The sequence below is a fragment of the Paenibacillus sp. HWE-109 genome, from assembly GCF_022163125.1.
Taxonomy (GTDB): domain Bacteria; phylum Bacillota; class Bacilli; order Paenibacillales; family NBRC-103111; genus Paenibacillus_E.
In genome coordinates this window covers 7,238,700-7,354,042 of sequence record NZ_CP091881.1, presented here as the reverse complement: position 1 = coordinate 7,354,042, position 115,343 = coordinate 7,238,700, and the positions used below count along the sequence as shown (strand labels likewise).

The 115,343-nt window shown below is 45.3% G+C and carries 95 protein-coding genes, 1 tRNA gene and 3 rRNA genes (2 of these 99 cut by a window edge); 65 read left to right on the top strand and 34 right to left on the bottom strand.

Features of this window, described 5'->3' with window-relative positions; translation table 11 throughout:
• From LOZ80_RS31520 to dnaA, 14 genes are all read right to left on the bottom strand, one after another.
• Positions 1-1,177, bottom strand: partial view of a D-alanyl-D-alanine carboxypeptidase family protein gene (locus LOZ80_RS31520; protein ID WP_238168288.1) — the 5' portion only. 170 nt of this gene lie to the left of the window's left edge; the window shows 1,177 of its 1,347 coding nt (coding positions 1-1,177); the start codon lies at positions 1,175-1,177; its stop codon lies off the left edge, out of view.
• Between the two features lie 117 nt (positions 1,178-1,294).
• Complete coding sequence (guaB, locus tag LOZ80_RS31515) at positions 1,295-2,752, bottom strand: IMP dehydrogenase (RefSeq protein WP_238168287.1); 1,458 nt, start codon at positions 2,750-2,752, stop codon at positions 1,295-1,297.
• Positions 2,753-2,914: 162 nt separating this feature from the next.
• The gene (locus tag LOZ80_RS31510) at positions 2,915-4,114 is read right to left on the bottom strand and encodes a putative glycoside hydrolase (RefSeq protein ID WP_238168286.1); all 1,200 of its coding nucleotides are present in this window, start codon (positions 4,112-4,114) and stop codon (positions 2,915-2,917) included.
• Positions 4,115-4,217: 103 nt separating this feature from the next.
• Positions 4,218-4,334 (bottom strand): 5S ribosomal RNA (gene rrf, locus LOZ80_RS31505).
• A gap of 67 nt (positions 4,335-4,401) precedes the next feature.
• A 23S ribosomal RNA gene (locus LOZ80_RS31500) occupies positions 4,402-7,316 on the bottom strand.
• A 197-nt stretch (positions 7,317-7,513) separates the two neighbouring features.
• Positions 7,514-9,057: ribosomal RNA gene (locus tag LOZ80_RS31495) — 16S ribosomal RNA — on the bottom strand.
• Together the 16S, 23S and 5S rRNA genes form the textbook arrangement of a ribosomal RNA operon.
• Positions 9,058-9,486: 429 nt before the next feature.
• Positions 9,487-10,554 carry an HD-GYP domain-containing protein gene (locus LOZ80_RS31490; RefSeq protein WP_238168285.1) on the bottom strand — a complete coding sequence of 356 codons (1,068 nt, stop codon included), beginning with the start codon at positions 10,552-10,554 and terminating at the stop codon, positions 9,487-9,489.
• A gap of 82 nt (positions 10,555-10,636) precedes the next feature.
• Complete coding sequence (gene gyrA / locus LOZ80_RS31485; protein ID WP_238168284.1) at positions 10,637-13,126, bottom strand: DNA gyrase subunit A; 2,490 nt, start codon at positions 13,124-13,126, stop codon at positions 10,637-10,639.
• A 46-nt stretch (positions 13,127-13,172) separates the two neighbouring features.
• A complete protein-coding gene (gene gyrB / locus LOZ80_RS31480; protein WP_238168283.1) occupies positions 13,173-15,089 on the bottom strand; it encodes a DNA topoisomerase (ATP-hydrolyzing) subunit B in 1,917 nt (638 codons plus the stop codon).
• A 125-nt stretch (positions 15,090-15,214) separates the two neighbouring features.
• A complete protein-coding gene (gene remB, locus LOZ80_RS31475; protein WP_189019002.1) occupies positions 15,215-15,463 on the bottom strand; it encodes an extracellular matrix regulator RemB in 249 nt (82 codons plus the stop codon).
• A 5-nt stretch (positions 15,464-15,468) separates the two neighbouring features.
• Complete coding sequence (recF, locus tag LOZ80_RS31470) at positions 15,469-16,587, bottom strand: DNA replication/repair protein RecF (RefSeq protein WP_189019001.1); 1,119 nt, start codon at positions 16,585-16,587, stop codon at positions 15,469-15,471.
• Positions 16,588-16,615: 28 nt separating this feature from the next.
• Positions 16,616-16,831 carry a S4 domain-containing protein YaaA gene (yaaA, locus tag LOZ80_RS31465; protein WP_189018999.1) on the bottom strand — a complete coding sequence of 72 codons (216 nt, stop codon included), beginning with the start codon at positions 16,829-16,831 and terminating at the stop codon, positions 16,616-16,618.
• Positions 16,832-16,842: 11 nt separating this feature from the next.
• Positions 16,843-17,985, bottom strand: coding sequence for a DNA polymerase III subunit beta (gene dnaN / locus LOZ80_RS31460; protein WP_189018997.1), 1,143 nt, complete (start codon positions 17,983-17,985; stop codon positions 16,843-16,845).
• A gap of 179 nt (positions 17,986-18,164) precedes the next feature.
• The gene (dnaA, locus tag LOZ80_RS31455; RefSeq protein ID WP_283214715.1) at positions 18,165-19,529 is read right to left on the bottom strand and encodes a chromosomal replication initiator protein DnaA; all 1,365 of its coding nucleotides are present in this window, start codon (positions 19,527-19,529) and stop codon (positions 18,165-18,167) included.
• A gap of 627 nt (positions 19,530-20,156) precedes the next feature.
• Here dnaA and rpmH point away from each other — a divergent pair.
• From rpmH to LOZ80_RS31395, 12 genes are all read left to right on the top strand, one after another.
• Entirely contained in the window at positions 20,157-20,291 is a 135-nt protein-coding gene (rpmH, locus tag LOZ80_RS31450) for a 50S ribosomal protein L34 (RefSeq protein ID WP_029196162.1), read from the top strand.
• A 136-nt stretch (positions 20,292-20,427) separates the two neighbouring features.
• Complete coding sequence (gene rnpA, locus LOZ80_RS31445) at positions 20,428-20,787, top strand: ribonuclease P protein component (RefSeq protein WP_238168282.1); 360 nt, start codon at positions 20,428-20,430, stop codon at positions 20,785-20,787.
• A 71-nt stretch (positions 20,788-20,858) separates the two neighbouring features.
• Positions 20,859-21,629, top strand: a complete 771-nt coding sequence (gene yidC / locus LOZ80_RS31440; RefSeq protein ID WP_229757909.1) for a membrane protein insertase YidC — start codon at positions 20,859-20,861, stop codon at positions 21,627-21,629.
• Entirely contained in the window at positions 21,626-22,243 is a 618-nt protein-coding gene (gene jag / locus LOZ80_RS31435; protein WP_238168281.1) for an RNA-binding cell elongation regulator Jag/EloR, read from the top strand. Before yidC ends, jag begins: the two co-directional genes overlap by 4 nt.
• A 71-nt stretch (positions 22,244-22,314) precedes the next feature.
• On the top strand, positions 22,315-23,691 hold the full coding sequence (gene mnmE, locus LOZ80_RS31430) for a tRNA uridine-5-carboxymethylaminomethyl(34) synthesis GTPase MnmE (RefSeq protein ID WP_238168280.1): 1,377 nt from the start codon (positions 22,315-22,317) through the stop codon (positions 23,689-23,691).
• Between the two features lie 46 nt (positions 23,692-23,737).
• Entirely contained in the window at positions 23,738-25,636 is a 1,899-nt protein-coding gene (gene mnmG / locus LOZ80_RS31425) for a tRNA uridine-5-carboxymethylaminomethyl(34) synthesis enzyme MnmG (RefSeq protein WP_238168279.1), read from the top strand.
• Entirely contained in the window at positions 25,636-26,364 is a 729-nt protein-coding gene (gene rsmG / locus LOZ80_RS31420; protein ID WP_238168278.1) for a 16S rRNA (guanine(527)-N(7))-methyltransferase RsmG, read from the top strand. Before mnmG ends, rsmG begins: the two co-directional genes overlap by 1 nt.
• 244 nt (positions 26,365-26,608) lie before the next feature.
• Entirely contained in the window at positions 26,609-27,424 is an 816-nt protein-coding gene (gene noc / locus LOZ80_RS31415; RefSeq protein WP_238168277.1) for a nucleoid occlusion protein, read from the top strand.
• Between the two features lie 160 nt (positions 27,425-27,584).
• Positions 27,585-28,343 (top strand): ParA family protein, encoded by a 759-nt coding sequence (locus LOZ80_RS31410; protein ID WP_079415849.1) that lies wholly within the window; start codon positions 27,585-27,587, stop codon positions 28,341-28,343.
• On the top strand, positions 28,340-29,212 hold the full coding sequence (locus LOZ80_RS31405) for a ParB/RepB/Spo0J family partition protein (RefSeq protein WP_238168276.1): 873 nt from the start codon (positions 28,340-28,342) through the stop codon (positions 29,210-29,212). Before LOZ80_RS31410 ends, LOZ80_RS31405 begins: the two co-directional genes overlap by 4 nt.
• 115 nt (positions 29,213-29,327) lie before the next feature.
• On the top strand, positions 29,328-30,488 hold the full coding sequence (locus LOZ80_RS31400; RefSeq protein WP_238168275.1) for an aminotransferase class V-fold PLP-dependent enzyme: 1,161 nt from the start codon (positions 29,328-29,330) through the stop codon (positions 30,486-30,488).
• A 15-nt stretch (positions 30,489-30,503) separates the two neighbouring features.
• The gene (locus LOZ80_RS31395; protein ID WP_238168274.1) at positions 30,504-30,995 is read left to right on the top strand and encodes a DUF4446 family protein; all 492 of its coding nucleotides are present in this window, start codon (positions 30,504-30,506) and stop codon (positions 30,993-30,995) included.
• On the opposite strand, the gene yyaC is transcribed toward LOZ80_RS31395, so the two are convergent.
• Positions 30,970-31,593, bottom strand: coding sequence for a spore protease YyaC (gene yyaC, locus LOZ80_RS31390; RefSeq protein WP_238168273.1), 624 nt, complete (start codon positions 31,591-31,593; stop codon positions 30,970-30,972). The genes LOZ80_RS31395 and yyaC overlap by 26 nt on opposite strands.
• Before the next feature lie 99 nt (positions 31,594-31,692).
• On the opposite strand from yyaC, the gene LOZ80_RS31385 reads away from it, so the two are divergent.
• From LOZ80_RS31385 to LOZ80_RS31365, 5 genes are all read left to right on the top strand, one after another.
• Positions 31,693-31,929: a putative Se/S carrier protein gene (locus LOZ80_RS31385; RefSeq protein WP_189018974.1), complete on the top strand. Its 237-nt coding sequence runs from the start codon at positions 31,693-31,695 to the stop codon at positions 31,927-31,929.
• An 18-nt stretch (positions 31,930-31,947) separates the two neighbouring features.
• Positions 31,948-32,802: a mechanosensitive ion channel family protein gene (locus LOZ80_RS31380; RefSeq protein ID WP_238168272.1), complete on the top strand. Its 855-nt coding sequence runs from the start codon at positions 31,948-31,950 to the stop codon at positions 32,800-32,802.
• A 31-nt stretch (positions 32,803-32,833) separates the two neighbouring features.
• Positions 32,834-33,049 carry a DUF951 domain-containing protein gene (locus LOZ80_RS31375; protein WP_238168271.1) on the top strand — a complete coding sequence of 72 codons (216 nt, stop codon included), beginning with the start codon at positions 32,834-32,836 and terminating at the stop codon, positions 33,047-33,049.
• A 68-nt stretch (positions 33,050-33,117) separates the two neighbouring features.
• Positions 33,118-33,205 (top strand) — tRNA-Ser (locus LOZ80_RS31370).
• Positions 33,206-33,403: 198 nt separating this feature from the next.
• Positions 33,404-33,838, top strand: coding sequence for a hypothetical protein (locus LOZ80_RS31365; protein WP_238168270.1), 435 nt, complete (start codon positions 33,404-33,406; stop codon positions 33,836-33,838).
• 126 nt (positions 33,839-33,964) lie between these two features.
• Here the strand turns inward: LOZ80_RS31365 and LOZ80_RS31360 are convergent, their stop codons facing one another.
• The 3 genes from LOZ80_RS31360 to LOZ80_RS31350 all read right to left on the bottom strand — a co-directional run bounded on the left by LOZ80_RS31360 (position 33,965) and on the right by LOZ80_RS31350 (position 36,296).
• On the bottom strand, positions 33,965-35,317 hold the full coding sequence (locus tag LOZ80_RS31360) for a right-handed parallel beta-helix repeat-containing protein (RefSeq protein ID WP_238168269.1): 1,353 nt from the start codon (positions 35,315-35,317) through the stop codon (positions 33,965-33,967).
• Between the two features lie 493 nt (positions 35,318-35,810).
• Positions 35,811-36,080: a hypothetical protein gene (locus LOZ80_RS31355; protein WP_238168268.1), complete on the bottom strand. Its 270-nt coding sequence runs from the start codon at positions 36,078-36,080 to the stop codon at positions 35,811-35,813.
• Between the two features lie 27 nt (positions 36,081-36,107).
• Positions 36,108-36,296, bottom strand: a complete 189-nt coding sequence (locus LOZ80_RS31350) for a YjzC family protein (protein ID WP_079415831.1) — start codon at positions 36,294-36,296, stop codon at positions 36,108-36,110.
• 241 nt (positions 36,297-36,537) lie between these two features.
• Here LOZ80_RS31350 and rpsF point away from each other — a divergent pair, with 241 nt between their 5' ends.
• The 6 genes from rpsF (at position 36,538) to LOZ80_RS31320 (ending at position 48,036) form a co-directional block, all read left to right on the top strand.
• On the top strand, positions 36,538-36,825 hold the full coding sequence (rpsF, locus tag LOZ80_RS31345; RefSeq protein WP_173221841.1) for a 30S ribosomal protein S6: 288 nt from the start codon (positions 36,538-36,540) through the stop codon (positions 36,823-36,825).
• A 35-nt stretch (positions 36,826-36,860) separates the two neighbouring features.
• Positions 36,861-37,346: a single-stranded DNA-binding protein gene (gene ssb, locus LOZ80_RS31340; RefSeq protein WP_079415827.1), complete on the top strand. Its 486-nt coding sequence runs from the start codon at positions 36,861-36,863 to the stop codon at positions 37,344-37,346.
• 24 nt (positions 37,347-37,370) lie between these two features.
• Positions 37,371-37,658 (top strand): 30S ribosomal protein S18, encoded by a 288-nt coding sequence (rpsR, locus tag LOZ80_RS31335; protein ID WP_029196139.1) that lies wholly within the window; start codon positions 37,371-37,373, stop codon positions 37,656-37,658.
• A gap of 749 nt (positions 37,659-38,407) precedes the next feature.
• Entirely contained in the window at positions 38,408-41,503 is a 3,096-nt protein-coding gene (locus LOZ80_RS31330) for a hybrid sensor histidine kinase/response regulator (RefSeq protein WP_238168267.1), read from the top strand.
• Complete coding sequence (locus LOZ80_RS31325; protein ID WP_238168266.1) at positions 41,500-42,627, top strand: response regulator; 1,128 nt, start codon at positions 41,500-41,502, stop codon at positions 42,625-42,627. Before LOZ80_RS31330 ends, LOZ80_RS31325 begins: the two co-directional genes overlap by 4 nt.
• Positions 42,628-42,777: 150 nt before the next feature.
• Positions 42,778-48,036: an NHL domain-containing protein gene (locus LOZ80_RS31320; RefSeq protein WP_238168265.1), complete on the top strand. Its 5,259-nt coding sequence runs from the start codon at positions 42,778-42,780 to the stop codon at positions 48,034-48,036.
• A gap of 347 nt (positions 48,037-48,383) precedes the next feature.
• On the opposite strand, the gene LOZ80_RS31315 is transcribed toward LOZ80_RS31320, so the two are convergent.
• The 4 genes from LOZ80_RS31315 to LOZ80_RS31300 form a co-directional block, all read right to left on the bottom strand.
• Positions 48,384-51,140, bottom strand: a complete 2,757-nt coding sequence (locus tag LOZ80_RS31315; protein WP_238168264.1) for an S-layer homology domain-containing protein — start codon at positions 51,138-51,140, stop codon at positions 48,384-48,386.
• Between the two features lie 104 nt (positions 51,141-51,244).
• Positions 51,245-52,279, bottom strand: coding sequence for an ABC transporter ATP-binding protein (locus LOZ80_RS31310; RefSeq protein WP_238168263.1), 1,035 nt, complete (start codon positions 52,277-52,279; stop codon positions 51,245-51,247).
• Complete coding sequence (locus LOZ80_RS31305; RefSeq protein WP_238168262.1) at positions 52,276-54,018, bottom strand: ABC transporter permease; 1,743 nt, start codon at positions 54,016-54,018, stop codon at positions 52,276-52,278. The genes LOZ80_RS31310 and LOZ80_RS31305 overlap by 4 nt, the downstream gene beginning before the upstream one ends.
• Positions 54,019-54,037: 19 nt before the next feature.
• Complete coding sequence (locus tag LOZ80_RS31300; RefSeq protein WP_238168261.1) at positions 54,038-55,087, bottom strand: ABC transporter substrate-binding protein; 1,050 nt, start codon at positions 55,085-55,087, stop codon at positions 54,038-54,040.
• 203 nt (positions 55,088-55,290) lie between these two features.
• On the opposite strand from LOZ80_RS31300, the gene LOZ80_RS31295 reads away from it, so the two are divergent.
• From LOZ80_RS31295 to LOZ80_RS31265, 7 genes are all read left to right on the top strand, one after another.
• Positions 55,291-55,602 carry a MazG-like family protein gene (locus LOZ80_RS31295; RefSeq protein WP_238168260.1) on the top strand — a complete coding sequence of 104 codons (312 nt, stop codon included), beginning with the start codon at positions 55,291-55,293 and terminating at the stop codon, positions 55,600-55,602.
• Between the two features lie 6 nt (positions 55,603-55,608).
• Entirely contained in the window at positions 55,609-56,523 is a 915-nt protein-coding gene (locus LOZ80_RS31290) for a DUF2232 domain-containing protein (RefSeq protein WP_238168259.1), read from the top strand.
• 19 nt (positions 56,524-56,542) lie between these two features.
• The gene (locus tag LOZ80_RS31285; RefSeq protein WP_238168258.1) at positions 56,543-58,504 is read left to right on the top strand and encodes a DHH family phosphoesterase; all 1,962 of its coding nucleotides are present in this window, start codon (positions 56,543-56,545) and stop codon (positions 58,502-58,504) included.
• Positions 58,501-58,950, top strand: coding sequence for a 50S ribosomal protein L9 (gene rplI, locus LOZ80_RS31280; protein ID WP_238168257.1), 450 nt, complete (start codon positions 58,501-58,503; stop codon positions 58,948-58,950). Before LOZ80_RS31285 ends, rplI begins: the two co-directional genes overlap by 4 nt.
• A 126-nt stretch (positions 58,951-59,076) precedes the next feature.
• Positions 59,077-60,441: a replicative DNA helicase gene (dnaB, locus tag LOZ80_RS31275; RefSeq protein ID WP_238168256.1), complete on the top strand. Its 1,365-nt coding sequence runs from the start codon at positions 59,077-59,079 to the stop codon at positions 60,439-60,441.
• Between the two features lie 443 nt (positions 60,442-60,884).
• Positions 60,885-62,171, top strand: coding sequence for an adenylosuccinate synthase (locus LOZ80_RS31270; RefSeq protein ID WP_238168255.1), 1,287 nt, complete (start codon positions 60,885-60,887; stop codon positions 62,169-62,171).
• A gap of 160 nt (positions 62,172-62,331) precedes the next feature.
• Positions 62,332-62,970, top strand: coding sequence for a hypothetical protein (locus tag LOZ80_RS31265; RefSeq protein WP_238168254.1), 639 nt, complete (start codon positions 62,332-62,334; stop codon positions 62,968-62,970).
• 7 nt (positions 62,971-62,977) lie between these two features.
• On the opposite strand, the gene LOZ80_RS31260 is transcribed toward LOZ80_RS31265, so the two are convergent.
• Entirely contained in the window at positions 62,978-63,226 is a 249-nt protein-coding gene (locus LOZ80_RS31260; RefSeq protein WP_238168253.1) for a hypothetical protein, read from the bottom strand.
• A 273-nt stretch (positions 63,227-63,499) separates the two neighbouring features.
• Here LOZ80_RS31260 and LOZ80_RS31255 point away from each other — a divergent pair, with 273 nt between their 5' ends.
• From LOZ80_RS31255 to LOZ80_RS31230, 6 genes are all read left to right on the top strand, one after another.
• Positions 63,500-65,047 carry a M23 family metallopeptidase gene (locus tag LOZ80_RS31255; RefSeq protein WP_238168252.1) on the top strand — a complete coding sequence of 516 codons (1,548 nt, stop codon included), beginning with the start codon at positions 63,500-63,502 and terminating at the stop codon, positions 65,045-65,047.
• A 145-nt stretch (positions 65,048-65,192) separates the two neighbouring features.
• The gene (gene yycF / locus LOZ80_RS31250; RefSeq protein ID WP_029196128.1) at positions 65,193-65,912 is read left to right on the top strand and encodes a response regulator YycF; all 720 of its coding nucleotides are present in this window, start codon (positions 65,193-65,195) and stop codon (positions 65,910-65,912) included.
• A 2-nt stretch (positions 65,913-65,914) separates the two neighbouring features.
• Positions 65,915-67,747, top strand: coding sequence for a cell wall metabolism sensor histidine kinase WalK (gene walK, locus LOZ80_RS31245; protein WP_238168251.1), 1,833 nt, complete (start codon positions 65,915-65,917; stop codon positions 67,745-67,747).
• The gene (locus LOZ80_RS31240; RefSeq protein ID WP_238168250.1) at positions 67,744-69,033 is read left to right on the top strand and encodes a YycH family regulatory protein; all 1,290 of its coding nucleotides are present in this window, start codon (positions 67,744-67,746) and stop codon (positions 69,031-69,033) included. Before walK ends, LOZ80_RS31240 begins: the two co-directional genes overlap by 4 nt.
• 30 nt (positions 69,034-69,063) lie before the next feature.
• The gene (gene yycI, locus LOZ80_RS31235) at positions 69,064-69,903 is read left to right on the top strand and encodes a two-component system regulatory protein YycI (RefSeq protein ID WP_238168249.1); all 840 of its coding nucleotides are present in this window, start codon (positions 69,064-69,066) and stop codon (positions 69,901-69,903) included.
• A 60-nt stretch (positions 69,904-69,963) separates the two neighbouring features.
• The gene (locus LOZ80_RS31230; RefSeq protein ID WP_189013697.1) at positions 69,964-70,764 is read left to right on the top strand and encodes an MBL fold metallo-hydrolase; all 801 of its coding nucleotides are present in this window, start codon (positions 69,964-69,966) and stop codon (positions 70,762-70,764) included.
• Here the strand turns inward: LOZ80_RS31230 and LOZ80_RS31225 are convergent.
• The gene (locus tag LOZ80_RS31225; protein WP_189013695.1) at positions 70,733-70,942 is read right to left on the bottom strand and encodes a hypothetical protein; all 210 of its coding nucleotides are present in this window, start codon (positions 70,940-70,942) and stop codon (positions 70,733-70,735) included. The two genes, LOZ80_RS31230 and LOZ80_RS31225, sit on opposite strands and share 32 nt — an antisense overlap.
• 202 nt (positions 70,943-71,144) lie before the next feature.
• On the opposite strand from LOZ80_RS31225, the gene LOZ80_RS31220 reads away from it, so the two are divergent.
• From LOZ80_RS31220 to LOZ80_RS31180, 9 genes are all read left to right on the top strand, one after another.
• The gene (locus tag LOZ80_RS31220) at positions 71,145-72,362 is read left to right on the top strand and encodes a S1C family serine protease (RefSeq protein WP_238168248.1); all 1,218 of its coding nucleotides are present in this window, start codon (positions 71,145-71,147) and stop codon (positions 72,360-72,362) included.
• 47 nt (positions 72,363-72,409) lie between these two features.
• Complete coding sequence (locus tag LOZ80_RS31215) at positions 72,410-72,577, top strand: CxxH/CxxC protein (protein ID WP_189013691.1); 168 nt, start codon at positions 72,410-72,412, stop codon at positions 72,575-72,577.
• Between the two features lie 159 nt (positions 72,578-72,736).
• Complete coding sequence (gene rlmH / locus LOZ80_RS31210) at positions 72,737-73,216, top strand: 23S rRNA (pseudouridine(1915)-N(3))-methyltransferase RlmH (protein WP_189013761.1); 480 nt, start codon at positions 72,737-72,739, stop codon at positions 73,214-73,216.
• A gap of 76 nt (positions 73,217-73,292) precedes the next feature.
• Complete coding sequence (locus LOZ80_RS31205) at positions 73,293-73,574, top strand: imm68 putative immunity domain-containing protein (protein WP_238168247.1); 282 nt, start codon at positions 73,293-73,295, stop codon at positions 73,572-73,574.
• Between the two features lie 347 nt (positions 73,575-73,921).
• On the top strand, positions 73,922-74,116 hold the full coding sequence (locus LOZ80_RS31200; RefSeq protein ID WP_238168246.1) for a hypothetical protein: 195 nt from the start codon (positions 73,922-73,924) through the stop codon (positions 74,114-74,116).
• A 263-nt stretch (positions 74,117-74,379) separates the two neighbouring features.
• Positions 74,380-74,919, top strand: a complete 540-nt coding sequence (gene pseH / locus LOZ80_RS31195) for a UDP-4-amino-4,6-dideoxy-N-acetyl-beta-L-altrosamine N-acetyltransferase (protein WP_238168245.1) — start codon at positions 74,380-74,382, stop codon at positions 74,917-74,919.
• 17 nt (positions 74,920-74,936) lie between these two features.
• The gene (locus tag LOZ80_RS31190) at positions 74,937-75,161 is read left to right on the top strand and encodes an acyl carrier protein (RefSeq protein WP_238168244.1); all 225 of its coding nucleotides are present in this window, start codon (positions 74,937-74,939) and stop codon (positions 75,159-75,161) included.
• Between the two features lies 1 nt (position 75,162).
• Entirely contained in the window at positions 75,163-76,410 is a 1,248-nt protein-coding gene (locus tag LOZ80_RS31185) for an AMP-binding protein (protein WP_238168243.1), read from the top strand.
• Complete coding sequence (locus tag LOZ80_RS31180) at positions 76,407-77,132, top strand: SDR family NAD(P)-dependent oxidoreductase (RefSeq protein ID WP_238168242.1); 726 nt, start codon at positions 76,407-76,409, stop codon at positions 77,130-77,132. Before LOZ80_RS31185 ends, LOZ80_RS31180 begins: the two co-directional genes overlap by 4 nt.
• Positions 77,133-77,291: 159 nt before the next feature.
• On the opposite strand, the gene LOZ80_RS31175 is transcribed toward LOZ80_RS31180, so the two are convergent.
• The gene (locus tag LOZ80_RS31175; RefSeq protein WP_238168241.1) at positions 77,292-78,182 is read right to left on the bottom strand and encodes a hypothetical protein; all 891 of its coding nucleotides are present in this window, start codon (positions 78,180-78,182) and stop codon (positions 77,292-77,294) included.
• A 630-nt stretch (positions 78,183-78,812) separates the two neighbouring features.
• On the opposite strand from LOZ80_RS31175, the gene LOZ80_RS31170 reads away from it, so the two are divergent.
• Positions 78,813-80,552 carry an ABC-F family ATP-binding cassette domain-containing protein gene (locus LOZ80_RS31170; RefSeq protein WP_238168240.1) on the top strand — a complete coding sequence of 580 codons (1,740 nt, stop codon included), beginning with the start codon at positions 78,813-78,815 and terminating at the stop codon, positions 80,550-80,552.
• A gap of 131 nt (positions 80,553-80,683) precedes the next feature.
• On the opposite strand, the gene LOZ80_RS31165 is transcribed toward LOZ80_RS31170, so the two are convergent.
• Positions 80,684-81,661 (bottom strand): helix-turn-helix transcriptional regulator, encoded by a 978-nt coding sequence (locus LOZ80_RS31165; RefSeq protein WP_238168239.1) that lies wholly within the window; start codon positions 81,659-81,661, stop codon positions 80,684-80,686.
• Between the two features lie 292 nt (positions 81,662-81,953).
• Here LOZ80_RS31165 and LOZ80_RS31160 point away from each other — a divergent pair, with 292 nt between their 5' ends.
• Positions 81,954-82,433 carry a GyrI-like domain-containing protein gene (locus LOZ80_RS31160; RefSeq protein WP_238168238.1) on the top strand — a complete coding sequence of 160 codons (480 nt, stop codon included), beginning with the start codon at positions 81,954-81,956 and terminating at the stop codon, positions 82,431-82,433.
• A 23-nt stretch (positions 82,434-82,456) separates the two neighbouring features.
• Entirely contained in the window at positions 82,457-82,930 is a 474-nt protein-coding gene (locus LOZ80_RS31155; protein ID WP_238168237.1) for a DUF8821 family protein, read from the top strand.
• Between the two features lie 188 nt (positions 82,931-83,118).
• Here the strand turns inward: LOZ80_RS31155 and LOZ80_RS31150 are convergent, their stop codons facing one another.
• Positions 83,119-83,595: an SRPBCC family protein gene (locus tag LOZ80_RS31150; RefSeq protein ID WP_238168236.1), complete on the bottom strand. Its 477-nt coding sequence runs from the start codon at positions 83,593-83,595 to the stop codon at positions 83,119-83,121.
• A 49-nt stretch (positions 83,596-83,644) separates the two neighbouring features.
• Here LOZ80_RS31150 and LOZ80_RS31145 point away from each other — a divergent pair, with 49 nt between their 5' ends.
• Together LOZ80_RS31145 and LOZ80_RS31140 are read left to right on the top strand one after the other, a co-directional pair.
• Positions 83,645-84,121 (top strand): winged helix-turn-helix transcriptional regulator, encoded by a 477-nt coding sequence (locus tag LOZ80_RS31145; protein ID WP_238168235.1) that lies wholly within the window; start codon positions 83,645-83,647, stop codon positions 84,119-84,121.
• Positions 84,122-84,844: 723 nt separating this feature from the next.
• Positions 84,845-89,923, top strand: a complete 5,079-nt coding sequence (locus LOZ80_RS31140) for an S-layer homology domain-containing protein (RefSeq protein ID WP_238173170.1) — start codon at positions 84,845-84,847, stop codon at positions 89,921-89,923.
• Between the two features lie 147 nt (positions 89,924-90,070).
• On the opposite strand, the gene LOZ80_RS31135 is transcribed toward LOZ80_RS31140, so the two are convergent.
• Positions 90,071-90,403 carry a DUF1904 family protein gene (locus LOZ80_RS31135; protein ID WP_238168234.1) on the bottom strand — a complete coding sequence of 111 codons (333 nt, stop codon included), beginning with the start codon at positions 90,401-90,403 and terminating at the stop codon, positions 90,071-90,073.
• A gap of 542 nt (positions 90,404-90,945) precedes the next feature.
• Here LOZ80_RS31135 and LOZ80_RS31130 point away from each other — a divergent pair.
• Complete coding sequence (locus LOZ80_RS31130; protein WP_238168233.1) at positions 90,946-91,575, top strand: S-layer homology domain-containing protein; 630 nt, start codon at positions 90,946-90,948, stop codon at positions 91,573-91,575.
• A gap of 88 nt (positions 91,576-91,663) precedes the next feature.
• Here the strand turns inward: LOZ80_RS31130 and LOZ80_RS31125 are convergent, their stop codons facing one another.
• Entirely contained in the window at positions 91,664-93,424 is a 1,761-nt protein-coding gene (locus tag LOZ80_RS31125; protein ID WP_238168232.1) for a sigma-54-dependent Fis family transcriptional regulator, read from the bottom strand.
• A gap of 227 nt (positions 93,425-93,651) precedes the next feature.
• Here LOZ80_RS31125 and adh point away from each other — a divergent pair, with 227 nt between their 5' ends.
• From adh to rpoN, 3 genes are all read left to right on the top strand, one after another.
• Complete coding sequence (gene adh, locus LOZ80_RS31120; RefSeq protein ID WP_238168231.1) at positions 93,652-95,172, top strand: aldehyde dehydrogenase; 1,521 nt, start codon at positions 93,652-93,654, stop codon at positions 95,170-95,172.
• A gap of 15 nt (positions 95,173-95,187) precedes the next feature.
• Entirely contained in the window at positions 95,188-95,553 is a 366-nt protein-coding gene (locus LOZ80_RS31115) for a DUF779 domain-containing protein (RefSeq protein WP_079415717.1), read from the top strand.
• Between the two features lie 141 nt (positions 95,554-95,694).
• Positions 95,695-96,999, top strand: a complete 1,305-nt coding sequence (rpoN, locus tag LOZ80_RS31110) for an RNA polymerase factor sigma-54 (protein WP_238168230.1) — start codon at positions 95,695-95,697, stop codon at positions 96,997-96,999.
• A 201-nt stretch (positions 97,000-97,200) separates the two neighbouring features.
• Here rpoN and LOZ80_RS31105 read toward each other — a convergent pair whose 3' ends face one another.
• The 4 genes from LOZ80_RS31105 to LOZ80_RS31090 form a co-directional block, all read right to left on the bottom strand.
• Positions 97,201-97,971 carry an ANT(4')-I family aminoglycoside nucleotidyltransferase gene (locus tag LOZ80_RS31105; protein WP_238168229.1) on the bottom strand — a complete coding sequence of 257 codons (771 nt, stop codon included), beginning with the start codon at positions 97,969-97,971 and terminating at the stop codon, positions 97,201-97,203.
• A 170-nt stretch (positions 97,972-98,141) separates the two neighbouring features.
• Positions 98,142-99,377, bottom strand: coding sequence for a CynX/NimT family MFS transporter (locus LOZ80_RS31100; protein WP_238168228.1), 1,236 nt, complete (start codon positions 99,375-99,377; stop codon positions 98,142-98,144).
• Positions 99,378-99,591: 214 nt separating this feature from the next.
• Positions 99,592-100,158 (bottom strand): helix-turn-helix domain-containing protein, encoded by a 567-nt coding sequence (locus tag LOZ80_RS31095; RefSeq protein ID WP_238168227.1) that lies wholly within the window; start codon positions 100,156-100,158, stop codon positions 99,592-99,594.
• 124 nt (positions 100,159-100,282) lie between these two features.
• Positions 100,283-100,726, bottom strand: coding sequence for a MarR family winged helix-turn-helix transcriptional regulator (locus LOZ80_RS31090; RefSeq protein WP_238168226.1), 444 nt, complete (start codon positions 100,724-100,726; stop codon positions 100,283-100,285).
• Positions 100,727-100,892: 166 nt separating this feature from the next.
• On the opposite strand from LOZ80_RS31090, the gene LOZ80_RS31085 reads away from it, so the two are divergent.
• The 5 genes from LOZ80_RS31085 to LOZ80_RS31065 all read left to right on the top strand — a co-directional run bounded on the left by LOZ80_RS31085 (position 100,893) and on the right by LOZ80_RS31065 (position 108,356).
• Positions 100,893-101,864, top strand: a complete 972-nt coding sequence (locus LOZ80_RS31085) for an aldo/keto reductase (protein WP_238168225.1) — start codon at positions 100,893-100,895, stop codon at positions 101,862-101,864.
• Between the two features lie 108 nt (positions 101,865-101,972).
• Complete coding sequence (locus LOZ80_RS31080) at positions 101,973-102,434, top strand: DUF8821 family protein (RefSeq protein ID WP_238168224.1); 462 nt, start codon at positions 101,973-101,975, stop codon at positions 102,432-102,434.
• A gap of 791 nt (positions 102,435-103,225) precedes the next feature.
• Entirely contained in the window at positions 103,226-104,173 is a 948-nt protein-coding gene (locus LOZ80_RS31075) for a response regulator (RefSeq protein WP_238168223.1), read from the top strand.
• Positions 104,174-104,188: 15 nt separating this feature from the next.
• A complete protein-coding gene (locus LOZ80_RS31070) occupies positions 104,189-107,200 on the top strand; it encodes an ATP-binding protein (RefSeq protein WP_238168222.1) in 3,012 nt (1,003 codons plus the stop codon).
• Positions 107,201-107,414: 214 nt separating this feature from the next.
• Positions 107,415-108,356 carry a LysR family transcriptional regulator gene (locus LOZ80_RS31065; RefSeq protein WP_189013603.1) on the top strand — a complete coding sequence of 314 codons (942 nt, stop codon included), beginning with the start codon at positions 107,415-107,417 and terminating at the stop codon, positions 108,354-108,356.
• Between the two features lie 23 nt (positions 108,357-108,379).
• Here LOZ80_RS31065 and metE read toward each other — a convergent pair whose 3' ends face one another.
• On the bottom strand, positions 108,380-110,650 hold the full coding sequence (gene metE / locus LOZ80_RS31060; RefSeq protein ID WP_238168221.1) for a 5-methyltetrahydropteroyltriglutamate--homocysteine S-methyltransferase: 2,271 nt from the start codon (positions 110,648-110,650) through the stop codon (positions 108,380-108,382).
• 475 nt (positions 110,651-111,125) lie between these two features.
• On the opposite strand from metE, the gene LOZ80_RS31055 reads away from it, so the two are divergent.
• From LOZ80_RS31055 to LOZ80_RS31030, 6 genes are all read left to right on the top strand, one after another.
• On the top strand, positions 111,126-111,860 hold the full coding sequence (locus LOZ80_RS31055; protein ID WP_238168220.1) for an SDR family NAD(P)-dependent oxidoreductase: 735 nt from the start codon (positions 111,126-111,128) through the stop codon (positions 111,858-111,860).
• Between the two features lie 68 nt (positions 111,861-111,928).
• Positions 111,929-112,348: a MarR family winged helix-turn-helix transcriptional regulator gene (locus LOZ80_RS31050; RefSeq protein ID WP_238168219.1), complete on the top strand. Its 420-nt coding sequence runs from the start codon at positions 111,929-111,931 to the stop codon at positions 112,346-112,348.
• 172 nt (positions 112,349-112,520) lie between these two features.
• On the top strand, positions 112,521-113,672 hold the full coding sequence (locus tag LOZ80_RS31045) for an SPFH domain-containing protein (protein ID WP_238168218.1): 1,152 nt from the start codon (positions 112,521-112,523) through the stop codon (positions 113,670-113,672).
• Between the two features lie 13 nt (positions 113,673-113,685).
• The gene (locus LOZ80_RS31040; protein ID WP_238168217.1) at positions 113,686-114,498 is read left to right on the top strand and encodes a hypothetical protein; all 813 of its coding nucleotides are present in this window, start codon (positions 113,686-113,688) and stop codon (positions 114,496-114,498) included.
• Positions 114,499-114,508: 10 nt separating this feature from the next.
• Positions 114,509-115,135, top strand: coding sequence for a hypothetical protein (locus LOZ80_RS31035; RefSeq protein WP_238168216.1), 627 nt, complete (start codon positions 114,509-114,511; stop codon positions 115,133-115,135).
• 15 nt (positions 115,136-115,150) lie between these two features.
• Positions 115,151-115,343, top strand: partial view of a magnesium transporter gene (locus LOZ80_RS31030; RefSeq protein ID WP_238168215.1) — the 5' end (the start) only. 959 nt of this gene lie beyond the right edge of the window; only the first 193 of its 1,152 coding nucleotides appear in the window; the start codon lies at positions 115,151-115,153; its stop codon lies off the right edge, out of view.

Below are 115,343 nucleotides of genomic sequence, written 5' to 3'. Positions count from 1 at the left end.
TAATCGGAGCCACCAACTTGCTTTCTTCAACCGGTTCCGCTGTTATTGTGAAATCAGTATCTTTCGCGCCTTTTCTGGCGATGAACGTCAGACCTGTTTTGGTCACAAGAGGGACTTGAGTTTGAACGCCTTTCTTAATGTTTACGATTTTCAAAGAATCTATTTGCTGCTTCGCATTAAGGAACGGTTTAATTTCAAAATTATTAAAACCATAGTCGAGCAGCTTCCTTGTTTCGTTAAAACGCTCCGGCTCTGTTTTGGTCCCCATCACAACCGTGATAATACGCATGCCATTCTTTTCGGCAGTTCCTGTGAAGCAGTAACCGGCATCATCGGTTGAACCTGTTTTCAACCCATCCAGCCCTGCATACGCATATTTTTTCAAATTAGTGTTCGTCAGATTGCCTTCCAGCATCCAGTTCCAATTGATCATTGGCGTCTTATCTGTAGGTCTTAGTTTCAAAGATGGGATTTTCGTGAATTCAAGAATTTCCTTATGATCTTTGAGGATATTATAAGCAAGAATAGCCGCATCGCGCGCCGTCATTTTGGTCTCACCCTCAATAGATGCGGGAGGATTTTTGAGATCTGCACGGGAAAGTCCTGTGGCACTAATGAAATGAGCTTTGTCCGACATCCCAAGTTGCTTGGCTTTCTCATTCATCATTTTAGCAAAATTCTCTTCCGTCCCTCCCAGCAATTCAGCAAAAGCCACGGAAGCATCGTTCGCAGAATAGATGGACATCGCATTAAACATATCTTTGAACGTCAGTGTTTCATTTTCAGCAATAAGCTGTCCGGAACCAATAACGTCTGCGGCATTTTTAGTTGCTGTTACAGGGGAATCCCATTTGAACTTGCCTTCTTTAATGCTTTCCATCGCCAAGTACTCTGTCATCATCTTCGCCATACTTGCCGGCGGGAAAGCTTCATCCGCATTCATCTCATAGAGAACTGTGCCTGTGCTTGCTTCCATGACGATTCCAGACTTAGCAGCAATTTTGGGCTCATTGGACGCAGTTGCCGGCGTAGTTGCAGCCGCTGGAGCCGTCGTTGCTGCCGGTGTTTTGGTATCTGCGGCATACGTTGGCTGTATATGTAAAAGTAAGGATTGAGCAATTATACTAACACCTAACACCAAAGCAACCTTTTTCTTTGTAAAACGTAAAAATCTCACAATTTCACTCTCCCTAGCGATATAATGACCGTTTATATTGTAACACACCCCATTAGACAAAAAAAAGAAGACGCAGGTTCAATTCCCACGCCTTTAAATTTTAGCGAATTATGAAACTTACATGGAGTAGTTTGGAGCCTCTTTTGTAATTTGAATATCATGCGGATGGCTCTCTTTCAGACCTGCCCCCGTAATTCGAATAAATTGCGTATCGTGAATCAACTCAGGAATGTTTCTCGCTCCACAATACCCCATACCAGAACGAAGTCCGCCTACCAGTTGATATACAGTATCGGCCATAGGACCTTTGTAAGCTACGCGCCCTTCAATACCTTCGGGAACAAGCTTGCTCTCATTCTCTTGGAAATAGCGGTCTTTACTGCCTTCTTTCATGGCTCCCAAGGAACCCATACCGCGATACACTTTGTATTTACGGCCTTGGAAAATCTCCGATTCTCCCGGGCTCTCATCCGTTCCCGCAAAAAGACTACCAATCATAACGGCGCTAGCTCCAGCCGCGATCGCCTTCACCACATCTCCAGAATACTTGATCCCGCCATCTGCAATGATGGGAACGCCGAATTCTGCCGCAGCTTGCGCGCAATCATAGATTGCCGTAATTTGAGGAACGCCAATCCCCGCGATAACGCGTGTTGTACAGATGGAACCAGGCCCGATGCCTACCTTCACCATCGATGCTCCCGCTTGAATGAGATCGCGAGTACCGTCACCCGTGGCTACATTACCTGCGATAATAGGAAGCTCCGGATATTGGCTTCTTAGCTTTTTAACCGTCTCAGCAATATTAATATGATGGCCGTGCGCGGAATCTACCACGATAACATCAATACCAGCTTTCACAAGCGCAGCAGCGCGTTCAAGGACATCTTTGGAGACACCTACAGCTGCGCCTACCAATAAGCGGCCCTGAGCGTCTTTTGCCGAGTTAGGGAACTGAATAGCCTTCTCAATATCTTTAATCGTAATTAATCCCTTAAGCTCAAAATTATCATCAACCAGCGGCAATTTCTCAATTTTGTGCTTTTGAAGAATACCTTCTGCCTGCTGAAGTGTCGTTCCTACCGGAGCCGTGACCAGATCTTCCTGCGTCATTACTTCCTTGATCTTGATTGAATAATCATGCACAAAACGCAAGTCGCGATTCGTCAGAATCCCTACCAGCTTATTGGCATCATTCACAATCGGCACACCTGAAATCCGATATTTCGCCATTAATTCTTCTGCATCATAGACATGGTGCTCAGGCGTTAGGGAGAAAGGATTCGTAATAACCCCACTCTCCGAACGCTTCACGCGGTCCACATGCTCAGCTTGCAGGTCAATCGTCATATTCTTATGGATGATCCCGATACCCCCCTCACGAGCCATAGCAATAGCAAGCGACGATTCCGTCACTGTATCCATAGCCGAGCTAATAAATGGAATGTTTAATTTCACATGAGGCGCCAGAACTGTTGAAACGTCGATCTCCTTACCGAACACTTCAGATTTTCTCGGCACCAACAACACATCATCAAATGTTAAGCCTTCCTTACCGAACTTGTCTTCCCTCACAACACATATTCCTCCTTAGAACTTTCGATTGGCATCGCTTTTGCCGTAAGCTGCTGCTCATTCATTTTGGTATATGATTGCAATCTTAACAAAAGCCTATTTTTCGTGTCAAGGAAAAGGACCTCTCAGAAGAAACTCATCCCCCTGAATAAGACGATTCCGTTAACGATAGGAGTATATACTGTTGGAGTTCCACAATAAAAATTGTTCTACGCCATGTTCCTTAGCTGCTTTTATTTGCTCTCTCACATCTGCCGCGCCGTAGGTTTTATGAGGCTTTACCCAAGTAGCCGTAAAATCCTGATACCAGGGTCTAATTTCGGCCACCTGGCTAGCCGCTTGCGCTAATTGTTGATTCTTTCCCTTCGCGTCGCTAATCGCTCTGCTAATGATCGCATACGGCTGCAAATCAGGACTCTTGACTCCATAGATGCCGCTAGTATAGTGAGAGGGATAGAGCATTGGCGAAATATAGTTGACCTGCTTGCTGATTTTGGCCCAATCTTGCCCGATTCCCATATCATTGTCTGATGATGTCGTTAAACCGAATACATCGGCTGACAAATACGCCCTTTGTCCAATCTTTTCCTTGGCTCTTTGCAAAAATGATTCGATCACTTGCGCCTTCGTCAACTTATTCGGGTTATCGAATTGAACTTCACTGTCAACTTTCTTCCCATTCTCGGGGAATCTCACGTAGTCGAACTGAATCTCGTCAAAACCCAGCGCAGCTGCTTCCTCCGCTAACTGAATATTATAATCCCACACTTCTTCTTTATAAGGATCTACCCAGGCAATCCCCTTATTATCCTTCCACACACTGCCGGAGTGACTTTTCATCGCTAATTCACTTTTTTTCTTCCCCAAATAGGGATCTTTAAAAACGACAATTCGAGCAATCGAATAAATGTTCTTATCCTTCAGCCTTTGCAGCTTCGCTTTCAAATCATGAATAATGACATGGCTATTCGCTCCAATTTCATTAACTACGGGGATCGTGGAGGGATATGTAACTTGCCCTGAATCATTTTTCACATCAATGACCATCGCATTCAAATCGGTTTGTTCCACCAGCGTTAGGAGCTGCTCGAACTTATTGCCTACAGCTGACCAGGCTGACACGTAAATTCCTTTTACAACCTGCTTCGCTGGTAGCTGCGGCTGTACAGGAGCATCAACAGTCGGTGCTTTCGCAACCGGTAAAGGTGCAGGCAGGGTGTTTCCAAGTTCATTGAGACCTCTCAACGGGTTGGGATCATCTTTGACAGCGTCTATCTTCGCCGAACAACCGCTAATCCCTTGCATCACCAAAAACAACAAAAGAAATGTACCTATCCCTTTCTTGGGTGCTGAACTTTCCATACCAATCCCTCCTCATAGGGCTAGTATGGTTTATTCCACGCTATTGTACTGATGTAAAAAAAAGAGCCTTCTTGGAATTTCTTCCAAAAAGACTCTTATCGTTGCTTGGCAACGTTCTACTCTCCCAGAACCCTGCGGTTCAAGTACCATCGACGCTGGAGGGCTTAACGGTCGTGTTCGAGATGGGAACGCGTGGGTCCCCTCCGCCATCATCACCAAACAGTCAAAGCGTGATTTGCGCCTTGAAAACTAGATACGAAACGTGCGTAAAGTAACATTTAGGTTTATTGGTTAAGCCCTCGACCGATTAGTATTCGTCAGCTGCATACGTTGCCGCACTTCCACCTCGAACCTATCAACCTCGTCGTCTACAAGGGGTCTTACATACTGGGAAATCTCATCTTGAGGGGGGCTTCGCGCTTAGATGCTTTCAGCGCTTATCCCCTCCGTACATAGCTACCCAGCTATGCCTCTGGCGAGACAACTGGTACACCAGCGGTACGTCCATCCCGGTCCTCTCGTACTAAGGACAGCTCCTCTCAAATTTCCTACGCCCGCGACAGATAGGGACCGAACTGTCTCACGACGTTCTGAACCCAGCTCGCGTACCGCTTTAATGGGCGAACAGCCCAACCCTTGGGACCTACTTCAGCCCCAGGATGCGATGAGCCGACATCGAGGTGCCAAACCTCCCCGTCGATGTGGACTCTTGGGGGAGATAAGCCTGTTATCCCCAGGGTAGCTTTTATCCGTTGAGCGATGGCCCTTCCATTCGGTACCACCGGATCACTAAGTCCGACTTTCGTCCCTGCTCGACTTGTAGGTCTCGCAGTCAAGCTCCCTTATGCCTTTGCACTCTGCGAATGATTTCCAACCATTCTGAGGGAACCTTTAAACGCCTCCGTTACATTTTAGGAGGCGACCGCCCCAGTCAAACTGCCCACCTGACACTGTCCCCATACCGGATCACGGTACCAGGTTAGAACTCCGATACGATCAGGGTGGTATCCCAACGGCGCCTCCACCCAAGCTGGCGCTCAGGCTTCAAAGGCTCCCACCTATCCTGTACAGATCGTACCAAAGTCCAATATCAAGCTGCAGTAAAGCTCCATGGGGTCTTTCCGTCTTGTCGCGGGTAACCTGCATCTTCACAGGTATTAAAATTTCACCGGATCTCTCGTTGAGACAGCGCCCAAGTCGTTACGCCATTCGTGCGGGTCAGAATTTACCTGACAAGGAATTTCGCTACCTTAGGACCGTTATAGTTACGGCCGCCGTTTACTGGGGCTTCAATTCATAGCTTCGGGTTGCCCCTAACCACTCCTCTTAACCTTCCAGCACCGGGCAGGCGTCAGCCCGTATACTTCGCCTTGCGGCTTCGCACAGACCTGTGTTTTTGCTAAACAGTCGCTTGGGCCTTTTCACTGCGGCCCCCTCGGGCTATTCACCCTACCGAGGCACCCCTTCTCCCGAAGTTACGGGGTCATTTTGCCGAGTTCCTTAACGAGAGTTCTTCCGCGCGCCTTAGAATTCTCTTCTCACCCACCTGTGTCGGTTTGCGGTACGGGCACCTTCGCCTGGCTAGAAGCTTTTCTTGGCAGTGTGAAATCATGACCTACGGTACTTAAAGTTTCCCTCCCCATCACAGCCCAGCCTTACGATGTGCGGATTTGCCTACACATCAGCCTCACTGCTTGGACAGACATCCATCAGTCTGCGTCACTATCCTTCTGCGTCACTCCATTGCTCATAACGGCTACGGTGGTACAGGAATTTCCACCTGTTGTCCATCGACTACGCCTTTCGGCCTCGCCTTAGGTCCCGACTTACCCTGAGCGGACGAGCCTTCCTCAGGAACCCTTAGGTTTTCGGCGGATCAGATTCTCACTGATCTTTTCGTTACTTATACCGGCATTCTCACTTGTATGCGCTCCACCTGTCCTTACGGTCAGAATTCAACGTACATACAACGCTCCCCTACCCATGCACAAAGTGCAAGCCATAGCTTCGGTGGCGTGTTTAGCCCCGTTACATTTTCGGCGCAGAGTCACTCGACCAGTGAGCTATTACGCACTCTTTCAATGGTGGCTGCTTCTAAGCCAACATCCTGGTTGTCTGTGCAACTCCACATCCTTTCCCACTTAACACACACTTGGGGACCTTAGCTGATGGTCTGGGCTGTTTCCCTTTTGACAATGGATCTTAGCACTCACTGTCTGACTCCCGGAATAAAGTTTGTGGCATTCAGAGTTTGACTGGACTTGGTAACCCTTGGCGGGCCCCGCACCCAATCAGTGCTTTACCTCCACAACTCATCTTCCGAGGCTAGCCCTAAAGCTATTTCGGGGAGAACCAGCTATCTCCGAGTTCGATTGGAATTTCTCCGCTACCCCCACCTCATCCCCGCATTTTTCAACATGCGTGGGTTCGGGCCTCCAGTGAGTGTTACCTCACCTTCACCCTGGACAGGGGTAGATCACACGGTTTCGGGTCTACGTCCACGTACTAAAGCGCCCTATTCAGACTCGCTTTCGCTGCGGCTCCGTCTCTTCGACTTAACCTCGCACGGGAACGTAACTCGCCGGTTCATTCTACAAAAGGCACGCCATCACCCATAAAGAGGGCTCTGACTTTTTGTAAGCACACGGTTTCAGGTTCTTTTTCACTCCGCTTCCGCGGTGCTTTTCACCTTTCCCTCACGGTACTGCTTCACTATCGGTCACTAGGGAGTATTTAGCCTTGGCAGATGGTCCTGCCGGATTCCGACGGGGTTTCACGTGACCCGCCGTACTCAGGATACCTCTAGGGATTTCGTTCGATTTGGGCTACAGGGCTTTTACCTTCTATGCCGGACCTTTCCAGATCACTTCGCCTATCGAACTAACCCCATGTCGAGGTCCTACAACCCCAAGGAGCAAGCTCCTTGGTTTGGGCTATTCCGCTTTCGCTCGCCGCTACTGACGGAATCACTTTTGTTTTCTTTTCCTCCAGGTACTTAGATGTTTCAGTTCCCTGGGTATGCCTCCAACGTAGCTATGTATTCACTACGTGGTAACTGCGCATTACCACAGCTGGGTTCCCCCATTCGGACATCCCCGGATCAAAGCCTGCTTACGGCTCCCCGAGGCATTTCGTCGTTCGCCACGTCCTTCTTCGGCTCCTAGTGCCTAGGCATCCTCCGTGTGCTCTTTCTAGCTTAACCTAGAAAAAACTTTAAAGATTTTTGTGCAACCCGAAGGTTAACACAACCTAAGTTCTTACTTTACGTTTCATTTCGTTATCTAGTTTTCAAGGAACAATGTTGAAGGTAAATTCATCCTTCAAAACTGAACACGAGTGAGTAAGCGATTGTGTATCCGAAGATACTTGACTGGATCTATCAGATCCGAGTCTCCATAGAAAGGAGGTGATCCAGCCGCACCTTCCGATACGGCTACCTTGTTACGACTTCACCCCAATCATCTACCCCACCTTCGGCGGCTGGCTCCCTTGCGGGTTACCCCACCGACTTCGGGTGTTGTAAACTCTCGTGGTGTGACGGGCGGTGTGTACAAGACCCGGGAACGTATTCACCGCGGCATGCTGATCCGCGATTACTAGCAATTCCGACTTCATGCAGGCGAGTTGCAGCCTGCAATCCGAACTGAGATCGGCTTATAAGGATTCGCTCCGCCTCGCGGCTTCGCTTCCCGTTGTACCGACCATTGTAGTACGTGTGTAGCCCAGGTCATAAGGGGCATGATGATTTGACGTCATCCCCACCTTCCTCCGGTTTGTCACCGGCAGTCATCTTAGAGTGCCCACCCGAAGTGCTGGCAACTAAGATCAAGGGTTGCGCTCGTTGCGGGACTTAACCCAACATCTCACGACACGAGCTGACGACAACCATGCACCACCTGTCTTGGGTGCTCCGAAGAGGGGCACTATCTCTAGTGCTTACACCCAGATGTCAAGACCTGGTAAGGTTCTTCGCGTTGCTTCGAATTAAACCACATACTCCACTGCTTGTGCGGGTCCCCGTCAATTCCTTTGAGTTTCACTCTTGCGAGCGTACTCCCCAGGCGGCATACTTACTGTGTTAACTTCGGCACCGAGAAATCGAATCCCCGACACCTAGTATGCATCGTTTACGGCGTGGACTACCAGGGTATCTAATCCTGTTTGCTCCCCACGCTTTCGCGCCTCAGCGTCAGTTATAGGCCAGAAAGTCGCCTTCGCCACTGGTGTTCCTCCACATCTCTACGCATTTCACCGCTACACGTGGAATTCCACTTTCCTCTCCTACACTCAAGTTCACCAGTTTTGGATGCGAACCGGGGTTGAGCCCCGGGCTTAAACACCCAACTTAATGAACCGCCTGCGCGCGCTTTACGCCCAATAATTCCGGACAACGCTTGCCCCCTACGTATTACCGCGGCTGCTGGCACGTAGTTAGCCGGGGCTTTCTTCTCCTATACCGTCACACACAAGGCAGTTACTCCTCATGCTGTTCGTCTAGGGCAACAGAGCTTTACGATCCGAAAACCTTCATCACTCACGCGGCGTTGCTCCGTCAGACTTGCGTCCATTGCGGAAGATTCCCTACTGCTGCCTCCCGTAGGAGTCTGGGCCGTGTCTCAGTCCCAGTGTGGCCGTTCACCCTCTCAGGTCGGCTACGCATCGTCGCCTTGGTGAGCCGTTACCTCACCAACTAGCTAATGCGCCGCAGGCCCATCTACCAGCCACAGATTGCTCCGTGTTTCATAATTCTCTCATGCGAGAAAACCAGTTATCCGGTCTTAGCTATCGTTTCCGATAGTTATCCCGATCTGATAGGCAGGTTACCTACGTGTTACTCACCCGTCCGCCGCTAACTTGTCCCCGAAGGAACAAATCCGCTCGACTTGCATGTATTAGGCACGCCGCCAGCGTTCGTCCTGAGCCAGGATCAAACTCTCCATAGTAGTGGATGATTACTCATCCATATATCTGAAAGCTGAAATGCTCATTGACTTGCTAGCGAGATTTTGCAATCTCTTTTTGAACGATTTCTCGTTCGTGCTTACTCACTCGTTGTTCAGTTTTCAAAGATCAATGTCTTCCATATTCATCCTTCGCCCCTCAAAGGCGACTTGATCAATATACCACATCAGCCTATTCGATTGCAAGAACTTTTTTTAATTTCTTTCGTTCTTTTCGTTCGACCGCCGAAGCGACAAGGAGTAATATAACAAATCCTACTAAGGAATGCAAGCTTTTCTTTGTTATTTTTTAATAATCGGAATAACCTGACCTGCAATAGGTTCTACAACACTTTCAAGCAACTCCAACATTAATTCCTTATATAAAAAAATCCCCCTACAGAAAGGGGGACGAGATCAAGCATTTATCCATTAAATATGTCCGATGACGTCCTGGATGAACAGATTTCTTTCTAGCGTCAAGTTGACTATCGTTCCGTTCACATTAACCCAAGGCCGCGTAGGATAAGCTCGATCTGAGAAAATAATCTCCCCTATACGATTATCGCTCAACTTAACCAAGGTACCATTACTGATCTGAGTAGATTTGTTTATAAATACTTGGACTAGTGTTGGGTCCACTTTGCCGAATGAATCCGTGAAGAGCTGCTCAAGAACAATATAGGGCGACAAGGCCGTCTTGTGGAAACGTTCATTCGTCATAGCGTTATAGATGTCAGCAATAGCAACAATTTTGGCGTACATATGAATCTTGTCGCCTTTAATTCCTAAAGGATAACCGGAGCCATCCTCACGCTCGTGATGCTGTACGGCCGTTAGTTTCACACCTTCATTGATGCCGGAGATGTTTTTAAGAATCTGATAGCCAATAAGTGTGTGCTGCTTAATTTCATCCATCTCAACATCTGTTAGACGGCCCTTCTTCTCCAGAATAGCGGGATCAACCCTGGACGTGCCTATGTCATGCAGCAGGCCGGCTAACCCAATTTGCACCAAATCCTTCTGTGGGAGCCCGTGCCATCGTGCTAGTGAGTAGGAAGTTAAACTGACCATAATGCTTTTATGAAAAATATAGTCCTGCAGATTACGGTTCTTTGGCGCAAACGTAAGTACCTTATAAGCATCAATGTGCTGGATGAGTGCTTCGAGTGCATTGCGAATATCTAGAATAGGGATGGGTTGTCCGCCATTGGCAAGAAGGAACACGCTTCTAAGCAACTTCAACATATTCTGATATTCAATTTGAAAGGGAGAGGTAGTCGTAGTTTCCTTCAATTTCGTTTCTTCTACCGTGTCTTCGGTTTCATTGCCATTTTTAGATTCAATAAAGACAGACGAAATCAGAAATGCTTTGAGAATTTCAATATCTCGATCATTTATCAGTTTCCCTTTATTAAAAAGGACATTCCCTAATTTCGTTATTACGTTATCGCCTAATTTTTCACCATATTTTAATTGCGAAACGGCTACCGTCGGCACGATTACTCACTCACCTTAACTTGTCGTATTACTACTCATTGTAAAGTAAAAGGGATGGGTTTGTAAGCCCCATCCCCACATTTTATTCTTCTGAATCTGCTGCTTCTGATTCTTCCCAATCGCCGTCTTCTTCGTTCTCGTTCTGCTCTTCATTCTTCTGCACACGAGCCAAAGTTCCGACTTCATCGTCTTCACGGATATTGATTAGGCGCACACCTTGTGTATTACGACCCATGACAGAAATACCGTCCATACTTGTTCGAATGACAGTACCTAATGCAGTGATAATCATTAGATCTTCATCTTCTTGTACGACTTTAAGTCCGACAACAGCACCGTTTTTATCTGTAACGTTCAGCGTTTTGATCCCTTTACCGCCACGGGACTGGATGCGATATTCAGAAACAGGTGTTCGTTTACCGAAACCTTTTGCCGTCACAATGAGTACACTGTTGTCTTCATGGACAACATCCATATCAATTACGGCATCCTCATCATCCAGTTGTATCCCTTTGACCCCTGTAGCAGATCTGCCCATGGAACGCACGTCTTGCTCTGGGAAGTGGATAGACATACCTAGCTTGGTCCCCATGATAATACCCTGGTTGCCGTCGGTTAGCTTAACTCCAATGAGATCATCATCTTCACGCAAGTTGATAGCAATTAAGCCACCCTTACGAATATTTGAGTAATCGTCGATCGGCGTTTTCTTCACAACACCTTGCTTCGTTGCAAAGAATAGGTACTGCTCCGTTTCGAAGCTTTCGACCGGAATGACCGCATTCACCGTCTCGCCTTGCTCAATCTGGATTAAGTTAATAATTGGTGTTCCCCGAGCTGTCCGACTCAAATCCGGAATCTCGTAAGCTTTCAGACGGTACACTTTCCCCTTGTTCGTAAAGAACAACAGATAGTGATGCGTATTGGTTACGAACAAGTGTTCCACGAAGTCATTGTCTTTGGTATCCATACCCACAATGCCTCGTCCGCCACGCTTCTGATTCCGATACGTCGTAACCGGTAGACGCTTAATATAGCCCGTATGTGTGATCGTGATAACGACATCTTCACGCGGAATAAGGTCTTCATCTTCGATGCTTTCCTCGCCAACCGTGATTTCGGAACGTCGCTCGTCACCGAATTTCTCTTTGATTTCATTCAATTCTTCGCTAATGATGGCCAAGATCAGCTGCTCATCAGCAAGAATCGCTTTAAGCTCAGCGATTTTCTTCATAAGTTCCGCGTACTCAGCTTCGATCTTCTCACGCTCTAAACCAGTTAAGCGCTGTAGGCGCATATCCAGAATAGCTTGAGCTTGATCCAGGCTCAGATGGAACGTAGACATGAGTCCTTCTCTAGCTTCATCCGTTGTTCTGGAAGCACGAATCAATGCAATCACTTGATCCAAGTGGTCAAGAGCAATGCGCAGACCTTCTAGGATATGCGCGCGTGCTTCCGCTTTGCGCAAATCATATTCCGTTCTGCGACGGATAACTTCTTGTTGATGCTTGAGGTAATAGTGCAGCATCTCGCGAAGATTCAGTACTCTTGGCTCGCCATTAACTAGCGCTAGCATAATAATACCGAAGTTCGACTGCATCGCTGTTTGTTTGAACAAGTTGTTCAGAACAACATTCGGATTGACGTCGCGACGAAGCTCAATAACAACCCGCATCCCGTTGCGATCGGACTCATCTCTAAGATCCGTGATACCGTCAATTTTCTTCTCACGAACAAGCTCCGCAATTTTTTCAACGAGTCTGGCTTTATTTACTTGATATGGCAGCTCATTCACGATGATTCTAGCTTTGTTATTATTTTCCTCGATAACAGTTCTAGCACGCATCGTAACGGAACCTCTGCCTGTTTGATAGGCTTGTCTGATTCCTTCACGGCCCAAAATAAAGCCAGCCGTTGGGAAATCCGGTCCTTTAATAACTTGCATCAGCTCAAGGGGCGTAATCTCTGGATTCTGAATCATCAACTGGATGCCTTCAATGACCTCACGCAGGTTATGCGGCGGGATGTTCGTTGCCATCCCAACCGCAATCCCTGAACTCCCGTTCACCAATAAGTTTGGAAAACGGGAAGGAAGAACGACCGGCTCATTTTCTTCGCCGTCATAGTTAGGCTTGTAGTCGATAGTTTCTCTGTTAATATCCCGAAGGAGCTCCATAGCAATCTTCGACAGACGAGCCTCCGTATAACGCATAGCTGCTGCCATATCACCATCGATCGATCCAAAGTTACCATGGCCATCAACAAGCATATAACGAAGTGAGAAGTCTTGCGCCATCCGAACCATCGTTTCATACACAGCCGTATCGCCATGCGGATGGTACTTACCGATAACTTCGCCAACGATTCTCGCTGATTTCTTATGTGGTTTATCTGGAGACATCCCCAGCTCAGACATCGCAAACAAGATACGACGATGAACCGGCTTCAGGCCGTCTCTTACATCTGGCAGTGCACGACTGACAATGATACTCATCGCATAGTCTAAGAAGGATGTACGCATTTCGGTCGAAATGTCAATTTCTTTGACTTGCGAATGTAATTCTTCGCTCATGAATGTTCCTCCTGAAAGCTTACATCGTTAGCAACGTCTGGGACGTTTAGATATCTAGATTTTTCACATACTTAGCGTGTTCCTCAATGAAATCTCTTCGAGGCTCTACATTGTCGCCCATCAAAGAATCAAAAAGTGTATCTGCTTCGATCGCGTCTTCGATCGTTACTTGCAAGAATGTACGGCTTTCCGGATCCATTGTCGTTTCCCATAACTGCTCCGGATTCATTTCACCCAGTCCTTTATAACGCTGTACATTGACTTTGGCGCCTTCACCAAATTCTTGCATAATGGTTTCTCTTTGCTTCTCGTTATAAGCATATCGAACCGTTTTGTTGCGCTCCAATTTGAAAAGAGGGGGCTGCGCAATATACACATAACCGGTTTCGATTAACTTTTTCATGTACCGGTAGAAGAAAGTGAGCAGCAGTGTACGAATATGCGCTCCATCGACGTCGGCATCGGTCATAATAATAATTTTGTGATAACGCGCTTTGGCAATATCGAAATCATCACTGATCCCTGTACCGAAAGCTGTAATCATTGCGCGAATCTCGGTATTGGACAAAATACGATCCAATCGCGCTTTCTCTACGTTCAAGATTTTTCCGCGAAGCGGCAGAATGGCTTGGAAGTGACGATCACGTCCTTGCTTAGCTGAACCACCTGCGGAGTCACCTTCTACGATATAAATTTCACTTATCGAAGCATCTTTGGAGGAGCAATCTGCTAGTTTACCTGGCAGGGCGCTGACTTCTAATGCACTTTTGCGACGTGTAAGCTCTCTCGCTTTGCGAGCTGCTTCTCTGGCTCTTGCGGCCTGAATACCTTTTTCAAGGATCTTCTTCGCTGTTGCCGGATTTTCTTCCATGAATTCTTGCAATTTCTCTGCAAATAGAGACTCTACGATACCACGAACTTCACTATTTCCTAGTTTGGTCTTCGTTTGACCCTCGAATTGAGGCTCCGGAATTTTCACAGAAATAATAGCGGCAAGGCCTTCACGCACATCATCTCCGGAAAGGTTCGAATCACTTTCTTTCAAGGAATTGCTCTTGCGGGCATAATCGTTCAAAATCCGCGTTAATGCGCTTTTGAAACCAGATTCGTGCGTACCGCCCTCATGGGTATTGATATTATTGGCGAAAGAGTAAATATTCTCCGTATAGCTGTCGTTGTACTGAAGTGCGATCTCAATGGAGATATTATCCTTGGATCCCTCCACATAGATCGGCGTTTCATTAACGACTTCCCGGTTACGGTTTAAATGCTGAACGAAGGAAACAATTCCGCCCTCATACATGTGTGTATTTGAAGTATCCGTACGTTCATCAATTAGATTAATTTCAATGCCTTTGTTCAAGAAGGCCAGCTCGCGAATCCTGGATTGCAGAATATCGTAATCATACTCAACGGTTTCTTTGAAAATCTCCGGATCTGGCTGGAACGTCACTTGTGTACCGGTTTCTTCTGTTTCACCAATGACTTTCACGTCATATTGCGGCGCACCGCGGCGATACTCTTGTTCATGAATTTTGCCCTCACGCTTAACTTGAACCGTCAGCAGCTCAGACAAGGCATTAACAACAGAGATACCTACACCATGGAGACCCCCCGATACTTTATAGCCGGAATCATCCCCACCAAATTTACCGCCTGCATGAAGAACCGTTAGAACAACTTCCAAAGTCGGACGTTTCAACTTCGCATTCTCACCAACCGGAATACCACGACCATTATCAATAACGGTGACACTATTATTCTTGTGTACTATGACATCAATCTTCGTACAGAAGCCGGCTAATGCCTCATCGATACTATTGTCGACGACTTCCCAGACGAGATGATGAAGTCCACGTGCACTGGTCGAACCTATGTACATCCCCGGCCGTTTACGAACCGCCTCTAAACCTTCCAGTACCTGAATCTGACTGTCATCGTATGCATTTTGATTCACAGACATGTTAATCTCCACCTGCTTTTTTATAGTGAGATAACCCTCTAGCGATGCAATTGATGCTTATCACTGCGCGTAGAGGAAGTTTTGTTTCGCCAATGAACACAATTCCGCTTTCATTGGCTCCAACCTTAGTTCGTTAATAACTGGTGTGCTCGTTTCTTGAGCGTAGTTGAGGAAATGGGGGAATAATACACTTTCCCTTTGGTAACAACGAGGGATTTACATTCCTCTTCCCCGATTTTCTCGGTTTTTTTATCCTTTACAGCTTGCTGAATGAATTGTTTCGATATTTTGGACGACTTCTCGATCGAGATATCGAAAATAGCAATCAGTTCGGAAGCTCTAATAATTTTCTCGCCACCCAAATGAATAAACATGCTTCTCAGCTCCTGCCACTTACATTTCCTTTCAACACATGAAACACAGAAGCATGATCCAGTTGGTCCAAATGAACGCTTTCCAGACCTGTTGTGGTAATAAACGTTTGGACTTTCTGCTGAAACGTACGGATCAATTGTGTCTGTCTATATTCGTCAAGCTCTGAAAGCACATCATCAAGTAATAAAAGGGGATATTCGCCGACTTCCTCATGAATCAGCTCAATCTCCGCAAGTTTAAGGGATAATGCGGTTGTTCGCTGCTGTCCTTGAGAACCGTACGTTTGGACTTCTTTATCGTTGATGTAAAAAAGAAGATCATCGCGATGAGGGCCCACTAACGTAACGCCTCTTCGAAATTCCTGATCTCTGACCAATGATAACTTTATCATAAATTGGTTTAATAAAACAGATTCATCTTCAAACGGCTCAATGTCAAAAGAAGGGGCATAGCGAATAAGAAGGTCTTCGCTGTCATTTGTAATCCCTCGATGGATGGTCTCTGCCCATTGTTGCAGCTTCTTAATAAAGCTTTGACGCTTTTTCATGATTTTAACACCATACTGTGCTAATTGTTCGTTCCAGATGTCCAACATGGCGTCCGGCGTGCTTTTTCCGGGATACGATTGTTTTAAATAATTGTTCCGCTGGAGCAGAATTTTCTGATATTGCGACAGATCATACAGATAGGAGGGCTGTACCTGGCCAATCTCCATGTCTAAAAAGCGCCGCCTTACACCTGGCGTTCCTTTGACAATTTCCAAATCCTCCGGAGCAAACATCACCACGTTGAGAGCTCCAATGAAATTGCTCAATTTTTTTTGCTCGAGTCCATTGATCTTGGCTTTCTTACCTTTGTTCGAAATTGCTAGATCCAGTTTGCAGCTGCCGTATCGCTTCTGAATTTCTGCATGCAGCTGTGTCTGTTCTCCGTTCCAGCCAATTAATTCTTTATCCTGGTGGGTCCGGTGTGATTTCGTCATCGCTAAGACATAGATGGATTCCAACAGATTCGTCTTCCCTTGCGCGTTGGGTCCAACGAAAATATTCACGTTGTTTTCAGTCGTTATTTCAATTTCGTCATAATTGCGATAATGACGGAGTGCAAGTCTATTTAAGAACATGAGTGGTCATCCTCCTGGGTTAATCCGATCAGGAGCTAACGACTTCGAATTGTCCGAAACCCTCCACTGTCACCACATCTTGCGGAACGAGTTTCCGTCCTCTGCGATTTTCTGCCTGCCCGTTTACTTCAATTTTGGTATCCACAACGAAAAATTTAGCTTGTCCACCTGTGGATATACAGTCCGATAATTTTAGAAATTGTCCTAGCGTAATGTAATCCGTCTTAATTCCGATCTGTTTCATATGGATTCTCCTTAATTCGTCGTCCGGTACGGCAAGATGAGCTGCAGAATGTTTGTTGAATCTTGTGGTTTCATGATTATTGGCTGCATAGCCCCAGTAAATCCAATATGAATGAACTCAGAATCAAGTACTTTTAGCGCATCAAGCATATATTTGGAGTTAAACGAAATTTTGAGCAACTCCCCGACGATATGCTGAAGGTTGATTTGCTCGGTTACTTTTCCAAGCTCGGATGAGGTAGAGGAGATCTCGATCGTTTGATCTTCCAGCATCATCATTTTAACGATATTGGTTTTATCTTCTCTGGACAATAAGTAGGCACGGTCGATAGCCTCAGCCAATTCTTTGGTCGGTACGACCATTTCGGTTTGGAAAGATTGCGGAATCAGCTTAGACGTATCCGGGTATGTCCCATCTAGAATACGGGAATAAAATAAAATCGAATGAATTTTGAATAAAACTTGATTGTCTGCAATAACGATATCTATAAGGGAATTTTGATCAGGTAAAATTTTGCTTAATTCGTTTAATGTTCGACCTGAGATGACAATGTTAGGCAGATTCTGTGCATTATCGTTATCCACAGTTACTTCCCGGCTAGCGAGACGGTGCCGGTCACAAGCAATAAATTTCAATTTATCTCCGGTTATATTCCAAAGAACACCTGTAAGAATTGGCGTAGATTCATTGGTGGATACTGCATAAGACGTTTGTTTGATCATCGTTTTCAGCAAATCACTGGGAAGACGCAGCATTTTGCTTTCTTCAATCTCTGGCAGCAGCGGATATTCGTCTGGATCAAGTCCCATAATTTGAATTTCTGAAGAACCTGAACGAATAATCGTTTGAAAGTTAGCTTTTACTTCAATTTCAATGAGTTGAGCTGGAAGCTTTCGAATGATCTCAATGAAAAATTTAGCTGGAAGAACAACGCTCCCCGCTTGAAATAATTGGATTATTTTAATGGTTTCATTTTCGCTTGGGGTAAAGCTTTGAATGGAGATATCGGTATCACTCGCTGTAAGGGTTACACCGCTTAAGGTTGCATCTATTTTGATCCCTGTAAGGATAGGGATGGTTGTACGAGATGATATTGCTTTGGAAACGTGACCAATGGATTCGATTAAATGGTCTTTAAGGATCGTTAATTTCATGATTTCACTCCTGTGGTTCTTTTTTAATTTGCGTCAGCATATTCTTTATATAATAACATTCTTTATTAGTAATAGCAGTAGGGGCTCTGGATATGTGGATATGTGGATGAATCTTATATAAATCAAGCCTATCCACATGTGAATAGATTGTGCATAGGCTTATCTGAATTTAGAAGTTATTAAGAGGGGTTTTTGATTCGTTCCGTTAGGTTGTGAACGATCTTATATAAATCCTGATCTACTTTCAGCTGCTCTGTTATTTTATCATGGGCATGAATGACGGTCGTATGGTCCCGACCACCAAAATTATCGCCGATTTTCGGTAAAGAGAAGTCTGTCAGCTCCCTCGCCAGGTACATCGCAACCTGCCTTGGGAAGGCTACGGCTTTTGTTCGCTTGCGCGCTTTGAAATCCTCAAGCTTCAGTCCATAGAATTCTCCAACTCGCTGCTGAATATCCTGTATCGTGATTACTCTTGGGCGATTGGATGGGATAATATCCTTCAATGCCTCGGCCGTTAAATGAACGCTAATATCTTGATTGATCAGGGATGAGTAGGCGACTACACGGATAAGCGCACCCTCAAGTTCCCGGATATTCGTATCGATCTGATTCGCGATATAGATCATCGCTTCATTCGGGATTTCTAAATTCTCTGCCTTGGCTTTCTTGCGTAAAATCGCAATACGTGTCTCTAAATCGGGCGGTTGAATGTCCGTAATCAAGCCCCATTCAAACCTTGAGCGCAAGCGATCTTCTAACGTCGGGATTTCTTTGGGTGGGCGATCACTGGATATAATAATTTGCTTTCCTTCCTCATGAAGAGCGTTGAATGTATGGAAAAACTCCTCCTGTGTACCTTCTTTACCGGCGAGGAATTGAATATCATCGATCAGTAGAACGTCGATTGTCCTGTATTTATTACGAAATCCTTCACCGCGGTTGTCACGAACCGCATTAATAAACTCATTCGTGAATTTCTCGGATGAAATATATAACACACGCGAGCCTGGATTATGCTCAAGGACATAATGACCGATGGCATGCATCAAGTGGGTCTTGCCTAACCCAACGCCACCATATAGAAAAAGCGGATTATACGCTTTGGCTGGTGCTTCGGCTACGGCTAGGGATGCTGCATGAGCAAATCGATTGCCGGATCCGATAACGAAGGTATCGAATGTATACCTGGCATTCATCATATTGGTGAAATTCTCTTCACCTGCAACAATGGCTGGTCCCTTGGGGGGGATAACGGTTGGTAATGTCGCGGAAGCCTGGGATTTCTGCTCCTCGGTTTCAATAATGAACTTCACGGACACATGTTTGCCTGTGAAATCGTAAATGGTTCCCTCAATTAGCTTGGTATAGCGGCTTTCGAGCCATTCCTGCGCAAAATTGTTGGGCGCACAAATAACGACAGTAGAGTCATTAAAAACTGTCGCTTTCGTTGATTTGAGCCAGGTATCAAAGCTTGGTTTACTGAGTTTGGTCTGAATGATTGTCAAAATCTGTTGCCATAAGTCGGTAGAATGGCCTTCCACAGTATTCACTCCTTTGAAATTAACATGTGGCATAAGGCCAGTTAAGTAGATAATCATTGAAAATAGGATATGAAAGCAATTCAACATCTATGTGATCGTCATGATAAGAGAATTAATCAGCACGTTTATATAGTTTGCTCGTTTCACGGCGAAATGAACCTTGCTGTCTGCTAAGGTCAGAAAAGAACGGACTTTGTCGTTTTATCCACATTATTAAGGATCGGTCGAAATGACTTATTCTTGTAGAGGGAAAATTGTTCACAATGTTGTCCACAGGTTGTTGATAAGTCGGAGAGTTTGTGGTGTATATCCACAACAGAAACATTATCATCTTAACAAAAGACAGCCCGTTAATCAACGGATTGTTTGTTTTTATCCACAATCTCAACAACTTGTGCATAGATTTTGTTCACAACACAAGATATTGTTGATATTCTGTTAATTTTCGACAAGGTTCTCTTTTAGCGGAGAAAACTTTATGCACAGGTTGTTCTTTTGCAAATCTGGTGAACAAAATGTCATAACTCTCTGTACACTCGGGTAGGTTGACTTTACTAAGGGAAATATGATTTAATGAGTAGTAGAAATTTTGTAGGATGGATATCCTCAGGTAGGGAGGTGCTATAGATGGGTCCGACGTTTAACCCTAATACGAGAAAGCGTAAGAAGAATCATGGTTTCCGTAAAAGAATGAGCACGAAGAATGGACGTAAAGTTCTGCAAGCTCGTCGTCTTAAAGGAAGAAAAATTCTTAGCGCGTAAAAAGAGGCTCCGGAAGGGGCTTTTTTTTTTGCTTTTTGTCGAATCAGTTTACTGATGGGGAATTTGGTTAAAACTAGATAAGGTCTGTCATGTTCATTACCTATATAGATGCTATCTGTCTGGAGCGTACAAACACGTGGAAAAAGAATATAGATTAGCTAAAAGAGAAGATTTCAATAAAATCTATCGGTACGGCAAATCGATGGCCAATCATCAATTTGTTCTGTATTATTTGCCGCAGCCAAAGCTAGACCAATTCCGATTGGGTGTTTCTGTGAGCAAAAAAGTAGGCAATGCGGTTGTGCGCAACCGGCTTCGACGAATGATGAAGGAAATTATTCGCTTGAAAAAGGATCAGATGACACCTCATTATGACTACATCTTATTAGCGCGAAAACCAGTGGTTGAAATGGAATATGCGGAGATGGAAAAAAGCATTTGGCATGTCATCCGCAAAGCTTCTTTATTAAAAAGAAATGACACAATAAAAAAGTGACGCAATATTTCCTTGCGGGCTGAAGATGTGTTATAGTTTATGATGGAAAAGATATTTAGGAGGATCTCATTTTGACTCGTCGAATCTATTTGCTTGCATCGCTTTCTGCGTTGATCTTATTGCTGTCAGGATGTAGTCCATCAAGCGCAGCAATGGCTCCAATCGATCCTAATACCGCAGGTTTTTTCGTCAAATATTTCGTGTACCCGCTTTCTCAAACGCTTGACTGGTTCGCTGATCATTTATGGGGTCAATACGGGCTATCTATCTTAGTTGTTACCTTGATTATTCGTTTGATTATTTTGCCGCTTACTTTAAAGCAGTACAAAAGTTCCAAACGGATGCAAGATTTGCAGCCTGAGATGAAGAAGCTCAAAGAAAAGTATAAAGATGATGCAAAGAAACAGCAGGAAGAAACGATGAAGCTTTTTCAGCAAAATGGTGTGAATCCTTTAGCTGGATGTTTTCCAATCATTGTTCAAATGCCAATTCTGATCGCTCTCTATCAAGCGATTATGCGGAACGATCACATTCGTGAGCATACCTTCTTATGGATGAATCTTGGTCAACCGGATCATTACTATATTCTTCCGATTATTGCCGCGGCAACAACGTTCGTTCAACAAATGTTTATGTCTTCCCAAATGAATCAACAAATGAAAAGCTTGCTATATATTTTCCCAGTCATGATTTTCGTGATGTCCATGAATTTCGCGGCGGCACTTCCACTTTACTGGATCTACGGTAATATATTTACGATCGTTCAGTCTTACTTTATTTATGGTTCTCCTGGATCACAAAAGTCCGGATCGCAAAAAAATAAGGGTGGCCTGTCCAAATGAAAAAAATTGTGGTGACTGGAAAGACTATTGAGCTAGCGGTTAAATCCGGTTTATCTCAATGGCAAGTTTCCGAGGATCGTGTTAACATTCATATTTTGGAGCAGCCCTCTAGAGGGTTGTTCGGATTTATTGGTTCCAAAGAAGCTAAAGTCGAGCTTGAATTGATACCGGATCCACTTGAGGAAGCGATTGCTTTCTTACAAGATATGTTCGCAGCGATGCAGATTTCCATCACCATAGATACGCGCAAGGATCGTGAAGGCTATATCTTGAACATGAGTGGTTCGGAATTAGGGATTTTAATCGGTAAAAGAGGACAAACACTGGATGCTCTGCAGTATCTAGTGAATATCGTTGCAAACCGGTATGCGAATTCTCACTTTCGTATTATCTTAGATGCGGAGAATTTCAGGGACAGACGGAAGAAGACGTTGGAAGAGCTTGCAGTTAGGCTTGCCAATCGTGTGATTAAGTCCAAAAAAGAAGTCATACTTGAACCCATGAATTCGCAGGAACGCAAGATTATTCATGCTGAATTACAGGGACATGCCGTCGTAAAAACTTACAGTAAAGGCGAGGAACCGAACCGTCGGGTGGTTATCGCTGTCAAATAAATCTGCCGCAATGACTTTGATCATGTCATTGCTTTTTCTTTAAGATGAGGTAAATTCGAGGTGCAAATACTATGTTAAATGATACGATTGCTGCTATTTCTACGCCGCTTGGAGAGGGTGGGATAGCGGTTATTCGTGTGAGCGGAGAGGAAGCCGTCCCATTCGTGGAACGGATTTTCCGCTCAAAAACGAAATTATCTGTTGCGCAGACGCATACGGTACATTATGGATTCATTGTAGAACCTGTTTCTGCCGAAAAGGTAGAGGAGGTTCTCGTTACGTTAATGAAAGCTCCGCGTTCGTTCACGATGGAAGATGTGGTCGAAGTCAGCTGTCACGGGGGCATTGTCTCTGTCAAAAAGGTGCTCGATTTGCTATTGCAGCAAGGAGTTAGGTTGGCTGAACCAGGTGAGTTTACGAAGCGTGCCTTCTTGAATGGAAGGATTGATTTGACGCAAGCCGAGGCTGTTATCGATTTGATTAGAGCCAAATCAGATCGTGCATTCAAGGTGGCTTTGAAGCAAGTTGAAGGAAACTTATCGAAGCAAATTAAGCATTTACGTCATGTTTTGGTAGAGTTAATGGCTCATGTGGAAGTGAATATTGATTATCCTGAGCATGATGTAGAAGAGATGACCAATTCTTTTATAAAGAACAAATGTGATACGGTTATGTTTGAAATAGACCGTCTTTTGGTGACCGCTGAGCAAGGCAAGATTCTTCGCGAGGGTATCGAGACGGCCATTGTAGGCAAACCGAATGTGGGTAAGTCATCCCTATTGAACGAGTTGGCCCAGGAGAATCGGGCTATTGTAACGGATATACCGGGGACTACCAGGGATGTTATTGAGGAGTTCGTTAATATTGGCGGCATTCCTTTGAAACTGTTGGATACGGCAGGGATTCGCGAGACGACTGATCTAGTTGAACAAATAGGTGTTGAACGCTCGAGAACCGCGCTAGCTGAAGCTGATTTAATCTTATTAGTTTTAAATAGCAATGAAGAGCTCCAATTTGATGAGATTGCTTTGATGAAACAGCTCGCGGATAAACAAACGATTGTCATTTTAAATAAAATTGATTTGACTAGAAAACTGAATGTTGAACAAGTGCTGAGTTATTTTCCACAGGAACGTATTGTTGAGTTGTCTCTGATCGAGAATAAAGGTATTGAGGATCTTGAGAAGGCGATTGCGGCTATATTCTTCGAAGGTAAGTTAGAATCTAGCGATTTAACTTACGTGAGCAACGTTCGACATATTTCTCTACTGAAGCAAGCCAAACGATCTTTGCACGATGCTTTGGAAGCGAATGAACAATATGTACCTATTGATATGATTCAGATTGATATAAGAGCAGCCTGGGAGCAGCTCGGTGAGATTATTGGTGATTCCGTTGGTGAGTCTTTGATTGATCAGATCTTTACACAATTCTGTTTAGGAAAATGAAAACGACAGCATTTGCGTTTTCATAAAAGAGGGAGGGACGTTTATAATGGGATATCATGCTGGTGATTATGATGTAATTGTAATCGGGGCTGGTCATGCAGGATGTGAATCTGCATTGGCATCTGCACGGATGGGATGTAATACACTGCTATTGACGATAAATCTAGATATGGTTGCTTTCATGCCTTGCAATCCATCAATTGGTGGTCCTGCGAAGGGCCACGTTGTTAGGGAAATTGACGCACTTGGCGGTGAAATGGGCCGCAACATTGATAAAACATATATTCAATTGCGGATGTTGAATACGGGCAAGGGTCCTGCTGTTCACGCACTTCGTGCTCAAGCAGATAAGTTCTCTTATCAACACAAAATGAAAGAAACAATTGAAGCTACGCAGAACCTGACATTACGTCAAGGCATGGCGGAAGAGCTTATTGTTGAAGATGGTATCTGTAAAGGTGTTATTACGAAAACTGGCGCTGAATACTACGCCAAATGTATTGTTCTCACAACAGGCACTTATTTAAGAGGGAAAGTCATTATGGGTGAGCTCATGTACGAGAGCGGCCCTAACAATCAACAACCTTCGGTTAAGTTGTCCGAATCATTGCGTAAGCTTGGCTTTGATCTTGTTCGCTTCAAAACAGGCACGCCACCGCGTGTTCATAAAGATACAATTGATTTCAGCAAGACGGAAATTCAGCCTGGGGATGATGTTCCTAAGTTCTTTTCTTTCGAAACAAAGGGTGAACCGACCAACAATGAACAGCTTCCTTGCTGGTTGACTTATACGTCTGAACAGACGCACGACATCATTAATTCTAACTTGCATCGTGCTCCTATGTTTTCGGGGGCTATTGAAGGGACCGGTCCAAGATACTGCCCATCTATTGAAGATAAAATTGTTCGTTTCGCTGATAAACCTAAACATCAGATCTTCTTGGAGCCAGAAGGCCGCAATACATCCGAATATTATGTTCAAGGATTATCCACGAGCATGCCTGAGGACGTACAGTTGGGTATTTTACGGTCTATTCCTGGTTTGGAGAAAGTAGAAATGATGCGTACCGGATATGCCATTGAATACGACGCCGTTGTCCCTACACAGTTGAAGCCTTCGCTTGAAACTAAATTGGTGAGTGGACTGTTTACAGCTGGACAAATTAATGGAACTTCCGGATATGAAGAAGCTGCCGGCCAAGGTGTTATGGCGGGTATTAATGCAGCTCGCAAAGCTTTGGGTAAAGAAGCAGTTGTTTTGGATCGTTCAGAAGGTTATATCGGTGTTCTTATTGATGACCTTGTTACGAAAGGTACAAATGAACCTTATCGTCTCTTAACTTCACGCGCGGAATATCGTCTGCTGCTTCGTCATGATAATGCAGATCTTCGCTTGACACCCATTGGCTACGAAATCGGTTTGATTTCTGAAGAGCGCTATGCAGCGTTTCTTAACAAGAGGTCATTGGTTGATCAAGAAATTGAACGCCTTGCTGTTGATAAAATTAAACCTGAACCACATGTTCAACAATTGTTGGAAAGCTTAGAGAGCGTTCAACTTAATAACTCTGTTCCGGCTATATCTTTACTTCGTCGTCCTGAGATTAGTTACAGTGCTATTGAGCAAATGTGCCCATCTCCGCTTCCATTAGATGATGAGATGAAAGAACAAGTGGAGATTCAAGTGAAATATGCAGGGTATATCGAAAAACAAAGCAATCAAGTTGAACGTTTACGCAAAATGGAGAAAAAGAAAATTCCGGATGACATTGAGTATAGTGAAATTCACGGAATAGCAACGGAAGCTAAGCAAAAGCTTGCTAAGATTCGTCCAATCTCGATCGGGCAAGCATCACGTATTGGCGGAGTTACACCTTCGGATATTTCTATCTTACTTGTTTATTTGGAACATTATAATCGTGTCACCGCGGCAAGAGGTAACTAATGGACGCAATTCAGCAGCAGTTTACTCAATTATTAGAGAAAGAACATATTTTTCTTTCCGCGCACCAGCTAGATCAATTCGAACAGTATTATAAGACTCTGGTTGCGTGGAATGAAAAAATGAATTTGACAGGCATTACAGAGAGGGATCAAGTTTATTTGAAACATTTCTATGATTCTCTCTCTATTTCTTTCAACTTTTCTATGGATTCTGTTATGACGCTAGCGGATATAGGCTCAGGGGCAGGTTTTCCAAGTATTCCTTTGAAAATTGCATTTCCGTATCTTAAAGTGACTATTGTCGATTCTTTGAATAAGAGAATTCTTTTTTTGAAAGAAATCGTCAATTTACTTGGTTTGACTGATATGGACTGCGTGCATGGCAGGGCGGAGGATGTTGCTAGACTTCCTAAGTACCGAGATCACTTCGATCTAGTAACGGCCAGAGCAGTAGCGAGACTTCAAGTTTTGAATGAGTTCTGCCTTCCTTTTGTAAAAAAGGATGGGACTTTCCTCGCGATGAAGGGTTCTGAAATTGAAGAGGAACTTGCGAGTGCCAGTTATAGCTTGTCTGAATTAAAAGGCAAAGTTATAAAGGTAAACCGTATGGTGCTGCCGATTGAGGAATCGGTTCGACACTTTGTTGAAATTCAAAAGCTGTCTGCAACGCCAAGCAAGTATCCAAGAAAAGCAGGCATTCCTTTGAAAGAACCATTGTCCAAAATGTGAAATTGTTCCACGTGAAACATTTAAACATTATGTAGATCGTGTAGTTCAAGCAGGATTTTGGCTTTTCATGGAGAATTATATCTAAGTAGAATATATATGATAAAGTTAGTATGTTTATGTGAGCACTTGTCATACTTCGCCGTAATCTTGACAAGCGTTTTCGTTCTGTAGGACGAAGAGGGCGTCTATCTTTGGATCGTATTGGTCGCTTAAACTACGGGAAGAGTTGGTGGTTGGTTTTCCTATGAAAGAACAAATATCAAAGTTATTTGGGCTTACAGATCGTTCAAACACGGATGAGGTCAAAAACATACCCGTTAATAACATTATTCCAAGTCCCTATCAGCCTAGGACTTTGTTTGATGATGATCGACTTGAAGAACTATGCCAAACGATCCGTACTCATGGCATTATTCAGCCGATTGTTGTCAGAGTTAAAAATAATACGTTTGAACTAATTGCTGGTGAAAGACGTCTTAGAGCTGTTAAGAAGCTAGGACTGGATACGATTCCAGCAATTGTACGAGATTTCAATGATTCACAAGCTGCATCCATTGCTCTGATTGAGAATCTTCAACGAGAAGGTCTTACGGCGATAGAAGAGGCTGCTGCGTATCAGCAACTGATCGAAATGCATGATCTAACGCAGGAAAGCTTAGCTCAGCGATTAGGAAAGAGCCAATCTACGATTGCCAATAAAATTAGGCTCTTGCATCTAAGTGAGCCTGTGAAGATGGCTTTAATGGAGCGGAAGATTACAGAGCGTCATGCTAGGGCTTTGCTGGCACTGGATCAAGAAGAGCTTCAAGTAAAAGTACTTGAAGAGATTATTGTTAAAGAGTGGAATGTGAAGCAAACTGAGATTAAAATTAATTTCCTAAAAGAAGCGGCGAAGATTAAGAAGTCTAAGCGTGTTTCTTTTACGAAGGATGTAAGACTAGCTTTAAATACAATTCGCCAGTCTGTTGAAATGGTGACGAGCTCCGGGCTAAACATTAACACTTCTGAGAAGGATCATGAGGATCATTACGAAATTATTATTAAAATTCCTAAACGTTAATATGGGCATTTATTGCTACCTTAAACGGCGCAAGCCGTTTTTTTGCATCTTATGAGATATAACTATCAAATAGTGAGGTAACTAGATGATAGATGTGTTAAGATAGGGATACTGCTTTTGATTGGCATTTGGAACATAAGTTGATTGAGGTGAAATGGTTTTGTCTAAAATAATAGCAATAACGAATCAGAAGGGTGGCGTCGGCAAGACGACAACTTCTGTTAATTTGGGAGCTTCCTTAGCTTCTCTTGGGAAGAGAGTGCTTCTTGTTGATATTGATCCGCAAGGGAATACGACAAGTGGTATAGGCGTTAATAAAGCAGACGTAGTGAATTGTATTTATGACGTACTGATTAATGACGTTCATCCCAAAGATGCAATTGTTGATACAAATGTTCCAAATCTTAAAATCTTGCCAGCGACGATTCAGCTTGCTGGAGCCGAGATCGAATTAGTACCTACGATTTCAAGAGAAGTTCGTTTGAAGAAATCGCTTCAGTTAGTTAAACATTTATTCGACTATATCCTTATAGATTGTCCCCCGTCTCTTGGTCTTCTTACGATTAACTCATTGACTGCTGCTGACTCTGTCATTATCCCAATTCAATGTGAATATTATGCGCTTGAAGGACTAAGCCAACTGCTTAATACAGTTCGACTGGTCCAAAAGCATCTTAATACAGGGCTTCAAATTGAAGGTGTTTTGTTAACGATGTTTGATGCAAGAACGAACTTAGGTATTCAGGTCATTGAAGAAGTGAAGAAGTATTTCCAAACAAAAGTATATCAAACGATTATTCCAAGAAACGTTCGCTTGAGCGAAGCGCCCAGCCATGGACAGTCTATCGTTACATATGACCCTAGATCAAAAGGCGCGGAAGTGTATTTAGAGCTTGCGAAGGAAGTGATCTCTGTATGACCAAAGGTCTATCCAAAGGTTTAGGTAAGGGGTTAGATGCTTTAATCACTTCGTTACATATTGATGAAAGTGATAAAGTTATTCAGATTCCTTTATCCCAGTTGAGAGCTAATCCGTATCAACCGAGGAAGCACTTTAACGAAGATAGCATTAAAGAACTTGCTGATTCGATTAAAGAGCATGGTGTTATCCAACCTATTATTGTTCGTAAAGTTCTTAAAGGGTTCGAAATTATTGCAGGTGAACGCAGGTTCCGTGCTTCGCAAGTTGCGGGCGCAGCGACGATCCCAGCTGTTGAAAGAAGTTTTTCAGATCAACAGGTGATGGAAATTGCATTGATTGAGAATGTCCAACGGGAAGATCTGAATGCGATGGAGATTGCTTTTGCCTATCAAGGAATCATTGATCAGTTTTCTTTAACCCAAGAAGAGCTTTCCGCTAAAGTAGGGAAGAGCCGCTCACACATAGCGAACTTCCTAAGATTGCTTCAACTACCGGAATCCATTAAGCAATATGTTTCACGTGGAACATTATCGATGGGTCATGCAAGAGCCATTGTCGGTGTGAAGGATGATAAAGTGAAGAAAGAGCTTGCTGAAACGACCATAAGTAAACAATGGAGTGTCCGCGAACTTGAAGAAGCTGTGAAGATGTTGGAAGAGGCACCAGCTCAAGAAAAAGAAAAGAAGGTTCAAAAAGAAAAGAATAGAGACCCTTACATTAATCAAGCTGAGGACCAACTAAGAGATATTTACCGCACAACGGTGAAAATCAAAGCGCAGCAAGACAAAGGTAAGATTGAACTTCTTTACTATTCAAAGGATGATTTGAATCGGTTACTTGAACTCCTTCAAGGCAAAATCTCTTAAAATTAGATAGCATACCTATGGTTTTCTTTCGAAATGAAAGATCAAACTAAGGTATGCTATATTTATGAGTAGACACCAGAAAAGCAATCCATCATGTATAGGAGAGGGTGAAAAGATGAAGGGTGTAATGTATTTCGATCAGGCGGCATCTTCGTGGCCAAAGCCACCTGCCGTTATGACGGCGATGATGAATTGTATGGAGGAGTTTGCTGCCAACCCAGGCAGAGGCAGTCACCAAATGGCTGTAAAGGCTAGCCGGGTGTTATTTGAAACGCGGAAACATACAGCTAAACTATTCGGTGTGAAAAATCCTAATGACATTTCATTTGCTTTGAATACAACGCATGCGCTTAACCAAGCAATCAAAGGTTTTGTTAAACCTGGGGATCATGTCATCTGTACGAATATTGAACATAACTCGGTCAGAAGGCCGCTTGAATATTTGAAAGCAACAGCCGACGTGGAGCTAACCTATATTCAGAACGATCAACAAGGATATATACATTTGGAAGAGTTAAGGAAGGCATTTAAACCGAATACTACTTTAGTTGTGGTCAGCCATAGTTCTAATTTATTAGGAACAATTATGCCTGTAGGTGAAATTGGAGAGCTATGCCGTTCACATGGGGCTAGGCTGCTTATAGACGCTGCTCAGAGCGCCGGTATACTGCCTATTGATGTTCAGAGTATGAATATCGATATGTTGGCTTTCCCGGGCCACAAGGGGCTTCTAGGGCCTCAGGGAACGGGTGGTTTGTACATAAATCCAAACCTCGATTTGGATCCTCTCCTGCATGGAGGTACGGGTAGTCAATCTGAAGCGATTCAACAGCCTACGGTGAGACCTGACCGATATGAAGCTGGAACACAAAACACAGTTGGTATTGCAGGATTGAATGAAGGCGTAAAATTTGTTCTTGCAGAAACGGTTGAGAAGATCCATGAGAAGGAATGGCGTCAAACTCAGATGCTCATGGAGGGCTTACTGGGAATTGGAGGAGTCACGATTCTTGGTCCGTCACTTGGGCAAAATAAGACAGGAATTGTTTCATTTAATATCCAAGATGCGGATTCTTCAGAGGTTGCTTTTATATTGGATCAATCGTTTCAAATAGCTGTTCGTTCAGGTTACCATTGCACACCGCTTGCCCATGAGGCAGCAGGTACTTTAGCCAAAGGAGCGGTTCGAGCGAGTATCGGTTATTTTACAACGGATGAGGAAGTTAATGCTTTGATACAGGCGGTAAAGGAGATCCATTCGCAATACGCTAAATAGAAAGAGGGATAAACCATGGGGGAACTGTTTGGCATAGATGGCGGGTTCATTGTACTAGGTTGCTTTGCGCTCATTCTTGTTTTGTTTATTTTCATTATTGTGCTTTTTGTCAAACTATCGTCCTTGCGTAAACAATACACGCAGATGATGAATGGGTCCAAAGCAGAAAATATGGAGCAGCTCCTTATTGATATGCAGCATGGCTTAAACGAGCAAAAGGCCGAATCGCAAGCGACTGCAGCCAAGGTTGGAACGATTCAGAATGCGATGATGAAAATGAAATCCAAGGTAGCTATTCATCGCTACAATGCTTTTAATGAAGGCGGGAGCGATCTTAGCTTCACAATTGCGATCCTGGATGAGTATCAAGATGGTGTCATTCTAACGGGAATACATAGTCGAGAACAAATGTATTTGTATGCGAAGCCAATTCAAAAAGCACAATCCACATATACGCTTAGCCCGGAAGAAAAAGAGGCTATTAATCAAACTTTAAAGCAGCCGTAGCATTCGGTGTGTAGGCTTGGGTACGACGCAAAGCAGCGTGCAGGGCATCACCAATGATATGAGCCATATTCATAACTAAGCTAAGACGAGTATTTTGAAGGACGAAATATTCCATGAAGCCGCCAACGTTAACAATTCCGGTTACATGGATGTTGCCGACCGGAGGTAAGTCCTTATTCACGCCGGCACCGGGTTTCAAAGGTCCATCAGCGACTTGAATGCATCCGACACTGGACACCTGCCCCAAACAGGCATCAACGGCAACAATAAAAGGATTTTGAAATTGTTGTTGGATTTTTGCCACGGTCTCGGATAAATTCATAGCATGAACAGGCTCATCCAAAGTGCCAAAAAGGTGGAGATTACGAAGCGAAGGAATTCGGTTCAAATGAGTGCCAACTAGTGGTCCAAGGGAATCGCCGGTTGAGCGATCTGTTCCTACACAAATAACAACGATAGGTTGATAGGTTGGAAGTTTGCTGAAGATCGATTGTAAATGTTTAGAGAGAAGAAACGGGGTATCGGCATCGGTGTGCTGGATTTTCAGTGGGGCTAAATCCGTGTTCGTAACGCCGTCCAAACCAAATTGAAATTTCATATTATCCCTCCAAATGCTATTTCATTTTTTTACTAGTATATGGATAGATAGGGACATTTATACGTAGGGTGAGGAGGATTTCCCCTGAAATATTCAGAGATGTTATTAGCATTCGATTCTACGCAGCAAGCACTGAGAGCCGAGATGCTGCTAGAGTACGCAGATATTGAAATTGACATCAGACCTACGCCTAAGGAAGTCACTGCTGGCTGTGCGCTTTCTATTGAATTTCCAGGAGAGAATCTATCACAAGTGAAAGAGATTATTGCTTCTGAGCATGTCGAAATTAGAGGCATTTATTTCAAAAAAGAAGATAAATATGTTACCATGGAATGAAGATAAGGAGGTCTGGCTATGGCCTTTATCACGAATTATTTTACAAGCTTGACGCAGTGGATATCGGAACATGTGACCAAACCGGAAATGCTAGCTTCGATATTTTGGATTATCGTAAGAATTATATTAATCTATGTAGCCGCTAAAGTTTGCATTCAAATTGCGAACAAAACGATTTCTCATATGATGATAGCGAGAGATAAGTCACCGTTAAAATTTGATAGAAGAAGATCGAATACGATCGGAAGTCTGTTACATAATTTAATTACGTATACGATTAATTTCATTTGTATTATGCTCATTCTTAGTCAAGTTGGCCTTAATCTAGGGCCGCTGCTTGCGGGTGCTGGTGTTCTTGGTTTGGCCATTGGTTTTGGGGCGCAAAGTTTGGTCAAAGATGTAATAACGGGATTCTTTATTATTTTCGAAGATCAATTCGGTGTGGGGGATGTTATTCAGATTGATCAATTCAAAGGAACGGTTGAAGAGATCGGAATTCGTGTAACGAGAATCAAAAGTTGGACCGGTGAAGTCCACATCATTCCGAATGGGAACATTAAACAAGTCACCAACTTCTCTACCTACAATTCTTTGGCTGTTGTTGATGTGACGGTGCCGAATCATCTTGATATTGATCAAGCAACACAAATTCTCAAAGATACGGTCAAGCATGTACAGACGCTTACAGACAATATTGTTAAGGAACCTGAAGTGCTGGGTGTGCAGGTTGTCGGATCGGCGGATTTGAAAATTCGGGTTATCGCAGAGTGCAAGCCAACAACACAGTTCAATGTTACCAGACTTCTGAATGTTGAAATCAAAAAACAACTAGATATGAGTCAAATAGAAGTGATAAATCTAGGAGGCTCCTAACGAATTTGACTTGAAAAGGGGTGACAGGCGAATGGAGAAGAAGCAGTATCAGCTAGGCGATATTGTGCAGATGAAAAAGCCCCATCCGTGTGGCACTAATGAAATGGAAATCATTCGCATGGGCATGGATATTCGAATCAAATGTGTAGGCTGCAAACATAGTGTTCTCGTGCCTAGAACGAAGTTCGAAAGCAAGCTGAAAAAGGTGCTCAGATCGAATGCGCAGGCGGAAGAAGAGACTTCCTGAATGATTGAGGAAAAACACTTGCGAGAGACAGACTTTTTTGATACAATAAGTCCTGTTCTCGTTTTCTTGGAAAGGTACCCAAGTGGTCCAAGGGGGCTGACTCGAAATCAGTTAGGCGTCGCGAGGCGTGCGTGGGTTCGACTCCCACTCTTTCCGTATCGATAACAAACATGCTAAAGCCTTCTGCGTTGATATCAACGTGGGGGGCTTTTTCTCTTTTTGAAACCATTTCTATGGTTATTACGTCTAGAATGATGAATAGAGCTTATTTGCTCTATGCGGGGATAAAAGGAAAGTAAAGTTAGCAGAATAAGTCCAAGTCTGGATTTAGGCGCTAAGAAGGAGGTAATTGGTATGAAAAATTGGTTGATGATCATGGTGGTACTGGCGGTAGTCGTTACAGGGTGTTCTAAGAAGGATACAGGGACAAGTACATCAAGTCCTAGTCCAACAACAGGGGCAACCGTACAGCCCTCAGCAGGGGCTTCTGCGACGCCTAGTGGGACAAGCGGTGGTACAACAGCAACAGCTACTCCACAAGCTGGCAGCAAGGACGCAGTGAAGGATGAGCCACTTCCGAAAATTACGAAGGAACAAGCCGATAAGATAAACATGACGGGAACCTATGACGATCTGGTTAAACAAACAGGCGCTAAAGGCAAGTTAGTTAAAGATGAGAATGGCAAGAAGACCTATGATTTCGAAATATCGAATCAGCCGGGTTATTATTTGGAAGTTGTGTTTTTCGATGACGGCAAGATTTCGGAGAAAAGAGTATTCCAAAAATAAGCAGAAGGCCGCGCAACTGGAATCCGTTGCGCGGCCTTTTTGTGTGTCATCTGACGAGTTTGGAAATGCCTATCGGGCAAAGCTATGAAGCAGGGCGGAATAAGCATAATCAGTTAGTCAGATTGCCTAAAGGGCTGAAGTTACTGTGTCCTTGCCCTTATCGGTTATCTTCTCGCCATTGCCTGTGCCAAGGTTTCCGAATAACACTGTTTCCTGGCAGTTCCCATCTGTAATGCGAATTGGTGCTTTGGTGCAGCGGTTTAGACTGTTGCTGGTGACTTGGTTTCTATCGCAGAAAGATCCGGTACCTTTGCCCTCCGAGGCGAGGAGAATCCCATCACCCTTACAGCCTTGAACCGTGTTATGCCAAACTTGATTGTCATAGGCATTGATGAGATGAAGAGCTGCGAAGCCGATAGTTTGCAGCTGGTTATCTGAGATTTGATTATAATGAGGCCGTTCCTTCTGGCGATCAGCCGCTCCCAACAATTGAATGCCGCTATCATCTATGTCACTTAACACATTGGAAGAAATGATGTTGGATATACAATTGCCCTTGAGGCGGATGCCGACCGTATAGCCGGTTTTGCCGCTGGAGTTCGTGAAGTTCTCTATCGTGTTGCCAGAGATCGTATTGAGCTTGCACGGTTCCTCTTTGGGGGCGGATACGAGATCGATGCCGGATGTGTAGCATTTTTGCATGTGATTGCGAGTGATGACGGAGTTACGGCTGCCATTGCTCATGGAGATGCAGGTTTGGAACAGCATGTTGAAATAATTTTGGGCCAGGTAATGATCGGCTGCATTACTGCACCAGATACCGAAGCCTTGCGAATCGTAATCTAAGGTCCCTATGATTGTATCGAAGGTGCAGCCTTCTACAACGACACGGGAGGAATCTACGGATTTCACACCATTATCAATGGAGGAAAATAAGCAATCGGTGATGCGGATATCGCTCGCTTGATTGAGTGAAACTCCGCTTTCTAGCAGCGGAACGGACGTCATGCCAAAGGTGCCGACACCTTGGAAGGCCAAGCGATGAATATGTATGTGATGAGCGGCGGATATATTCAGGATTCCGAACTTATTCATGGAAGAGCGAAGAATGCTGTTATTGCCAGTTCCCATCAAAGTAACATTAGAGCTGAGCCGCAAAGGCATTTTGACAAAATAGACGCCTGCTGGAACGAAAACGATCCCCCCAGTGATTGCTGCGGCGTCCAGAGCACTTTGAATATAAGGAGCGTCATCCTCATCAAAGCGGAAATTACCCCGAGCTCCGTAGTCCTTGATGTTGTAGATCACAGAGGAAGGGGATGCAGCTTGTGCGGTTGCAGCGTTAAGAAAAACGTCTCCCGTGGCCAAAGCTAGTCCTGCAGCACCTAAGGTAGACAAGAGCTTCCTACGGCTAATCGAGCTGGAAGGGGCGGGTTGCAGGGATGGATCAGTCGGATGTTTATGATTATTCGTGTCCAAAAGGTCACCTCATAGATAGATTGGTAGATATAGTAAATTATAAGGCATAGCCTTCCGTACGGGAAGAGTGGAATATGAAAAAGAGGCTGTCCCATAATAACGATAATAGTAGGGGATAGTTCTAGCGCGGCTTGGTGAATGGGGTGCAAGGATTAAAAAAGAGAGGCTGTCCTCAAAGTCATTTTGTATGACTTTGAGGACAGCCTCGGCGTCCGAGCCCTGTTCCCAATCCCCCATATAATCCATCGTTATTCTAATGAACTGTACGATGCTTATAGATGAGAAATTGGCTTGTTTGATGATCTAGTGAACTGAATTGGCTCTATTGAGTCGCTTATAGGCGAAATGGTGATCTTTTTCTTGGGATAACGCTCTGGGAATTCGTTAGATTTTCTTAAATGGCCTTTTTGATCAAATAAAGGTTGCTGAATTCGTAAGAGAGGGCTTGGCTCAAGGTTCACTAATTTTTGGGACAATCCCTCTTCAAAGACAACTAGTCTGCTCGATTATTCCTGTAGCTGACAGAGTAGCGGTCGATGACATAGCCGACTAGTGACCAGGAAGCAATAGTCAATGCGTAGATGATAAGCATCCTAAACATGGAGATTTCATAGATGTCAGTAAATGTGGACGCGAACCATGCTGGCACACTGAGAGCGTAGAAGATCATATAGAAGGCATCGTGATCATGAAATAAATAATGCATCAAGCATAGGGCTGCGCCGATAAAAGTGAACAGCCACGTAAATGTTGTTGTTTTCATGGAGTCATTCTCCTTGTCATGATCGAACTACTGCCTTAACCCCTTGCGGTGCCATTTGCGATTATGGTTGCTAGTTGCCGGAAAAGTGTCGCCTTTTTTCAAGGTGACGGTTTTGGGATTATTAATGCCCATGTGAAAGGCATTCTCGCCAATTTCCATATACTCACCATCATTAGGAACATGATCGCCTTCGTTAAAATGTGTCCATTCACCCATAATGATCACCTCTTCATAAGAATTATAATCGTAGTTAGATTACCCCAAGAAGAGGGAAGCATGTATGTTGAACATTGCCATGTTCATCCTTTGCACTTTATGAGAGAAAAACTTGTAATCTGTCGCTCGATTTGCTATAGTATTCAGGTGCGAGTTTTGAATAAGAATCCTCGCTCCTTGCTCCTTCGCTTGTCTAACAAGTTTGAATAGGAGCCGCTTAGTCCAAAAGGAGGTGAAATACATGCGCAAATATGAAATGATGTACATCATTCGTACTGACATTGAGCAAGAAGTTGTTCAATCTACAGTAGAAAAGTTCCAAGGCATCATCACGAACGGTGGAGGCGAAGTCTCCAAACATGACCTGATGGGCAAACGCCGTCTTGCGTATGAGATCAATAAGTTCCGTGACGGGCACTATGTGCTGGTACACTTCAACGCAGAACCTGCTGTTGTAACAGAACTTGATCGCGTACTTAAGATTTCGGATGAAGTTATCCGTCACTTAATCACAAACGACGTAGCTTAAATGCATGCCAGTATTTTCGTCAGGGGGAATGTCCGATGTTGAACCGTGTTATTCTTATCGGTAGATTGACCAAAGATCCAGAGCTTCGCTATACGCCAGCCGGTGTAGCTGTTACGCAGTTTACTCTTGCAGTAGACCGCCCTTTCACAAGTGGAGGTTCGAAAGAACGGGAAGCGGACTTTATCAATATCGTCACGTGGAGGCAGCTTGCCGAAACATGCGCGAACTATTTGCGTAAAGGTCGTTTGACTGCTGTGGAAGGAAGAATTCAAGTACGTAATTATGATAATAACGAGGGTAAACGTGTTTACGTAACCGAAGTTATTGCCGATAATGTACGTTTCCTTGAGTCCAATAATAGTGCCGGAAGTCGAGAAGAAGGCGGATCATCTAACTCTAACGCTAGCTACGGCGGCGGAAGCGGTAGTGGCAATCGTGGCGGTGGATCGCGCGAGCAGCAGGATCCTTTCATTGATGACGGAAAACCGATCGATATTTCCGATGATGACTTGCCATTCTAAATGTAGAAAGGACTGAACAAACACATGGCTTTCCAAAAAAGAGATAACAATAGTGAAGATCGCGGCGATCGCAAATTTGCTCCTCGTGGCAAAGGCGGTAAAGGCAAACGTCGTAAAGTTTGTTACTTCACAGTTAACAAAATTAAGCACATTGACTATAAAGATATCGAGACTCTTAAGAAGTTCATCAGCGAGCGCGGGAAGATTCTTCCTAGACGTGTAACTGGTACTTCCGCTAAGTACCAACGTGCTTTGACGATTGCGATCAAACGCTCCCGTACAATCGCGTTGTTGCCTTACACAACGGAATAGGAACTAAACAAAGAACAGTCGGGAAACCGGCTGTTCTTTGTTTAGTTTAAAAAATAAGAAGCAAGAGCTGAAGTAAATGTCCGTTGACAAGTAGTGGTAAAGCAGAGAATTGAAGTGGTAGTAGAACGTAATTCCATAGAACAAAGTCTTTCTCTTACAACTAACGATAAGATAACTAATTGAAATGATGAGAAGCCTCTATTAAGGGGCTTTTTTACGTTAAGCAGTCATATCCTATCATTCAGAAAAGAGTTTTGATAATATCCTTAATTTGCAAAAGTTGAGAGGTTAAACCCATTTATGAATGGAATGATCTTAGTCTATATTTATAAGGCTGTTTTACATAAGTAGGAGTTGCCTACTAGCCTTAACCCTTATGAGTTGCAAATTCCGCCTCTAGTAATTAACCTTCAAGGTTGGTATAAAGGTTTCTATGAAACGATTGGAAATATTGGCGTTAGCGAAGAAGATAACGAGGTAGACTTTGGATTCTGGAACTCAACATCTAAGAAGTTTTATAATATACTAGGTGAGAGACTAGAGATTGAACCAAAGAATTGGGCAAGTGATGGATTGGTTAGTTACGGAGGTATAGGGCGAGAAGTTCACCGATTGTTGAATGGACAACCTCATATGCTGTAATAAAACATGGATTTTATATAGGTATAGATCAACTACTTTATTCGACAAGAACAGTGCTTTCGAGAACGTATTCACACAAACCGTTACTGAGTATGAGGGGAAGGCAGATGCGTAAAAAAGCAATAGCCGCATTCATAATTATTTGTGCGGCAATCACTCTTATGATGACGTACTTCATCTTGGCAAGCCGGCCTGCTGCAGGAAGCCGGCCTGAAGCGGTAAACGGGACAATGGATTTAACCGGCTGGAGCTTTGCCGATAACGGCAGCGTCCGTCTGGATGGAGAATGGGAATTTTACCCATATGTACTCCTGACTCCCGACGATTTTCTCCCGGAAACCAAGAACGGCAAGCTGCCTGAGATGAATGGTTATGTCCACGTGCCGAACAGATGGGAGCATTATACGGTCAAGGACTGGAAGAAGTCGCCTTACGGGTATGCCACCTTCCGGCTGCATGTTGAACTGCCGGATGGGGCTGGCCAAAGCTACGGGATCAGGCAGACGAATATCAAAACGGCCCATACTCTGTTCGTAAACGGCAAGAAGCTCGGCGGCCGGGGCACCCCGGGGATGGACAAGCAGGGAACGGTTTCTGTGAACTCGCCGTACGTCCGTTTTTTTTCGGCGGACGGCAACAGTCTTGATATCGTCGTGCAGGTTGCGAACTACCGGTATTCCCAGGGGGGCATTACCCAATCCATTGTATTGGGCTTTCAGGAGGACATTCAGTCCGCCCGGGAGTCGGCGATTGCCAAAGATTTGTTGGCCGCATCAACCTTTCTGTTAATCGGAGCCTTTTTCATTCTGCTTTTTTGGTGGGTGCAGGGGCGGGAGCGTTCGTGGCTCTATTTCGGGTTGAGCTGTGTAACAACGGCCTTGTATTCGATGACGCACAGCGAAAAAATCGCGATGCTGCCCCTAGCGGCATTTCCATACGAGCTGTTTACCAAAATCCAGGATTTTTCCGGGGTGTCGATAGAATTATTTTTGTTGCTGTATGCCAAACACTCCTATCCCAAGCTGTTTAATAGACATATGATGAAGCTGTTCGTAGCGGCAATCGCGGCGCGGATGCTGCTCATCGCGGCAACCCCGGCATCGGTATTTACTTATGCAAGTATTGTTAGCTTTGCTCTTACCTTTCTGGCTGTTCTCTATGTCATCTACGTGATGTCAGCTGGAGTTGTCCGCAGAATGGATGGCTCGGTTTATCTGCTTGTCGGCACATTGCCGTTATTGGTCATGGTTGTCCTGTCCTCCATGGATTACCTTGGTATTCCGGTCAACTTCCCCCTTCAGCTGTCCGCATGGATGGGCTTCTTCTTGGCGCATGGGCTGCTGCTGTCCAAACGGTTTGTCAATGAATTCGCTGCTGTTCGGATACTATCGGAGCGGCTGGAGTATATGGATCATTTGAAGGATGAATTTCTGGCCAATATATCCCATGAGCTGAAAACGCCGCTGCATGGAATTATCAACATATCCCAATCGCTGCTTGAGGAGGCGGCAGGTCCAATGACTCCACAGCAAGAGGAGAATGTAGCGATGATCGCGGGTGTTGGCAAGAGAATGGCTCATCTGGTGGGCGACCTGCTTGACTTTTCCAGATTGAAGAATGGAGAGCTGGCCCTGAATCAGCAGGCCATCGCTTTGCGTCCGGTTGTGCGCATTATATTCGAGATGTTCCGCCATTTGGCAGGCGATAAACCGGTGCGCTTTATTGACTTCCTGAGTGAGCGGCATATTGTTTATGCCGACGAGGACAGGCTGACGCAAATTTTGAACAATCTGGTCGGCAATGCGCTTAAATTTACTGCAGCAGGGGAAATTACCGTTTCGGCGCGGGAGGAGAACGGTTGGCTGGCGATTTCCGTTGCGGATACCGGGATCGGGATTCCATCTGATAAGCTGGAAGCGATCTTCGAAGCGTTCGAGCAAGCCGGGGACACGATTGCCAAGGATTACGGCGGAACCGGACTTGGGCTGAGCATTGCCAAACGGCTTGTGGAGTTGCATGGCGGAACGATTCGGGCGGAGTCGGAGCAGGGACAAGGCGCGGTATTTACGTTTACAGTGCCGCTCGCAAACGAAGCGGGCGAGCAACCGGTCGGTATGCGGGAGGAAAGAGTGAACACGCTGCTGGAGGCGGCTGCTTTGAAAGCCTTCCCGAAGGATACCATCCTCCTGGAAGGCGGCGGAGACTTTACCATCCTCGTTGTGGATGACGATGCCGCTAACCGTCAAGTACTGCTCAATCTGTTGTCCGTTGAAAAATATACGGTTATCGCCGTATCCAGCGGGAGTGAGGCGATCCGTCAATTGGAATTGAACCGGCGCATCGACCTGGCGGTTGTGGATCTGTTGATGCCCGGAATGTCCGGTTACGAGGTATGCCGGACCATTCGCAAGCGCTATTCCCTGTCAGACCTTCCGGTGCTGCTGCTTACAGCAAGAACCCGGCCGGAGGAAATGCTGGCCGCCTTCGATGAGGGCGTGAATGATTTTCTCGGCAAGCCGGTTGACGCCAGCGAATTGAAGGCGCGCATCCGGACGCTGCTGAAGATGAAAACATCCGTAAGCGAATCGGCAAGCAACGAGATGGCTTTCCTGCAGGCGCAGATCAAGCCTCACTTTCTGTACAATGCGCTGAATACAATCTCGGCCTTCTCGTTGGATGATCCGCAGGCTGCGCGGGACTTGCTTGCCAAACTCAGCCAGTATTTGCGGGGCAGCTTCGATTTTGGGAATCTGGACAGACTCATACCCTTGAGCAAGGAACTGGAGCTTGTTGAAGCCTACCTCTCGATTGAAAAAGCCCGCTTCGGGGGGCGGCTCCGCATCGTGTATGATATTGACGGTCAGGTCCATTGCCTGCTGCCGCCGATCGTTATTCAGCCATTGGTGGAAAATGCGGTGCAGCACGGCTTGGCTGATCGGAAACAGGGTGTTACGGTTGCGATCCTGGTTCGGGCAGCGGAAGACCATGTTGTCATTACTGTGGAGGATGACGGCGTAGGGTTTGAGCAGTCCTTGCAGGATAAATTATTCAGGGACAATGACGCGGAAAGCAGTGGTGTGGCTCTGGAAAACATTCAGCGCCGACTTGTTCGGGTGTACGGCCACGGCTTGGACATCAAAAGCAAGGCCACAGGTGGGACAACGGTAACGATCCGTATCCCAAAAGGAGGGCAATGGGTGTGATTAAGGTGATGGCGGTTGACGACGAGCTGCCTGCTTTAAAAATGGCGGAGAGCGTGCTCCGGACTTTTGACGATGTGGATATCTGCGGACTTTTTCAAGATCCGGAGGAACTGCTGGAGCGGGTGCCCGCGGCGGAACCGGACCTGGTGCTCGTCGATATGAAGATGCCCGGCATGAACGGCCTGGAACTGGCCGGCCGTATTCAAGAGTGCAACGCCGGGGTTTCGATTGCTTTTGTTACGGCCTATGATCATTACGCGGTAGCTGCCTTTCAGGCGGAAGCGCTTGATTATGTGCTAAAGCCGGTAACGGCGGAGCGGCTGCGCCAGACATTGGACCGGATCGCCAGGAGGCGAAGGGTAGAACCTCTAGGCTTGGACTTGAAGCAGAAGATGTCCGTCCGCAGCTTTATACGATTTTCAGTGGAAGCCCCTGACGGGAAGGAGCTGAAATTTCGCAGGGCCAAGACGGAGGAGCTGCTTGCCTTCCTGCTTCATCATGGGAATCAGCCGGTTGCCAAAGAGAAGATTATGGATGCGTTATGGGGAGACCGTGACGCAGACCGGGCGCGGGGGATGCTGTATACGACGATGTATCAGCTGCGCAAGGAGCTGGAGGAGTTCGGCCTGTTCGAGGCTATCGAGCAGAGCCGCGCCGCAGGAGGACGCTGCCGCTTGGTACGGGTTCCGGATTTATGGGATTGCAGCGAATTTGAAAAAAGGTGCCGGCGTTTTAAGGAAGACCATCATATAGAAGATGCGCATCGGGCAGTGGAGTTGTACAAGGGCGGCTATTTAGTGGAGAACGGATATGAATGGGCGGCGGAAAAAAGAGAAGAGCTTGAGCTGGCGTACGTCGAGCTGCTCAACCATATTACCAATGATGCGGTGGGTCAGCACCGCTTTGATGCAGCCCTGCGGCATTTGGAAAGGTGGGCCCAGCTGCACCCTTTGACGGAACGCATTCATGTCAAAATCATTGCGCTGCATCTTTTGATGAATAACAAGGATGCGGCTGTAGCGCATGAAAGATGGCTCAGGAACTTATTCGCCCGTGAGCTGGGCGTTTCTCATGGCATCGACATGAGGACCTTGGCGTTGAATCCTTTAGCGGTATTCTCATAATGGAATGGGGTGCGGCCCTCTCGTCTGTCAGGACGGCGAGGGCCGTTTTGCTGTGTTCAAATTCGGTTCAAAATGAATTTGTATAATTATAGCGAAAAATGTCGTTTATTCATTTTATTTGGTATGCATCATGATGGAGGAGGGAAAGGAATGGGTAAAAAAGGAAAGCAGCTTGTGGCCTGTATGTTGACCGTTCTGCTGATGATAGGACTGTTGGTTGACGGGTCTGGGGGAAAAGCTTATGCCGCTGGCGGCTACACCATTACCTCAATAGCTGGTACGGGGGAGGTCGGCTTTACGGGCGACGGGGGGTTGGCGACGTCGGCTCAATTGGGCGGCCTGCCGGCGATTATGCTTCCGGGCCAGGACGTCGATGTAAGTGGAGGCATGGTGACGGATAGCAAGGGAAATCTGTATATAGCGGACACCAATAACCACCGGGTCCGCAAGATCGGAGCGGATGGCAAGATTAGCACGGTGGCGGGTACGGGTAAGGCCGGGTCCTCGGGGGACGGAGGCTTGGCTACGTCAGCCGAATTGAATAGACCAAGAGGTCTGGCGGTAGACAGCGGCGACAATCTGTATATCGCGGATGCCGGCAACAGTCGGATCCTGAAGGTACTTACAAACGGCAGGATTTCCACGGTGCCTGGCGGATTTAGCGAACCGCGAGGATTGGCTGTGGACAGCAAAGGAAATCTGTACATCGCCGAGTATGGCAACAACCTGATCCGGAAAGTGGATACGAACGGCAATAAAAGTACGGTAGCTGGCACCTACCAGAAGGGCTTTGGAGGGGACAGCCTGCCGGCGACGAAGGCTCTGTTGAACCATCCGAGCGGAGTAGGATTTGACAGCACGGGAATGATGTATATCTTTGACGAAGGCAACCGCCGCATTCGCAGAGTCGATCTTAACGGATTGATCTGGACCGAGGCCGGCGGCGGCCCTGGGTTTGGCAGCAAGCTCGAGGGAGAAAGTGCGACTGATGTTGCCCTGCAGGCTCCCAGAGCAATGGCGGTAGGCGCTGATGGCACGTTGTATATAGCGGATTATTTTAATCACCGGATTCTGAAGATTGATAATATCTTCCGGAAGATCAGCATTATCGCGGGCACTGGAATTCGCGGCTATTCTGGCGATGGCGGGGAGGCGAAGACGGCTCAATTAGAGAACCCCAATGCATTGGCCCTGGATAATAGTGGGAATTTGTATGTGGAGGATGCCCAAGGCACCCGGATCCGGAAGCTGACCCCACCAGCGGATAACTCCGAACCGGGAGGCAACGGGGGAGAGACGCCTGCTTGCAGCTACTGTCTCCAAGCCGTTGCCGGTGTAGGTGTTAACGGCTATTCGGGAGACGGGAATCTGGCCACCTTGGCCAGATTGAATAAGCCTTATGACGTGGCAACGAACAGCAAAGGAGATGTGTACATTGCGGATACATGGAACAATGCAATCAGAAAAGTAGACAAGGAGAGCAAGAAAATCAGCACGGTGACAGCCGACAAATTAATAGTAAGCTTTCCGACTGGAGTGACGTTTGATCAATCCGACAACCTGTATATCGCCAATAATAACCTTGGTACGGTTGTAAAGCTGGCTTCGGATGGCACCGTCAGCACGGTGGCGGGTACGATGGGTAAGGGGGGGTTCGGGAATTATGATGATCGTAAGCGGGGGGATGAAGGACCGGCGACTTCGGCCCAATTAAATAGCCCCAGTAAAGTGGCCATCGATAACAGCGGAAATCTATATATCATGGATGGCGAAGCTTATCGGGTTCGCAGGGTAGACAAGAATACCGGGATAATCAGTACAGTAGCCGGTACAGGAGTTAAAGGCTATTCGGGAGACGGAGGACCGGCAACCTCGGCACAAATAGGCTATGGTACGGGAATTGCCGTGGACAAGAGCGGAAACCTGTATATATCAGATCGGGATAAGAAAGCGATCCGCAAAATAGCGGCAGACGGAACGATCAGCGCGCTAATCTCCGACATCTATGCGGGAGGACTCGCCTTCGACAGCGACGGAAGTCTGTATATATCGGCAGGGTATGTCGTTAAAATGGATATCACCGGAGCAGTAAATAGCGATAGCGTAGCAACCGGGGCAAATGGCCTCACGGTAGACAAGGATGGCGTTCTGTATACCGCGGATCTTTACAGCAGCCAGGTTCGAAAGATAGGCCCGCCAAAGCCCGCATATACGCTCGGCGTGACTCCGCCTGCAGGGAGCAGCCATCTCGTCGGGGAGGATCAGGCGTTTAAGCTGAATGTATTGGACGAGGCGCAGAGCAAGGATCTGAAATTTAAGGACGGCACTTACGATGTGACCGTATCCGGCTATAGGGCAGCACCTAACGGCACCTATGGCAGCATCAACGGGAAAACCTTGACTGCAGGAACCACGACGGTGAGCGGCGTCCAGGTTGTGAAAGGAGAAGCCACGGTAAACCTGAGGCTGAACAAGGCGAGGGGGGCTTCCCTCGTCTTCAGTATGACGGGGGTCGCCACACCGTCGAAACAGGTGGATTACAATCTGGACACGGGCAGCCCGGCTACACTGGCGCTGACCACTGACCTGGCTGCGCCGGAGCAGGCCGGAGGCGTGTTTGCGCAGCAACCGGTCATAGCGGTTAACGATGCTTACGGCAACTGGGTATCGAAGGATAACAGCACCGTGGCGACTGTATCCAAGAAGGACACCGGAGCGTGGACATTGACGGGAACAACGGAGCAAAAAGCGAAATCGGGCCTAATCACCTATACCGACCTGGGCGCAGTGAACGAGGATGAGGTGGCAGGCGCTCAACTCGTGTTCAACGCAACGGGTTGGCCGCAGTTGACAAGCGCGTCCGTCACGCTGCCGGTGCCGGCGCCAAAGTATACGGTCAGCGCAGCCGCAGCTGCAGCCGCTCCTGTAGCGGGCGTGGACAATCTGGTCACACTGACCGTGAGGAACTCGCTGGGTGATACGGATACAACCTTCAACGGCGCTCATGAGGTTGCCATATCCGGCTACATCGCAGCGCCTGACGGCTCCTATGGCAGCCTTGGCGGGAATGCCTTAACCGTAACATCAAGCACGTACAGCGCCATGTTTGCCGACGGCATAGCCACGGTTCAGCTGCAGCTGAACCAAGCGGCGAAGCAATCTATCAGCTTGAGTGTAGCGGGTGTAGTAACACCGGCGGCGAATGTGCTGAGCATAACGCCGCAAGCGGGCAGCCCGGCTTCCCTGGCGCTGACCAAAGACCTGACGGCGCCAACCAGAAACGGCGGCCTGTTCGCACAGCAGCCGGTGGTGACGCTTCGGGATGCGTTCGGCAATACGAGTGTGGGCGACAGCAGCACCGTTGTGACCGTCTCGAAGAAGGATGCGGGCGATTGGACGTTAACGGGAGCAACGACCGCCACGGCAAGCTCCGGCATCGTCGCCTTCACGGGTCTGGGCGCAGCGAATGACGATGAGGTGACAGGAGCCCAGCTCGCCTTCGACGCGGCAGGCCTGCCGGGGGTTTCCAGTGCAGCCGTTACGCTTCCGGAGCCAGGGGCTGCCTTCGTTAACTTGAAGGTGGCTGCAAGCGGAGATAGCCATGTTCTTCTGGCATGGGAGGAAGTCTACGGAACTGTAAGCTACGCCGTATACCAGAGAACGGCTTCGGGCACGTATGGAGCACCAGCGGCTACGGTAAGCGGTTCTGTCTACGGCTACGATGCCAGCGAATTGACGAATGGCACAGCCTATTCCTTTATCGTCAAAGCCACCAACCGCAAGGGAGCTATCGTTACCTCCAATGAGGTAAGCGCAACACCTGGGGCGATACCGGCGGTACCTTCAGCGCCAACAGCTGTAACTGCAACAGCAGGGAATGGTCAGGCTATAGTCAGCTTCGCCATCCCAGCAGTCAACGGAGGAAGCGCAATAACAGTGTACGAGGTCACGGCCTTACCGGGGAATATAACGGCAACAGGTCCAGCAAGTCCGATCACAGTAACCGGTCTATCCAACGGAACAACCTATACGTTTACGGTAAGAGCTGTTAATCTTACAGGCAGCAGCGCCGCCTCCGACGTCTCCAATGCAGTGACGCCAACAGCGCCAGCCAGCAGTGGCGGCAGCCCGACAGAGCCCGAAACATCAAATTCGTCTGCCGGAGTTGAATTCCTGGTCAATGGCAAGGTTGAGAAAATAGGGACGGCAACGACAGCCAAGGTGAAGGATCAGACGGTCACTACGGTTGTGGTTGATCCGAAGGTGCTGGAGCGCAAGCTTGCGACAGAGGAACAGCATGCAGTGATTACGATTTCGGTGAATACAAAATCCGATGTGGTGATTGGAGAACTAAGCGGGCAAATCGTAAAAAACATGGAGCAAAAGGCTGCGGTCATTGTAGTCAAAACGGAGAACGCGACCTATACCTTGCCCGCAGAACAGATCAACATCAGTGGGCTTTCCGAGCAGCTTGGCAAAAATGTGCAGCTTCAGGATATTAAGATAACTGTTGAAATTTCCAAGCCGGCAGAGAGCACGGTGAAGCTGCTGGAGGAGGCGGCAGCAAAAGGAAGGTTTACGCCTGTCGCTCCGGCGCTCAACTTTACGGTAAGAGGCGCTTACGGAGATTCAACGGTTGAGGTGTCGAAATTCAACGCATACGTGGATAGAACAATCGTGATTCCGGAGGCTGTAAATTCAAGGGAAATCGTAACTGGGGTTGTCGTTGAACCGGACGGAGCCATTCGCCCTGTACCGACCCAATTGATTACAGTAGACGGCAAGTTTGTGGCTAAAGTGAGCAGCTTGACCAATAGCACGTATTCAATCGTAAGGCATAAAGAAGAGTACCAGGATATGGGGCAGCATTGGGCCAGGAATGCGGTGAACGAAATGGGCTTGCGGATGGTCGTTAACGGCACTGACAATCACCTGTTCCAACCCGATCAAGCGATTACACGGGCGGAGCTTGCTGCGATCCTGGTTCGGGGCTTGGGGTTGAAGATGGAGAGCGGATCAACGGCATTCACGGACGTGAAGCCTACGGATTGGTACAGCAGCCTAATTCAAACGGCCTATGCCTACAAGCTGATTAGCGGGTACGAAGACGGTTCCTTCCGTCCGAATGATATCGTTACCCGGGAACAAGCCATGGTCATGATCGCCAAAGCGATGACGATCACCAACCTGAAGGCCAAGCTGCCTGTCCAGTCAACTGATGCCACATTGCGGCCGTACACAGATACAGCAGCTGCATCCAGTTGGGCGCTAAGCAGTATAGCGGATAGTATTCAAGCAGAAGTTATTTCTGGAAGAGAAAGCAATGAGCTTGCACCAAAAGGGAAGCTGACCCGGGCAGAGGCTACCACGATTATTCAGCGGCTTCTGCAAAAATCCGGATTGATTTAAGTGATCCTGTCATAAACAGGAAGCTATTCTCAAGTATGCCCTTCCGAGCGACTGTGTCCACAGTTGCTTGGGAGGGCATTTTTGTTACCACATCAGAATGTTTAAGTTCTTTATAGCGCTAAAGCGCGTAGAACAGCATTCTGACTGTAAATAGAGAACATGGGATTGGTCCTTCTTCAGCCTTGGCTAACATGTTTTAATGCTTTCTGGTATAGGTCCAGTAAATAAAATTGGTATAGACAAGTGAGAAAAATGAAAACACCCCCTCCAGAACTCATTGGTTAACCCAACTGGGTTTTGCCAACTGATTATTCTAGAGGGGGCGCTCATTCCGAATTTAATTTGGATTACATCTTGAAAGTAACCATGAAGCGATTAATGATTGCTGCGACTTCAGCACGCGATGCCTCACCCGTTGGATCAAGGATGTCGTTACCTTTGCCGGAAAGCAAATTGTTGCTTATAGACCATTTCATCGCATCAACTGCCCACGTAGAGATTGTTTTCGCATCCGTGAAAGTCTCTAATGACTGGTTCGCGCTGACATTCAGTTTGTTTGCTTTTGCATAATTGAAAAGGATCTGTGCAAGTTGTTCCCGAGTAACAGATTGATTTGGGGCAAAACGGGTTTGATCAATCCCATTCACGATGTTATTCTGGTTGGCCCAAGCGATCGCATCGCTGTAATAGTCATTTGCATTCACATCTTCGAAACGATTAGCCCCTGCTTCTGGTTTGCCGGCTAAGCGGTGTATTACCGTGACAAGCATGCCGCGAGTCATCGTTGTGTCAGGGCTAAACGTATTTGCAGCGGTTCCACTGAACAATGAATGTTCCACAACGTAGTTGATGGATGAAGCCGCCCAGTGATTCGAAATATCATTAAAAGTAGGTCTAGCAGGCTTCGTTGGTTCGGTCGGTTTTTCAGGTTGTTCCGGAATTTTCTCGAAGGTCACAACAACTTGATCGGTAGATTTCAGACCCGTCAATTGCGTGAGCGCTCCCTTAGATACTCCATTAATCGTAACATCTTTAACCTGGTAACCTTTATCAGGCGTTATCGTAGCATTGCCATTGGAATCGGCAACTACCGTCCCTCCGACACCGGTTACGGATGCATTCGGCTTGCTGGAGCTGCTTCCTCCTGACGAACCGCTAGAAGGGTAAGCTTTTACGATAAAAGTATACTGTTTATCCTTGCTTTGGTCGCCGCGCGATACCGTTGCAGTCAGTGTGACATTCGCATCCCCCGAGCCGGAAGATGGGCGTGTAATGATCGCGTTATTCTTGTCGATGCGAATGATATTCTCGTTGCTGCTTTTCCACGCGATCTGAGTGCCATGCTGCCCTACGGAAGGGAGCGGAACGTTAGCGACAATCGCACTCGTGTCGCCAAGCGTTGAAGATACACTCGCAATCGTATCGTTAATAGCTTGCTCGTCGCTGAGCGCAGCGACATTAACAAAGATCGGGTTGGAATAAAACCATAAGCCTGTATAGTTGCGGTCATTAATATTGTTAAAGCGTTCTTCGTTCTGTTCCGGTGTTACGCTGCCGCTATAATCAAATGACTGATCCTGCAGCGGCTCGCCATTAGTGGTGAAGCCTGCAACGTCTGTACCAAGGTTCGTGCCGCGCAGACGATAATAACGGTTTTTATCCGCAGGCACCTTGTAGGAAATCGTGTAATATCCCTCGGCATCCGGCTGGCCCCAATCGTCTTTCGTAAAACGTTTAACGACTTTCGTCGTGGCATTTGTTGTATTGCTAGCATATTGACCTACATCGAGCTTGCCGGTCACTTCTCCGGAGATCAGATCGACATGATCGACTTTGACATCATTCGTGACTGAAGTATTATGAGAGCTAATTGACGCATAGTTGTTGTGTTCCGGGCTCTTGAAGCGAATACTGATCGTTGTCAGATCCCCTTGGGTCACTTGCAGGTTCCCGCCCATATCAGCCTGACTGCCATCCCCGGTTGCCTTAAAATCAAGCGCATCGATAAGATCGCCATAAACGGCAAAGGACTTCCCTGAGCGCATACCTTCTACAACATCTTTAAAGGTATTGCCCTCGACCCAAGTGATATTCCGCGAGTACTCGCTAGGCCAATAGCCGCTGGAATAATTCCGATTGCTGCTCACCTTAAAATGAAAGTCGGAATTGGTGAAATTCCAGAAGCGGCGGCCTTCGCCTAACAAAGCATCCCACATGCCGCCGATCTTGCCGACCATGACGTCGGCTCCGCCGTATATGTCAGCTAATTCCGATCTGTTCTTGCCGGCTGCCATCTGGTTACCTGGCAACCCTTCCATGCCAAACACAATTTCAGGAGCAGCATCGTTCATCTTGCGAATGTTTTCGATTGTGACAACACCCGAGCTGTCGCCGTTATGTCTGGACGGATGGTTAAGCAACACATAGCTCTCCGGATATTTCTTTCCCAGCCATTCAATAGCTTCTAGGGTTTTAGATTTATCAGGTTTCAACTCATTCTTTGTTGGCCTTGCTCCCCAAAGAGTGGCCTCATTGGCGTGAAACATCCCTGGAGTTGTATCGTAGCTATACAACCACTCGAATTGGTGAATCGCATCGATGGGCACTTCATTACTATTGGAATCAATAATGCCGACAGAACCGTGATCCAAACCCATCATATCCCATTCGAAGCCGGAGAAAATGAGTTTGTCTTTATATTTGCCGGCAGCTTGGAGCGCTTTAAGCTTGTCCTGTTGATCTTTAATCGCTTCCCAACGTGCAGTGGCCTTGTTGTTGCCATCCGGGTCTCTCGGCGAATCGCGCAGATGGTCGGCAAGCGCGATGTAATCGAATGGATTGCCGTACGTCAGCGAAGTGACCGATTCTGCAGACTTCTTATCGAGATCCTCTCGAAACGCAGCATCAAGTACATTTTCCAATTTCATAAAGGATTCTGACGCATCAGCCGACTGTACGGTATGGGTGTGGTACTCACCGGACATCCATCTCCCGGTTGAATTGGCGGATGGCGTGTTGTCGGCTGCAGACGCCGTCACCAAGTTCTGAGCTAGTGTTAAAAAAGCGAACGAGGTGCAAATGAAAGGCTTCAGTTTGCTGTTCATAGTGTTGTAATTCCCTCCAATGCAGTATGGTATCGATACAAGTATAGAGGTGAACTGTAAATTTACATGCTGAATTGTTGAAGTGTTTTGTAAAAAAACTACAACTAACAGGATAATCCGAGGGATACTTTGTCATGCAGTTGAAAATGGAGCGGGGAGCTGATTTCCCACTGGCCGTCTTCGGAGCGGATAACATAATGGAATTCCCTTCCTTGAAATTGCACATTAACAACCTCACCCTGAATACCTGACTGATGGGGAGGGCTCAATTGAAATTGATCGGGGCGAACTGGATATAAACCAGTCGCTCTAAAGTAGTCAGCTACTTGTTTGCCATGCCACTGGACGGTTCCATCAGAACTTATCGGTGCAAACAAGTCGTTATGCCAGCGGCCGCGGACCAAATTGGCTTTGGAAACAAATTTGGCAACAAATTCCGTTTGCGGTCGCAAATAAATATCTTGCGGTGTTCCGATCTGCTCAATTTGTCCGTCCTTCATGACAACGATTCGATCTGCCATGGCCAGAGCCTCGCCCTGATCATGGGTGACGTAAACGACAGCAGTTCCGGTCTGCCTGTGGATGGATTGAATCTCACGACGCATATCCATGCGCAGCATGGCATCCAAACTGCTGAGCGGTTCGTCCATCAACAGCAGGGAAGGTTCGGAAGCAATCGCTCTAGCCAGAGCGACCCGCTGCTTTTGGCCGCCAGACAGCTCATGCGGCATACGTAAAGCGTGCTGTGACAAGCCGACCATCTGAAGCACTTCGGTAATACGATCCTGCTCCCTGTTTTTAATAGAGGCTGGCGTCTCTTTATGATGACGGATGGGAAACCGTACATGCTCAGTGACATTCAGGTGCGGCCACAAGGCGAAGGCCTGGAAGACCATGCCGATTCTTCTTTTTTCCGGAGGAAGGCTAAAGCCTGGCTTCGCTACCGTAGTATGATTCATCAGGATTTCTCCAGTTGTGGGCTGTTCAAATCCGGCAAGCATGCGCAGCAGGGTTGTTTTACCGCAGCCGGATGGACCTAGAATGGCAACGAATTCGCCTTCGGCGATCGATAAATTTAATAATTTCAGCGCTTGAAAGCTTCCGAATTTTTTACTAACGTTGGCGATTTGAATGCTCATGGCTGCTGAACTCCTTTTTTGGATTGAAACTTCTCAAACAGATGAAGAATGACCATGCCTAGAACGATTAAGATGACAATTAAACTGGATAGCGCCGTGGAGTACAGGGTATTACCAGCCTGCTCAAAGCTGAATATCGTAACACCGATCGTTTGAGAGCCGGTTGACCATAGCAGTGCGGATACGGTTAGTTCCGTGAAAGCTGTCAAAAAGACAAGAAACGCTCCGCTCAACAGCCCCGGAAGCAGAAGCGGTAATAGAATGGATGTCCATTTCCGCCAAAAACCAGCGCCGAAAATATGTGCGGCCTCTTCCATGGAGGCATCGATTTGCATAAAAGCTGTAATGCTTGCGCGGACCTGCAAAATAAGAAACCGGCAGACATAAGCAATAAATAAAATGCGAATGGACCCATAAACGCCGGGATTCCAGCCAGGTACTGGTTCCATCCATGCGAATATCATGGACAGCGCAAACACGATTCCAGGCAATGTATAGGGGAGGGCGACAGCTAGCTCTGTCGTTTTGGTTATCCACGAAGGCTTGCGTACGCGAACATAAGCAATCAGGGATCCGAGTACTAAGCAAACGACCAGAGTTGTCGCAGAAAGCATGAAGCTGTTTTTAATGGATTGCCATACTTTCGGATTCTCAAGCAGGATGTAATGATAATTGGCAAACGTCAAATGGATAGATTTAAAAGGAAGCCCATATGCTTTTTTTAAGGAGATCGCAACCATGGAGCTTAACGGCACTACAGTAATCAAAGCGAGAAACGCCCAGATGGCCGTGGTTATCCATGATCTGTGCTTTCCAAGCAAGTGGCGTGGACTGTTATCGATTATAACGGTATCCACCGCTTTGATTTTTTTGACGGAGAGCCATTGCAGGAGCGTACCAATGACCGCGATAATGCCCAGCATAACGGATAAAGCGGCTGCCCTTGCAAAAGCGGAAGGACCAAAACCGATAATTTCCTCATAAATCAATGTGCTTAATACGGATATATTTTTGGGAATGCCAAGAAAGGCTGGAATTCCGAAATTATCTAAAGAAGCCAGGAATACGAGCAGTCCGCCAGCGGTTAAACCAGGTAAAGACAAGGGGAGGGTGACCAGATAAAATGTTTTCCATCTTCCGGCGCCGCTTGCTCTTGTTGCCCACTCAAGATCCCGAGGAATTTTTTTGAGCACATCAACTGTCAATAAATAAACAAGCGGGAAATGATGAATACCCATTACGAAGATAATGCCGCCGTAGCTGTACATGCTCCATGGTTTAGCATCAGGATTAAAAAAGTGCAGAAGATTAGCTACGATTCCTTGCGTGCCCATGAAGGACGACCAAGATAAGGTTAAGACGTAAGAAGGCAGTATAAAGGAAAGCAAAATAGCCATATGAAGTAGTTTCTTATGTTTAAGATCGGTATAAGCTATGAACCAAGCCGATAAGACGCCTAGTATAATGGATAACAGGGAGGAGCCAGTAACGATAACGAATGTGTCTTTGAGCGTTTTCCACAGTCTGTCCTGCTTCAGCATTTCCATATAATGCGTTAAGGTTAGACCAGCTCCGCTTTGCATGCTTAAATAGATTAATTTAGCAATGGGTATGATAAAGAACACAACAAGCAAGATGACGGTTAATAGAATAGCAGCTCTTTTCATAAAAAAGGGGAGGAGTGCAGGTTTGATCCCGACTTCCTCCCTCGCAATTTGAATCTTCTTTGAATCGATCATTGTTTAGGTGCTCCGCTTCTTATTGTCCGAATAACTGAGTAAACTGTTTCTTGTCTGCGTCACGAGCTTCTGTCAGTTTGGTTATGTCAGAGGAGATTACTTTGAAATCGGAGATGCTTTTTAGACCTTTTGGAGCCGGAACACCTTCGCGAATGGGGGTGTAGCCGATATCGGAAGCTAATTTTTGGCCATCTTCGGATAATACGAAGTCGACAAAAGCTTGCGCTGCTTTTTCATTTGCTGCATTTTTTATGATGCCGATAGGCTCTGTAATAACGGGGACACCCTCTGTAGGGTAGATCAAATCAACCGCAGAACCCTTGGCTTTCTCACGGGCTACCAGATAGTCAACGACCATGCCGTACGATTTTTCTCCAGCGGCTACAGCATTAAGCACAGCTCCGTTTCCTTTGACAACGGACATATTGTTCGCTTTTAAACCTTTGAAATAGTCCCAACCGAATCCGTCTGTGCGAGTCAATACGCCTAAATTATAAGCAGCAGCACCGGAGTAGATCGGGCTTGGCATGATAGCCGCATCTTTGCTCTCCGCAGAGGAAAGTACTTTCCAAGAGGTCGGAATTGCCTTTACTTTTTGTGTATTAATCGCAAGAACGGTTGCCATAACTTTCGTTCCCGCATACATTCCCTCTGGATCAACCAGATCTTTTGGAATTTTTGCTAATTCCGGTGATTTATAAGATGTTAGCAGATTCTGCTTCTTTAAACCTTCAAAGGTTACGGAATCAGCGAGTAAAAGCACATCCGCTTGCACTTTGCCGGCTTGATTCTCGGCCTGGATTTTGGCAGTTACTTCTTCCGTTCCAGAACGGAAATTTTCTACTTTCACATCGGGATACTTCTTATTGAATGCGGCGATTAGCTTCGTTACATCATCTTCTGGTTGGGAGGTATAGAACGTCAGCTTCCCTGAAACTTTCGATGCTGCTGCTTGCGGAGTCGCCTGAGCTCCTTGAGAAGGGGATGGTTGGGCTGTTTTTGCACCGCAGCCGCTTACTACGAGTAGTACTGCCAAGCTAGCTAAGATAGATCCTTTTTTCATCAACATGGTTCTCTCCCTAAATATCTTTTATTTTTAGTATATAAAGCATTTGTCAGAAGGCTGTTAACTGTGGATTCCTAGTTTGTAAACATGACATGAGGGAATCTCCGGTAGTTAGGATCCACAACGTTCGTAGAGGTTTTCTTTTCTTGTGCCTATTTGTGGTATAATTGACACCATAGTCTTTGTTGGGTGGGGAGAGATGACGGTTGCTGAATAGGGAAAAGGATGTAGACCTAGCCAGACGGGCCAAAGTCATTGAATGGCTCAAGACAGAAGTCGTAGATCATGTAGCACATCTACTCAAAGGGATTTGGGAAGGCAGCCAGGTGAAAATTGTAGATGGTCTAGCCAGTCTAATTTCGAGCAGCTATATTTTGGGACGAAGACTTGGCATTTCCTATCGCAGTTTAGACGAAGCTATCGTTGAGAAAATGAAGAAGCACCGCCAAGAGGGCCATCAACTTGAGGATTGGTACGGCGACATTTCATCGCTTGAAGAACATTTACGTAAGAGGTGAGCCCGGTTGGGGAATCGAAATTGGCAAAGCATCATATGGAGTGCAGTGACGGTTGTTTCATTGCTATCTTTAATGACGCCTTTTATTATTTTCACATTTAGTTTTTTAATCATTCCAGTTCTAATGTTGTACGTGAAATCAAGCACGAGAAGGTTCGTTATCAGTTATGTGGTTAGCTTGCTCGTCGTTTATTTATTAACCCAGTGGCATGGCATTACGCTGATCTCATTATCGTTGTTCCTGCTGCCGCCAGTTCTTGTTATGGGTAACTTATATAAACGCAAAGCAGCTGCAAGATCGGTGCTGACAGCCGGTATTATTACGATTCTAGCTGAATCGCTTATGAGTCTCTTGATCGGGTTCTCGCTAGGATTTAATCCGGTTGCCAAATTCAAGACGTTCATGATGGATAGCATTGCTAGTATGCCGGCAAGCATTCAAGAAGTATTGCCTAAGGACCAAGACTGGTATGTAAGTTTCATTGTGCATGTCATCCCTCTGTATTTGATTTTTGTAGCGTTGTTCTACACCTTTGTCACCCATGGGATTACCCGGTGGTTGCTCAACAAGACAGGGGAAGGGATTCCCGGACTGCGTCCAATGCGCGAGTGGATGCTGCAGAAATCGCTTGTCTGGATCTACCTGGTTGTGTTTGTTTTAGACTTATTTACGGATCCGAATTCAAACTCTTTGATTTCCACTTTGTTGATGAATGCGATGCCGCTGCTTATGTTGGCTTTCACGATTCAAGCGATTTGCTTTTTATTCTTTGTCGCGCACGCCAACAAGTGGAAACCGATTTTGCCGATTGTGGGAATACTTATCGTTTGTTTCATGCCTCCACTTTTTATCGTATACAGCTTATTAGGGGTATTTGATGTTGCGTTTCCAATCCGTGAACGGTTCAAGAAAAATTTATAGGATTAGGAGCTAGTTTCGAATGCCGAAGTTCCTTTTAAAGCGATGGCACGGTCAACACATCGTGTGGATTTTTGTACTGCTCATCGTCATGACAGCGACTATTTATATGTTCAAATGGTGGTTGGGCCTTACAGCCTTTCTAGTTTGCGGGATCATGGCGTACTTTACGCTGCAAGCAGAGACGGCTTTTCGTAGAGAGCTGAACACATACGTCGGGACGATCACACATCGAGTGAAAAAAGCAGGCAATGAAGTGATGAGCGGCCTTCCTATCGGAATTATTTTATATAATGAAGAGAAGCGCATTGAGTGGCATAACCCTTTTGTAGCTAAAATGCTGGAGCAGGATTCGGTCATTGGAGAGTCGCTATACGACTATTTGCCTGACTTGAAAAGCAAAAAGGAAAAGACCGACAAGCTGGAGATGTCCATCGGCAAGTTTATCTATCAAGTATGGATTAAGCCTGAAGAGCGGCTGCTGTATTTCCGGGAAATAACAGAGCAAGCGAATTTGGCGAAGAAGTACGAAGATGAGAAAACAGCGATTGGCATTGTAATGATGGATAATCTGGAAGAATCGACACAAGGATTGGATGATCAGACGCGCAGTATTATGCTCGCTAAGGTAACTGGTGAGATTACGGAGTGGGCGCAGAAGCACCAAGTTTATTTGCGCCGAACGTCCTCCGACCGTTTTCTAATTCTGCTCGACCAGAAGGCATTGCGTTCTCTGGAGCAGACGCGTTTTGAGATTTTGGATGATGTGCGCGATTTGACGATTGAAAATAAACTGCCGATGACACTAAGTATAGGGATTGCCTCAGGCACCGAACAGCTTATGGAGCTTGGACAAATGGCTCAAATGGGTCTGGATATGTCACTGGGCCGCGGCGGCGATCAAGTGACGGTTAAGGTTGGACAGCGGCTGTCATTTTATGGCGGTCGAACGAATGCCGTGGAGAAAAGGACACGCGTCAGGGCGAGGGTCATCTCGCATGCGCTGCGCGATCTGATGAAAGATAGTGACAAGGTGATCATTATGGGTCACCGGTTTCCGGATATGGACTGCATTGGGGCATCCATTGGTGTCTTAAAAGCGGTGCAGGTTGTAGGCAAAGAAGGCTACATCGTGCTGGAGGGCGTCAATCCTTCCATCCAGAAAGTGATGGAGACCATTGCCGCGGATGAGCGGCTGCATCGTTGGTTCATCACACCGGAGCAGGCTATGCAGATTACGACCCAGCGCTCTCTGGCGGTAGTCGTAGATACGCACAAAGCATCGATGGTTGCTGAGCCCAAGCTGCTGCAGCAGACGCACAGGGTCGTGGTGGTCGATCACCATCGCCGCAGTGAGGAGTTCATCCATGACGCAACGCTCGTCTATATGGAGCCTTACGCGTCGTCTACGTGCGAGTTAGTAACCGAGCTGCTCCAGTACATTAACGAGAAGCTGACGATGGAAGTGCTGGAGGCGACGGCGCTGCTGGCAGGTATCGTGGTCGATACGAAGAGTTTCAGTCTCCGCACAGGGGCCAGAACCTTCGAAGCCGCTTCGTATCTACGCCGCAACGGCGCGGATTCCGCGCTCATTCAGCGACTATTGAAGGAAGATCTCGATTCTTATCTCGAACGCGCGGAAGTCATTAAACATACAGAAACGATCTATGAACACGTCGCGCTGGCTGTTGCGGCGTCAAATCATAAATATTCTCAGTTGATGATTGCGCAAGTTGCTGATACATTGTTGAATATGACGAATATTATGGCTTCCTTTGTCATTGCGGAACGACCAGATGGATTAATTGGCATTAGCGCCAGATCATTAGGGCAAATGAATGTCCAATTGGTCATGGAGCGTCTGGGCGGTGGGGGCCATTTAACGAATGCGGCTACTCAGATTGATGGCACCATAGAAGAAGCAACGAGCCGATTGAAGAAAGTATTAGCGGATATAGAAGAAGAGGAGGGACTTTTCGAATGAAAGTAATTTTTCTGAAAGACGTGAAAGGCCAAGGTAAAAAAGGTGAAGTGAAAGAGGTATCTGAAGGTTACGCACAGAATTTCCTGATCGCCCAAGGACTTGCAGCTCCTGCAACAAACGGATCCGTGAAGGTGCTTGATAACCAGAAGAAAGCCGAGCAGCGCCGCAAGGATCAAGAGAAAGCAGATGCACAAGCACTAGGCGAGAAGCTGGGTGAAATGACCGTTCAAATCAAAGCCAAAGCTGGCGAAGGCGGACGATTGTTCGGAGCGATCCCTAGCAAGCAAATTGCTGAAGTTCTGGAAAAACAATATAAAATTGTGATTGATAAACGTAAAATTGTTTTGGAAGATCCGATTCGTACGCTAGGCGTAACGAAAGTTCCTGTTAAACTGCACAGTGATGTAAGGGCTAGCTTGAACGTACAAGTGACGGAAGAGAAGTAAGAAAAGATAGATGGATAGATAAGAGTCCCTAAGGGGGCTCTTATCTATTGTCAGCCAAATATCCAGCAACTTATGATAGAATAAGAGAGTTAGACAAACATTGAAATGAAAGGCGGGTATAACAGCATGAGCGGAGATAATATGTTTGTGGATCGTGTACCCCCTCAAAATATAGAGGCTGAGCAGGCGGTACTCGGTGCTATTTTGATAAATGGCGATGCTTTGATTACAGCCATGGAGCGGATCTCCAGCGATGACTTCTATCGTGGGACGCATCAACGTATCTTCGAAGCGATTGTCGAGCTTGCCGAAGATCAGGAGCCTGTCGATCTCATTACGCTCACAGCGCTTCTTCAAAACAAGCAGCAGCTGGAAGAGATAGGCGGCGTAACCTATCTGTCGGAGCTGGCGAATGCCGTGCCAACAGCTGCCAATATTGACTATTACGCCGCGATTGTCGAAGAAAAGTCGATGCTTCGCCGGCTTATTCGCACGGCGACACAGATCGTCTCCAACGGCTATGCCAATGAAGACGATGTAGGCTCCATGCTCAGCGAGGCTGAATCCAAAATCCTTGAGATTTCGCAGCGCCGCAGCTCCAGTGGATTCGTCGTCATTCGCGATGTGCTCATGGAAGTGTTCGAAAAGGTTGAGCAGCTCTACTCCAATAAGGGGGGCTCAACCGGGATTCCTTCGGGGTTTATTGATCTCGACAAGATGACATCCGGCTTTCAGCGTTCTGACCTTGTCATCCTGGCCGCTCGTCCTTCCGTAGGTAAAACCGCGTTTGCGCTAAATGTAGCGCAGAACGTCGGGGTCCGGGCGAAGGAAACCGTCGCGATCTTCTCTCTGGAGATGGGCGCCGCACAGCTCGTACAGCGTATGATCTGCGCGGAAGCGAACGTCGACGCCAACCGTATGCGGACGGGTTACCTGGAAGGCGACGATTGGGAGAAGCTGACGATGGCGATCGGCGCTTTGTCCGAAGCGAACATCTATATCGATGATTCACCATCGATTACGGTCGCGGACATTCGCGCCAAATGCCGACGTCTGCAGCAGGAGAAGGGGCTCGGCATGATCCTCATCGACTACTTGCAGCTGATTGCCGGCCGCGGCAAAGGCGACAACCGTCAGCAGGAGGTCTCTGAGATCTCCCGTACGCTCAAGCAAATCGCGCGTGAGCTCAACGTACCGGTCATCGCGCTCTCACAGCTGAGCCGGGGCGTGGAGCAGCGGCAGGACAAGCGCCCGATGATGTCTGACCTTAGGGAATCGGGCTCCATCGAGCAAGATGCCGACATCGTCGCGTTCCTATACCGTGACGATTACTACGACAAAGAATCCGAGAAGAAGAACATTATCGAGATTATTATTGCCAAACAGCGGAACGGGCCGGTAGGCACCGTGGAGCTGGCTTTCTTGAAGCAGTTCAATAAATTCGTGAACATGGATCGAAGTCATCAGGAAGCAGCAGCCGGTCAGTATTGACGGCTGTTTTTTCTTTCGCATTTTTCTCACAGATTCGCAGAGTGAATCGCTTAGTGTGTGCAATATCCGAACAATTATACAGGCGCCTGTGGAATCGTTCGTTTTTCATTGACTTTGCTTGGGGGGACTGCTACACTAGAGACGGTGAAAAAAACCTTGTCGAATGCCTGCTTTCCAGCAGGGCAAGTTCGAAGTAAGGTCGTTTTTCATGCCGAAAGGTAGGTCCACTTCCTGCAGATCACTGCCGAAGAGACCTGGTGTTCCTTCGGTGAGTAAGCCTTTGACCCGCGATGAGCGGTGTGTAAGGGGATTTGCATCGCCAGAGGGAAGTATGATGGACGCTGAATGCTTTAGCGCTTTAATGAAGTCCAACTTTTCTCTGTGGAATTACAGCCAACAAGGCTCATTATGGGTGACTCGTCACCGTACGGAGGTAAGTGCATATGTCAACGGTTGTTGTTGTCGGTACGCAATGGGGAGATGAAGGAAAAGGGAAAATCACGGATTTCTTAGCGGAATCTGCTGAGGTTGTAGCTCGTTACCAAGGTGGTAACAACGCAGGCCATACGATTATCATTAGCGGCAAGAAATACAAGCTAACGATGATTCCTTCCGGTATTTTTTACAAAGATAAAGCATGTGTAATTGGGAATGGAATGGTTATCAACCCAGCTGCACTCATTGAAGAAATTAACTACATTCATGATAATGGTTTTACGACGACGAATTTGAATATCAGTGATCGCGCGCATGTCATTATGCCGTATCATCTGGTGCTTGACGGTCTGGAAGAAGATCGCAAAGGCGACAGCAAAATTGGTACGACCCGCAAAGGGATCGGACCTTGTTATATGGATAAAGCAGCACGCAACGGAATTCGTATCGCGGATTTGATGGACGCAGAAGAATTCGAATTGAAACTTAGACGCATTGTGGCTGAGAAAAATGTATTGATTGAGCAAGTGTACGGTTCCACAGGTCTTGATGTAGAGCCTATCCTCAAAGAATACTTGGCATTCGCAGAAGTCCTTCGTCCTTATGTGAAGGATACGTCCGTTATTCTTAATGAATATATCGATCAAGGCCGCAGAGTGCTTTTTGAAGGCGCACAAGGCGTTATGTTGGACATCGACCAAGGCACATACCCGTATGTAACTTCCTCGAACCCAACGGCTGGCGGCGTTTGTATCGGTTCCGGCGTAGGCCCAACGAAGATTCACAATATCATCGGCGTGGCTAAAGCTTACACAACACGTGTTGGCGACGGACCGTTCCCTACGGAGCTGGACAATGAAATCGGTGCTTGGATTCGTGAAAAAGGTTTTGAGTACGGTACAGTAACAGGACGTCCGCGCCGCGTAGGCTGGTTCGACAGTGTTGTTGTCCGTCACGCAAGACGTGTTAGTGGGATCACGGGTCTTTCCTTGAACTCCATCGACGTGCTTACAGGCCTTGAAACTGTCAAAATTTGCACAGGCTACATGTACCGCGGTGAATTGATTGAGCACTACCCAGCTAGCTTGAAAGCTATCTCCGAGTGCGAAGCGGTATACGAAGAGCTGCCAGGCTGGACAGAAGACGTATCCGAAGCGCGTACGCTGGGAGATCTGCCTGAGAACGCGAGACATTATGTGGAGCGCGTATCCCAGTTGACAGGTATTCCAATCGCGATTTTCTCGGTTGGCCGTAACCGTGAGCAAACGAACTTGGTTCGTCCGATCTACGCATAAAATGAACAGAGAAGCGTTCTATTGCGCTTAATAAACAAAATCCTCTAGGCTTGCTTCGGCAGCTTAGAGGATTTCTTTTGTATATAGGGATTTAATGGAGATGATTTCGTCAATACTGGGGAGGAGGATCATGATTATGTGCCAGGAGTGATACATAGAAATGAAATTAGTAGCGTGGTTGAGCAAAATCGTCATTGGAACTGTCCTTATTACATCCATAACGATGTTTACGACATGGTATGTTGTGAATATGTACGTGGAAGATATATTTCGACAATATCAGATCCCGGCCTTGGGTAAAAAGATTCAATTTAGTGAATTTGCTGCAAGATTGGGGGGCGAGCTGAATATAGTTATGCGTAGAGACGGGGGGAAGCAAGCTGCTCCAGTGGATATACCCACAGATGCGAAGCCTGTTCCTAGTCCCAGCCCGTCAGCAAGCCAGCCTAGCGACGCTAAAAGCACACCGGGCACAGCAGTCGGAGCAAGTCCATCCCCTGGCAAAGAGGATGCCCTGGCCGTGATGGGGCGTGTGCAGAGCGATGCCAGCGAGAAGAAAGAGTTGGTGATGTCGACCGAAGATTTCGCCAAGAAGAAAGAAGCCCTCTCCAGCGAGGATAAGATGAAAATATTTTCGCTTGTGGTCGCTAAGCTTCCGCAAACGGAGGTTCAACATCTATCTGTGATCTTGGAGGACGGAATTACCGCAGATGAGTTGGATCAGGTGAATGCTACGCTCAAAAAGTATTTAAGCGAGAAGGAGCAGAAGCAGCTAAGCGACATCCTGGGTAAGTATTAAGGGTGTACTAGTGCAGTTGACCGCCATATTTCAAAATGGTATCTTCGGCCTGACGGTAGCGTGATTTCTCAACGCTTACGGATAACCCATAAGTGGGCTCAGCGGAGGCGAGTTCCGCGGATTGCAGGTAGCTGTCTGCTTGAGAGTCTGATTCTGTTGTGAAACGGATATCGAGAACACCCTGCGAGCGAAGAACTTCAGCTGTCTTTTCCAAATGGTAGCGATCTGAGAATGTAGCTTCTAGATTAATTTCCATAACGGAAGTGCCCCTTTCTGTTTTCCAGAATTTTCGTCAAAAATAGGTAACATGTGCAGAAATCAATTGGGTTTATGAACAAAAAAGTGACTCTTTAGCGTCTTCTTTTGGTGGTGGACACGAATCTATCACATGGATATCGAGTATTTTGTTGAAATAGGCAGAGAAAGTGTGTTAAATTTAACAAAAGGAAGACATCCTTAATGGATATTATGTCTAATCAAGGTTTATTTATGTATCTGTGGATGCAAAACCGTTCAAAGGGAGAAGATCATGACAGGTTTCAGGGGTATGCGCTTTGTGAAGGATCTCATCAAGAGATTTACACCTCAGCGAGAAAGCTTGACCGGAAATGAATCAGTATCAGACAAGCAGCTGGAAGAAGAAACACCAACACCAACGACGCTAACGGTAATGAAACGACATAAATGGTCTCTTGCATTGGGAGTTAGTGCAATTGCTCTAACAGGGGTAATTACATTTACTGGACATCAATATGTAGAAGCGGGCATGAATGACGTCTATCATGTTATGTTGGATGGCAAAGAAGTTGGTATCGTAAGCGATAGTAAGATCATCGATGACTATAAGCAACAAAGACCTATAGCAGTTCAGAAAGATTTTCCAGAAGTGCATGTTGTGCTTGAAACGAATGGAGTCACCTACACGTCTGAAAGGGCTTACAATGTGAAAACAGATGATGAGGGCGTTGTGGCGTCTTTGAATCAACTGTTGATACCCCAACCGGTCGGGGTCGCATTGAAAGTGGACGGGAAGACGATGGCTATTGTTAAGGATAAGCAAACGGCTGATCAAATTCTTGATCAAGTAAGCGCGCCTTTCGCGCCCAAAGCTAAGGAAAACGCGAAAGTTGCTGCTCTGTCAGCGAGTATGGGCGAAGATATTGCTACGGCCCCATCTGAGCTGCAGAAGGTAGAATTTGTCCAGCAGGTGGATCAGGTCGAAGTGCCGATTGATCCCAAGGATTTGGCTAAGCCCGAAGATGTGGTCAAGAAACTGCAAACCGGTGATGTTCAGCCAGCGAAATATACGGTTGTCGAAGGCGATTGCGTCTCATGCATCGCGAAGAAATTAGGTATTACGAAGCAATTCATTTATGATAAAAATCCTGGACTTCAGGATGATAAATTGAAGATAGGCAATCAGCTGGACGTGACGGTGTTGAAGCCGCCGCTTTCGGTCAAAACAACAGAAAGTATTGTGAAGAATCAGGAGATTCAATACGATACGGAGTACGTGAAAGACGATTCGCAGCGCGTCGGGGTCGTACAACCGATTTCACCAGGCAAGAATGGGCTGAAGAAGGTTACGATTCAAGTGACGAAGATTGATGGCTTAATGACGGAAGAAAAGCTCGTGGACGAAGAAATTATTGATAAACCGGTCACAGCAAAAGTGAAAAAAGGCACCAAAGTGGTTCAAGGCGAAGGCACGGGCAAATTCGCATGGCCTGTCGTCTCCCCTAGTATTTCGAGTACATTCGGCGTACGTTGGGGCAAGCTCCACAAAGGGATTGATATAACGGGCAATAAGAACATTATGGCTGCTGATAATGGCAAAGTCATCGAAACCGGCTACAAATCCGATTACGGCAATTATATTATTATTAATCATTTGAACGGTTACGAGACGTTATATGGTCATTTGAGCAAAGTTACGACTACCGAGGGCACCATCGTTGAGAAAGGTGATAAAATCGGTATTATGGGAAGTACAGGCGACTCTACAGGCGTCCACTTGCATTTGGAAATTCACAAGAACGGCAGTTTGGAGAATCCATTAAAGTATCTAAATCGCTAAGAATACATAGGGGCAAGGTCAAACCGGATATCTCGGGAGGCCTTGTCTCTTTTTAGTAAGATATATGATAAAATAAAGGGTAGTATGCACGCATGTCCCAGAAGGGCAGCGAAGAAGTTTGATCCTTGAGTAGGCGGTGGTAGGTTTGTTTGGCAAAATTCTCGTGGTGGATGACGAACAACCGATTGCAGATATTTTGAAGTTTAATTTGGAAAAAGAGGGCTATCAGGTTATTTGTGCCTATGATGGTGGAAGTGCGGTAGAGCTTGCGTTCTCAGAGCAGCCAGATCTGATCCTGCTGGATCTTATGCTGCCTGTGAAGGACGGCATGGATGTGTGCCGGGAAGTACGCTCAAAGCTGAATACACCTATCATTATGCTGACAGCTAAAGATACAGAACTGGATAAAGTGCTTGGCCTGGAGATGGGCGCTGACGACTATGTGACCAAGCCATTCGGGACGCGGGAACTGCTTGCCCGCGTGAAGGCGCACCTGCGCAGGCAGACGAAGGCGCAGTCGGCTCCGAGCGAGTCGGACACGCAGCGCAATGGCATGCGAATTCATGCGCTTTTCATCGATAACGACATGTACATGGTGTATAAGGATGGCACGCCGCTCGATCTGACCCATCGGGAGTTCGAGTTGATCCAATACTTGGCCAAGAATTCGGGCAAAGTGATGACGCGCGAGCACCTGCTGCAAGCGGTGTGGGGCTTTGAATATTTCGGCGACGTGCGGACGGTGGATGTAACGATTCGTCGGCTGCGCGAGAAGCTGGAGACGGACCCGAGCCGTCCTGAGTATATTATGACGCGCCGGGGTCTCGGCTACTTAATGCGCAGCCCTAAAGCCGGAGGCTTCTAAGCATGAAGGGCATTCGCTTCTTTCAATCCATTCAGGCGAAGCTGATTATTATTTATGTCCTGCTCATTCTGATTGCGATGCAGTTGATCGGCGTTTATTTCTATAAGACGGTCGAGACCTATTTCAAGAATGATTTCTTGGCTTCACGCAACAGTCAGGTGACGCTGCTCGCCGGCTTCGTAGGGTCTTACCTCACCGGCGATCAAGACAGCAAGAATGCGGCCGAGGGTAAGAAAACCTATGCGGATTTGAACGAGTTCGTCAGCAATTTATTCTCGATTAATAACGCAGAGATTCAAATTATAGATGCGAACGGGAATGTTATCAGCACATCGGTTGCCAATCATTTGAAGCAAAAGAATACACAGCCGGAGGTTATCCGAGCGCTGCAAGGGATTAAGGATAACCAACGGATCTTCACGGACGAGGACGGCTATCGCAAAGTGATCATTGCCAAGCCTGTAGGCAGTGGTGTGCGCGTTTTGGGAGCCGTTTACATTATTGCGTCCATGGAGGACGTATATAAGACGATCCGTTCTATTAACCGTATCCTGATCTCAGGCACATTGATTGCCTTGGGGCTGACAGCGATTCTTGGCGTGCTGTTGACCAGTACGATTACGAATCCGATTAAAGAAATTACGAAGCAAGCAACCGCTGTTGCCGAAGGGAAATTCGATCAGCAGCTTAAGATACAAGGAACAGACGAGATTGGTCAGCTGGGCCACACCTTTAATTTCATGATGAATCGGCTCAAAGAGGCGCTCACCTTGAATGAGGAGGAGAAGGAGAAGCTGGCTTCGATCTTGACGAATATGAATGACGGCATCATCGCGACGGATGATCAGGGGCAAATTATCGTGCTGAATCGCAGGGCGAAACAGATCCTGCAAACCGAAGAGGAATCAACACTCGGTCATGACATCTCTGAGGTGCTGGGTATTCCGATGGAGACGATCCGGGGCTTCATTCAGGGGCAGGTCAATACGACGCTGCTGGATATTGAGTTGCCCGATGATGATGATCAGCTGTCGGTGCGGATCATCTTCACACCGATTCATCGGCGTGGCGAAGGGCAGAACGGGATCATTGCTGTGCTCCAGGACGTAACGGATCAGGAGAAACTGGAGCAGGCTAGGCGGGAGTTCGTCGCGAACGTGTCGCATGAACTGCGGACGCCGCTGACGACGATCAAGAGCTATCTGGAGGCGTTAGACGACGGAGCTATTGAGGAGCCGCAGCTAGCCTCGCGCTTCATTAGCGTGACGCGCAGCGAGACGGAGCGGATGATCCGGTTGGTGACAGATCTGCTGCATCTGTCGCGGCTTGATTCCAAGCAATCGATGATGAGCAAATCCACTACGTTAGTGAGTGAGATGCTGGAAGAGGTGGCGGATCGCTTCTCCTTTCAGCTGCAGCAGCGCAAGATTCAGATTGTGATTCAAGTGGAGCAGGGCGTCACCAGTCTGCGGTTGGACCGGGACAAAATTGACCAAGTCCTCGATAATCTGGTGTCCAACGCGATTAAATATACAGGCGATGAAGGGGCTATTCGTCTGGAAGCTAGGAAGCTCGAGAAGGATGTTCTGGAAATCTCTGTGCAGGATAATGGAATCGGCATTCCGAAGAAGGATTTATCTCGTATTTTTGATCGGTTCTACCGTGTGGATAAAGCGCGTTCCCGCAATATGGGGGGGACAGGGCTCGGATTGTCTATTGCCCGGGAAATAGTAAAAGCGCACGGCGGCTCCATCAATTTGGAATCCGAATTGGGACATGGAACCCGTGTTGTGTTCACGCTGCCGATTCAACAAGAAGAGGAGGATGAGCTATGATTGAAAGTCTCAAATCGATCTTTCTTGTCGTTCTGATTGGGTCCAGTTTATATCAAAGCTTTCTGCTTGCTTCTTATAATCCTCCCAAAATTGAACCGATCCAGCAAAGCAATTATGTACAGACTGAAACACTTGGCAAGCAGGCGGAGCTGCAGGATATGTTATTTCCCGATCAAATTATCGTGCATTTGGGTAATCAGCAGCACTCTGTTCTGTATCCAAGCAATTATTACTACACCAGATTGCTGGACAATATTAAACAGCGGAGCTTCAAGGGTTTCCGTAAAACCTCCATGTACTTGGTAAACGTCAACTGGGAAGAGGTTCGTTCGAAGCAGCAAGGCGTGGAGATCCGTTTTCGCGATGGCATTCCGTTCACGGTGCTTCAGCAGTTGCTTCGCATTGAAGGCGAGCTTCCCCCTGATAATGATAAGGTGACGCGCATTTGGATTTACTCCAAGGGCAATAACGAGGATGTGCGTGCTTTCTTTTTCACGGATTCTCCGGGTGTGGGCTATGAGGTTATCGGGGCCGATTTTACAAGTAAAGACGTGGAGAATTTCGCAGCTTTCGGAGATTTAACAAACCTCTATAGAACGACCAATGGTGGAGATTACTATCTTCCGCTTAAACCTTTGCGGCTTCCGAATTATACCTTTACTTACAGCTTGTTAACGGCAGATCAGTTGAAACAAAGCTTTTTCGTTGATCCGGGCATTACCCGCTATCTCAAAGAGCGCGATGGTTCCGAAATTTATACGGATAGCAAACGCGGATTTCAGTTGAATCGAGATCTGCGATGGATAACGTATTCTGATCCGGTTGCACCGGTAGAGAGCAAAAGCGAAGTGCTGGTAAACTTGCTGGCTGGCGTTAAGTTCATCAATCAGCACATCGGCTGGGATGGTAAATATGTTGTGTCTCAGACGCCAGAGAAGCAACTGCTCGACAATCAGACATTCACCTTCCGTCAGTTCTATGAATCCTTGCCGATTCTTACGGCGCAGCCCGATGGTTTCGGAACGATGAAGATGCAGGTGCAAAAAGGGATCATATCCGGTTTCGAACGGTCGATGGTGATTCCGGATCTCAAGACAGCGCAGCGACGCGATGCGGAGTTAATCTCCGGCGAAGCTTTGGAAGAACGGTTGCAGTATTATCAACGGAAGTCCAGTATCGTTTCTATTTTCCCAGCCTATCGGCCTGTTGTCTCAGACAAGACGGTTACACTATCGGCCTCATGGGCGTTGGAGCTGCGCGATGGCACGTATGATTTCATTGAATAAGGGGTTACTGAAGGAAAGAGAGGTGCGATCATGAATTGGAGCCGGGCTAAATCCATTTTGATTTGTTCTTTTTTGCTGCTGAATATGATTCTTGGCTTCCAGTTATGGTCCACCAATCGTTCCAATCAGATTGAGGTTGCATTAGATACATCTGGGAATGTAGAAGAGCTGAATCGAGCGCTCCGCAGCAAGAATATTCGCTTAACCGATGAACTGCCAACGGATATTGTCAAGATGAAGGTCATTACGGTGAAGTATGACGATAGTATCAAGCCGAGTGAACAGAAGCTGTTGAAAACACCGATTATCATGAGCAATCTGCTTGGTAAAGGGGCGAGTAGAGAAGTACAAGCCCAATCGGAGATTCCCAATTTCAATCTTTATCAACTGGATTCTATAATGAGCAAGAAAGTGAATGAAAATTGGATATATGTGTTCACACAGTTGTATGACAAGCTTCCGCTCTTCGATGTGAAAGTAGAATTGAATGAGAAAAATGGAGAAATTACCAGTTACCGTCAGGCTTACGTTGAAGTAGAATCAGGAGTAGAACAGACGGAGCAGAAGCTGATCCCCGCGCAATTGGCGGTGCGCAGCTTAGTGGACAATTATTTGAGTGAAGGTTCGATTATTACAGAGGTCCGGTTAGGCTATCACGGTCAGCCGTATAATTCACAAACACAGCCGATGTTTCCGCATTGGCGGATAACGGTCGATAACAAAGATATTTATTATTTGCAAGCTTTCAATGGGGCTGTCGAGTCGCCGCCGAAAGGGTCCGAATTAACGCCTTTTGGTCAGCCAGCCGAGGGCGAGAAGGTCGAGAATAAGGATAATCCGGATAACAAAAGCAAGGACGAGAAGAAGTAAGACAGCAAGAGCTATCGCCGGAGCGGTTAACTGAATGGCAAGCATAGAGGAGTAGGGAATATGGGAATGAGATTTACGGTGCTGTCGAGCGGTTCGACGGGCAATGCGACGGTAGTCGATAATGGGGAGACCAAAGTGTTGGTCGATGTGGGCTTTAGCGCCAAGAAGATGGAGCTGTTGATGAAGGAGCGGGAGCTCGCAGCTAGCAGCATAGATGCCATCGTGGTTACACACGAACATTCCGATCATATTAAAGGACTGGGTGCTTTTGCCCGCAAATACGATTTGCCCATCTATGCCAATGAGAAGACGTGGGAAGAGCTGGATCGGCAAATTGGTGTGATTGCGGAAGACAACAAAAAAGTCATGGAAACCGGTGGCGTCGTCGAGTTCGGCACGCTGCGGGTGGAGTCGTTCGGCATTTCCCATGACGCAGCGGAGCCGGTGGGCTACTGCTTTTATGAAGGGGAACAGAAGTTAAGTGTTGTAACCGATTTGGGCTACATGAGCGAGAAAGTGAAAGAGAAGATTACGGATTCGGACGCTATGGTGCTGGAGACGAATCATGATGTAGATATGCTGCGTGTCGGTCATTATCCGTGGAGCATCAAGCGCCGAATTCTTGGTGACAAAGGACATTTATCCAACGAAGCCGCAGGGGAAGCGCTCTGTGATGTGCTGACGAATAAGACGAAATCCGTGTATATGGCCCATTTGAGCCGTGATCATAATTTAATGGATTTGGCCAGGCTAACGGTGAATAGCATAGTACAAGAGCGTGCCCCTGAGTCCAAACAACTGCGGCTGATGGATACATATTTTGACCGATCTACGAAATGGGATGTATTGGATTCGGAGTAAGCGCGGCATCGATTTCTTCCGACTTCTGCTGAATCTCTTGCGCCGTGATTAGGCCTTTATCAATCAGGGTTTGAATAAGCGACGAGAGGACGAGGGACTGGTGATAGTGGCTATCTTTCAGGTCAGCGAGCTTGCCGATCATATTGATTTCGTCGAAATGGGAAGGAATACGATTCATGAGGGTCATTCTCCTTTGTATTTCTGATTTAAAGTTCTAGTAAACTCTAGTAATTCGGTGAGAGATTTGGTTTACTATTATTGTAGGCAAGAAGCGAGCGAAACATTCCTATTATTTGCAAACAAGGCAAGAAAGAATTGCGACATAGATGCAAGGCGAGAGTGGCGAAGCTTCCAACCCCGTCAGCGAGGAGGGACCCGAAATGAGTTTGTTTGATGATGATTTTTATTCGACCAAAAGGTCCAGACAGCGAGAGACGGCATGGCGTCCCAAAGGGTCGGGGACATTCACAAGCTTCACCGTACGTAGACGAAATGTAGCGCTCATAGCCGGGGTAGGCGGAGCATTAGCCATGCTCCTGCTGGTCGGGGTTGTAGGTGGTTTTCGTGGTCATAGTGCTGAAACGGCGGCGGCTCCAGTGGCTGTAGCCAAAACAGAAACACGTCCGATGAACGTCAACGACTCTGTCGTGGCAGCAACGGAGAAAATCAAGCCTGCGGTTGTTAGCGTAATCTCCTCGAAGAAGGATGACAAAGGCCAAGAAACCGGGCTTGGTATCGGTTCAGGTGTCATGTTCGCCAAGTCGGGCGATAAAGTACGGATTGTAACGAACAGCCATGTCGTCGAGAATGGGAACCAGTTCGAAATCGTGAATTTCCAAGGGGAACATCGCAAAGCGACACTCGTTGGGCGGGACAAAATTACAGATTTGGCTGTTCTGGAAGCAGACGGCAAAGATATTAAAGTGCTCGCTGAATTCGGAGATTCCGAAACACTGCGTGCTGGAGAAATGGCAATCGCCGTCGGCAATCCGCTCGGACTTGGATTCTCTCCTACTGTAACGCAAGGCATCATTTCTTCGCCAAAGCGGACGATCCCCGTCTCACTTTCACGTGAAGGGACGGATTATGACTGGGAGATGGATGTCATCCAAACGGATGCGGCTATTAATCAGGGAAACAGCGGCGGCCCGCTGGTCAATATCGATGGTAAAGTGATCGGTATCAATTCGATGAAGATATCCGATACTGGTGTGGAAGGATTAGGCTTCGCTATTCCGATTAACAGTGTTAAGCCGATCCTGGAGAGCCTGATTACGGATCACAAGGTCAAAAGACCGCTGATGGGCGTGTCGACCCAGGAACTGCAAGCTTTTAAAGGAACGGATGTATTAAAGCTGCCGGCAGATGTGAAAACTGGAGTTATCGTCTTCGATGTATCCGGTCCTGCCAAAGAAGCGGGTCTCAAAGCACAGGACGTGATCGTCCAGTTGGATGACCGCAAGATCGACAGTACGATCTCGCTTCGCAAATATTTGTACAACGAGAAGAAGATCGGCGATAAAATCAACGTGGTCTACTATCGCGGCGGGAAGAAGCTTACGACCGTGGTTACCTTGGTAGAAGCTGCAGATAAGTAAAGATGAGCGTATAGGTCAAAGATATATGGCGGATGAGAGGTACTTGCATGCATGTTGTTTGTAAAGATCATGTAGAAATCGCAATAGATGAGTTTGTTGATGAGTATGAGGAAGCTCCAGATATCGTAGATTTGGCGAAGACCCACTTCGCGAATTGGGAGCCACCGACGCATTGCGAGCATTGCCAGGAATTAGCGCGATTTCTAGTTGTATGAGGAAGGCGGAAGCCTTCCTTTTTGTTTTTGTTTGGGGGTTGGTGTGGTGGGGCGGGCGATTACATTGGATTATTTTCAGTGGATCGAGGAAAAAGGTGGGAATATGCTCGATTTGGATGTATTTTATCCAATGAGCAATTGAGGGGAGAAATATCGTTCATGCATATACAGATATTAACGGTTGGGAAATTGAAGGAGCGCTATCTCGTGGACGGGATTGCGGAGTACGTGAAGCGCCTTGGGCCGTATGCCAAGGTGCAGATGATTGAGGTGCCGGACGAGAAGGCACCGGAGAACATGAGCCCTGCTGAGGAGCAGCAGGTGCGGGTTAAGGAGGGCGAGCGGCTGTTGGCCAAGCTCGCCGCGGACGTGTACGTCGTGGCGCTGGCCATCGACGGCGAGATGTGGTCGAGCGAGCAGCTGGCAGGCTCGCTCGACAAGTTGGCCACCTACGGGCGAAGCCAGGTGGCCTTCGTGATCGGCGGCTCGCTGGGGCTATCTGGCGAGCTGCTGCGCCGTGCGGATATGCGGCTGTCTTTTGGCCGCATGACGCTACCGCACCAGCTCATGCGGTTGGTGCTGGTGGAGCAGATTTATCGCGCGATGCGGATAAATCGGGGGGAACCGTATCATAAATAGTGGTAAAGCAGTAAAGCCAATAACCTCTTGTATATTGGAACTATCTTATTGGGAAAACTACAATGCCTAAAAGAAAGTGGGAGAACTTGATATTGCCTGCGGTGCTCTAATCGATCTTTCAGCCATTGTGTTGGAGTCTCTTAAATCAGGCTATGTCGATTTGCATGATTTGGATGAGGCTAGGCAGCCGTGCAAACTTTATATTGATGCCTCTGAAGAAAAAAGAAACCTGCTTCGGAATGAATTGTACAAGTTTTCCCGTAATCCGCTGGCTTACGATTTAGCCGAGCTTGTTCCAGCCGATGATATGAGGGAGCTTGCGGAAAAGGCAAAATTGATCTCAGATGAGCTGTTATAAGTTGCTTACATTCTCCAGCATGCAGAGAATCTAGCGATTGATGAGTTACTGAGTAAACAAAAAAATTGACTGTAAAGGGCTGCTGGTGATGCTATCACGGCAGCCCTTTGCTCCGCTAACGAAGAAACCTCCATGAGGGAGGTTCCTAGAAAGTTATTCAGGCTCTTCGCTCTACTAGATGGGTAAAGCCACATAAAATAGGATCATAGTTACCCCAAAAATTAAGAGTTTCTTAAAAATTCGTATAAAAGGGGAAGGGCTAAAGACGGATTTAGAACCTGCGTGCTGATAGCGCTGGAATTTAACCAGATATATTTTGTACACTTGCAACGTAAAGTGGGATAGCGGTGAATTTCTATGAGTCAGACATAGCCATGAGCTATAGCGAGGAAGTCAATATTACAGACAAAAACCAGATTAAAGATGCGATTGAAAATACGAGCCTCTATTTAAATAAAATATTATGCAGCCGGGATAAAATAAGTTTTTCAGAGGCGACGAAGGAGCTGGCCGCGGCCAGCTCCTTCGTCGTTTGCCTATAAACCGTTATGCTGAGCCGCATCACAAATGAGAGAGTTTTCATTGTTATGGATGTCGAGCAGGTGGACCAATAAAGTTACATATAATTCCATTGTCAAATAATATGAGAACATTACACAAATAAAACTTAATAAACTGTTATATTTAGGGGGATTGTTGTATCCTAATTATTAGTTTAGTTATAAATAAAATGAAAATCCGAAAATAAAATCAACTTTTTATAGATTTAGATTTGCTTAGCAAAAAATAGGAGGATTAGAGAAGCATGATAGATTTTATAAAATTAAAAGAAGAACATCTTGAACAAGTATTAGAATGGAGAACTAAAGAAAGTGTCACAAGATTTATGTATACTGACATTGATTATAACTTAGATAACCAAAAAAGATGGTTTGAAAAAGTTTCGAAAATGCCAACCGAGAAGTATTGGATTATTTCCATTAAAGGGAATTTAGCAGGGGTTATCTCTTTGAATGATATAGATTTTACTAATAGGAAAACAAGCTGGGGTTTTTATATAGGAGAGGATAATTATAGAATGTATGGTGGAATAATTCCTCAATATCTATATAACTATGTTTTTAATGAGCTTAACTTGAATAAAATTACTGCAGAAGTTATGGAAGGGAATAATAATATAATAAAAATACATAAACTTCATGGTTATAGAGAGGTTGGATATTATAAAACTCATATATTAAAGAATGGTAAATTTCAAGATGTACATTTGATGGAGTTACTAAAAGAACAATGGAACCATAGTTCAAAAAAGTCCGAAAAATATAATAATAAATTTGAAGACTAAATAATGGAGGCGTCAAAATGAATCAATTATTAGTTATTATAAATGAAATGTTAGAAGAATCAGGAAAAAAAAGCATAGAAACCCTTGAGCACTCTCTAAATCTAAGGGATGACTTGAATATGGATTCACTAATGTTAGCTGAACTGACAGTGAGAATTGAGAATGAATGTGATGTTGATATCTTTGAGGACGGCATTGTTGAGACAATTGGAGAGATAATCACTAAGTTAGAAGGAAAATAACATGGAAAAAATTTTTTTAGTGCATGGTAAGCAAGAGTACACCTACCAAGACCTCATCATAGATTTAAATAATATGGAATTTTCTTCACCATTTTTGTACGTCGTTGGTAACGATCCATATAAAATATTTTTATCAATTATTCATAGCTTAGTCCACGGTTATTCCATTGAAATTTTAGATGGTGACTTCTCGGAGAATGAGCTTGAGGGAATTGGATTTAATTCTGAGTTATTATCTATTTCTAGAAAGTCAGAAGAGAAGTTGAAAATTGTTGATTTTAAACATCTTTTAAAATTAATAAACAAAGAAAAGAATTGGGAGTCAATCTTATATACTTCTGGCACCTCTGGTCGTCCTAAAAAAGTAAGTCATACCCTAAAAACATTGACTAGGAATGTAAAATCACTTGCCAATTTTAAAGAAGATATTTGGGCTTTTGCTTATAACCCGACACATATGGCAGGCATACAGGTATTTTTTCAAGCTCTAATTAATCAAAATACTATGATTTATACTTTTGATGGGCAACAAAGATATCTCCCAAATTTAATTGAAAAATATAAAATAACCAATATTTCTGCGACCTCTACCTATTATAGAAGTGTATTACCTTATTTTAAAAATAGTCAGTTTGAAAGTATTAAGAGAATTACATTTGGTGGGGAAAAGTATGACTCCAATATGGAAAATATAATTAAATCTATATTTCCTAATGCAAGAATAAGAAATATTTATGCATCTACAGAAGCAGGAAGCTTATTTGCTGCTTCTGTAGATATTTTTACAATTCCAGAGAACATAAGAGAACTTGTTAAAATTAGCAGTAATAATGAATTATTACTGCATCAAAGTTTGTTAGGTCATTCAGAATCGTTTTCTTTAGAAGAGGATTGGTTCAAAACAGGGGATTTGGTTGAACAATTAGATAGTTATAGTTTTAAATTTAAATCTCGAACGTCAGATATAATCAATGTAGGTGGATATAAAGTAAATCCACTTGAGGTTGAGAATACGTTAATAAAAGTTCCTGGAGTAATAGATTTACTAGTAAAGTCTAGAGAGAATAGGGTTACAGGGCACATACTTGTTATAGATGTTGTTAAGGATGAAAATGCTGATGATATGGAACTAAAAAAGTCTATCAAGAAGTTTGCGAGTGAACACTTACAAGAGTGGAAAATTCCTAGGATAATTAAGTTTGTAGAAGATATTCCAAGAACAAGAACTGGAAAAAAGGTGAGAATATGAAATGGATAATTGTAACAGGTGATTCCAAAGGACTTGGAAAAGAAATAGTTAATCAGATATTGTCAGAAACGGATTATGGAGTAATTGGTCTTAGTCGTTCTAGTGAAGAATCCGTTCAAGATTTAGTTGAAAAGTATCCAAATAAATTTAAACATATTTCTTACGATTTAGAAGATGTGAGTGATATAAAAATATTATATACTCAACAAATTCGCAAATTAGGACCAATTTATGGATTAGTAAGTAACTCTGCCCTAGCATATGATGATATTGTATCTAATTTAAATATTGATAGTTTAGAGAGTATGTTCAAAGTGAATGTTTTCTCAGCGATGCATCTAACTAAGTATGCAATTAGGGATATGTTATTAAATAAGATTCAAGGTTCAATTATTTATGTATCTTCTGTAAGTGCCCATACTGGTTATAAAGGTTTAAGTATGTATGCTTCAACCAAAGGTGCACTGGAATCGTTTTCAAAAAATGTTGCTAGAGAATGGGGAAGTAAAGGGATTCGTTCAAACTGTGTTGTTCCAGGATTTATGGAAACATCTATGAGTGCGTCATTAACGGATGAGCAAAAAGATCGTATATATAAAAGAACTTCATTGAAAAAAGAAACTGATGTTAAAAGTGTAGCAAGCACTGTATTATATCTGTTATCAGATAAATCAAGGTCAATTACCGGGACTGTTATTCATGTAGATAATGGAACCATATAAAATTCTTTATATAAATCAAATTCTAAATTCCTTTCAATTTTAACTAATGAATGCTCAAGAACATTACTCGACTCGGACAACTCCAGTGTTATCTACCCCAAAAATTGTGAAAGACATTGATTCTTTAAGCCATAATCATGTTGCATCAGGGCCGTAAAATCAACCGTCCGACGGGGCGTACTTCCCCACATCCGGCTCGAATGCCGCTCCATTCGCCAGGTCCAACTCCACGTAAGTGGTTCCGCGATCATCGGTCAGCACGATCATTCGCGACCCGACGATGGGAACGCGGTCGGCGCTGGTGCGCATGTGTGCTGAGACGACACGCGGAGCACCGTCAACGATATAATTTACCTCAACCGTGAAAATCGGCAAATTAAAGAGCCAACTGTTAGTAAAATTCACGGCGGTTAACGTTCCGGTGTATGACGAACCCTCCACGCGGAGCCGCTCGATGTCCGCCTGACGCCGCCGGGCGTGGGCGATAGAGCCGGGTAACCGCAGGAGTGTGATGGCGGCCCAGAGGGCGAAGCTAGCTCCGACGACGGCGCCGAGCTCAAGCGGGATCGTCGGCGATGTCGCTATGGCCTCGAGATCAAAGGGGCGCGATGGGTTGCTTGTCAGCGTCCAGAGCAGGAGGACTCCCGCGACTGCTGCGAGCCCTCCTGTTACCGATAGCGTCGCGAACAGGCCGGCCACCCTGGTCTGTCCGAACTGCTCATTCGATCGCGAGTACACTCCACCGGTCGCACCGATCGCGATGAACAGCAGCAAAACGGCGACGCCCACTGTGACCGGATGACCAAGGAGCATGTTGATCGCCGGTGTTGGCGCCATGCTGAGCAGTGCGCCGAACGGCACGGAGCCTGTCAGTGCCCACAGTGCAGCGGCTGTAAGCAGCCAGGGCATCAGCGGAGCCGCGCGTCCGACGCGACGTCCTGGCGGGAGCATAGTCATCCGTCCGTTCTTATCCGTGGTGGAGAACAGCGGCAGCGTCTCGATATGTTCTTGCTGCCCGTGCTTCTGCTGACCCTCCGCAGCATTCCTCATTGGCATCGCCCTCCCGAGGAAGATACTCGCACCCTGAGCGGCGGAGGGGGTTTCTTCCCTTTTTCTTCCTCATTATTGAACGTTTTTTTGTAGGTGTTATGATATTCCAGGTGCCGTAATAGGAAGTTCAACTTCCTATTATTTTTGTACTCAGTCATACACAACTTCACCCCCAATATTTCATATCTATATTTTACCACTATATGGTTGTCCGCTGTAAATCCCCCCAAGTCGGCATGCATTTCAATATGGCGTGAGCAATTAACAGGTACGATAGTTGAACGGAACAAGCAGATCACCGCGCAGCAGCAGTTCCTTTGGAATTTTTCGCCGATAACCCCATTAAGCTGAACCGTATCACAAGTAACAACAAGTTTTTATTATACAACTCGGGTCAAGTATGCAAAAAATGGAATGAAATGAAACATCCAGGAGCACCCCGACCCATACCGTTGGCTATTCTCCAGGAGGTATTCCCGTCTTATCATTATTTGATCAAGGAGCCAGATAAATTGACCCCATTGAAGTTAGTTGTAAACAGTGTTACTCTAACAACGGTAAACTCAAAATCTATGTTTTGAAATACATCTAACAATAGTCGCTATTCTAGTTATAAAGAAAGGTAACACTATGATAAAAGTTGATAACTTATCCTTCTCATTTCCGCAAAAAGAACTATATACAAACATTTCATTTACGCTTGAAGAGGCACAACATTGCGCTTTTATAGGAACAAGTGGCAGTGGGAAAAGTACGTTGATAGATATACTGATGGATCCAGAAAGATATTTGTTCGAGGGCAAGTTAGAAATAGATCCGACTTGCAATATTAGGCATGTAAGTCAATTCCCACAATTCGACAAAAGCAAAGAAACAACCGTTTTTGAATATATAGGGGAAGAATTTATTAAGATACAAAATGAAATAACAGCTATTTGTACGGAAATGGAAACATCATCGGATATTGAGTCGTTATTAGAAAAGTATCAATTAGCTTTAGACGCATTTGATTCAATCGGTGGGGATGATTTCGAAAGCAAGATTAATAAGAAACTAAATCTAGCAAACCTCATGAAGCTAAAAGACCTTAGGGTATCCGACCTGAGTGGCGGGGAATTCAAACTTATTCAAGTGATGAAGGAAATGCTTAGTAGTCCAGACTTAATGATTATGGACGAACCCGATGTATTTTTAGACTTTGAAAACCTAAATGCGCTTAAAAATCTGATTAATTCTCACAAAGGAATGCTGTTAGTTGTTACGCACAACCGATATCTATTGAATCATTGTTTCAACAAAATTCTACACCTTGAAAATAGGGAGATCCAAGAGTTTGATGGGCGGTATATTGAGTATAATTTCTCATTACTTCAGACAAAAATTGAGTTGCAAGAAATCGCAGTCGCTGAACAAGAAGAAATTGAGAGATACGATAACATTATTGATAATCTTAGAGCTATCGCAACGTATAATTCAGAAGCATCTAGAGGTAGAGCGTTAAAAGCTAGAGTTAGGTTTCAAGAGAGATTGGAAGCGCGCAGAATTAAGGCACCATTTGTTGAAATTAAGCAACCGAATATCAGTTTCGGTATTGAGAATGAAATTGAAGACACCATTGTTGTAAATGTCAATAATTATAGTGTTACGTTTGATGAATTACTTTTAGACAATGTTAACTTTGAGATAAAATCTACAGATAAAGTAGCCATTATAGGTCCAAACGGTACCGGGAAAACAACTTTACTCCGAGATATCTTCAAAAATAATCATGCTTCAATTGAAATAAATGCGGATGTTAAAGTGGCTTATCTATCTCAGAATCAAGGAGAAGTGCTAAAGGATTCTAATACAATACTAGAAGAATTCATCGATGCTGGGTTTAAAACGTATGATGAAGTTAGATCGTATATTTCAAACTATGGCTTTGAAGGAGAAATCGTTAATCAAAAGATAGCATCTTTATCTGGTGGAGAAAAAAATATGCTTCAATTGGCTAAGGTTTCTGCCAGTAAAGCAAACGTTTTGCTTCTTGATGAACCGACAAGCCATTTGGACACGTATACACAAATAGCACTGGAGAAGGCTATTGAAGACTATAAAGGTGCGATTCTCATGATTTCTCATGATTTCTATTCTGTTGTAAATGGGATGGATTATGTTTTGATCATTGATGATAAGACGATTAGAAAAATGAGTATGCGGAAATTTAGACAGATGATTTATGCGAGTCATTTTGATAGAGATTATCTAGAAAATGAACAAAATAAAAAATCTGTTGAAATGAAAATAGAGTTGGCTTTAAAAGATACGAATTTTGAGCTTGCAAAAGTATTGGTTGATGAGCTAGAAGAGCTGATTAAGTTGCTTTAATTGGAGTAATCCATACACAAGAGAGGGCCATCCTAAACGGGATGGCTTAAAATTTGCCGTTTCACCTAGTGCGGCGAACCGTATCTAGATCAACTGGGGGAAAGCAGCGCTCTAGTCTGGCTAGGCGTAGTTTATTCTGGGCTTCGACTGTTCCTTAAAATATCCACTCTCTCCTGCAAACCCTCCAAAACCTCTTTTGGCATCTCCCTAACCTTGATGTCTCCACCTAGGAAAAGCAGCCAACTTGTTATTTCAGCCAATTCCTCCTCATGATGAACATTGATGAATGTTTTTAGAACAGCTGTGGCTTGAAAAGGATTCGTGTATGAAATGGAAATATTTAATGGATAATACTTTTTGTACTGAGCAATCGCTTTTGGGCCGAGTTCGAGGACTAGGTTAATGGCTTCTTCCTGCTTGCTTAGTTGTTCCACAATAGTCTTCTTGCTTATTCTTTTTTTCTTAGGGTATGGTTTGACATCGGTAAGATTGTCGACAGGAATTATCCGCCTCTTTTCCTCCTCTAAGTCAAAGCCTTCAATTTGCCATGAGCTTTTTTCACGATATAGATGCATTAGATAAATGGGATAAGACTTTATTTCCCTTCCTTCTTCGACGGAAACCATTAAATAGCTATCCTTAAGAAGGATTTGGATGAGTTGTTCTAACATAGGGTGGGGCAGATCTGACAGATCAAGCAGGTCGGGATTATGGGGGTTGGTTCCTTCGAACAGCAAAACTTGATTTAACAGAACAAGATCATCCTGCTGGTTTTCCGAGATGAGGCCGAGTAATTTTTCCGCTAAAGATTGGCGACTCTTAAGATAGGGGAGTTGTTGGTTTCTTGTGGCCATGAAGGCAATAAAAAGAGCTTTAATCTCATTATCAGTAAAGCGGACAGTGGGTAGGACAGAGTTGTTCATGACAAAATAACCCCCGTCCCTCCCGACTTCGGCGACAAGTGGCATCCCCATCGCCTCAATTTCTCTGACATCTCTAATCGCCGTCGAACGGGAAATGTTGAATTCTCTCATGATTTCAGAAATGGTAAAGTGAGCGCGGTTGTTGATGTACCGCATGATGATGTTAACCCGTTCAACTTTTTTCATGGGGCTCCTCTAAACAGTATCATTTTTTGACATGGTTTATAGTTATTATAAACGTATCAAGTGGAAAAACAACTCATTTGATCAATTCAAAGAAAGGAGTTTTGATTATGGCAGCGTATGGACCTAATGCAACGGTTGAGATGGGGAAAAGTGAAAAAATCGCGAAAGTAGAATATCCGCTCATTTATGGCTCCGATAAACAGTATCAAGTTTTGACATGATTTATAGTTATAATAGACATATTAAGTGAAGAAATCATCATTTAATCAATTCAAAAAAAGGAGTGTTAATTATGGCAATGTATACCCTTGAGGAAAAAGACAGTTTTATCGTACTAGGTATTGGAACGGAGCTAAAGAGCAATTACACAGATTATGCCGGGATGAACAAGGAGAAGGAAAACTTCTGGCAGGCAGTGGAGCAGGATGGAAGGCTTGACTCTTTAAAGGCTATTGCCACGAATGACTACATTTTTGCTGTGAATGAAGCTGTAAATCACAAGATGATGTATTATGCTGGTGTCATGACAGAAGGATCGGTACCGGAAGAACACAGAATTATTCAATTCCCGAAGGGTCAATACCTCGTCGTTAAAGGTGAAGGGAATACAGCTGAAGAGATGAGCAATAAACTTACCGGCATTGCCTTTGGTCAGGCCTTACCAGAAGCCCAGAATTTCGCCTATGTTGGCGGACCCAATGCAACGGTTGAGATGGGGCAGCGAGACGGCATCGTATATGGGGAAATGTGGATTCCTGTGGTTAGGAAATAAACGAGATCATTGGAGTGATGAGAATGTCTTATATCGTTGATTTTAAAAATGTGTCTACGGTAGGCTTAGAGTCTTCACCTGTGGTAGAAGCGCTTGCTGGTTTACGTGCTAATGAAGCCCGTTACTTTATGAACAAATACAAACATGAATTTACGGTTGTACCTGCTAGCGAAAGTCAGGAAAACCTTGATTATGTAAACCGAATTTTGAAAGAACGTGATATTGCGTTTGCGGCCAAACCTTTAGAAACATCGCGTTTTCAAGTGGAAAACATTCAATTTACCTATGTCTTTTATGAGGATGGTCTCGGGATCAATGTCATGTATACGGTTGATGACCCTAAGAAGCGGGCTGTTGGTTTTAAGCTTTCTGAGGGGATGGAGATTCCAAAGGAGTTGGAAGGGAAGTTTAAGTTTGCTAGGCAGAAGTCTAAACTAGCTGGAACAATTCGAGGTTCGTTCTTTGTCATTAAAGGAGAATGGAACGTGTCACAATAATTTCGCCCTACTTGTGATACGGTGAGCTTTACCACAAATAACGGCAGCGTTTTTCGGGGAGAAACCCGCAGGAGTCTGAGTTTGACTATTGCTAATACTTTGCTCGACGCTTTCAGAAGAGGCAGCGCAATCTCTTGGCAAAGCCTCTTTTGCTAAGCGCCGAGCCTTAGGTCTATGGCATGGGGTTTCTAAGAATTGTTAACTATGCCGTGTTTATTTGCAATTTGCTCGCTTTGGTTGGGTTGGCCCTTACCCTTGGTGATCAAGTCGCGAAGACTGCCGCTTATGTAAATGCCCCAGGAGTCCGTACAGACGACGTAGCATTCATACGCGGGAACGAGGCCTACGTGCGTAAATCGAACTTCTGTTTTGCCGTCTTTCTTATCGATTTCAAAGACAATATTGGTACCCGTCCACTCGCTCTTGTCCTGTACGAAGTTAAAGTAGTTGTCTGTAATGTGCCAAACAACCTTTTTACCTGGAACAAGCTCGGTGATTTGGATGGTACAGCGGTGAATATCTTGGTAGTGGTACTTAAATTCACCGAGTTCGTCGGTATTGCCCTCAATTTCCTCTGACCACCATCCGCGGACGTTATTGATAGCGGCAAAGACTTCTTCGGGGCTCTGGTCTACCTCAAAAAAAGTGCTGTAACTTTGATTCATACAAGTTATCACCCCTCGTTAATTGTTGACTACACACCGAGTATAAATTATGTACTTGCAAAACGCAAGTACGAACTTGCAAAATGCAAGCACGAATTGTATAATCATTTTCATGAAAAAGCGATCTTCCACAGTTTGTCCAATTGTATATGCGCTCGACATATGGGGTGATCCCTGGAGCCTAGTCATACTTCGTGATGTCCTTATCCATAACAAGCGGTATTACCGCGAGTTTCTTGCTTCACGCGAGCACATTTCAACTAATATTTTGAGCGCACGGCTCCAATCACTCGTTGAAGCAGGCCTGCTCGTCAAGACAGAAGGAGCTTCAAACCGCGCACAGACCATGTACCGACCAACACAAAAGGCACTTGACCTGTTTCCGGTCGTTTTTGCCATTATGCACTGGGGCCTGAAATACAACCCAAATACCGATATGACTATTCCGATCATGCAAGAACTAACAACAAACGAGAGAGGGCTGGAGCTGCGCCTTTTGCAGAATTTCGACGATATTACATCATAAATCGGTCAACAAAAACTGAAAACAGTCGGTTTTAGCCTGGGGGCACTCTGAAGAGTGCCCTTGTTTTATTTCAAAAACTTGGTCGTTACAGATAGCGTGGTGAACCGTATCACAAGTAAGGCAAAGTTTTCACAGAATTCCTTGCGGGGCATGAACTGTTGGTGGTTGGGCAGCTTCCTTCTACAGTAGCGGCGGTTTTAAAGAGAACGTCCGGACTACAAACGTCGACTTCTGCTGAGAAAGGGCTGGCCCTTAAAGGTCATGAAATATAAAAAAAGACAGTAGATTTTGCCGACGGATCCAAAAAGTGCAGTTATTTTCTGATACTTAAGAAAAATGAACAGTATATTGCTTCATTTTCCTGTGATATATAAAGTGTGTGGCCATGCAACAAACAACATGATTCATTTAGACAGAAAGGAGTTCAAAACGAGTCAACGAGGTAATCAGACAAGCTATTACTGAACCGCACCGTATAGATTCGAGTATGAGCTTTGCAAGTTGGAAACAATTATCGAATGTAAAATCATGAAGTGTATAGTAACGTGAAATTTAAGTGTTTATTCAAATCCCACCTAAATTGAAAGCGCATCCATTATAAATGGCTTCAATAGGCATGGAAGATTAAGCGATTTCTGGAACAGCCACCTCGGCACAAAAGAAAACGGCAGATAAGATACTAATTTCAAGGGTAACAGAGAGGAGAGGTTTAGATTGTTGAAGATGAAACGAAGGATATCTGGCTTCATGGTTACTTGTTTGACTGCATCTAGCCTTTTTATGAGTGTAGGCGGATGGATACCTCAAGCTTCAGCTGCATCAGCACCAATATCAATAGCTGGAGCAACAGATGAATGGACAGAACTATCTGGCATACTAGATAGCTACAAGGGTGTGTATACGAAGGACACCAAGCTGGGATCGCCATGGGATACTAATCATAGCCCAGATGGGCCGCTGATGGGCAACGGCACCGTATTTGCCTTTATGGCAGGGGATCGCAAGGAGCAGAATATTTACATCTCCAGAAGTGATATGTGGAGAGATCGCGCATCGAACAACGGTCAGCAACATACCACACTCGGAGGCATCACGATTCGTGCCACAGGAGATACCGAGGCAGCAACAGAATTCAGATACGAGCAGGACATGAAGCTTGCAGAGATTATTGCCCAGTCTGAGAAAGGCTTTCAGACGAAGAGCTGGCTGTCTGCCAAAGAAAATATCATGGTTACCGAGATCCTGAATAAGACGGATGCTCCATTAGCGATGGAAGTCGCGGCTTGGACAGCTAATAGCAATACGACGGCAAGTGTCGATGGCAAACTGATGATCGCCACGAAGACAGGTACCAGCGAGGCTAGCAACCGTGCGAGTGGGGCGGGTACATGGCAGGGCTGGACGGCCAATGCTGCGATGGCCTCCACGATTATTGATGATATCGACGTTGCCGTGCAGAATGTCGATTCCAAGCGTAATACAACTTCTTTCACACTGCCAGCAAGTGAGAAAGTGACTTTAGTGTCAGCCGTTGAGGGCAGTATGCAGGATGGAGACACGGATAAGCTCGGTGAAGCCATTCTTCAGGCTAAGTCAAAGGTTGAATCCAGAAGCACAGCGGAGGCAATTGCTGCGTCCAACGAAGTACACCGAAATTATTGGAAGCAATACTGGCTGAAGTCCTATATTAATATTCAAGATGAGAGTATAGAACGCATGTACTATGGCATGCTCTATATGCTCGGCTGTGCAACCTCCGTGTCGAGTGAGAACAATGCGGGATTGCCTGCAGGTCTATTCCCATGGACTGCAGCGGATAATCCGGATTGGCAAGGGGACTATACAACCAATACAGATATGCAACGCCAGATTCATCCACTCGTAACAGCCAATCGACTAGAAGGCATACCGAACTATGTGAATGTCCTGGTAGACTTCTGGCCAGAGGCGATGAGACGGTCGAGTCTTGCCGAGCATCTGAACTGGGTCATTATGGGGACGGGCAGACCGGACCAATTTACAGAAGGAATAGAAGGTGGAGCCCTATTCCCGACTCACATCGGTCCAAGAGGAGCGTCCACAGAACAGTTTAATAATGAAAATGATTATTGGCAGTCACCAACCAATGCAACCTCTGTTCTTATGCCGATCGTGAAAATGTGGCAATTCAATCAAGATGAACAATTTTTGAGAACAACGCTTTATCCGATGATGAAGTCGACTTCGATATTTTGGGAGAAGTATGTCACTAAGGAGAATGGAAAGTATGTTGTGTACGGAGCAACGCATGAAGGAAATCCGGGGAGAAACCCTATTCTGGATGTGGATGCCTGTCTCTATATGTTAAGAAATACGATCGAGGCTGCTAATGCGCTTGGCGTAGATCAGGACAAGGTAGCCATATGGCAGGACATTATAGACCATATGAGCCTTGTTCCTACCTTCATCTGGCATGGCAAGGAAACGATAAAAGAGCATGAGGGACGTACGCCTTCTGATCCCGGATATACGTTCAGCACAGGGAATCCAGTTACGATCCAAAGTGTCTACTACTTCGATTCGATCGGGATGACAGCTTCATCTCAATCGAAAGAGAAGTATTTCAATTATCTAGATGTAAAAAATGCAGAAGGTCATCCGAGACGATTAACCAGTGCAACACGCTTGGGCTATGACATAGGCAGGATCATGGAGCAACTCAAGGCTGGCAATATTGAACTTGAGGCTGGAGATTGGCTTGGGCTGAGAGCGAATAATACGATAGGAGATATCGGTGGAGCCAACACATTAGGTGTAGTGCAAGATTCATTGTTACAAAGCAATGATGGCTTTATTAATATTTTTGCAAACTGGTATCATAATCAGGAAACTACGATTAAGAGAATGCGTGCAAAGGGTGCATTCCTGATTGACGCGAATCAGAATGAGTTTGGACAAACGACTTATGTACAAATTCTAAGTGAACAAGGCAAGCAATGTGCTGTTCTTAATCCGTGGCAGGGTAAAGAAATGGAAGTCTATGAAGATGGGACTCTGATCGAAAGCACGATGTCAACGAACCTGCTAGGAGAAGTATACACATTTGCAACGAAGCCAAATACAAAATATGAACTAAAGCCAAAAGGTGGATTGAGCAGTTCTATAAAGCTGGATATAGACGAAATGAAGCTTTACACGCAAGACTCTCAAAAGCTGACTGCCAGGTCTGCTCGGCCTGACAGCATCATTAAATGGGAGTCTGATAACAAGCAAATTGCAGTTGTAGACAGATCAGGTAAAGTTACAGCAATGAGTGCGGGAAGCGCCAACATTAAAGCGTATATGGAAGGCGATCCGAGTGTTTATGCAATTTGCCATGTTGTAGTTAGGGATATTGCAGGCGAGAACGTAGCGGTTGGTGCGACAGCAAGCGCAAATAGCATGCATGACAGCTATAGTCCTGACAAAGCAATCACAGGTAAATGGGATGAAAACACCGAGGGCTGGGTAAGTGCAAACACCTCATATACGACACCTCGATGGTGGATGGTTGATCTGGGACGAGAGTTCAAGATCAATCGATGGGTTGTAAAGCATGATGGCTTCAGAGGTTATGAGCAGAATACCACCAAGGACTTTGTGCTGCAAAGCAGTCCAGATGGTTTAACTTGGAGTGATATAGACCCCGTAGTTGGCAATACGGATAATGTGACAGATCGTCATCTGGAAGAACCCGTTACTGCTCGCTATTTCAGAATCTATATTACGGTTGCGGATCAGTACAATGGGCAGTGGCCTAACAATATGGCAAGAATTAATCAGGTTGGGCTATATGCGATATCACAATTTGTCGCTCAGACTCAGTTAACAGGACCTGATGAGGTTATCAGTGGTGATGCCTTTGCAGTAGGGGTAGATCTTGCAGGGGTAAAAGAATCCGTGTATGGGCAAGATCTGACGATAAAATATGATGATACCAAGTTGGAGCTAGTCTCTGTAGTCTCAGCTGTTGAAGTGTCAGGAGTGAGGATTGTTCAAACCACTAGAACAGCTCCTGGTGAGGAGAGAGTATCATCCGTTAATTTGAGCGAGGATGAAGCACTAAAGAAGAATCATCCATTAACCTTGAACTTTAAGGTTAAAGATGGATTAGATGCTGGATCGACAGAAATCATAGTGTCTGATGTTATGGTCAGTAATGGCCTGGGAGTAAATTCGGCAGTCAAAGGTACTGCACATAGCTTGAGCATTAAGCCAGACATAGTGAGCGTAAGCACAGATGCAACGCTGACATCCACTATAGGAACGGTAAGCACTGGCAGTACCGCGAATGAAAGCATCACGAATATTCCATACGAAACAACGTTAGCTGCGCTCAAGGCAGCGATCACTCCGGCAGCGAATGCAACGTTTGAAGTCTATGATGCAGATGGAACAACGGTAGCGACTGTTTTGGCAACCGGCAAAAAGGTTATTGTTACCGCGCAGGATGGAACCACGAAGGTAACGTATACGGTAACGGTGATGACCGTAACGGAGATTCCGTCGTATACTATGACGTATAACGGCAACGGCGCTATATCTGGCAATGCGCCGACCGATAGTGGCTCATACGCGCAAGGAGTTACCGTTTCGGTATATGGGAACACCGGAAATTTGGTGAAGACAGGCTATACGTTCGCAGGTTGGAATACGGAAGCGGACGGAAGCGGAACGAGCTACGCCGAAGGGTCTCCTTTCATCATGGGTACGTCCAACACGACCCTGTATGCAAAGTGGACGGCCAACAACACGGGCGGTTCTTCTAGCAATGGCGGCACTCCATCAGTAACGCCCTCAAACAATACAATGATCTCTACCGACGGTACGCTAACGCTTTCCATCGGTAAATCTGGCGAGGTTAGCCTTGGTGATGAAGTCAAAATTATGATTCCTGCTGATGCATCAGGCAAAGAATTGAAAATAACGATAGAAAAAGTGGCAGACTCCCAAAAGCTGCTTACAAGCAAGGATGTTCTGGTCAGCCCGGTATTCGAAATTCTAAAAAACTTTCCGGAAAACTTCAACAAGGAAATCACGATGACCTTCACCTTCGATCCGAAAAGGTTAAAGGGCAATCAAAAACCTTCTGTATTTTTCTACGACGAAATAAAGAAGGTATGGGTGGAAGTCGGCGGTGAAGTAAAAGGAAATACCATCACCATAAAAGTTAACCACTTTACGAAGTATGCGGTACTCGCAACAGGTCAAGGCGAAGATTCAGCGGCAGTCACGAAGCAGCCAGTCAACTTCAGCGATATCTCCGGACACTGGGCTGAGGCGAGCATCAAGCAAGCGGTAAGCTTCGGGATCGTCAGCGGCTATCCGGACGGTACGTTCAATCCGAACCGTACCGTAACGCGTGCGGAATTTGCGGTTATGCTGATGAATACTCTCAAGCCGCAAGGGGATGGAGCTGAACTGACGTTTACGGATAAAGGAAGGATCGGAACATGGGCGCAGAAATCGGTCGCACAAGCGGTACAAGCGGCCATCATTACAGGCTATGAAGACAGCACTTTCCGACCGGAAGCCGAAATTTCACGTTCGGAGATGGTAGTGATGATCGCAAAAGCGCTTGGACAGTCAGTTGAAGCTACAACGGCAACAGGCTTTGCGGACGACAAAGACGTTCCGGACTGGGCGAAAGGTGCAGTTGGGGCCATGAAAAAGCTGAGTATGATCGGAGGTAAAGGCGCGAATGCATTTGCTCCGCACGATAAAACGACAAGAGCAGAGTCAGTAACGGTGCTGCTGAAAATGTTGGAGCAAAAGGGTAAGTAAAGGAAAATCAAGCAAGGCTGCTTTGAAGTGAATTTCAAAGCAGCCTTGTTTTTGTGTTCGGTAATTTTTGCAAGAGAGATGCGAGATCAAAGAGTGGGCCATCCTAAACGGGATGGCTCAAAACTTGCCGTTTTACCGTTTCATCGGCTAGGAATTATAACGGCGTCCGTTCATATAAAAATTGTCCTCACGGCCAACCCGGAATGAAATCTCCAGATCGGGTATACCGAGCGATCGGACATACTTATCAATCGCTTCGGCCATCTTATCGCGCACTTCGTCCCCCCGCTCAAACCACCATACGTCGATAAAAGGATACGAATCGGTATATTTACCGTCGAATATAGCGGTGACGTGCAGGCACTCTAAGGTGAAATTATCCGTTCCGCATTGGCATATTGTGGCCATCTCCTCTACGAGAGGTATGCTAATTGCGCGTATGCCCTCGGCTGGAATTCCTCTAAAAATTAATTGCGGCATCTAATATCCTCCTGTCGATATAGCCTTTATCATTTTCTTATTTTATATGTACAAGTTTGTTTGTGGCAAACGAAAAAAAATTTCCGGATTTAGATACTCCATCTACGCCGATAGCCCCGTCCCGCTGAACCCTATCACAAGTAGGGCGAAATTTTTAGTCTCATTTTTTATCAGCTGTATCAGCACTAATTATGTAGGATTATGTATATTATTGTCGAAATAATAATCATTCGAAAAAAACTGCAGGATTAAGAGGGCGGCACAGCATCTAAATAAAAGCTGTCTTTGAATCGGTCGAGGGAATATAGAATTTATCATGGAGGGTTTCCAGATGATTGTTCAAACGAAGCTATACATCCCCCATGCACATAACGCTTTAGTGCCTCGGCCAAGGTTGATACGCAAACTCGACGAGGGCTGCGGGCCAAGTTGACGCTAATTACCGCTTCGGCTGGTTACGGGAAGACGACGGCGTTGAGCGAATGGGCGAGACAAAGCGACGCCCAAGTGGCTTGGGTATCGCTAGACAAGCAGGACGATGCATGGATTCCGTTTTGGAGCTGTATTTCACGAAGTATGCGGTATTCGCCGTAGGCGGAAACGCGGCCTCTGCGGGGGAAACGCTGCAAATCGTTCATTTCAAGGATATCGCCGGACACTGGGCAGAGGCGAGCATCAATCAAGCATCCAGCGCCGGTATCGTGAGCGGGTTTCAGGACGGTACGTTTAAACCGGACAATACGGTGACGCGCGCGGAATTCGCGGTCATGCTGATGAATGCGCTCAAGCCGCAAGGGGACGGAGCGAATCTGACGTTCAGCGACAACGCGAAAATCGGCGCATGGGCGCAGAAGGCGCTCGCACAAGCGGTATATGCGGGCATTATGAAAGGCTTTGACGATGAAACAATCCGTCCTGACATGGCAATCACGCGCTCGGAGATGGCGGTGATGCTGGCCAGAGGGTTGGGTCAGTCGGTCGAAACGAAGACCTCAACGGGATTCTCGGATGACAAGCTCATCCCGTTCTGGGCCAAAGGCGAAGTGGCGGCGATGGAAGCACAGGGCATTATCAAGGGCAAAGGCGACAATGTTTTTGCTCCCAATGACAAGCTGACAAGAGCAGAAGCAGTTGCAGTTTTGCTGAGAATGCTGGCCGTCAAAGACAAATAAATAAACTTTAAAAGGCTGCCTTGAAGCGATATTCAAGGCAGCCTTTTTGTGTACGGATGCAGTGGGGTTTTGCGGATTTTTGTCTGCGTTAAAATAACGTGATGCCGTACTCCTCGATTTTACGATATAAAGTCGTTCTTCCGATCCTGAGTTGCCCGGCCGCCTTACTGAGGTTCCATTCGGAGGCCTTCAGCGCCTTCTTAATCACGGTGATTTCCGCATCCTTCAAAGTGGATGGCTGATCTTCGCCGGACTTTGGTTGCACGGCTTCTTCGGGTTCTTCTAGCGATAGATGCTCAGCGTCAATCGCCTGTTCTCCAGCTAGGAAGACCGCTTGCATAAGAACGCCGTTAAGCTCTCTTATATTGCCCGGCCATTTGTAAGTTAACAGCTTATGCTGTGCTTTTTCCGTCAGGAATGGACATGGGAAAGGCTGCTTCTGGAGGAAATGAACGGCTAAGGCTAGAATATCGCTTCTCTCCCGTAATGCCGGCAGCGTAAGGTGTATACCCTTCAGCCGGTAATACAGATCGGCGCGGAATCGGCCAGCCTTCACCTCTGCGGTCAAGTCCTTATTCGTTGCCGCAACGACTCTCGCATCAATCGTCTTGCTCTTCGAGCTTCCAACTGGTGTAATCGTACTTTCCTGGAGCACTCTTAATAAAGCAGCTTGAGCTCGAAGAGGCATGTCTCCTATTTCATCCAAGAAAATAGTGCCCTTGTGCGCGGCTTCGAATTTACCGGCATTGCCATCCTTGTTCGCTCCTGTGAATGCGCCACGAGCGTATCCGAACAATTCGCTCTCGATCAGGCTGTCCGGAATGGCACTGCAATTCAGTGCGATGAACGGCTCTGCCGAACGGGGGCTTGCGGAATGAATGGATTGTGCGAACAGTTCCTTCCCCACGCCGCTTTCACCCAGCAATAAGACAGGGAAGTCGGTCATGGCCGCTTTCTTCGCAAGCTCAATCTTCTGGATGATCGTGGGACATGTCCCGACGATATCCCTTAATGTGTATAAACGCTGCCCGTTTGCAGTCTGCTTGGCAATGGAGACGGACTGCCATAGCTTCGGATGCTCATTATGAATGGTTTCTACCGAGAAGCCGTCCAGCTTCGTAAGCTCCTTGCCGATGGCGTCGCTGCCGACGATGCGGATGGCCGCATGGTTGGCACGAAGGATGCGGTTATCCCGGCTGAGCGAGAGCAGCGGCAAGGGATGATTTAATGCGGTATGCTCAAGTTCTCTTAGGGTAATGAGATGCTCTTTCTTTGACTCTTCCAGCAGAAGTTTGTTTTGCAGGGAAAATGCCGCCATGCACGCAAGCGTAGACGTATACGCGTGGTAATGCTCCTGTTTGCCGCTAATATTGATGACGCCGATCAACTCGCCGGTGGAGTTGAAGATGGGGGCCGAGGCGCAGGTCAAGAAGCGATTGGAGCTGAAATAATGCTCTTCGGCATGCACGCGTACGGGCTTTTTGTCTGCGATGGCGACTCCAATGGCGTTCGTTCCCTTTCTTCTCTCGGCCCAATTGGCACCTACCTGCAGTTGAACCGCTAACGCACGGCGAGAGAAATCAACATCGCCGACTGTGTGAATGATGGTCCCTGCCGAATCGATAAGCAGCGCCATCTGGCCGGATTGCTTGATGCCGGCGTTCATTTGCTCGAATATTTGCTCTGTGTAATGTATGATTTGCTCGTTCTGTCTTAATAACGTGTGTATGTGGCTTCCTGTTAAGATGTCATCATCAACAGGGTCATTTGGCTTTAAACCAAGTTCGTGACAGCGCTTCCAAGATAATGACGCTGCTTCGGATAGAAAGTTATTTTCTATGGGTAGCAAAAGATCACCTCCACTGTAAACGGTATCCTAACCCGATCATACCATAGTCGCTTATATTAGTGGAGAAGTGGAAATAGAATGTTCCGAAATGGAACACTTTTATTGTATCAGAATGGGACAATTTAAATAAAACGCTTTCAATTCAGCCTGCTATAACGGCATTCAATAAGTTGGCACGATTCTTGCTTATTAATTTAATGTAATCCATTTTAAGGAGGCTGAGCTTTATGATTTATGCACAACCTGGACAAAACGGATCAAAGATTACATTCAAAAAACGCTACGAAAACTTTATCGGAGGACAGTGGGTCGCACCTGTTAAGGGTGAATACTTCGAGAATCCGTCTCCTGTTAATAACCGCATTTTCTGCGAGGTTCCACGATCTACATCCGAGGATATCGAGCTTGCCCTAGACGCGGCGCATGCTGCGAAGGACGCATGGGGCCGTACGTCAGTTGCGGAGCGTGCTGTCATTCTGAACAAAATTGCCGATCGCATGGAAGCTAATTTGGAAATGCTGGCGGTGGCCGAAACCTGGGATAACGGCAAGCCCGTTCGGGAAACGCTCGCAGCCGACTTGCCGCTGGCGATTGATCACTTCCGCTATTTTGCAGGAAGCATTCGCGCCCAGGAAGGCTCGCTTAGCCAATTGGATGATCATATGGTAGCGTATCATTTCCATGAGCCGCTAGGTGTAGTCGGTCAGATTATACCATGGAACTTCCCGCTGCTGATGGCGACATGGAAGCTTGCTCCGGCTCTTGCGGCTGGGAATGCAATCGTCCTGAAGCCCGCTGAGCAGACGCCGGCATCCATTCTGGTGCTGATAGAGCTTATTCAAGATTTGCTACCCCCGGGGGTACTCAATATCGTCAACGGCTTCGGACTTGAAGCTGGCAAACCGCTTGCCTCGAGTACCCGGATTTCGAAGATTGCCTTTACCGGCGAGACAACAACAGGCCGTTTAATTATGCAGTATGCTTCGCAGAACCTAATACCGGTCACTTTGGAGCTGGGTGGAAAGTCACCGAATATTTTCTTCGAGGATGTGGTTGCGCGCGATGACGCCTTCTTCAATAAAGCGCTCGAAGGCTTTGCAATGTTCGCCCTCAATCAAGGAGAAGTCTGCACCAGCCCGTCTCGCGCGTTGATTCAGGAGTCGATCTATGATCAATTTATGGAAAGAGCCTTAAAGCGCGTCTCGGCGATCAAACAGGGCAACCCTCTCGATACAGAAACGATGATCGGGGCTCAGGCTTCCACCGAGCAGGTTGAGAAAATTATGAGCTATATCGATATTGGCGGGCAGGAAGGCGCGGAATGCCTAATCGGCGGTAAACGGGCAGCGGTTGAAGGTGATCTATCCGAAGGTTACTATATTCAGCCAACCGTTCTGAAGGGTCACAACAAAATGAGAATCTTCCAGGAGGAGATATTCGGACCGGTCCTCTCCGTCACGACGTTCAAGGATCAGGAGGAGGCGTTGTCGATCGCTAATGACACGCTTTATGGACTTGGATCCGGCGTATGGACGCGCGATATGAACACGGCCTACCGGATGGGTCGCGGCATTCAAGCTGGTCGCGTATGGACCAACTGCTACCATGCTTATCCTGCTCATGCTGCCTTCGGTGGCTATAAGACCTCAGGTATTGGCCGCGAGAATCACAAGATGATGCTCTCGCATTACCAGCAAACGAAAAATCTGCTCGTCAGCTACAGCCCTGACGCCCTTGGCTTCTTCTAAGGGGAGAGCCATACGATGACGACGGAAGTGAGCAAGGTTATTGCTACCGATACCGCGCTAGCGCTAATCGAAAAGGTAAAGACGAAGCATGGCCCCGTCATGTTCCATCAATCCGGGGGCTGCTGCGATGGCAGCTCTCCGATGTGTTACGCGCAAGGGGAGTTTCTGATCGGCGACAGCGACGTATGGCTAGGGGACATAGGCGATGCACCCTTCTACATGAGCAAGGCCCAATACGAATATTGGCGGAATACGCAGCTCATCATCGATGTCGTACCCGGCAGAGGCGGGATGTTCTCGCTTGAAGGGCCGGAAGGCCAGCGTTTTCTGACTCGCTCGAGGATGTTCACGGATGAGGAGCGGCGTGTGCTGGGTCTCTAAGCTTTGTATTTGCAAGATCAAGTTCCCTGTTTCCTTCCATGGCGAAGGAAGCAGGGTTTATTTTCTTATAGCTTCTGTCAGAAACTAGTGAATATAATAATGTTAAGCGTTTGCAATCAAAAACCAAGGAGGAGAATGCATATGGAAATCTTATTATCCGCTGAGCAGGAACAAAAGCTGCTGCTTACGCCACAGATGCGGCAGTCTATGGAAATCCTGCATATGTCCTCCTTGGATTTGAATGAATTTATTAAGCAGCAAGCGATGGACAATCCTTTTGTCGAACTTCAACCCGCTAAGGATATCCCCGCAATGCGTCGTGCAAGCAGCTCTGAACAAGATTGGTGGCTCAATGTTGATCTTGCAAGCGAGGCAACTTTAGAATCGGTATTGCTCGAGCAGCTCACCTATATGAAGCTTGACCGTGCTGTCCTAGCTCTGTGCAAATGGATCATCGGCAATCTGGACGATAAGGGCTATCTCCTCCATTCCATAGAAGAAATCTCTGCGTTTATGGGTGCTTCTTTAAGTCAGGTGCGTGAGGCCGTCGGCGTCGTACAAAGCTTAGAGCCGTATGGTGTGGGGGCTTCGACATTAGCGGAGTGCCTTATTCTTCAATTGCGGCAGGAGCTGGAGAGAGATCCCTTAGTTTGCAGTCTAGTCCAGCATGATTTGCTTAGCATTGCAGAAGGAAGGTTCCGACAGCTAGCAGAGAAGTACGAAACAGACCTTGCGGAAATTAAAGCAGCCATACAGAAAATAAGCTCGCTCAATCCCAAGCCTGGGGCTTTATATAGCAGGGGGAAGACGCCTTATATTATGCCTGATCTTCAGCTTAAGCAGGTTGAAGGGAAGTACGAAGTGTTCATTGAGAGCGGTTATCTGCCAGCCATCACTTTGAGTGGTTCCTACTTTAGTATGATGGAGCAGATAGCCTCAAGGGATGTCCACCGTTATTTGAAGAGAAACTGGCTAGCGGCGAAAGGACTGATTGACAGTATTGAGCGAAGAAAGGTGACACTGCTGAAGGTAGCGGGGGTTATTTTCCAGCTGCAGGCGGGGTTTTGCGAGAAAGGCTCCTCTTCTATTCGGCCGATGTCCATGAAGCAGGTTGCCGAAGCGCTGGGCGTGCATGAATCAACAATTAGCCGCACGGTTAACCATAAGTATATTCGAACGCCGTGGGGGCTTTTTGAGCTGAAGCATTTCTTCTCGTCCTCTATTAAACAGGCTGACGGAACAACGGTTTCGGCGATCTACATCAAGGAGCGAATTCGGGAATGGATCTCATCAGAGAAGCCGGATTCGCCTTTATCCGATCAACAAATCACCTCCCTTCTGACAAGCGACGGGTTACTTATCTCGCGTAGAACGGTGACCAAGTATAGAGAGCAAATGAACTTGCAGCCTTCTATAAGGAGAAGACGAGAACCTTTCAATGCGTAACCGATTCGCACCGCAAGATTACGCATCAAGAGTTGAGGCTGTGGCTGCGTGTAAGGTGAACCGTATCATAAGTAGGGGCAAGGTTTTTTCAGAATTCCTTGCGGGGCATGAACTGCTGAGTCTTGCTGATTCGCATTCTTCATCCCTCCAGAGGGAAAGTAAAAGACCCCTCACGAAAGGGGTCTTTGGTGTATTCGCGGGTCAAAACGGGATACGTTTTGTACTTATTACATAGTCATGTTCGGCTGCCCACTTCACAAGGCCATTCCAGAAATTTTCACAAGCTGAAATGATCTTTGAAGGTTCTGCTAACTCACCAGACATAACCATTCGCACAACAGGATCAAATCCTTCTGGACGATTAGGCAGTTCTAATGCCTCTGGTAGAACCATTGAGCCAGTCGAGAAGAGTTTTTGGTTGTGTAACCCGACTAACATAGCTCCGTATTGGGCAAACTCCACTGCCAAGTAGGGCAAGTAGGTATGTGGCCCATTTATACTGACATTTCTAAGTTTCCCAACAAATTCGTACATTTCCCCTACGAGGACTTCATTGATTGAGCACCGGAAATCTTCCCTTGTTGGTGATTGGGCAGCTTCTTTCAATTTTGGGAAAAATCCTTGAGGATCATACAGGCTAAGTTGAGAAAAGAATGGTCCATGCGTCAATGGCCAACTTCCTTCTACAGTAGTGGCGGTTTTAAAGAGAACGTCCGCACTACAAACCTCGACTTCTGCTTTCCAGGGCCCCGCCGACCATTCATAGCTAAAATCGACGGATTCGCTTGATTCACTTAGTACGCAAAACATCTCAATGTCTGAGAAAGGGCCGTCTGTACCTCTAGAAATAGAACCGTAGACTCCAATGGCAAGGATTTTTTCTCCGTACACCTCGTGTAATCTTGAAGCAATTTCATGGCAGGCTTCAAGTCTTTCGTTTTGAGAAATAGCTATAGGTCCATTCATGTGCATTAGTGTGCATCTCCCTTTGAATTATTTGGGTGAACTTTCACTAACACAGGGATGGAGGACCTCGGGCTTAACGGGGGACCTTTTTTGGATGCATTTGATTTCCTCCCACAATGGTTTCATATGGAAATTGTACCCAAGATTATCTGTTTTCGCAAGATATGGAGTGGCCATTAACGTCCATTCCGCGGCAGATTGTAACTATTTCGGCTGCCTACAAAACGGTTTCTTGCTGCTCCTATACCGACTAAAAAGAGTAAGACCGAAGCGCCCAGCAGCATGAAAAGTGGCAGGTTCCAACTATTTGTCGTATCATGCAGAAATCCAATAAGGGCAGGACCGATTGCAGCAAGAAGATATCCGATCGATTGCGCCATGCCAGACAGTTCCGCTGCTTGATGCGCATTTTCAGTACGTAACCCGAAAAACATCATGGACAAACTAAAGGCGCAGCCTCCACCGATTCCGAGTACTATAATCCACAACAGAATGATCTTGGAGCTTCCGTATAGAAGTCCGAGCGTTCCCGTCAGAAGCAAAATGGTTGTGATGACCACTAGCAAACGTTGGCTAGACATGCGCCCAGCAATAACGGGGACAATAAAGGTAAATGGAAGCAGAGCTAACTGCATGATCGAGAGGTACCATCCTGATTGGTTGGAGTCAATTCCTTGCTGCTTTAAAATTTCAGGCAGCCATGCGATCAACACATAGAAAATCAAGGACTGTATACCCATAAACAAGGTTACTTGCCAGGCAAGAGGGGATCGCCAAACATTCACATCGTTGCTGGCCATCTGCTGACTCGTCGTGATTATTTGCTTCGTTTGATTTCTTAATTGGGGTAACCAGCAGAGGATCGATACAAAGCTTAGAATCCCCCATATTCCCAATGCTCCCTGCCATTTTAGCCCTGCGTTCACGGCTAGCGGTACACTAAGTCCCGATGCGATGGCTCCAAATAAACTCATTGAAATCGAGTAAACACCGATCATGGAGCCAATTTGATTTGGAAAATCCCTTTTGATTAAACTTGGCAATAATACATTGCATACGGCAATTGCGAATCCAAGAATTGCTGTCCCAATATACAGATTAGCAGCGCCAGATAAAGAACGTATTACAATGCCAACAGTCAGGAAGATTAGGGCAATCAAAATGATACGTTCAACCCCATACCTTCGTCCTAATTTTGGTACTAGAGGCGATAATAAAGCAAAGGCAAGCAAAGGTACCGTTGTTATCAGGCCTGCTAATGTATTTGAGATATGAACGTCATCCCTGATGAGACCCACTAAAGGACCAACTGAGGTTAAGGGAGCACGTAAATTAGCTGCAATAACAATAATGCCTAGAATTATTAACCCTATAGAGGAGGGTACGGCTTTTTTATTTTGTTTGTTCGGCATTCTTCATTTCTCCTTCCTGAATGCATACGTATTATTTGTTTCTTGCTGATTGAAAAACGATATAATAACATCCGCGCGAACAGTAAAAGTATATTATAATATATTATTTTTAACAATAAGTATTTTATAATATATATAAATCATCAAAAAAATACAACTCTAAATTCCCGTCATGGAATTCGGAGTTGTATGTAATAAGTGGAATTTTGGACTTTTAGAAACCATACTTTAAGGATATATGGAGCACTGTTTCGTTATTCGTATGATTGGTATAAGAGTGAGGGGAATCTGCACGAAAACTGATCGTATCATATTGATTCAATGTGTAAACCTCTCCATTGACTGCAATTTCAATGGAACCAGTCATTACTGTCGCAATTTCAGTTGTATTCACATGATGGCCTTCAGGGTGATACGAGCTATTTGGCTGTAAGTAAGCCCGACACATTTCGATATCGCTACTTGCGTTTTTAAAGACTGGCTCAATGGTCCAATTTTTTTGATCATTAGAAAACCGCAGTCCTTCGCCTGCTCGATACAAACTAACAGGGTCTTCTGATTTGAATAAAGCCAATAGCGGCAAAGATATGCCTTTTGATATTTTCCATATAATCGCTAAAGTTGGATTTGTCTCGCCACGTTCGATATTCCCCAGAGTAAGTTTGCTTACACCCGTTAATTCCGCTAATTCGTCTAAGCTCATGTTTTTTTCTTTTCTGTACTTCTTCAAGGCACCGCCGATTTGTAGTACAAGTTGTTTTGAATCATCGATTTCATCCATTTGATATTCACCTCAACAGGTCATCTAATTCTGAATGGCGTAACAAAACCAATCCAAGGCCATCCTTCTACCAGAGTGGCCTTTATTCAAAAAAACGATCAAAGCAACAGGTCTCTACCGGAGGCTAAGATCGTTTTTTCGTTCTTTCCGCAAGCTTCGCAATCGACTCAATGTCTTGATCGGTTAATTGATCCAGAAAATGCTTGCGAATTGCCTTTGAGACGACAGGAAGGGCCTGATCCAAAGTTGATTGTCCGACAGAAGTAATGATGACCTGAACGCCGCGATCAGCGTCTAATGGTTTCCTCCGAATAAGACCCCGTTTCTCCATCCGCGTTAAATGATGGGATAATCTACTCTTATCCCAGTCCATCGAGTCGGCTAATTCCTGTTGCCGAAGTTTACCGCCCCCGAATTGGACTAACCGATCTAATACTCCAAAATCCCCCTCTGATAGGCCTGTGTGTTCAGACATCTCTTTCACAACGCGACCGAAGATTCGATTAAAGGAGCCTTTCCACATATTCCATATTTGCATTTCCTCATCGTTCAGTTCGTTTATCTCCATAAAAGTATAATATCATGGTTGACATGTCAACCGCAAGGTGTTAAAGTGCTTACAGGTTGATGTGTCAACCTAAGGGGGATCCTATGAATTTTAGGTTGACATGTCAACCTCAGACAACCTGAAGGTGGGAATACCTTCCAAATATACTTAAGGAGCGTGTTATAAAGTGGAATATGTAAAACTTGGACGTAGCGGATTAGAGGTTTCAAAGTTAAGCCTTGGAACCATGAGCTTTGGAGTACCTGATCGCGGCAATACCCCATGGTCGCTGAATGAAGAGCAAAGCAGACCGATTATTAAAAAGGCACTCGAATTGGGCTTCAACTTTTTTAGCAGTGCTAATATGTATTCCGACGGAACAAGTGAAGAAATTCTCGGGCGTGCTTTAAAGGATTTTTCTCGTCGAGACGAAGTCGTCATCAGTACAAAGGTATTTGTTCCAATGCGCAAAGGCCCGAATACGTTAGGTCTTTCCCGCAAAGCCATCATGAACGAAATTGATAATAGTCTAAGACGGCTTGGGACAGACTACGTTGACTTGTACCAGATCCATCGTTGGGATCCTAATACGCCAATCGAGGAGACAATGGAGTCTCTTCACGATTTAGTTAAGGTAGGCAAGGTCAGATACATCGGGGCATCCTCCATGCTGGCATGGCAGTTTGCGAAAGCTCAGCACGTCGCAGAACGTAATGGTTGGACACGATTCGTTTCCATGGAAAATAGATTGAATTTGCTCTATCGGGAAGAAGAAAGAGAAATGCTCCCCCTTTGCAAAGACGAGGGAGTTGGCGTCACGCCTTACCTACCTTTGGCTGCAGGTCGGTTAACCCGGGATTGGAATGAGCAGACCTCGCGATCCGAGAATGACCAGGTAGCAAAGGCATTGTTTATTAAAACGGAAGAGGCTGATCGCAAAGTAGCGGAAAGAGTTGCGGAAGTTGCCGCAAACCGAGGAATTCCACGCGCACATGTTGCTCTTGCATGGTTGCTGCAAAAAGAAGAAGTCACGGCCCCTATAATCGGGTCGACCAAAATCAGCCATCTCGAAGATTCGGTTTCGGCATTGTCGGTCAAATTAACACCTGAAGAAATCAAGAGTTTAGAAGAACTGTATATACCACATCCATTGGTATAAATTAGACGCGAACGTTTATATTTGAATCATTTTTGGTATAATATTTGGTAGATCAAGAAGATTAATTTCCTATTTTTAGAAAATAGTAAGAGAAAACGAGGGATGGAAATGGCGTATATCGTTGATTTTAAAAATGTGTCTACGATAGGCTTAGAGTCTTCACCTGTGGTAGAAGCGCTTGCTGGTTTACGTGCTAATGAAGCCCGTTACTTTATGAACAAATACAAACATGAATTTACGGTTATACCCGCTAGCGAAAGTCAGGAGAATCTTGATTATGTAAACCAAATTTTGAAAGAACGTGATATTGCGTTTGCGGCCAAACCGTTAGAAACATCGCGTTTTCAAGTGGAAAATATTCAATTTACCTATGTTTTCTATGAGGATGGTCTCGGGATTAATGTCATGTATACGGTTGATGACCCTAAGAAGCGGGCTGTTGGTTTTAAGCTTTCTGAGGGGATGGAGATTCCAAAGGAGTTGGAAGGGAAGTTTAAGTTTGCTAGGCAGAAGTCCAAACTAGCTGGAACAATTCGGGGCTCGTTTTTTGTGATTAAAGGACAATATTAAAGTAAGCCAAAAGCGCAAGTGGACGAATCCAGAGATTGCGGTCCGAGTCGTCTTCGCTAAGATCAGCCTATATGGATGCAAGGATATCCAGGTACGGGGTGGTGGGCACTCGGATGGCCTTCAGGCTGGCAATGTCAAAGCGTTTGGCTGGTGCTCTCTTGAAAGGAGAAGTATTTGGCAATAGTTCAATTTGCAGGGATTGTTGAGTCATCAGTTACTCGCTCCATTTGAATGTGAAAAGATAAGCCTCTATTCCGTGGAATAGGGGCTTATCTTTTTGGTTGCTCCGCAAGCCAAGCATCGAATTCGTTTCAGTTCGTCATGGAGCTCATGTGGGAAAGATGAACTCCTGCAGGCTTAGCCCTACTTGATTGTGGTACACATCGTAGACAACCGCTGAAGATTTTTCATAAACGTAAGCGATGAATCAGCAGAGTAAACCTCATTTCGTACACCGTATTCGTACGGATAATGAGGGTGTAATGCACCCCCTTTCATGGTCATCAAGTTGATGCCCCTTACAAATTCTGTTATTATTTCTGACTAAACTAAACCATGCCATTTGCATCATCCTTTCAACCAACTCTTTTCTTAGTTTACTAGATGTGGATTTTATTTATTATGGTATAGGGACTAATCGTCATATAATTATTAAAGAAAAAATCAGTAATTTTGTTACAGGAATCAAGAGAATAATATAGAATAGACACGGTGTATGCTTTTTCAAAAAATATCTAATTTCTTGCTGAAAGAAAATTTACAAGTAGATACCGCATATTGGGGGAAGAACTATGGAACATACCATTCTGTTTGTGGATGATGATATGGAGGCGTTAGAATATGTTAAATATCATTTGGAAGACTCAGGTTACCGTGTGTTAACTGCACATGACGGTGCGAAAGCAATACAAATTGTTCGCCAGACGCCCGACATATCGTTGATCGTTTCAGATATGCAGATGCCTCCTAGTGAATGGGGAGGTTTGTGGTTAGTAGAACAATTACAAAAGCAAACTCGCCGTGTTCCGATAATCATCCTTTCAGAACGTGGAACCATTTCTAAAGCGGTCGAAGCCATGAAAGCCGGGGCTAGGAATTATGTTGAAAAGGCTTGCTTAGAAGATGATCTTATACCAGTAATTGAAGAGATTCTACTAGAGCAAGCAGACATTCAAGAAAGAACGGCTATTGAGGTAACAACATACTTTGCATCATTGCAACTTGCGATTGGTACTACATGGATGTATTTAGATGACACGACTCATAAGTTTCTGGCAAGCGGAGAACACATATACCACGTTCATTCTCATGATATTCACTTTGATTTTTCTTCAGCTGTTATTCCTTTCGCAAAGGCTTTTGAGCATGAATTTAATCGCCTTTTTGTGATAAGTATGAAACAATGGCTTGTTAGTAGAAGAAGTATGGGGCCGAACATACGGCTCCTAAATTCTCGCATGGTTCCTTTGACAGAGGTTACGGAAAAACTGACTATAGGGCAACTCTCTTACTTATTTAGGCATGTAACTGCTAAAAACTTTTGTCAGGATAAAGGATTATCCAATGCTGATATTCAAAAAATAGGCGAGTTTCTTGAAAATTTGCGTAGCAAATATCAGAGAAATGAAGCGGCACATACCAAGTTTATTAATCGCCGTTCGTTTGAGCAACTACGTTCTGAGGTTTTAGGTATAGGGAGTTCTGTGTCACCATTTTCTTATTTTGAATATTTCCGTTAAAGTGAGGTGATACCCTTGGATAGAGATCTACAGGAATTTGAGGTTCGAAGTGGGTTAACTATAAAGGATAAGAAGTTATTTGAACTAGCCTTTACCCACTCAAGCTACTTAAATGAACACCATCGGGAAGCCATGCACGAAAATGAAAGACTAATCGATTTAGGAAAAGAATTGACCCACTTAATAATTGCAGAGTTTTCTTTCACAAAGATGAGGGGGAACGAAGGGGCTTTGTCGCATCTGATGACAGTCATCAAAGCTCGTAACCTATATGGAAAGATCGTGTCCAATTATGGTATGAGAGACTTTTTTCGCACAGGTAAAGGGCAGCCACTAGAAGACATCAAAGATGATGCTATTTTTTATCCGGTTATTGGCGCAATGTATCTTGAACACTCGTATGAAAAATGTGTGGAATTTGTATTTCCTTTACTTCAACAAATAATTAATGATGTAATTTTAGATCCAATCACAGACTGGAAATCAGCGTTACAAAATTGGTCTCAAAGAACTCCGAATCAAATAAAGTACGAGGTAAATACATCTGGAGTTTCCCATCAACAGGTGTTTCACTGCGTTGTCACCGTAGCTGGACTTACAGAAACCGGTGTTGGTTCTAGTAAGAAAAAGGCTGAGAACGAGGCTGCTAAAGCGTACTTTCAGCATTACATTCCACGCAATATCTGGTTAGAATGTACTTCTTTAAAGGATATTAAAATAGTAAAAGACAACTTACCTGATCTTATTATTCCGAAGAGTCGATTAGAGCAGCTTCAGCCTCTTAGTATGGTGATAAAAGCAGGACCATTGTATTTGCATCAAAGTCTGACACATCGTTCGTATTTAAATGAAAATCGTCACGCGGTGCCTCTTGAGTATGGGACACTGGCATATTTGGGAAGCTATGTACTGTCTTTCTTCTTTACTAAGTGGAGCTATGAAAGATTTTATTTTCTAAATTTCGATAGAAAACTTAGTACTTATATAAAAATTAGAGCATCATTAATGCAGGAAGGTAGCATTGGTAGGCTATATAACACTTGGGGACTTGTCCCTTATACAATTATGGGAAAAGGTCAACATCAAACAGGAATCACTGATGCTATCAGAGCGGACATCGTTCAAGCATTAATAGCCTCCATATTTTTGACTCAAAGAGAGTGTAGGGCGGACGATCCTTATGACACTTTGATAGAATTACTGCAAGACCATATGTCTCAGATTTTTGTTGAGTTCCAATATGATGAATTTGATCCCAAAACCCGTCTACAGGAGATGGTTCAGAGTTTTGGATCTAAGTGGAGTGTATCCTACAATCACAAACAAAGTGGTAAAGCACATGAGCCGAGCTTTCTCGTCACCTGTCATATATCAGGCCCTAATGAGATACAGTATCCTTGGACTGGATCGGGTCCTAATATTAAGGATGCTTCACATAATTCAGCCTATAGTGCATTAAGAGATATTAAACAAGCTGTAACAATTACACAGGGACTTAGCGATTTGCAGAAGCAGTATAAACCGATGCTTCTTAGTTATTTTGATCAAATATTGAATAATATAAATATAACTCCCGCAAAGCTTCGTTGGTTTTTACAACAGTGTGGTTCGCTTGGTATAGAAACTATGCTTTCGGACAAATGGGTTCAAGCCTATAAGGAATTATCAGTGACGGTGTCCTTCCTGTCTGCATTGGCTGGCACAGCTTACGCAGCAAAAATGGAGAGAGTTCTCTCCAGATTTCAATCATTCTATCGATTGAAATACACCAATGCATTCCTATTATCTGAGTATCTTGTGGATCTTCTCTTGTGGTTAAAGCAGGTAACACCTTATACCCCTCAAAAAGATATTAATCCATTTTTGAGCGGAATAGTCGACACACTTCAAGTATTCAGATTGATTGACAAGGAATCATTCAAACCAGTATCACTAAAATTAGTTTTAGAAGAGATATGGCCTTTAATGCCACGACAACTTGTTGCGATGAAGAGAATTGAGGGTGATGTTGGGGAGATATATGGTAATAAAGCATTCTTAGATTGGCTTCTATATAGCCTTTTAGCCAAAATAAAAGAACGTCGGTTGAACAAATTAATGGAGTTGCAATTAAAAGTTCATGCTTCTCGTTTGAGTTCCAGAGTTCACAGAATAGAATTCCAGTTTGATGGGGACTTAATTAATGAATCCTTTTATTCAGACATATCAGGCCTCATACAACTTGCTGCTCTTTCATTTGCAGAAGTAACAAGTGAAAAGGGTAGTATCAGGATTGATTTCCTAAGCGGGCTTTTTGAGGGGCAAGCAATTTCGGACGAGGATATGATAGTAGAGAGCATTTTCTCGTGGGCTCATCGGACACAACTAAATGCTATTCAGGAATTAGGTCCATTAGGTGGGATCATTCATGATCTAAAAAATGCACTGATTCTTCTGAAAAAATTGCTTCCCACCCAACCTAGTGGGAACGAAGATTACAGTATCGAGTTCGTGACAAGACGTGATAATCTTACAAAAACTGCCGAAAGTTTGGCATCGCTCTTTGCAAAGCGTGAACCCAATTTCCATAATATTAATCTATTGGAGTTTATGGGTGAACTTTCACGCAAAATAAAAGGGATTGCTAATCAAAAATGTATAGTTAAATTCGCTGTGAATTTATATAACGACGAGATTGTATCAGATTCAGCGATGATACATTCCATTATCTTGAATCTTACAAAAAATGCAATCGAGAGCGTATCTCCCGAAGAAGGTAGAGTACAAATTAATGTATCTTTAGATGATGATCAATTACTTTTGCGAATTACTGATAATGGAAAAGGAATTCCGAAAGAGAGGATGCCGGACCTTTTCAGTTCGTTTTTCACAACAAAATCAAATGGAAATGGACTTGGATTGCCGACAGTGAAACGAATGGTTGATTTGTTGGATGGCCTAATTGAGGTAGAGAGTAATCACGAAGAAGGCACTAGTTTCAAAATATTTTTACCGACAGAAGGACAGAGGAAATTACAAGTGGAATAGTTACAGCCCTAGTTGGGTGTCTGTAGTATTTTTTGTGAAAGTTAGGATAATTAATTGGTTTATCACGAAAAGAAGCATATGCGATGTGGTGTTTTGCACATCAGGACCAAAGAGACAAAGCAAAGATGGAAAGAGCAAAGATTGCTTTTCAAAATGAAATTTGGAGTTTGTAGATTTAAGCGGCATAAGTAATTTTTCCTAAGGACTGATTATTATGACACTGCAGCAATTAAAATATATTTTAACGATCGTAAATTGCGGTTCTATAAGTGAGGCTGCTAAGCAGCTTTTCATATCGCAGCCAAGCCTATCTAGCGCAGTAAAAGAAATGGAGCAGGAAATTGGCATTGAAATTTTCCTGCGTTCATCTAAGGGGATTGCGCTGTCAAATGAAGGGGCTGAATTTTTATCTTATGCCCGGCAAGTAGTAGAACAAGCAGAACTTCTTGAGCAAAGATATATGAATAAAAAACCGTCTAAAAAGCTATGTTCTATATCCACGCAGCATTATGCTTTTTCGGTGCAAGCTTTTGTCAGTCTATTGAAAGACTTGAATACGAACGAGTATGAGTGTACGCTGCGCGAGACGAGGACACATGAAATTATCGAAGACGTGCGCAATATGCGCAGCGAACTTGGTATTCTTTATCTCAATGACTTCAACCAGAAGGTTATACAGAAAATGCTGAAAGAAAATGACCTTCAATTCCACCCGCTCTTTGTCGCTGAACCGCATGTCTTTATTAGCTCTGAGCATCCACTCGCTGCTAAGTCGATTCTGGACATTGAGGACTTAGATGAATTCCCGTGTCTGGCCTTCGAGCAAGGAGAGTACAATTCTTTCTACTTTTCAGAGGAAATCTTAAGCACAAGAACGTATAAGAAGAAAATATTGGTCAGTGATCGCGCAACATTATTCAATCTCCTCATTGGGTTGAATGGTTATACGATCAGCTCCGGTGTGCTGAATTCGGACTTGAATGGGGAGCAGATTAAATCAGTCCGCTTGCGTACGGATGAGAATATGCAGATTGGATATATTACGAATAAAAAAGTCAATTTGAGCCTGCTTGCTGCCGACTATGTTCGCAAGCTGAAGAGTGTAATTTCAGATTTTGGTTATACGATTATAAGCCAAGAGGAGGAGCTCAAATGAGTTCCTCCTCTTGCTGTTCGTTGTTACAGCGTTTCTCTGACTTCTTTCGTAGCTTGAACCAACTGTTTTAGACTAGCCCAAGTCTCTTTTTCGCCGCGCGTTTTAAGTCCGCAATCGGGATTGACCCACAACTTCGCAATATCGATTTTCTCCAACATGCGATGCAGTCCCAGCTTGATTTCCTCCACACTCGGAATACGCGGGGAATGGATATCGTATACCCCTGGACCGACTTCTGTTTGGAACCCGCATTGATTGATCACATCAATAATGGCAAGGTCGGATCTGGAGGCTTCAAACGTAATGACATCGGCATCCATGGCATCAATATCGCGAATAATATCGCTGAATTGGCTATAGCACATGTGCGTATGAATTTGGGTTTCGGCCTGGACACCGCTATGCACCAATCGGAAAGAAGGTATTGCCCAGCTCAGATATTCGCTCTGCCAATCCGATTTCCTTAGTGGCAGCTTCTCTCTTAATGCAGCTTCATCGATTTGGATGATTTCAATTTGATTCGCTTCTAGATCCAATACTTCGTCCCGAATGGCCAGAGCAATCTGGAAGGCACTATCCTTCAGGCTAATATCTTCACGGGGGAAGGACCAGTTCAGAATCGTTACCGGGCCTGTTAGCATCCCTTTAATGGGTTTGCTGGTCAGGCTTTTGGCATATGCTGAATATTCGACAGTCATAGGTTTGGAACGGGAAATGTCTCCCCATACAATCGGCGGCTTCACGCATCTTGTTCCATAGGATTGTACCCACGCTTTTTCTGTGAACATAAATCCATCCAAGCTCTCACCAAAGTATTCAACCATATCATTGCGTTCAAATTCGCCATGAACGAGAACATCAAGGCCAATCTCTTCTTGGAGCGCGATGCACGCCGCAATTTTCTCAAAGTTAAACTGCTTGTACTGCTCCTCGGTTATGGTGCCATTCTTAAAGGAAAAGCGATTTGCTCGAACTTCGGCTGTCTGTGGGAACGATCCAATGGTTGTAGTCGGCAGCAGCGGCAATTGGAATTTGGATTTCTGAATAGCTTCTCGTTCATTGAAGGCAGGCAATCTTGTAAAGTCAGCCTCTGTTAATGCTGCTACCTTTGCTTGTACTGCCTCATTATTCGTAAACCGGGCGCTGTTGAACAGCTCCTCATTTTGCAAATATAGTGCAGTAGAATAAGGATCTGCTTGAGCTCCAATCGCTTTGAGTTGTGCGAATTCTTGAAGCTTCTCCTCTGCGAATGCCAAGTAGCGTTTAGACTCATTCGCTAATTTCGTTTCATGCTGTAAGGTGTAAGGCACGTGCAGCAGCGAGCAGGAGGAGCTGAGCACAACGTTCTTTACATGCACTTTTAATTCATGAATAAGTCCAAGTGTGCGTTTGTATTGATTTTTCCAAATGTTTTTACCGTTCACTAGGCCAGCAAACAGTACTTTATCGTCCGAAAATCCATATTGCTGTACGAGTGCTAAAGATTGTGTACCTTCAACGAAATCAAGGCCGATCCCGTCGAACGGAAGGGCTTGAAGCGTTGGATAGCAGTCGCGAATATCACCAAAGTACGTTTGAAGGAGAACTTTTACATTCCCTTTAGAGGATAGAATTTGAGTATAAAGTTTAGAGAATAACGCGATATCCTCTTGGGATAAATCCGTTACCAATCCAGGCTCGTCCAGTTGAATCCACTCTGCGCCTAACTCATTCAATTGTTTAAGTATAACCGCGTACGCCTCAGCAGCTTGACCGACGAAGTCAGCGCTTTGTTTGGCACCCTTATATTTGGCAAGCTTGAGTAAAGTAAAGGGCCCAATCAGAACCGGTTTCGTTACAACATTCTGTTGTTTAGCCTCTAAGAACTCATCGAACAGCTTCGTTCCTGCTAATCGAATGGTAGTAGAATCATCAATTTCAGGAACCATATAGTGATAATTCGTGTTAAACCATTTTTTCATCGCTAATGCTTTAACGTCGCCTTGTTCGCCTTGATAGCCTCTAGCCATAGCAAAATACGTTTCTAACGGGTTGAGACCAAGGGCTTGATAACGATCTGGAATGATATTTAACAAACAAGCTGTATCAAGCAAACTGTCATAGAAGGAAAAATCATTAGAAGGAATAAAATCGATACCGTTCTCTTGTTGGATCTTCCAGTGTGCCGCTCGGAGGTTGGCGCCTGTTTGGTGCAGCTCATTAATCGCAATCTCGCCCTTAAAGTATTTCTCGGATGCGAATTTAAGCTCCCGTAATGTTCCGACCCTTGGATAGCCAATAATGGATGTTTTCAATGCTAACAGCTCCCTACGCTTCATTTTGATCTAATTATAGGGTAGAGGGCTTGCCATCGAGAAATACATAAATACTATGTCATGGTATAGTTTTTTTCTATGGGAAAAGGCATTCTCTAGCGATGGCAGGATGCCTTCTTCCGAATGGAAGGTAAGTCTACAACAGCGAAATAACAAGCAAATTGTAAAACAGGGTGGTTCGAGCATTGGCTGCCTACGTCAAACAATTGTTGCTGCGTGCGACTCAGTAATTGTATGAAAGCAGGATCGGCTTGATACATGGTTTGCTGCGAATAAATCGAGTGATTATTCATCTATCAGCCATACACGCTATCCAAATTTCTCCATTGCACTGGCATACATACTTTGATATTATTTAGGCATCAAGTATTTAGATGTCTAATATTTATATATAGAAGTATTGGACGGCATATTTTTCTATTACGAGTATCAAAATAAGAGAGGAGCATATTGTATGGGAAGATTAGACAATAAAGTAGCCATCATTACTGGCGGGGCTTCGGGTATTGGCGAAAGCATGGGTGAGCTGTTTGCACAAGAAGGCGCTATCGTGATTGCCGCAGACATTAATGAAGCAGCGCTTGAGAAAGTAAGTCAGAAACAGAATGTTTATGGAATGAAATTGAATGTTGCCTCGGATGAGGATTGGCAGGCACTGGCCAAGGAAGTGCATGATCGTTTTGGTAAAATAGATATTCTTGTCAACAATGCAGGCATCTCTTCCGAAAAGCCGTATGAGCAGATCAATGTTGAGGATTGGCAGAAAATGCTCGCCATTAATGGCTTCGGCCCATTCGCCGGGATGAAGCATGTCGCTCCTTATATGGCAGCCCAAAAGAAAGGCTCGATCATCAATATTTCTTCGTACACGGCCTTGATCGGCCAAGGCTTTAATCACTACTCGGCATCTAAGGGCGCGGTGCGCGCATTATCTAAAGCCGCTGCCACAACCTTTGGCCGTCAAGGCATTCGGGTAAACGCTCTATTCCCTGGGATCATTGAAACGCCAATGACGCAAGCTTTGAATACCTCCAAGGACCTGGTGGACCGCTTAATCCAAGCAACACCTCTACAGCGTCTAGGCCAAGCTATCGATATTGCCCAAGCCGCGCTATTCCTGGCATCTGATGATTCTTCGTATATTACGGGGTCAGAATTAGTCATCGATGGTGGATACTCAGCCCAATAACGTGTAAGATGATGGTAGCCCTTAATTTAAAATTAAGGGCTATCGTTTATTTTACCCAGGAGGAATTTATGGAAGAGCAAACCCTTTTTGAACTCATACACAACATGGATAAATTCACCAACCAAATGATTATCCAGTGGAACAAAACATTCAGTGAGGACCTCGGTATTTCTCATATTCTCGTGCTCAGCCATCTGAATCATAATGGAAAGAGCCGACCTTCGGACATTGCCAAAACATTAGGACTTACCCCTCCAACGCTCAGTTATTTATCGGAAAAACTTGTCGCGAAGAACTTAGCCGTCAGAATGGCGGAGGAGTCTGATCGCCGAATTATTTATTTGGGCATTACCGACAAAGGTGTCGAGGTCCTTAAAAGCGCATCACTTGAGGGGCAAAGGCTGCGTACAAATCTATTCCAAAAGTTAACCGAACAGGAGCGGGCACAGCTGGCAAATCTTTATAAGAAGCTAAATAGTGAGAATTAGGTTAGCGAATTTTATTGCCGAGGCGGCTGCATCTTGCTGCGCGGCTTTTTCTTGTAGAATGCAGGGCGCGACTATGGATATCTATTGTTATAATCTGGTACTTTAGTAGTTATTATGATAGTATAAATTTGTTGCTTTTTGTTAAATTTTGCTGATTATTGGGGTGGTTAGCTTGGCATTAATTGATAGAATTAAATATGATGGGGCTGCAGACGGGAATTGGTTGGTTTACAAATATCCTAGTGAAGATTTAACCCTGGGTGCGCAGCTTGTCGTCGGTGAAGGCCAGCTTGCTATATTCGTCAAAGAGGGAAGAGCGCTGGATTTATTTGGACCCGGTACTCATACCCTATCAACGGGGAACATCCCCTTGCTAAACCGACTGATAAATTTGCCATTTGGTAATGAAACTCCTTTTACGGCGGAAATCTATTATGTAAATACAACATTGAATATGAATTTAAAGTGGGGAACGGAGTCACCAATTCAGATCATAGATCCGGTTTACCAAGTAAGAATTAATGCAAGAGCTAATGGACAGTACACCATGAGAGTGAATGACTATAGTATATTTCTAACCCAAATTATAGGCACGCAAAAGGGTGGGACGACCATCACAGTTCAAAACTTGCTGCCTAATTTCAAGGGGATTGTCCTTAATAGCGTTGATACGATTCTAGCGCAATATATCATTGATAAAAAAGTATCAGTCCTAGATATCCGTACCAAACAAAGAGAAATCGCGCAGCTTTGTATGGATGATATGAAGGATAGTTTCTTAACGTTCGGGATAGAATTAGTTAACTTTTTTGTCAATTCTATTAATTTCCCAGATGAAGATATGGAAGTTATTAATGGCATTCTCCAGCGTAAAGCCGAGTTTGATATTCTAGGTGATGCTAGATATGCCACGCAAAAACAATTTGAAATTATGGGTAATTTCTCGAAAAATGAGGGTACCTCAGGAATGGCTAATGCGGGTATCGGACTGGGTTTAGGATTTGGAATGATGGGCCAACTTGGAGGCGCAATTTCCAATATATCGAATAATACGATAAGGCAGCCTGTGCCAACACCAGAGGCGAATGTTCCTTGCAAACATTGCAGTTCGGCTAACTCACCTGACGCCAAATTTTGTGGGGAATGCGGACAAAAAATGCAATCGACCAAACCCTGCTACAAATGTAACGCGGAGAACAAGGAAAATGCTAAATTTTGTTCAGAATGCGGAACCGCTATCGGGATCATTTCCTGCCCAAGTTGTAACCATGAACTGACGGCCGGTTCGAGGTTTTGCCCTGAATGCGGCACATCTTTAGTATAAGGAGTGGTTGGAGTTGAGTAAGGATAGGTATTTTAAGATACTGGCAAGCGTTATTGCGGCCTGTGTATTATTACTCGTGTTTTTCCTTATTATTGTCGTAGGGTTGGCATTAAATTCGTTTGCTTCCTACCTCATTATGCTTGTTGTTATTGTCATTGGCGCCGCCGAAGTATTCAGTTTCTATCAAGCCTTTATAGCGAGAAGCACCTCATCCATGAGGTTGCCATATAAACTAGCGCTTGTAACAACAACGCAGTTGTTTGCTGTCATTGAATTGATCTTAATAGGGATATATGCAAGATTCGCTTTAAGTAATGTTCTGGATCACTTCGTGCGCAAATTACCCGTAAATATAGAAACGACTCATTTAAAAATAAGTGCGACGTATAGTGTATTAGCGTTGTTGGGTGTTGCCCTGTATGTTATAGCTTACGCTTCAATTCTATACATAGGTGATCATTCTAAAAATGAATTGGATAATGAACAGTTACAAAAGGCGAATACCCGAGATGTTGCGACAACGTTATCCCATATCATTGTATCTTACAACCAATTGGCTGAGCAGTATCAGAGCCTTGATTTCAGCAAAACTAAGGTTTTATATGATAAATTAACGATTAAATCAAGGGCGCTGGGTGTATTTGGGCGCAGTAGTAAGCCTGAGGCAGAATGGGATGTTGTTTTCTCCTGCGACGAATTGAGAGATCGGCTTAAAGTTTTACAAGGTCAAGATCACCTCGAACAAGAGAACGTCAATGAAATCTATCAGAAAACGTCTCGCATTTTAAACGAAATTTTGGCATTGGATAAAGTTAGTATTCAGTAGGAGGTTACCTATGGCGAAGATTATTGTACATACATGTCCTAATTGTGGGGCAAACCTGCCGATAGACATCAATCAGGTTTGTGAATTTTGTGGTACGGCATATATCCCCAAGAATTTGGCTGCTTTGGCGAAGATGGATAGCCAAACAAAGTATAATTACATCACCTCCTATAAAGAAAAATTAGAGGATAACAAAGGCAATATTCCCATTGCAGTCTCCCTGGCCATGTGTCATATCGATGCGCAGAATTATGAGTTTTCATTCGATATTCTGAAGAAGCTGGCTGAAAATAATTGTACAGATCCAAATGTCTTTTATTATATGGCTCTTGCCATGTTGGAAGGGAAAAAACCGCGTGTGCTCCACATGGACAAAGTTCGTAAGGTAGAGTCCTATTTAAACAGCGCGCAAGTCTTATCCAGTGGAACAGGCTTGTATTATATTATGCAAGCTGTAATTAAGCGAGACTATTATGAGTACTACCTTTTCAATATGCATCAGGGAGGCAGCAGCAAGCTGTTGCTTGAGAAAGCGAATAATTTTCAACTTGACGTGGAAGAGATCCATCAAATTTTAAAAATTGTAAAGTTAGATGAAAGTGATAGAAGTTACTTTGATTCTGTGCTAGCCATTTAGACGAAAGGAGATTCTATGAGTACATTAAAACATTTAGCCGATGTTTCATTCGACGATCTGTCTATAACGGACAAGCTTTCCTATCTTAGGAATAGTTTGACAACCAATGTTCCTGTCTTCAACCAGATGGAACCTGTGGTTAAGAAAAACCGCTTCTTTGATCATTTAGCGAAGAAACCGGTGAGATGTTGGATGAGCCTGGCTCTTG

Excerpts from the sequence above, each read along its gene's own strand:
- rlmH (WP_189013761.1), top strand. The coding sequence starts at position 72,737 with ATGCATATACAGATATTAACGGTTGGGAAATTGAAGGAGCGCTATCTC.
- rsmG (WP_238168278.1), top strand. The coding sequence starts at position 25,636 with ATGGACGCAATTCAGCAGCAGTTTACTCAATTATTAGAGAAAGAACAT.
- LOZ80_RS31330 (WP_238168267.1), top strand. The coding sequence starts at position 38,408 with ATGCGTAAAAAAGCAATAGCCGCATTCATAATTATTTGTGCGGCAATC.
- dnaB (WP_238168256.1), top strand. The coding sequence starts at position 59,077 with ATGAGCGGAGATAATATGTTTGTGGATCGTGTACCCCCTCAAAATATA.
- LOZ80_RS31035 (WP_238168216.1), top strand. The coding sequence starts at position 114,509 with ATGGCGAAGATTATTGTACATACATGTCCTAATTGTGGGGCAAACCTG.
- rplI (WP_238168257.1), top strand. The coding sequence starts at position 58,501 with ATGAAAGTAATTTTTCTGAAAGACGTGAAAGGCCAAGGTAAAAAAGGT.
- LOZ80_RS31115 (WP_079415717.1), top strand. The coding sequence starts at position 95,188 with ATGACGACGGAAGTGAGCAAGGTTATTGCTACCGATACCGCGCTAGCG.
- LOZ80_RS31065 (WP_189013603.1), top strand. The coding sequence starts at position 107,415 with ATGACACTGCAGCAATTAAAATATATTTTAACGATCGTAAATTGCGGT.
- LOZ80_RS31260 (WP_238168253.1), bottom strand. The coding sequence starts at position 63,226 with ATGGAAATTAATCTAGAAGCTACATTCTCAGATCGCTACCATTTGGAA.
- LOZ80_RS31100 (WP_238168228.1), bottom strand. The coding sequence starts at position 99,377 with ATGCCGAACAAACAAAATAAAAAAGCCGTACCCTCCTCTATAGGGTTA.
- LOZ80_RS31145 (WP_238168235.1), top strand. The coding sequence starts at position 83,645 with ATGTACTTGCAAAACGCAAGTACGAACTTGCAAAATGCAAGCACGAAT.
- LOZ80_RS31315 (WP_238168264.1), bottom strand. The coding sequence starts at position 51,140 with ATGAACAGCAAACTGAAGCCTTTCATTTGCACCTCGTTCGCTTTTTTA.
- LOZ80_RS31080 (WP_238168224.1), top strand. The coding sequence starts at position 101,973 with ATGGCGTATATCGTTGATTTTAAAAATGTGTCTACGATAGGCTTAGAG.
- adh (WP_238168231.1), top strand. The coding sequence starts at position 93,652 with ATGATTTATGCACAACCTGGACAAAACGGATCAAAGATTACATTCAAA.
- dnaN (WP_189018997.1), bottom strand. The coding sequence starts at position 17,985 with ATGAAATTAACGATCCTTAAAGACCATTTAATCGAATCCATTGGTCAC.
- LOZ80_RS31310 (WP_238168263.1), bottom strand. The coding sequence starts at position 52,279 with ATGAGCATTCAAATCGCCAACGTTAGTAAAAAATTCGGAAGCTTTCAA.
- rpsF (WP_173221841.1), top strand. The coding sequence starts at position 36,538 with ATGCGCAAATATGAAATGATGTACATCATTCGTACTGACATTGAGCAA.
- rpmH (WP_029196162.1), top strand. The coding sequence starts at position 20,157 with ATGGGTCCGACGTTTAACCCTAATACGAGAAAGCGTAAGAAGAATCAT.
- rpsR (WP_029196139.1), top strand. The coding sequence starts at position 37,371 with ATGGCTTTCCAAAAAAGAGATAACAATAGTGAAGATCGCGGCGATCGC.
- remB (WP_189019002.1), bottom strand. The coding sequence starts at position 15,463 with ATGTTTATTCATTTGGGTGGCGAGAAAATTATTAGAGCTTCCGAACTG.
- rpoN (WP_238168230.1), top strand. The coding sequence starts at position 95,695 with ATGGAAATCTTATTATCCGCTGAGCAGGAACAAAAGCTGCTGCTTACG.
- LOZ80_RS31320 (WP_238168265.1), top strand. The coding sequence starts at position 42,778 with ATGGGTAAAAAAGGAAAGCAGCTTGTGGCCTGTATGTTGACCGTTCTG.
- LOZ80_RS31305 (WP_238168262.1), bottom strand. The coding sequence starts at position 54,018 with ATGATCGATTCAAAGAAGATTCAAATTGCGAGGGAGGAAGTCGGGATC.
- LOZ80_RS31165 (WP_238168239.1), bottom strand. The coding sequence starts at position 81,661 with ATGAAAAAAGTTGAACGGGTTAACATCATCATGCGGTACATCAACAAC.
- LOZ80_RS31230 (WP_189013697.1), top strand. The coding sequence starts at position 69,964 with ATGGGAATGAGATTTACGGTGCTGTCGAGCGGTTCGACGGGCAATGCG.
- LOZ80_RS31385 (WP_189018974.1), top strand. The coding sequence starts at position 31,693 with ATGTTATTAGCATTCGATTCTACGCAGCAAGCACTGAGAGCCGAGATG.
- LOZ80_RS31170 (WP_238168240.1), top strand. The coding sequence starts at position 78,813 with ATGATAAAAGTTGATAACTTATCCTTCTCATTTCCGCAAAAAGAACTA.
- LOZ80_RS31355 (WP_238168268.1), bottom strand. The coding sequence starts at position 36,080 with ATGAAAACAACAACATTTACGTGGCTGTTCACTTTTATCGGCGCAGCC.
- LOZ80_RS31510 (WP_238168286.1), bottom strand. The coding sequence starts at position 4,114 with ATGGAAAGTTCAGCACCCAAGAAAGGGATAGGTACATTTCTTTTGTTG.
- LOZ80_RS31375 (WP_238168271.1), top strand. The coding sequence starts at position 32,834 with ATGGAGAAGAAGCAGTATCAGCTAGGCGATATTGTGCAGATGAAAAAG.
- LOZ80_RS31095 (WP_238168227.1), bottom strand. The coding sequence starts at position 100,158 with ATGGATGAAATCGATGATTCAAAACAACTTGTACTACAAATCGGCGGT.
- LOZ80_RS31090 (WP_238168226.1), bottom strand. The coding sequence starts at position 100,726 with ATGGAGATAAACGAACTGAACGATGAGGAAATGCAAATATGGAATATG.
- LOZ80_RS31285 (WP_238168258.1), top strand. The coding sequence starts at position 56,543 with ATGCCGAAGTTCCTTTTAAAGCGATGGCACGGTCAACACATCGTGTGG.
- LOZ80_RS31130 (WP_238168233.1), top strand. The coding sequence starts at position 90,946 with ATGGATTCCGTTTTGGAGCTGTATTTCACGAAGTATGCGGTATTCGCC.
- LOZ80_RS31140 (WP_238173170.1), top strand. The coding sequence starts at position 84,845 with ATGAAACGAAGGATATCTGGCTTCATGGTTACTTGTTTGACTGCATCT.
- noc (WP_238168277.1), top strand. The coding sequence starts at position 26,609 with ATGAAAGAACAAATATCAAAGTTATTTGGGCTTACAGATCGTTCAAAC.
- LOZ80_RS31135 (WP_238168234.1), bottom strand. The coding sequence starts at position 90,403 with ATGCCGCAATTAATTTTTAGAGGAATTCCAGCCGAGGGCATACGCGCA.
- recF (WP_189019001.1), bottom strand. The coding sequence starts at position 16,587 with ATGTTCTTAAATAGACTTGCACTCCGTCATTATCGCAATTATGACGAA.
- LOZ80_RS31175 (WP_238168241.1), bottom strand. The coding sequence starts at position 78,182 with ATGAGGAATGCTGCGGAGGGTCAGCAGAAGCACGGGCAGCAAGAACAT.
- LOZ80_RS31160 (WP_238168238.1), top strand. The coding sequence starts at position 81,954 with ATGGCAATGTATACCCTTGAGGAAAAAGACAGTTTTATCGTACTAGGT.
- LOZ80_RS31075 (WP_238168223.1), top strand. The coding sequence starts at position 103,226 with ATGGAACATACCATTCTGTTTGTGGATGATGATATGGAGGCGTTAGAA.
- LOZ80_RS31190 (WP_238168244.1), top strand. The coding sequence starts at position 74,937 with ATGAATCAATTATTAGTTATTATAAATGAAATGTTAGAAGAATCAGGA.
- LOZ80_RS31150 (WP_238168236.1), bottom strand. The coding sequence starts at position 83,595 with ATGAATCAAAGTTACAGCACTTTTTTTGAGGTAGACCAGAGCCCCGAA.
- LOZ80_RS31405 (WP_238168276.1), top strand. The coding sequence starts at position 28,340 with ATGACCAAAGGTCTATCCAAAGGTTTAGGTAAGGGGTTAGATGCTTTA.
- LOZ80_RS31220 (WP_238168248.1), top strand. The coding sequence starts at position 71,145 with ATGAGTTTGTTTGATGATGATTTTTATTCGACCAAAAGGTCCAGACAG.
- yaaA (WP_189018999.1), bottom strand. The coding sequence starts at position 16,831 with ATGAAACAGATCGGAATTAAGACGGATTACATTACGCTAGGACAATTT.
- LOZ80_RS31270 (WP_238168255.1), top strand. The coding sequence starts at position 60,885 with ATGTCAACGGTTGTTGTTGTCGGTACGCAATGGGGAGATGAAGGAAAA.
- LOZ80_RS31400 (WP_238168275.1), top strand. The coding sequence starts at position 29,328 with ATGAAGGGTGTAATGTATTTCGATCAGGCGGCATCTTCGTGGCCAAAG.
- ssb (WP_079415827.1), top strand. The coding sequence starts at position 36,861 with ATGTTGAACCGTGTTATTCTTATCGGTAGATTGACCAAAGATCCAGAG.
- LOZ80_RS31395 (WP_238168274.1), top strand. The coding sequence starts at position 30,504 with ATGGGGGAACTGTTTGGCATAGATGGCGGGTTCATTGTACTAGGTTGC.
- mnmG (WP_238168279.1), top strand. The coding sequence starts at position 23,738 with ATGGGATATCATGCTGGTGATTATGATGTAATTGTAATCGGGGCTGGT.
- LOZ80_RS31350 (WP_079415831.1), bottom strand. The coding sequence starts at position 36,296 with ATGGGTGAATGGACACATTTTAACGAAGGCGATCATGTTCCTAATGAT.
- LOZ80_RS31050 (WP_238168219.1), top strand. The coding sequence starts at position 111,929 with ATGGAAGAGCAAACCCTTTTTGAACTCATACACAACATGGATAAATTC.
- yyaC (WP_238168273.1), bottom strand. The coding sequence starts at position 31,593 with ATGAAATTTCAATTTGGTTTGGACGGCGTTACGAACACGGATTTAGCC.
- mnmE (WP_238168280.1), top strand. The coding sequence starts at position 22,315 with ATGTTAAATGATACGATTGCTGCTATTTCTACGCCGCTTGGAGAGGGT.
- LOZ80_RS31155 (WP_238168237.1), top strand. The coding sequence starts at position 82,457 with ATGTCTTATATCGTTGATTTTAAAAATGTGTCTACGGTAGGCTTAGAG.
- LOZ80_RS31365 (WP_238168270.1), top strand. The coding sequence starts at position 33,404 with ATGAAAAATTGGTTGATGATCATGGTGGTACTGGCGGTAGTCGTTACA.
- LOZ80_RS31255 (WP_238168252.1), top strand. The coding sequence starts at position 63,500 with ATGACAGGTTTCAGGGGTATGCGCTTTGTGAAGGATCTCATCAAGAGA.
- LOZ80_RS31225 (WP_189013695.1), bottom strand. The coding sequence starts at position 70,942 with ATGAATCGTATTCCTTCCCATTTCGACGAAATCAATATGATCGGCAAG.
- LOZ80_RS31265 (WP_238168254.1), top strand. The coding sequence starts at position 62,332 with ATGAAATTAGTAGCGTGGTTGAGCAAAATCGTCATTGGAACTGTCCTT.
- LOZ80_RS31215 (WP_189013691.1), top strand. The coding sequence starts at position 72,410 with ATGCATGTTGTTTGTAAAGATCATGTAGAAATCGCAATAGATGAGTTT.
- walK (WP_238168251.1), top strand. The coding sequence starts at position 65,915 with ATGAAGGGCATTCGCTTCTTTCAATCCATTCAGGCGAAGCTGATTATT.
- gyrA (WP_238168284.1), bottom strand. The coding sequence starts at position 13,126 with ATGAGCGAAGAATTACATTCGCAAGTCAAAGAAATTGACATTTCGACC.
- LOZ80_RS31105 (WP_238168229.1), bottom strand. The coding sequence starts at position 97,971 with ATGCACATGAATGGACCTATAGCTATTTCTCAAAACGAAAGACTTGAA.
- jag (WP_238168281.1), top strand. The coding sequence starts at position 21,626 with ATGAAAAAAATTGTGGTGACTGGAAAGACTATTGAGCTAGCGGTTAAA.
- LOZ80_RS31300 (WP_238168261.1), bottom strand. The coding sequence starts at position 55,087 with ATGTTGATGAAAAAAGGATCTATCTTAGCTAGCTTGGCAGTACTACTC.
- gyrB (WP_238168283.1), bottom strand. The coding sequence starts at position 15,089 with ATGTCTGTGAATCAAAATGCATACGATGACAGTCAGATTCAGGTACTG.
- LOZ80_RS31380 (WP_238168272.1), top strand. The coding sequence starts at position 31,948 with ATGGCCTTTATCACGAATTATTTTACAAGCTTGACGCAGTGGATATCG.
- LOZ80_RS31185 (WP_238168243.1), top strand. The coding sequence starts at position 75,163 with ATGGAAAAAATTTTTTTAGTGCATGGTAAGCAAGAGTACACCTACCAA.
- yycI (WP_238168249.1), top strand. The coding sequence starts at position 69,064 with ATGAATTGGAGCCGGGCTAAATCCATTTTGATTTGTTCTTTTTTGCTG.
- LOZ80_RS31180 (WP_238168242.1), top strand. The coding sequence starts at position 76,407 with ATGAAATGGATAATTGTAACAGGTGATTCCAAAGGACTTGGAAAAGAA.
- pseH (WP_238168245.1), top strand. The coding sequence starts at position 74,380 with ATGATAGATTTTATAAAATTAAAAGAAGAACATCTTGAACAAGTATTA.
- LOZ80_RS31240 (WP_238168250.1), top strand. The coding sequence starts at position 67,744 with ATGATTGAAAGTCTCAAATCGATCTTTCTTGTCGTTCTGATTGGGTCC.
- LOZ80_RS31055 (WP_238168220.1), top strand. The coding sequence starts at position 111,126 with ATGGGAAGATTAGACAATAAAGTAGCCATCATTACTGGCGGGGCTTCG.